The organism is Falsiroseomonas sp. E2-1-a20, assembly GCF_051433195.1.
In the GTDB taxonomy this organism is placed as follows: Bacteria; Pseudomonadota; Alphaproteobacteria; order Acetobacterales; family Acetobacteraceae; genus Falsiroseomonas.
On record NZ_JBHMFT010000018.1, the window covers coordinates 1 to 106,403 of the forward strand.

Genomic DNA, 106,403 nt, shown 5'->3' on the forward strand with positions numbered 1-106,403 from the left:
TGGCGAGCGCGCCGGTGCCGGAGCCTTCCAAGGTGGCGACGCCCGCACCCGCGACGCCCGCACCCGCGACGCCGGCACCGGAGAAGCCCATCGTCGTCGCGCCTTCTCCCGATCCCGTGAAGCTGGACGTGCTGAAGATCGGCATCGCGCAGGACGCCTGGCAGGGTGATGCGCGCTACACCATCGCGCTGGACGGCAAGCAGGTGGGCGGCGAGCGTGTCGCGAAGGCCTCCGCCGCCAAGGGCGAGATGGACATCATCACGTTGACGGGAGATTTCGACGGCCGCGTGCACAAGCTGGACGTCACCTTCCTGAACGACGCCTGGGGCGGCAACGCAAAGGCCGATCGCAACCTGTATGTCGAGAAGCTGATCCTCAACGACGTCGACCTGAAGAAGTCGGCCGACCTGATGAGCAACGGCACCGCCAAGTTCGAGTTCAAGGCGGTGGCCGAGGTCGCGCCCGCGGTGTCCCTCGGCAGCGGGCCGGACGTGCTGCGGGTGGCGCTGTCGCAGGATGCCTACAAGGGCGACGCGACCTTCCTGCTGTTCGTCGACGGAAAGCAGCTCGGCGGGCTGCGCAGCGTCGATGCGTCGCATGCCGCCAGGGAGAAGGACTTCATCGAGATCCGGGGCGACTTCGATGCAGGTGATCACATTCTCGGGGTTCGCTTCACCAATGACCTGTGGGGCGGAAGTGCCGCGGCCGATCGCAACCTGTACGTGGATTCGCTCGAACTCAATGGCGCCAACCTGAACACGCAGGCGGCACTGCTGGCCAACGGCGACGTCTTTTTGCAGTTCTGATCGAGATTAACGAGACGGCGCCAAGGGTATCGTGAACGGGCGTACCGTCTGCGACACCCTGACGCTGTTCTTTACGTGAGTATTTTCCGGTCCTGCCACGGAGGTGCAAACCGCTGTAGGTGGATGCAAGCGCGGAGGAGGTTCGTCGCGTCCAGAGCGGACGCCGGGCCTTCAGCACATGAGACCTTTTGTCTCCGGTGACGTCCCGCGCCTGCGTTTCATGGCGGCTTCACCCTACCGTCCGAGGACCCGAACGATGCAGGCATTCAACAAGTCATTCCCGGCCGGACACCGCACCGCGCCGATGGATGCAAGACCGCAGGCGATGGCGGACATGGACGATGCGGCGGAAGCGGAGCCCGTCGTGGCGGCCATCCCGGGCAACCGCTCGCCGACCTCCGCCGATGCCAGCGTCGGCAGCCGGATCAAGGAACTGCGCCGCGCCGCCGGCCGGACGCAGAAGGAAATCGCCGACATCGTCGGTGTCACCGGCGCGCAATTCCACCGCTACGAGACGGGTGCGACACGGATCGCGACCAGCCGCCTGCTCGGCATCGCGACGGCGCTCGGCGTGCGGCCGGAGGTTCTGGTCGGTACCGCCGCGCCGCGGCACGAGCCGATGGTCGACTTCATCGATGGCGCAACGGATGAACTGGTCGAGCTGGTGCAGGTGTTCTCCACCATCAACGACCCGCGCCGCCGCGGAGCCCTGATGGCCTTCGCGCGTGCCGTGGCACGCGGCCAGCCGCTGCAGACAGCGGGCCAGGCTTCCGAGTAGTTCCGACGCAGGTGGCGACCGGACGGGCCGCCGCCTGCCTCAGCCTTCCGATGGCGGATTGCCCGCCGAGACGACCTTCCGGATCAACTCCGGCAGCGACCGCGCATTCAGCTTCGACATGATCGCGGCGCGGTGATTTTCCACCGTGCGTTGGTTCAACTTCAACTCCGCCGCGATGATCTTGCTGGGCGACCCCGCGATCACCCGATCCAGGATCTCCCGCTGCCGCGGCGTCAGCCGTGCCAGGCGAGCCGCGACTTCCGCCCGCACCGCCGCCTCGCCCATCGCGTTCGTGATGCGGGCATTGGCGTTGCAGATGCTGCGCAGCAGGTCGTGCCGGCGGATCGGCTTCTCGATGAAATCCATCGCGCCCGCGGCCATGGCCCTCACCGCCATGCGCACGTCGCCGTGGCCCGTCACCATGATGGCGGGCAGCCGCTGCGCGTGCGGGCGCAGCGCCGCCAACAATTCCAGCCCATCCATGCCCGGCATCACCGCATCGACCAGGACGCAGCCCTGCCGGGATGGATCGTCGGCCTGCAGGAAAGCCTCGGCGGAGCCGAAGACCTCGGCGGTCCAGCCATTCGCCTCCAGCCACTCCGCCACGTCGCGCCGCAGCGCGGCGTCATCATCGACGATGAAGACATGGCCGACGGCGGTGGCGGATTCAGCCTGCTCCTCGGCCATTCCCGGCCTGTCCTCGGCCCTGGGCTGCGCGCCCACCACTTCGGCCGGCCCGGGCTCGGGCGCTGCGGGTTCCAGAAGGACCGTGGCCTGGGTGGGGCGCTGCGGCAGCAGGTGCCGGATCCGCTCGAGCAGGTCCTCGGCCCGGACCGGCTTCGGGGCGTATTCCACGCCGGGCAGGCCGATCTCCTGCCGGGTCTGCGCCGATGTATCGCCGCTCAGGATGATGGCGGCCGGCGGGTCCGGCAGCACCTGGCGCAGTTGCAGCACCACCTCGACACCGTTGAAGGTGCCCGGCAGATTGAAATCGGCCACCACCAGGGCCGGCGGATGCTCCACCGCCACGGCAATGGCCTGCGACCCCTCATGTGCCAGCACCACGGCGTGGCCAGCCTGCTGCAGCAGCATGCGCAGGCCCTCGGCCACCGCGGCATCATCCTCGATCACCAGGATGCGCGTGCTGCCGATGGCGGGGTGCCGGGGCGTCCGGGATGGCGGGGCCGTGGCTTCGGGGCTGGCCGCCAGCGGCACATCCACATGGAAGCAGGACCCGACGCCCTCCCGCGACCTGACCCCGATCGGGTGGCCGAGCAGGTCGGCGAGCCGGCGGGCGATGGCAAGCCCGAGGCCGATGCCCTGGCCGCGGGCGCGGGCCGTGCCGCTGACCTGCTGCGCCTCCTCGAACACCGCGGGCAGTTGCGCGCGCGGGATGCCGATGCCGGTGTCCCACACCTCGATCCGCAGCATCCCGCCGACGCGCCGGCAGCCCAGCAGGATGCGGCCCATCCTGGTGTATTTCAGCGCGTTGCCCAGCAGGTTGCGCAGGATCTGCCGCAACAGCCTGGCGTCGCTGAGCACCATCGCCTGGGTCGGCACGCTGCGCCACGCAAGGCCCGCACCGCGCGCGGCTTCGGCGAAGTCCCGTTGCAGCCCGGTCAGCAGCGGGCCCAGCGCAACCGGGGCGATGGAAGCCTGCGTGCGCCCCACCTCCATCTGGTTGAGGTCCAGCAGCGTGTCCAGGATGCCGGACATGGTATCGATGGTCTCGTCCAGCCGCCCGATCAGGCGAAGCATCGCCGGGTCGCCCGCCTTCGCCGCCAGCAGCCCGTGCAGCATGCTCATGCTCTGCAACGGCTGGCGCAGGTCGTGGCTCGCGGCGGCGAGGAAGCGGGACTTGTCGCGATCGGCGCGTTCCGCCACCGCCTTCGCGAGTTCGAGGCGGGCCGCCAGACGCGTCGCCTCGGTGATGTCCTCGACAACCAGCAGTGTCTGCGGCGGGGACCGTGAGAGGCTGCGCGCCGAAAGCCGCAGCAGTCGGCGGTCGGCGCCATCGCCGGGCCTTCCGACCTCGACAATCGCCTCCTCCGCGCCATCGGCCGATGCATCGGGCGTGGCGAGGAAGGCGGCCAGCCTCGGCGCTGCCCGCAAGGCTTCCGCAAGCGGCATGTCCGCGCCCGGTGTCGCGGTGCCGAAGACTTCGTGGAAGGCGGCATTGGCGCGCACCACGCGCCCGCCTGATTCCAGCAGCGCGATGGGCTGGCGGATCGCCTGCAGCACGGGATCGCCGAGTTCCGCATCGCGGACCATCGCCGCATGCCGTGCGAGCGCCGCGCCCAGCGCCGCGACCGGCAGCACCTGGACACCCGCCAGGGTGCGGCGCAGCTGTTCCGTGGCCTCGGCTTCGGCCCGGTCGTGCACCAGCACCCGGCCGCCCTGGCGCCGCACTTCGGCAAGGCCACGGGCCCCATCCGTTCCGCTGCCGGACAGCACAACGGCAATGGCCCTGCTGCCCTCGCTTTCCGCAAGGCTGTCGAACAGGACGTCGAGCGGGTTGTGCGGAGCGGCCGCCGCCGCGGCCAGCCGACCCTGCCGGATCCGGAGCGCCGACCCGGCAGCCATGACGTGCACCCTGTCGGGCAGCAGCGGCATGTCACGGATCGCCCGCACGAAAGGCAGTTTGTCGAGCCGGACCAACAGGTCCTCCAGCGGCCTCAGGTCCGCATCCCGCACCAGCACGACCAGAGCCAGTCCGGTGTTCGGAGGCAGGCTCCCGAACAGGGCCTCGAGCGCCGCCAGGCTGCCTTCCAGGGCTGCGATCGCAGCGGTCGGAACGGTACGGTCCCGCAGCACTTCGACGCCGGCATCAGCCTCGCCGTACCCGGCACCCGCCATGCATGAGGCTCCCAACCATCCATCGACCATCAGCGGGACAATACAGCGGTGCCCACGGGCCGGCCTGCGCCAATTTTGCCGAAGAGGTCAAATAAAGGAGTGTTGTCGCATATCGCTAGCCTCCCGTTTGCGTGAACTGCACGCGAGTGAAGGCGCATTTCCTTGTGGTGCCTGGGGACGGAGTTCGGTTCGAGTCTGCGCCGATATTCGTGACCTTCTGTAAAATGGAAAGGTGCGGCCTCTGGGTCGTAGCCGACTGCTAGCCGACGGGCCGTTGGGCATGCTGGCGCCGCGCAGGCGATGTGGGCATTTCAGGTATGACCCCGGCACGCTGTGCCGAGAACCAGGTGATGGTCGCCACCAGCCCCTCCTCCAGCGACACTTCAGGCTGCCAACCGAGCAGGGCCCCGGCGCGGGCGATATCCGGGCAACGCCGGCGCGGGTCGTCCACCGGAAGCGGGCGGCCCTCGACGCGCGAGGACGAGCCCGTGAGGTCCAACACCAGCGATGCGATCTGCCGTATGCTGCGCTCCACCGGGTTGCCCAGGTTGACGGGCAGGCCTGGATTGACCTTCACCTCCATCAGCGCGACGAGGCCGCGGATCAGGTCGGAGACGTAGCAGAAGGACCTGGTCTGTTCGCCGCTGCCGTAGATCGTCAGCGTCTCCCCGGCCAGTGCCTGGCAGATCAGGTTGGAGACGATGCGGCCGTCATCGGCGCGCATGCGGGGCCCGTAGGTGTTGAAGATGCGCGCCACGCGCACATCGGCGCGGCCGAGGCGCAGGTAGTCGAAGCACAGCGATTCCGCCGCGCGCTTGCCTTCGTCGTAGCAGGCGCGGGGGCCGGTGCTGCTGACATGGCCGCGGTAGTCTTCCTGCTGCGGATGCTGTTCGGGGTCGCCATACACCTCGCTGGTCGAGGCCTGCACCATCCGCGCCCCGGTGCGCGCCGCCAGTGCCAGCAGGTGGTTGGTGCCGACAACGTTGGTCAGCATCGTGTGCACGGGATCCGCCTGGTATTGCGGCGGCGAGGCTGGGCAGGCGAGGTTGTAGATCTCATCCACCGCCAGAGGCGTCTCGAACGGCTGGCAGATGTCGTGGCGGATGAAGCGGAACCGCTCATGGTCCATCAGCGCGTGGAGGTTGGCGGCAAGCCCGGTCTGCAGATTGTCGATGCAAGTGACCCGGTGGCCGCGCGCCAGCAAAGTTGCACACAGATGCGAGCCGAGGAAGCCGGCGCCGCCGGCCACCAGTACCCGCCGCATCGGCTTCGCGGCCGCCGGGCCGCCGCCATCATCCTGCCGCCAACGTGATCCGCGATCCGTCCGCATGTTCCGTCCCTAGGCGCGGGCCACGAGGGCCTCGTTTTGCCGACCGTCGAGTTGCCGGTCCTTCAGCCGCCGCAGCGCATGTGCGAGTTGCCCGGCGCGGGCCAGCCCGGTGTGGTCGGCCAGCACGATGCGCTGCGCCGTGGCGGCCATCATCCTGCGCGCGCCGTCATCATCATCTTCCAGCGCGGCGACCACGTCCGCGGTTCCCCGTGCGATGGCAACGCCACCCGGAAGCAGCGCCTCCAGCCCGTCCCACGCGTCGCTGAGGATCGGCGTGCCGATCGCGGCCGCCTCGAACAGGCGGACGCTGGGCGACCAGCCGGCGGCGATCATGTCGGCCCGCGTCACATTCAGCGTGTAGCGCTGGGCACTGTAGAAATCCGCATGCTGGGCCGGCGGCAGATGCGCGATGCGTTCCACGTTGGGCGGCCAGGCGATGTCGTCCGGGTATTGCGGGCCGGCGACGACGAAGCGGCGGTCGGGCAGGCGGCGCGCGGGCGCGATCAGCAGGCGCTCCAGCGTCGGTTGCCGGTCGGCGCTGTAGGTGCCGAGGTAGCCGAGGTCCCAGCGCGGCGCGGCGCCGGTGTTGCGGTAGCGCTCCGGCTCCACCGAACAGTACAGCGGCAGCGCATGCGCAGCACCGAACTGGCGTTCGAGGCGGCCCAGGGTCGGGCCGCCGGTGAAGGAGAAATAGGCCGCGAGGCGGGGTATCTGCCGCGCCGCGATGTAGTCCTGCTCGCCGCGGTCGAGCTTCGCCAACGTCACCGGCGTGTCGATGTCGTAGAAGCTGGTGCGACCGGGTGCCAGGCGCAGCACCGTATCCAGCGCCGCGACGCCATCCTGCACGTAGGAGCCGACGATGACGGCATCCGAACCCGCGATGCGCGCGCCGAAGCGGCGCGCAAGATCCGCGACGTCGTCGTACAGGGCGAAGTCGCTGAAATCCGGATCGGGCAGGTCGCGGTTCTGTGCGTACCAGGGCCGGTCGCATTCCAGGAACAGCGTGCGGTGGCCCAGACTGTGCAGTCCGCGCAGCAGGGACCGGAAAGTGGTGGCGTGGCCGTTGCCCCAGGAGGAGGACAGCGACAGGCCGATGACCACGATGTCGAGCGGCTTCATGCCGCCACCGCCCCGGCCTGCCGTGCCGTCAGCGCCCGTCGCAACAGCGCATCCACCAGCACGGCACGGCGTTCGTAGGTGTGTTCCGCCAGCACCCGGCGCAGCGCCGCCCGTCCGATGGAGGCTGCCCGCGCCTGGTCGAGACCGGCGACGTGTTCCGCCACCTCGCGGCCGTCGCGCGCCACCAGGATCTCCTCGCCGGGCTTCAGGAACAGGTCGATGCCGGGCCAGTCATCGGTGATCAGGCAGGCGCCGGCGCCGGCCGCCTCGAAGACGCGCGTGGGCGGGGAGAATCCGATCTCCGCCATGCTGGCGCGGTTGATGTTCAGCACGGCCATCGGCGTGACGTTGAAGGCGTTGTGGTCGCGCGTCGGCACATGGCCGATGTCACGCACATTGGCGGGGATGCGGCGGTCGCCCCAGCCGGACCCACCGAGCAGGAAACGTTCCTCGGGCAGCCGCTCCGCCGCATCAAGGAAGAACGCCTCGACCCGCGCCTCACGATCCGGCAGACGGTTGCCAAGAAATCCGAGCCTGGCTTCGAATCGCGCATCGGGCGGCACGGGGTGGTGCGTGGTCGGGTCGAGCGCGTTGTAGATGGGCACGCAGTCCGCGGCCCCGAGCGCGCGATAGGCGTCGACCACCGGATCGCCACCACCATAGGTCAAGACCATGTCGAGACGCGGGAGCGCCGCATGGCTCGGGTGGTCCGGGGCGGCGCGCAGTTCCGCCAACGTCGCGGGTGCGTCCACGTCCCAGAAGATGCGCACGGCCTGCGGTGCGGCGGCGTCCAGCACCGCGGCCAGCAGCGCGTCGTCGCCGTAGCCGACACCGCTGGTCTTCACCACCACGTCGGCCTTTCGCGCCTCCGCTGCTGCGGCGCGCAGCGCATCCGGCGTCGCGGCATACACCACGCTGCGGCACCATTCGGGTGGATCGATGTCGCGGTGCTGCTGCCGGCCGAAGGCGTCGGGCTCGTAGAAGGTGATGTCGTGGCCATGCGCCGCCAGCGCGCGCAGCAGGCCCCGATAGTAGGTGGCGGCGCCATTCCAGTAGGAGGACAGCAGGCTCGATCCGTAGAAGGCGATCCTCATGGCGTGGCCTCCGCCGGCGCGGTGGCGCCGAGCTGTTCCAGGATGCCGAGCAGTTCGTCCACGCGGTGCCGGCAGGTGTGGCGCGCGCGGATGGTGGCGAGGCCGGTTTCGGCAAGCGATCGCGCCAGCGCCGCATCGTGCAGCACGTCGCGCAGGCGCGCCTGCATTTCCGCCCCGTCGCGGGCCAGCAGATAGTCGGTGCCTGGGCGGAACAGGCCCTCCGCATCCTGCCACGGCGCACAGATCAGCGGGATGCCGCAGGCCAGCGCCTCGAACACCCGGATGGTGGGGATGCCGGGCAGGGCCTGGACATAGGGACGGCGCGGGATGTGCAAGGTGACGCGATGCCGCGCGAAGGCCTGCGGCACGCGCGCATTGGCGATCCACCCGCGGTAGTCGAGGCCGGCTTCGCGCAGCGCCACGAGCGCCGCATCGGGGTAGCGCACGCCGTGCACGGTGCCACGCAGGCCAAGCGACCTGGCCGGCTGCATCAGGAAGCGATGCAGTTCCTCCGTGCGTTCGCCGTCGCCCCAATTGCCGATCCAGACCAGATCACCCATGGGCTCGGCAGCCAGCGGGCGAAACAGGCGATCATCCGCCGCCTCGTGCCAGGTGAAGACCCGCGCGCCCCATCCGCTGTCGAGGTAGCGCTGCCGCAACGTCTCGCCGAAGGCGAGGATGCCGTCATAGTCGCGCAGCAGCATCGCCGCGATCGCGTCGCTGTCGGAGACGGCGCGATGGTGCGTGTCGTGGAACAGCAGGCAGAAGCGGGCACCCTCGCGTCGCAGGCGGCCAAGTTCCGCCACCAGGGCCGGGTCGGTCCATTCATGCACTACGACGACATCGGCATCCGCCGTCGCGGCGGCGTGATCGAAGCCGGGCGCGTAGCTGCGGCTGGTGAGTCCGGGGAAATCCGCGTGAAACTGGGCAACGGCTGCCTCGCCGGCCTGTTGCAGCAGGTGCCGGCGGCTCCAGCCCTCCGCCGGTTCCAGCGCGACCGCGTCATGCCCGCGCGCGACCAGGTCGCGCATCACGCCGCGCAGGAAATGCGCGTTGCCGTGGTTCCAGTCGGATACCAGCGAGTGGGTATAGAACACGAACCGCATGATCACTCCGCAGCCTGGGAGGCGGAAGAAGAGGCCGCTGCGGCATAAGCGGGCAGCAGGGCCAGAAGTTGCCGAGCCGCCGTGAACTGGCCGGCCCGCGCGCGGCACCGGGCGGTAAGCGCCTCGCGCCGCGCCGGGTCCTGGGCGAGTCCGTTGACGGCGGCGGCCAAGGCATCTGGATTCGCGGAATCCACGAGCAGCGCCGCATCCGACCAGATCTCGCGATAGGTCGGGATGTCCGCCAGCACGAGCGCCGCGCCGGCCTGCGCGGCCTCCAGCGCCGCGAGACCGAAGGGTTCATAGCGCGACGGAGATGCGAAGATGGCGGCCTGGCGCATCAGCGTCCGCGTCGCCCCGTGCGACAACGAACCCAGCGCCTCCGCGTGGCGAAAGACGAAGTGCTGGCCATTTTCACCCCGGCAGCCGCCGGCAGCCCGCACAGGCCAGGCCATCCCAGCCGCCGCCGCATCCAGCAGCGCGGCATTCTTGCCCTCGTCCCACCAGCGCGCCGCGGCGAACACGAAGCGGCCGTGCGGTGACGGGCCAGGGTCCGGCTCCGCCGCATTGGGAGCCACTCCGATGGTGCGCGTCAGCCCGTAGGCGTCACGCAGCGCGGCGGCATGGCTGGCGCTGGGCGCCAGCACCACATCGGCCCGCGCGAGGCCCTCTGCATTCAGCGCCTGCTGCCAGGCCCACTCCGCCGGCAGCGCCGTGCCGCGCATCGCCTGCCACCAGGTCACGACGCAGGAATGCGAAACGACCACCAACGGCAGGCCAGTACGCAGGCCGGCTGCCTGCGAGGGCAGGTTGAGATGCAGCAGGTCGCAGCCCTCGCGCTGCGCCTGCTCCTCCAGCAACGCGGGAACGCCGGCCAGGGCGGCCGCATCCGGCGCCATCCAGTCCAGCGGCCCGTCCAGCAGGCGGAGTCGGGTCCGCGGCAGATCAGCAAGCTCCGCCACCTGGTCCGCGCGTGGCGGTGGGCCGAGGCACGCAAGCAGCACCTCCACGCCCGCACCGTTCAGGCTGCGGCACAGATCGATGCCATAGCGCCAGACACCGCCGACGGCATCGACCGTCATCAGCACCCGGCGCGGTATCACGCGATCAGCCGCGCCGGTTCGCGCCGCGGCGTGTGGCGTGTGCCGAGCCAGGCGTGGAGATCCGCGATGCCGCGCCGCCAGCCGATGCGCGCGGCCCAGCCGGTCGCGGCGCTGAGCTTCGCGGTGTCGGCGACGAAATAGGCCTGATCGCCCTGGCGCGTGCCGCTGAACGACACCGCCGGCTCATGCCCGACCAGGCGGGCGATCTCCCGCAGCACCATGCGCAGGCTGACGCTGTTCGCCGGGCCACCGCCGAGGTTGAAGGCCTGGCCCTGCACCTGGTCGATATCGGCCAGCAGCGCGCGATAGGCGGCGACGGCGTCATCCACATGCAGGATGTCACGCACCTGCTTGCCGTCGCCATAGATGGTGATGGGCTCGCCGCGCAGCGCGCGGATGAGGAAATGCGCGACCCAGCCCTGGTCCTCCGTGCCGAACTGCCGCGGCCCGTAGATGCAGCTCATCCGCAGCACGGCGGTCGGCAGGCCGAAGGATTTGGCATAGTCCAGCACATACTGGTCCGCGACACCCTTCGAGCAGCCATAGGGCGTGCAGAAATCCAGCGGCCGCGCCTCCCCGATGCCCTGCGCGGCAACGGCGTTGTCGGCGGGAACGTAGCGGTCGTCATGCTCGATCATCTCGAGGTCGGCGAGGTTTCCGTAGACCTTGTTGGTGGAAGCGAAGATCACCGGCGTGCGGCGGCCGGAGCGTCGTACCGCCTCCAGGAGGTTCAGCGTGCCGCGGGCGTTCACCTCGAAATCCGCGACTGGCGCCTCGAGGCTCGTGGTCACCGCCACCTGGGCTGCGAGGTGGAAGACGGCACCGGCATCGGCCAGGATCTCGCGCATCACCGGCTCGTCGCGTATGTCGGCCGGGTGCCAGGATACGCGCGCGCCGTGGCGGTCCTTCAGCCAGGCGAGGTTCTGCTCGACGCCCGGGCGGCTGAGATTGTCCAGCAGCACGACGTCGTGGCCATCGCGCAGGAAGCTTTCCGCCAGGTTGCTGCCGATGAAGCCGGCGCCGCCCGCGATCAGCATGGGATGCGCCGACTGCGTCAGGCGCGGTGCCGCCAGTTGCAGCGTGCTGGCGACGGACTCGACCCCGCCCCTCGTCAGCAGGCGGGCCAGCAGCTTCGGATACCCCGCCGTGTCCACGACGCCCATGTGGTAGTGGCGCTGGTCGAAGCGCAGGCCTTCCTGTACCGGCACCGTATCCGCGATGTCCTGCCAGCCATACCAGTACAGCCGTTCCGCCGGTGCCGACAGCGCATCCAGGAAGCCGCGCGCCTGTTCCGCGCCGTCGTGACGCCAGGTGGCGTAGCCGGCCTCCGTGATCCAGATCTCGGCATGGGCGTTGAACCGGGCGGCAATCTCCCGCGCGCGGGCGATGAGGGACGGCCAGCCATCCCAGTTGCTGCGCGCGCTGTCCCAGGTGCCGGGGAAGCCGTGGATGCCGAGTGCGTCGACATGGGCCAGCACGCCGCGCTGGCCCATCAGTTCCAGCCAGTGTGGATCGAAGGGGCAGGGACCGCCGAGCACCGTGCCGAAGCCGCGCTGCTTCGCCCAATAGGCCGCGGCGCCGATCATCTCGCTGAACAGCAGCCAGTCGCGGTCCTGGTGCCAGTCCCAGTCGAGCAGGTTGTTCGGCTCGTTCCACAGCTCGACGTGGCGGAAGTGCCGGCCGTAGCGGGTCAGGCTGTGATCGACGAAGTCCGCGTAGTCCTGCAGGCGGCGCGGCGCGCCGGATGCGGTGCCGGTGCGGGACAGCGACGGTGGCGTGTAGTGGATGCAGGGCAGCAGGTCGAAGCGCGCGCCGAGCTTCGGCAACAGCCAATCATACCAGGCCTCGCCGCCGTCCTTGTGATATTCCGCCCAGGACAGATGCGTGCGCAGGTAGCGCGCGCCGGTCGCGGCGATCGCGTCCACGGCCTGTTCGGTACGCGCGTACTCACCGGGCCTGAACCACTCGGCGAAGCCGAAGCCAGGAGGCGTGGTCATGCGACGAGGCCCCGTGCCTCGAGATGGCGGCGCATCTCCGCGTTGCGGTCCACCACCTTCTGCTGCGCCACCCAATCCGCCAGTTCCCCCAGCGAATCCTCCAGCGCGTGCCGCGGCGCGAAGCCCAGAAGGTCCCGCGCGCGGGAGATGTCGGCGAAGCAGTTGCGGATGTCGCCGATGCGCGCCTTGTGCATGATCTCGGGCTCCAGCTCCCGCCCCATGGCGCGCGCCACCATCCGCGCCACCTCGCTGATGGTGTAGGCGTGGCCGCTGCCGATGTTGATGGTGGTGTCGCGCAGCCCCGGCACATCCAGCGCCAGGCGGAAGGCGCGCGCCACGTCGCGCACATGCACGAAGTCGCGGCGCTGCTCGCCATCCTCGAAGATCGTCGGCGCCTCGCCGCTGGCGACGCGGGAGGAGAAGTTGGCCAGCACGCCGGTGTAGGGATTGGACAGCGCCTGGCCCGGCCCGAACACGTTGAACAGCCGCAGCGCCACCGCGTCCCGCCGGTAGGCGCGGCCGAAGATCAGCACCGCCTGTTCCTGGAAGAATTTCGTCAACGCGTAGATGGAGGCAAGGTCCACCGGCTTCGTCTCATCCGTCGCCACCGGCGACAGCGCCTCGCCCTGCGGCGTCGACAGGCTCCAGCGCCCTTCGGCGATCTGCTGCGGGCCGCGACGGGCATCGTCCACGGCGCGGCCATCCGGCGTGCGGTAGCGGCCCTCGCCATAGACGCTCATCGAGGATGCCACGACGATACGCTGCACGGGCCGGTCGATCATCGCCTCCAGCAGCACCGCGGTGCCGGTGTCGTTGGTGCTGACGTAGCGCTCGATCTCGTACATGCTCTGCCCGACGCCGACCTCGGCCGCCAGGTGCACCACGCCATCGATGCCCTCCAGCGCCGCGCGCACCGCCGCCGCGTCCCGCACGTCACCGCGCCGCAGTTCCACGCCGTGCAGGTCCACCGGCTGGTCCGGGCCGTGCACCTGGTCAATCAGCGAGTCGAGCACGCGGACCTGGTGCCCGTGCTCGATCAGCTCGCGGCAGACCTCGCGGCCGATGAAGCCGGCGCCGCCGGTGACGAGGGTGCTGGGCAAGATCGTGGCTCCTGTCCTGTGCTGGCGTGGATGCGGTCAAGACCGCTGGCATAGATGCGGTCGAGCACCGTGGCGACGTCGACGAAATGCAACGCGGCGGCGTCGAACCGGTTCGACCGCGCAAGCCGCGTCGCCCATTCCACCGCGGTGCGACCGCCCCACTCATCGGGCGGGACGGCCAGGGTCTCGGAAGACGTGCCGCGGAACAGGGCCGCCTCGAAGTCATAGAAGGACCCGGCGACATTGCGGAAGGCCGCGCCACCCTCGGTGCCGTAGAACTCGGCGGAGATCGCCGCATCGCGTCCCGCATGCAGCCACCAGGAACAGGCCAGCCGCAGCACGGTGCCGGATTCCAGCGTGATCGTGGCCAGCGCGAAATCCTCGACCTGCGCCGCGTCGCGCGGCAGCGGCATGCCCTTGGCGAAGACCCGGCCGGACACATCGGCGACCGCCGGGAAGTCCAGCGCCCACAGCGCGAGGTCGACCAGATGCACGCCGAGGTCCATCAGGCAGCCGCCGCCGGATTGCGCACGATCCTTGAACCACGGCTTGTCCGGTCCGTAGGCGTTGTGGAACACGAGGTCCACCGCATGCACCTGGCCCAGCGCACCTTCGCGCAGCTTCGCACGGATGCGGCGCATCGCCTCCGTCGCGCGGTAGGACAGATCCACGCCGAGCAGGCGGTCCGCCTGCCGCGCCGCCTCCACCACGCCGCGCACCTCCGCGGCGCTGCGGCCGAGCGGCTTCTGGCAGAACACCGCGACCCCCTTCCGTAGTGCTGCGATGGATTGCGGCGCGTGCAGGGCGGAGGGTGTCGCGATGACCACGCCATCGAGGCCGAGCGCCAGCAATCCGTCCAGCCCTGCGACGCAGGCCGCACCCGGCGCGACCGCGCGGGCGGCGTCCGCCATCTCCGGCACCGGGTCGGCGATCCCGACGATCTCGGCGATGCCCGCATGGGCGATCGCCTGCATGCGGTGCCGGCCGATCCAGCCGACGCCGAGAAAGCCGAGGCGCGGCGGCCTCATGGAATCACCAGGGCCTTCAGGAAACCATCCGGCCGGTCCCGCGTCGCATCCAGCGCCGCGCCGAGTTGCGCCAGCGGAAAGCGGTGGGTGTAGAGCGGCGCGGGATCGAGCCGGCCAAAGGCGACGGCCGCCACCGCCTCCCGCATCCCGCGCAGGTATTCCGCCGGGTCGCGCTCATGCGCGTTCACCACGTCCAGCCCGCGCCAGTTCCAGAGCTGCATGTTCACCTGGCGCGGGCCGTCCTGGTGGTAGGCGGCGATCACCAGGCGGCCGCGCACCCGGGTCAGCTCTCCGGCGAGGTCCAATGGCCATTGCTTGCCGACGGCCTCGATCACGCGCTCGCAGAATTCGCCGCCGGTCAGCGCACGCACCTGGTCGATGATGGCGTTGTGATCCTCCAGCGCGATGGTCTCGGCCGCGCCCATGCGTCGGGCAACGTCAAGTGAGAAGGCACGGCGGGAGATGGCGATGACGCGGGCGCCGGCATCCGTCGCCAGCCGCGTCAGCAGCGCGCCGAGGAAGCCGATGCCGATGATGGCGACGGTCTGGCCGGACCTGATCTCCGCGCGGCGGAAGATGTTCATCGCACAGCCCAGCGGCTCGCCGGGGAAGGGCTGGCCCGCCAGGCTTTCGGGCAGGCGCACGGCCTGGTCCGCGGGGCCGCAATCGTAGGCGGCGTAGCTGCGCCCGAACAGCGTCGCCACGCGGTCGCCGGGTGCCAGGTCCCGCACCTCGGGCCCCACCGCATCGACCACGCCCCAGCCCTCGTGGCCAAGCCCGCCCGGTTCGGTCGGGAAGCGCATCCACTCCGGCCCGGCCCAGGGCGTGAGGTTGGAGGCGCAGACGCCGCAGCCTTCCAGCCGCACGCGGATCTCGCCCGGCCCAGGCTCCGGCCGCGGAACCGGCGCCACGTGCAGCGCGCCCGGCCCGGTCAGGATCGCGGCAGGCATGTCCAGGGCGGGGGCGATGTGCAACGGCGTGATCCTGATGAGGCGCCGCGGGGCGCGTGTGTCCGGAACCGTGACAACGGAAGGCGCCCGGCAAAGTTTCAACGGAGCGGCGTCCGCACGCGGCACCTTGGAAGCGGCCCCGGCTGCGCCTATTTTCGGGAAAGTTGAACCTCCCCCACGGGTCGCCGGAGCGTCCCGCCATCTGGAATCCGGCATCCGCACGCATGACCGAAACCAGCCCGCCTGCCGACCCGCCGCCTCGCCTGAAGGACCGGCTCCGCCGCACCGGTGCCGCCGTGCAGGGGCTGCTGGTGGAACTGCGCCGGCCGATCGCACCGGCGCCTGTCCCCGCCGGCCCACCGCGGGCCGAGGCCGGGACTCTGCGTGTCGCCTCCTACAACATCCACAAATGCGTCGGCACGGACCGCCGCTTCGACCCCGCCCGTACCGCGGCCGTCATCGCCGAACTCGGCGCGGACGTGGTGGCGGTGCAGGAGGCGGACCGCCGCTTCGGTCGCCGCACCGGCCTGCTGGATGCCGCGGCGCTGGAACGCGAGACGGGGCTGGCGCCGCTGCCGGTCTCGGACCTGCCGGATGGCCATGGCTGGCACGGCAACGCCCTGCTGGTGCGCCCCGGCACCCCGGCCCGCATCCGCCGCCTGGCCCTGCCGGGGGCGGAACCACGCGGCGCCCTGGTGGCGGAGCTGGACCTGCCGGCCGGGCGGCTGCGCGTGGTGGCGGCGCATCTCGGGCTGCTGCGCCGCAGCCGCCGGCAGCAGGCCGTCGCCATCCTGCGCGCCCTGGCCGAGGATGAAGGGGAGGTGCCGACCCTTTTGCTCGGCGACCTGAACGAGTGGCGGCCCGGCACGCGATCCTCGCTCCGCGCCTTCGAGCCGTATTTCGGCCCGGTGAACCACGGCCCGCCCAGCTTCCCCGCCCGCCTGCCGGTGCTGGCGCTGGACCGCATCCTGGGCTGGCCGCGCGGCCTGGTGGGGAACGTCGTGGCGCATGACAGCCTGCTGGCGCGCGTCGCCTCCGACCACCTGCCGCTGACCGCCTGCGTGCGGCTCGGCCTGCCCGCCGCGGTGGAAGCGGCGGCCTGACCGGAACGGTCACAGCCGCGCGGCCGGCCCGAACCCATCCCTGTCCCCGGCCGTTGTGCGGCGAGCGCCGGATCGCCATCTCCGGACGGTGAGGAGCGGCATGTCCCAGACCCTGTTCCCCGACGACATGACGGAGCTGGAGCAGGGCGTCCGATCCACGCTGGCGCGCCTGGGCACGGAGGCCGGCGCGGCGCTGGTGCCGGAGGGGCTGGACGCCTACGCCGTGCGTGTCGCCACCGCCCGCGCCGCCGGCCGCACGCTGGACCTGCAATACTACATGTGGCGCGGCGACGTGACCGGCCGCCTGCTGGCCTGCGAGGTGCTGGACGCCGCCGACCGCGGCGTGCAGGTCCGGCTGCTGCTGGACGATGCCTATGCGCTGGGGCGGGAACGCGTGCTGTCGGCACTCGATGCCCATCCGGCCATCGAGGTGCGGCTGTTCAACGGCACGCGCTGGCGCCTGTTCGGCCGCTGGGGCTTCCTGCTCGAGATGGCCTTCGGCGGCTGGCACCTGAACCGGCGCATGCACAACAAGTCCTGGATCGCCGATGGGCGCGTCGCCATCGTCGGCGGCCGCAACCTGGGCGACGAGTATTTCGGCGCGGAGGGTGGGGAATTCCTGTTCCGCGACCTCGACATCGTGCTGGCCGGCGCCGCGGCCTCCGGCGCCACGCGGGTGTTCGAGCAATACTGGCGCAGCAAGCTGGCACGCCCGGCGGCGCTGGTCAGCCCGAGCACGGAAGCCGGTGGCGGCCTGCCGCAACTGCGAAAGGACCTGGCGGCCGCTTCGGGCCAGCCCGAGGCGCGGCGCTACCTGGAGCATCTGGGGCAGGTGCAGCAGGCGGCGCGGCAGATGGCGCGCGGCATGGTGGGCCTGGCGCGCGGCGCCGTGCAGGTGGTGGCCGACCCGCCGGAAAAGGCGCGCCGAGGCCTCGCCGCCCGGCGCCGCGCCCGTGCCGCCGGCGGCATCGCGCCCGAGATCGCCGATGCGCTGCGGCGCGCCAAGCGGCAGGCATTGCTGATCTCGCCCTACTTCGTGCCTGGCCGCGCCGGGCTCGCGCTGCTGCTGGATCTGGCGGCGCGCGGCGTGAAGGTTTCGGTGGTGACCAATTCGCTGGCGGCGACCGACGTGGTGGCGGTGCATGGCGGCTACACGCATTACCGCCACGCCCTGCTGCGCGCGGGGATCGAGCTGTACGAACTGCGGCCGAGCGGCGAGGACGAGAAGACCAGCGCCTTCGGGTCCCGCGGCGCCAGCCTGCACACCAAGGCCTTCGTGGTCGATGACGGGCCGGTCTTCGTCGGCTCCTTCAACCTCGACCCGCGCTCCGCCGCGCTGAACACGGAGATGGGCGCCTTCGTGCGGCATCCCGTGCTGGCGGAGGAGTTGCGGGCCGAACATGCCCGCCTGGCCGATCCTTTGCGAAGTTGGCGGCTGGGGCTGGAGGAGGGGCGGCTGACCTGGACGGCGGCCGGCGCCGATGGCCGGATGCGGACCCTGCGGCGGGAGCCGGAGGCCTCGCTGCGCCGCCGCGTGCTGGCCGGGCTGCTGCGGCTGCTGCCGATCGAGTCCCAGCTATAGGCGGCGCAGCGCCACGGCCAGGATGTGGCGCGGGGTCGGCTGCCATTGCAGGAAGCGCCAGGGCGCGGCATCGCCGGCCTCCAGCGTCAGGCGGGGCGGGTCCAGGGTGAAGGCGAAGCGATCCAGGCCCAGGCTGATGCCGTCGCCGGTCGCCTTCACGAAGGCCTCCTTCAGCGTCCAGACCCGCAGGAAGGTCTCGTGCCGCGCGGCCGGCGGCGTGGCGGCGAGCAGCGCCACCTCGGCGGGCGCGAAGTGGCGCTCGGCGAGGCCGGGGGACGCCTCGCGGCGGTCCAGGTCCTCGACATCCAGGCCGACATCGTCCCGGTTCGTCACCGCGCAGGCGACGAGGCCGCGCGTGTGCGAGATGTTGAAGCGCAGCCAGGGCAGGCCGAGCGCCGGATCGACCTCCGGCTTCCCGGCCTGGCCGCTGACGAAGCGCCAGGCGTTGGGCGGCAGTGGCGCGACGTCGGACAGCATGGCGCGGGCCAGGGCGTGGGCGGCGATGTAGGCGTCGCGGTCCCGCGCGAAGTGGAAGCGCGCCGCCTTCGCCCGTTCCGCCGCATCGAGCGTGGCGTGCCAGGTGGCGAGGGTCGCGGCCTCCGCGTCCTCCGGCGCCACCCAGCGCAGCCGCACCGCGCCACGCCGCAACCTCCCTAACCCGCCGAGCCCTCTCCCCCCGCTGGGGGGAGAGGGTTGGGTGAGGGGGTTGGCGCCAGCACGACCAGCCCGCGCCCCCGCCCCGCCGCGACCAACGCCTGGCTCAGGGACTGGCCGTAGGAGCGATAGCAGGCGAGCCGAAACCCGGCCTCCACCCGCCAGACCAGCAGCGGCACATGCGCCCCCAGCGTCGCGGCCGCCGCGCCGGGCGGGAAGGCACGCGGGTGCAGGTCGATGGGCAGCAACGTCGCCAGCAACTCCGCCGCGCGCGGGCCGGCCAGTTCCAGGATGCAGCGCGAGCCATGCAGCGGTGTACGATGCGCCTCCGCCACCTGCGGCGCGGCGCCGGGCGCGTGCAGCACGAGCCATTGGCGCGGCGCCGTCCAGATCACCGTCGCGCCGTCCCGCGCCACCCAGCCCGGCTTCTGCGGCAGGCCGGGCAGCAGGTCTGGCGGGCCGTGCAGGGCGGTGAGGTCGAGGCCGGTGACCTCCCTCAACGTCAGGGCGTCAGCCACGGGTGCGCAGCCCTTCCGGGTCGATGAAGACGGGGTGCGCCACCTCCGCCTCCCCGTCGCCGCCGCGCAGCGGGTCGTGCACGCGGATGCGGGTGCCGATGCGGTCGCGGCCGCCGGACAGCAGGGCGAGGCCGATCATGTGGCCGAGATGCGGCGACCAGCAGGCGGCGGTGACGTGGCCAAGGTCGTTCTCCGTCGTCGCCGCCGCGCCGGGCACCAGCAGGTGCGAGCCGGCACGGAGCACCTGCGCCGCGTCCAGCGCCCGCAGCCCGACCAGCACCGGCCGCGCCGGGTCCAGCAGCGCCGGCCGCTGCGCCATGACGCGGCCGATGAAATCCTTGCGCCTGGACAGCATGCGGCCGAGGCCGAGATCGGCGGCGGTGGTCTGGCCGTTCAACTCGCCGCCGGCCGCGTGCCCCTTCTCGATCCGCAGCACGCCCAGCGCCTCTGTGCCGTAGGGCGCGATGCCGTGCGGCGCGCCGGCCTGCATCAGCAGGTCGGCCAAGGCCTCCGCCTGGTCGGGCGGCACGCCGATCTCGTAGGCAAGTTCGCCGGAGAACGACAGGCGGTAGAGCCGCGCCGGGATGCCGCCGCGCAACGTCGCCGCCGTGCAGGCCATGTGCGGCAGCGCTTCGTTCGACAGATCGGCGTGGGAGATCGCGGCCAGCACGTCGCGCGCGCGGGGCCCGGCGAGGGCGACCTGGGCCCAGGCATCGGTGGCGGACAGGATCGCCACGTCCAGCTCGGGCCGCAGCACCTGATGTCCATACTCCAGGTGCTGCATGACGCGCGCGGCATTGGCGGTGGTGGTGGTCAGGAAGAAGCGGTTGTCGGACAGCCGCGCGCAGGTGCCGTCATCCATCACGAAACCATCCTCGCGCAGCATCACGCCGTAGCGGATGCGGCCGGGCTTCAGGGTGGAGATGTCGTTGGCATAGACCAGGTCGAGCAGCGCGGCGGCGCCGGGGCCGACGACCTCGATCTTGCCGAGCGTCGAGACGTCGCAGAAGCCGACATTGGCGCGGACGTTGAGCACTTCCCGGTCCACGCTGTCGCGCCAGCCCGTTTCGCCCGTTCGGGTAAACCATTCGGCGCGCAGCCAGGCGCCGGATTCGACGAAGCTGGCGCCGTGGCGCGCGGCCCAGGCGTGCAGCGGCGTGCGGCGCGTGGGCCGGAAGTCGCGGCCGGTCATGTGCCCGGCCATCGCGCCCATCGTCACCGGCGTGTAGGGCGGGCGGAACATGGTGGTGCCGGTCTCGGGGATGGTCCGGCCGGTGGCCTCGGCGAGGATGGCGAGGCCCACGACATTCGCGGTGCGGCCCTGGTCCGTCGCCATGCCGAGCGTGGTGTAGCGCTTGGCGTGCTCGACACTGCGGAACCCTTCGCGCGCGGCAAGCGCGATGTCATCCGCGGTGACGTCGTGCTGGAAATCCACGAAGGCCTTGCCGGCGCCGCGCACATGGAAGATCGGCGCCAGGGCGCTCGGTTCGTCATCGGCGCGCGGCAGGGCCAGCGGCTGTCCGTCATGGCCGGCGTCGCGCGCCGCCTGCAATCCGGCGGCGGCGCCATCCGCGAGGCAGGCGGCCAGCGTCATGCGGCCGGCGGCGGCGCCGGCGACGCTGAGACCGGGCGGTGCCTGGCCCGGCACGAAGGCGTGCAGCGCCGCGTCCCAGCGCGGGCGGCCGCCATGGTGGCTGGACAGGTGCAGCGTCGGGTTCCAGCCGCCGGCGACGGCGAGCAGGTCCGCGGCGATGCGTTCGCCGTTCGAAAGCTGCACGGAGGCCAGGCCGAGCCGGCCCTTGGTGCCGGTGACGCGGCTGCCCAGCACCTGGCGCGCGCGCGGCGCGGTGGCGGCGACAGCGGGCGCGACCTCGGCGCGCGCGTCCACCACCGTGACCTCCGCGCCCGCGTCCGACAGGTCCGCCGCCGTGCGCCAGCCATCGTCGCCGGCGGTGAACACCACGGCGCGTTGGCCCGGCAGCGCCGCGTAGCGGTTGAGGTAGCCGCGCGTGGCGGCGGCCGACATCACGCCGGGGCGGTCGTTGCCCGAAAAGGCGATCGGCCGTTCCACCGCGCCCGCGGCGAGAACCGTGCGCTTGGCGACAATAGTCCAGGCGCGCTGGCGTGGCTGGCCGGGCGGTGGTTCCGCCAGGTGGTCCGCCACGCGTTCCACCGCCGCATGCACGCCATCGTCGAAGACGCCGAAGACGGTGGTGCGCGGCAGCAGCGTGACATCGGGCAGGCTGGCGAGTTCCGCCACCACGCGGTCTGCCCACAAGGCGGCCGCCGCGCCGTCGATCTCCTGCCGGTCCTGCAGCAGCCGGCCGCCGATCCGCGAGTCTTCATCCGCCAGCACCACGCGCGCGCCTGCGCGCGCCGCCGCCAGCGCCGCCGCAAGCCCGGTGGGACCGGCGCCGACCACCAGCACGTCGCAATGGATGTGCATGCGTTCGTAGCTGTCGGGGTCCGGCGCTTCCGGCGCGCGGCCGAGGCCGGCGGCGCGGCGGATCAGCGGCTCGTACAGCTTCTCCCAGAAGGCCGCCGGCCACATGAAGGTCTTGTAGTAGAAGCCGGCGGAGAGCACCGGCCCAAGCAACCCGTTCACCGCCATCACGTCGAAGCCTAGGCTCGGCCAGCGGTTCTGGCTGGTGGCGGCGAGGCCCTCGAACAGCTCGGCGGTGGTGGCGCGGGTGTTGGGTTCCTGCCGCGCGCCGCCGCGCAGTTCGACCAGCGCGTTGGGTTCCTCGCTGCCGATGCCGAAGATGCCGCGCGGGCGGTGGTACTTGAAGGACCGCCCGACCAGCCGCACGCCGTTGGCCAGCAGTGCGGAGGCCAGCGTATCGCCGGGATGGCCGCTGTAGCGCCGGCCGTCGAAGCTGAAGGACAGCGACTGCGCGCGGTCGATCAGCCCGCCCTGTGCCAGCCGCGTCATGGCCGGCAGGCCCGCGCGGAGTCCACCGCATGCGTGCGCGTGTCGCGCATCACGCGCAGCCACTGCCGGCAGCCCTGCACATGCTGCCACAGTTCCTCATGCAGCCCGGCCGGGTTGTCGCGCAGATGCAGGTAGTCGTGCCACGCCTCGAAGGGCGCATCGGAAGCAGGGCGCGGCGGCGGCGCGCTGCCGATGGTCGCAAATTCGGCGCTGTCGCGCGGGCCGCAGAAGGGGCAGGGGATGCGCATCAGTGCAGGTTCGCCTGGGCGCCCGCGCCCTTCTCGTCCAGCAACGCGCCGGTCGCGAAGCGGTCCAGCCGGAAGGCGGCGTTCAGCGGGTGCGGCTGCCCGGTGGCGATGGTGTGGGCAAAGCACCAGCCGGAAGCCGGCGTCGCCTTGAAGCCGCCGTAGCACCAGCCGCAATTCAGATACAGGCCCTCGATCGGCGTGCGGTCGATGATCGGCGAGCCATCCATCGACATGTCCATGATGCCGCCCCATTGCCGCAGGTAGCGCAGCCGGCTGATGGCGGGGAAAAGCTGCACGCCGCACTCCAGCACGTCCTGCACCACCGGCAAATTGCCGCGCTGGGCGTAGGAGTTGTAGCCATCGATGTCGCCGCCGAATACCAGCCCACCCTTGTCGGATTGGCTGACGTAGAAATGCCCGGCGCCGAAGGTGACGACGGTGTGGATCATCGGCTTCACCGCTTCCGACACGAAGGCCTGCAACACATGGCTTTCGATCGGCAGCCGCAGCCCGGCCATGGCGGCGACGCGGGACGTGTTGCCGGCGACCGCGAGCCCGACGCGCTTCGCGCCGATGAAGCCGCGCGTGGTCTCGACGCCGCGCACGCGCCCGGCCTCGATGCGGAGGCCCGTCACCTCCGTGTTCTGCAGCAGGTCCACCCCGCGCTGGTCGGCAGCCCGCGCGTATCCCCAGGCCACCGCATCGTGCCGGACCGTGCCGCCGCGCCGTTGCAGCAGGCCGCTCTTCACCGGAAAGCGGGCGCTGTCCATGTTCACGCCCGGCAGCATCGCGCGCACCTGCGCGGCGTCCAGCAATTCGGCATCGACGCCCGCCATCCGCATGGCGTTGCCGCGTCGCGCATAGGCATCCCGCTGGCTGTCGGAATGGCACAGGTTCAGCACGCCGCGCTGGCTGACCATGGCGTTGTAGTTGATGTCCTGCTCCAGCCCTTCCCACAGCTTCATCGAATGCTCGTAGAAGGGCGTGTTGCCGGGCAGCAGGTAGTTCGACCGGATGATGGTGGTGTTGCGGCCGACATTGCCGGAGCCGAGATAGCCCTTCTCCACCACCGCGACATCGGTGAGGCCGTGTTCCTTCGCCAGGTAATGCGCCGTCGCCAACCCGTGCCCGCCGCCGCCGACGATGATGATGTCGTATTCCGCGCGCGGTTCCGGATGCCGCCAGACCGGCGTCCAGGACCGGTTGCCGGTGAAGGCGTGGCGCAGCAGGGCGAGGGCGGAGTAGCGCATGGCGGAAGCCTGACAGGACGCCCACAGGCTACATGCCTGCCAGCGACAAACAAATGCCCATCCGCGACTACTCCCCCTCCGCCAGCAGCGCCGCGTCGCCGCCTGCGGCCGCGGTGTTCACGCTGACCACGCGCTCCGTCATGAAGCGCGGCAGGTAGTGCGGGCCGCCGGCCTTCGGCCCGGTGCCCGACAGCCCCTGCCCGCCGAAGGGTTGGCTGCCGACCACGGCGCCGACCATGTTGCGGTTCACATAGACATTCCCCGCCGGCACCGCCCGCGCCACCTGTGCCGCGAAGCCGGCGCGGCGACTCTGCACGCCGAGCGTCAGCCCGTAGCCGGTGCCGGCGAGCGAGCGCAGCAGCGCCTCCAGCGCCGACCCGCGCCAGCGCACCACATGCAGGACCGGGCCGAAGACCTCCTGGGTCAGATCCTCCGGCCGCCGCAGGTCCACGATGCGCGGCGCCAGGAAGTTGCCCGGTTCGGGGGCCGGATGCCGAAACACCTCCCGCGCCCCCGGCGGCAGCTTGTCCAACCAGGACAGGATGCGCGCCTTCGCCTCGGCATCGATCAGCGGGCCGAGATGGGTCGCCGGGTCGCGTGGGTCGCCCATGCGCAGTTCCGCCGCCGCGCCGGCGATCATCTCCAGCATCCGGTCCGCCGCGTCCTCCTGCACGCACAGCAGCCGGAGCGCCGAGCAGCGCTGGCCGGCGGACCGAAAAGCGCTGGTCAGCACGTCGTCCGTCACCTGTTCCGGCAGCGCCGTCGCATCCACCACCATGGCGTTCAGCCCGCCGGTCTCCGCGATCAGCGGGACGATCGGCCCGTCCTTCGCCGCCAGCGCCCGGTTGATGGCGCGCGCCGTGGCCGTGCTGCCGGTGAAGGCGATGCCCGCGATGGCGGGATGCGCCACCAGCGCCGCGCCCTCCGCCGGCCCGCCGGGCACGACCACCAGCACGCCCTCCGGCAAGCCGGCTTCGGCCAATGCCCGCGCCGCGAGCGCGCCGATGCGCGGCGTCTGCGGCGCCGGCTTCGCCACCACGGCATTGCCCGCCACCAGCGCCGCCGCCACCTGGCCGAGGAAGATCGCGAGGGGAAAATTCCACGGCGAGATGCACAGCACCACGCCGCGGCCCGACAGCGTCAGCAGGTTGCTCTCGCCCACCGGGCCGGGCAGGGCCGTGGGGGCGGCGACGCGTTCGGCTTCCTCGGCGTAGTAGCGGCAGAAATCCACCGCCTCCCGCATCTCGGACAGGGCATCGTCGAGCGTGCGAAAACCTTCATCCTGGATCGCCGCGATGAAGCTGCCGCGGCGCTGTTCCAGCAGATCCGCCGTGCGGCGCAGGATGGCGGCGCGGGCGGCGACGGGGGTGGCGTTCCAGGCCGGGAAGGCGGCCTGCGCGCGCGCCACCGCATCCTGGGGCGTCACCAACGTGGCGGCCGGCAGCGGCGGCGCCGAATCGCGTTCGGCCAGCAGCCCGGCCAGGGCGCGGCGGTCGCCGAATTCCACGCCGCGGCTGTTCGGGCGGGTGGCGAACAGCGCGCCGGGCCGCTTCACCCGCGGGTGCCGCGGCGGCCCCTCCGCCAGCGGTACGCCGGGATGGCGCAGCAGGCGTTCCAGCGGCAGCTCCTCATCGGCCACCGCCGCGACGAAGCCGCCATTGGCGCCGTTCTCCAGCAGCCGGCGCACCAGGTAGGCCAGCAGATCCTCATGCACGCCGACCGGCGCGTAGATCCGCAGCGCCACATCCGGCCGTGCCTTCGCGAGTTGCGCATACAGCGCCCCGCCCATGCCATGCAGCCGCTGGAATTCGAATTTTTGCACGCCGACGCCCCGCGCTTCGGCAAGGGCCAACGCCTCCGCGACGCTGCCGGCATTGTGGGTGGCGAACTGCGGGAAGATGCGTCCCTGCTTCGCCACGTCGAGCAGCGCCGCCGCCTGCGTCAGCCAGGCGAGATCCGTCGCCGCCTTGCGGGTCCAGACCGGGAAATCCTCGAGCCCCCGCTCCTGCGCCCGCTTCACCTCCGCATCCCAATAGGCGCCCTTCACCAGCCGCACCATCAGCCGCCGCCGCGTCGCCGCCGCGCGATCCGCGAGCCAGGCCACCACGGCACCGGCGCGCTTCTGGTAGGCCTGCACGGCCAGCCCCAGCCCCTCCCACCCCGCGAGCGAGGGCTCGGTCAGCAGCCGGTCGAACACCTCCAGCGACAATTCCAGCCGGTCGGCTTCCTCCGCATCCAGGGTCAGGTTCAGGTCATGCGCCCGCGCGGCCTGCGCCAGCCCGATCAGGTCCGGCAGCAACTCGGAAAAAACCCGGTCGCGGGACACCGCCTCGTAGCGCGGATGGATGGCGGACAGCTTCACGGACAGCCCCGGCCGCCCCGGCAGCGAACCCTGCGCGGCGCGGCCGATCGCCTCGCAGGCCGCATGGTAGGCGCCCAGGTATTTCCGGGCATCCGCCGCCGTGCGCGCGCCCTCCCCCAGCATGTCGTAGGAATAGCGAGCGCCCTTCGCTGACCGCCCCAGCGCATCCTCGATGGTCTCGCCGAGCACGAACTGCCCGCCCATCAGCCGCACCGCGCGCCGTGCCGCGTTGCGCACCGCCGGCACGCCGAGCCGCCGGACCATCGGCCCGAGCACCCCGCCCGGCGTCTCCCCCGGCCCGACCAGCCGCGAACCCACCGCCAGCGCCCAGCCGGAGGCCGCCGAGGCCCAGCCCTCCGCGTGCTTGTCCCAGGCCCCTTCGGACAACTTCTCCGCGATCAGCGCATCGGCGGTGGCGTCGTCCGGCACCCGCAGCAGCGCCTCCGCCAGCGCCATCAGCGCCAGGCCCTCCCGCGTCGAGAGCGGCCAGCCGCGCAGGATCTCCTCCACCGCCAGCGGCCCGCCACCCTCCCGCGCCGCGCGGGCGAGGTCGAGCGCGAGCGGCATCGACTCCGGCCGGGGTGGCGGGGCGGCGGCGAGCAGCGCGGCGCGCGCGGCTTCCTCCAGCGGGGCATAGGGCGCGTCGAAGATCGTCATGGCGCACAGCATGCCGGGCGATGCGCCGTGGATGGAGCGGCATTTTCGCCGCTATATCCGCCGGATCAACGGTGGATTGCCATATGGACCACGAAATCGACCGCATCGACCGGAGGCTCCTGGCGCTGCTGCAGCGCGAGGGCCGCGCCACGGTGGCGGAACTCGCGACCCGCATCGGCCTGTCCCCCAGCGCCGCCTCGGAACGCCTGCGCCGGCTGCAATCCGGCGGCCTCATCACCGGCTGGGGCGCCCGGCTGGATGCGGCGAAGGTCGGGCTCGGCCTGCTGGTCTTCGTCGAGATCAGCCTGGACCACACCACGCCCGATGCCTTCGAACGTTTCGCCGTGGCGGTGAAGCGGGTGCCGGAGGTGCTGGAATGCCACATGGTGGCCGGCGGCTTCGACTACCTGATCAAGGCCCGGCTCCGCGACATGGCGGCCTACCGCCGCTTCCTCGGCGACGTGCTGCTCAGCCTGCCCGGCGTGAAGAGCAGCCACACCTACGCCGTGATCGAGGAAGTGATCGCGGAGGCGCCGCTACCCCTGTGATGCTCCGCGTTGTGCGGTTCTGGTCGGGGGTGCGGGCGATGTCGGATGCGCGGGCTATGGGCCGGTTCCCGGTGGTGCGGATGCTGGCGCGGAACTGGTGGCTGTTCCTGCTGCGCGGGGTGGCGGGGATCCTGTTCGGCATCGTGGCCCTGCTGGTGCCGGGCCTGGGCCTGGCCTTCATCCTGGGCTTCCTGGCGGCCTTCCTGGCCATCGACGGCGCCTCCTCGCTCGCCCAGGCCTGGCGCGGTGGTGCCGACCCGCAGAAATCCAAGACCTGGCTGTGGATCGACGGCATCGCATCGCTGGTCGCGGCGGCGGCCCTGCTGCTGCTGCCCGTGGTCTCCGCCGTGGTGCTGGTGCTGCTGGTCGCCGCCTGGTCGATCGTCGCCGGGATCACCCGGCTGGTGCTGGCCTTCCGGTCCGGCAGCGTGATGCTCGGGCTGATCGGCGCGCTGGCGATCCTGGTCGGCGCCTGGATGGTGGTGGCACCCGGGCCGGGACTGCTGGCGCTGATCTGGCTGGTGGCGTTCCAGGCGATCTTCGCCGGCGCGCTGTTCTTCGGCCTCGGCTGGCGGCTGCGGCGGATCGCGAACGATCCGAACGGGCCGGACGCCGAGACGGATCAGGTCCGCGGCTGATCCTTCCGGCGCCGCAGCCACCCCGCCAGCGGCGTCTGGCTCAGCAGCAGGAAGGACATGCCGCCGATCAGCACCAGCGACAGCGGGCTGGTGAACATCTCCTCCAGGAAGAAGCCGAGGTCGTCGCCCACCGAGATCACCGCGCGGCGCCAGGACACATCCATCATCGGCCCGAGGATCATGCCGAGTACCACCGGCCCCACCTGGAAGCCGTACATCTTCAGCAGGTAGCCGAAGATGCCGAAGCCGAGCATGAAATACACGTCCACCACGCTGTTCTGGATGGCGTAGGTGCCGACCACGGACAGCACCAGGATCAAGGGGATCAGTACCGATGGCGGGCATTCCACCATCTTGGTGAAGGCGCGGATGCCGGTCAGGCCGAAGACCAGCAGGAAGATGTTGGCCAGCGTCAGGTTGCCGACGGTGAACCAGAACAGGTGCGGCGTCTCGATCATCAGCATCGGGCCGGGCTTCAGCCCGTGGATGAACAGTGCGCCGATGATAACCGCGGTCACCGCATCGCCGGGAATGCCCAGCGTCAGCATCGGGATATAGGCGCCGCCCACCGCCGCGTTGTTCGCGGTTTCCGGCGCCACCAGCCCTTCATAGGCGCCCTCCCCGAACGGGACGGAGGGGTTCTTCACCGTGCGCTTCGCCTGGTCGTAGGCCATCAGCGCCGCGATGTCGCCGCCGGTGCCGGGCAGCGCGCCGATCACCACGCCGATGACGGAACTGCGCAGCGACAGCGGCAGGTATTTCCGCACCAGCTTCCACGGCGGCACGATGCGCGCTACCTTCTGCTTCACCGGGACGGCATGCCGGTGGTGCAACTGCACCAGCGCCTCCGCCACGCCGAACAGGCCGATCATCGCCGCGACATAGGGGATGCCGCCCATCAGCTGCACGGTGCCGAGGGTGAAGCGGCCCTCCGCCGTCATCGGGTCCAGCCCGACCATGCCGAGTGCGACGCCGAGCGCCCCGGCATACAGCCCCTTGGCGAGGGATTCCCCGGACAGGCTGCCGACCAGCAGCAGCCCCATCACCGCCAGCAGCAGGTAGTCCCGCGGCGCGAACAGCAGCGCGAAGTCGGAGATCACGGGCGCGGCCACCGCCAGCGCCAGGATGCCGACGAAGCCGCCGACCACCGACATCACGGTGGACAGCCCGATGGCGGTCCCGGCCTCGCCACGCTTCGCCAGCGGGTAGCCATCCAGCGCGGTCGCGATGGCCGCCGGCGCGCCGGGGATGTTCAGCAGGATGGCGGTGCGGGAGCCGCCATAGACGCCGCCGGTGAAGACGCCGGCGATCAGCGCCAGCGCGTCGTTCACCTCCCAGCTGAAGGTGAAGGAGATCAGGATGGCGGCCGCCATGGTCACGGACAGGCCGGGGATGGCGCCGACATAGATGCCGGCCAGCGTGCCCGCCGCGGTCAGCAGCAGCAGCGACGGGTCCAGCCAGGACAGCAGGAAGAAGCCCAGCGCCTCGTTCATTGCAGCAGCCCCGGGGGCAACACCCCGCGCAGCAGCCAGCCCTGCGGCAGCACCACGGTGAAGATCATGCGGAACACCACATGCACCACCACCACGGACACCAGCGCCAGCAGCAGCGCGAAGCCGAACCCGCCGCCGCGCAGGAACCAGATGATGGCGGTCAGGAAGCCGAGCGTCGCGAGATGAAAGCCCAGCGGCTCCAGCACCAGCATGTAGGCCGCGATCAGCGCGACGGACACCGCGATGTCGCGCGGCGCGATGCGCGTGGCGAAGCCGGCCTCGGGCGCCGACAGCGCGCGGTTGCGCAGCAGGATGGCAAGCGCCGAGGCGGCCATCACCGCGCCGGCCGCCAGCGGCATGATGCCGGGCGCGCTGACCGCCTCCAGCCCCTGCAGCCGCACACCCTCCGCCATCACGCCGAGGCTGAGCAGCAGCAGGACGAAGCCGAACAGGGTCTCGCCCGGCTCGCGCCGCCGGCGTGCCTCAGCCATGCCGGGTCAGGACGGCCGCGGGATGTTGAGCTCCGCCGGGCTGGTCCGCGCGGCGCCGGCCTCCTGCAGGATCCAGGCGGTGACGGACTGCCAGCGGGCGAGGAAGGCATCGGCCTCGGCGCCGGAGATGTTCATCACCACGTTGCCGTTGTTGGCCATCAACTGGGTGAATTGCGGGTTCGCAGCCCCGGTGCGGAAGGCCTCAGCCAGCCTGTTGCGCGCCGCCTCCGGCGCATCCCGCTTCACCCAGACGCCGTAGAACGACCCCCAGGGCAGCAGCCGCCCGAGTTCGGGAAAATCCGCCGTGGCGGGGGCGACGCCGGGCAGGCTGGCGAGCGGCGTGTCGTTGAACACCGCCAGCGCCTTCAACCGCCCGGCGCGGACATGTTCGGCAACCGCGCCGGACCCTGCCGCCATCCAGTCCGCATGGCCGCCCTGGATCGCCGTCAGGCCCGGACCCTCGCCATCGAAGGGCACGGAGATGTGGCGGAACGGGCCGGTGGAGGCGATCATGGTGCTGACCACATGCGCCTGGCCGCCCGGGCCGGTGCCGGCCATGCGGATGCGGCCCGGATTGGCGCGCACATCCGCCACCAGGTCCTTCAGCGAATTCCAGGGCTTGTCCTTGTTCGCCACGATCACCGGCACGCTGCGCGCCAGCAGGCACACCGGGTAGAAATCCGTGTAGTCGAGGCGGGAGATGTTCAGCACCCGGTACAGCAGCGGGTTCTCCGCGCCGAACAGCAGCGTGTAGGCATCCGCGGGCTGGCCATGCACATAGGTCAGGCCGATGGCACCGGTGCCGCCGGTGCGGTTCTGCAGCACGATCTTCTGGCCGAGCGCCGCTTCCACATGCGGCGTCACCGCGCGCACCGTCAGGTCCGTGGCGCCGCCCGCGCCCCACTGGATCACGCCGAGCAGGTCGCGCGCCGGAAAGTCCTGCGCCAGGGCGCTGTTCGTGCCGAGCAGCGGCAGGCCGGCCATTCCGGCCAGCAGGGTCCTGCGATCCATTTCCGTATCCTCCCCTTGTGTCAGGTCTTCGTTTCCCGCCCGCAGGCTGCCACGGCTGGCGCCGGCTTTCCAGACACGGCAAGGCGCATTGGCGTTGGCCGCACGCAGGGCTATCGGTGGCGTCATGCTCCAGCGACTTGAGTCCCTGGCCGATGGCACGGCCTATGACGTGATCGTCCTCGGCGCCGGCGGCGCCGGCATGGCAGCGGCGTTGTTCGCCGCCATCGAGGGCCAGCGCGTGCTGCTGGTGGAGCGCACGGAATTCCTGGGCGGCACCACCGCCTGGTCCGCCGCCACCACCTGGGTGCCCAACACGCAGCATGCGGAGGGCTCCGGCGACAGCCCGGAGCAGGCCGCCACCTTCCTCGACCACGCCGTCGGCAACCACGCCGGCGCCGCGCTGCGCCAAGCCTTCCTGGAGGCCGGCCCGCAGGCCATCGCCTGCCTGGAGGCGCAGACGGAGGTGAAATTCCGGGCCCGGCCGCTGCACCCGGACTACATCCAGGAGGTGCCGGGCGCGGCGCTGCGCGGCCGGGCGCTGGAGCCGCTGCCCTTCGATGGCCGCGCGCTCGGCCCCCTGTTCCCCCTGCTGCGGCCGCCGATCCCGGAATTCACCGTGCTCGGCGGCATGATGGTGGACCGCGACGACATCGGCCACCTGCTGCACCTGCGCCAGCCCGGGAAACCCGGCTTCTGGCAGGCGGGTCGCCATGCCGCGCGCCTGCTGGCCCGCCACGCGCTGGACCGGCTGCGCGGGCCGCGCGGGACGCGGCTGGTGATGGGCAATGCCCTGGCCGGGCGGCTGCTGCTGTCGCTCGCCCGGCGTGGCGTCGATATCCTGGTCGCGACGCAAACGGAGGCGCTGCTGCGCGAGGCGGGCCGCGTCACCGGCCTGGTCATGACCCAGGCCGGCCTGCGGCGGCAGGTGACGGCGCGGCGCGGCGTGATCCTGGCGACCGGCGGCTTCAACCGGCACCCGACCCGCCGGGCCGAGATGCTGCCGCGCCCGACGCCGGAATTCAGCCCCGCCGCGCCCGGCCATACCGGGGAGATGCACGACCTGGCGCTTGGGGCCGGCGCCCGCTACGGCGAGGGCGGGATGGATACCGCCTTCTGGGCGCCGGTCTCCGTCCGCACCCGGCGCGACGGCAGCACCGCCGTCTTCCCGCATTTCGTGCTGGACCGCGGCAAGCCCGGCATCATCGCGGTGAACGCCGCCGGCCGCCGCTTCGTCAACGAGGCCACATCCTACCACCTGTTCGCCCGCGCCATGTTCCGGGCGCACGAGACGGTGCCGAGCATCCCCTGCTTCCTGGTGACGGATGCGGAGGGCATCCGGACATACGGCCTCGGCATGGTGCGCCCCGGCGGCGGCGGTTTTGCCGCCTTCCTGGCGGAAGGCTACCTGCACCAGGGTGCGACGCTGGCGGCGCTTGCCGGCAAGCTGGGCGTGGACGCGGCGGGGCTGGAGGACACGGTGGCGCGGATGAACCGCTTCGCCGAGGCGGGGGAGGACCCGGATTTCGGCCGCGGCAGCACCGCCTACCACCGCGTCAACGGCGATGCCGCGCATGGTCCGAACCCGAACCTCGGCCCGATCGGCACGCCGCCCTTCTACGCCGTGAAGCTGTGGCCCGGCGACATCGGCGCCGCGACCGGGCTGGTGACGGATACCGCGGCGCGGGTGCTGGACGGCGCGGACCGGCCGATCCCGGGCCTGTATGCCGTGGGCAACGACATGCACTCGATCATGGGCGGCGCCTATCCCGGCCCCGGCATCACGCTCGGCCCCGGCATCACCTTCGCCTGGATCGCGGCGCGGCACATGGCGGGTCACTGACCCAGCAGGAAATCCACCATCATCGCGCGGCCGGCGGCGAACATGCCGATGCCGGTCTGCGTCCCGCACCCCATCGCGCGGGCGGCGTGCAGCAGCGGCGTCACCTCCGGGCTGGTGATCACCTCGCCCACGAACATGCCGGGCGCCAGCCGGTCCGCGCGGAACGGCAGCGGATCGCCGGGCGCCATGCCGGCGGGGGTCGCGTTGACGATCAGCTCATGCCCTGCGGGATCGTCGCTGCCGGCGCGCAGCACCGCCGGGCCAAGCCCGGCCAGGCGCGCCAGCAGACGGTCGCGCCGCGCCACATCGGCATCATGGATCGCGAGTTCCGCGACGCCCGCCTCCACCAGCGCCAGCGCGATCGCGGTGCCGGCACCCCCGGCGCCCGCCATCAGCGCGCGGCGGCCACGCGGGTCGTAGCCCGCCGCCGCCAGGCCGCCGACGAAGGCCGCGCCATCCGTCATGTCGCCATGCCAGCCGCCATCCGCGCGGCGGCGCAGGATGTTGACGGAGTTCAGGAAGCCGGCGCGGTCCGTCGTGCTGGCGCAATGCGGGAACGCGGCGAATTTATGCGGCACCGTCACCACGATGCCGTCGAGGTTGCCCGCATGGCGCAGGCCCTCCATCAGCGCATCGACATGCGCCGGCGCGACCTGCATCGGCACCAGCACCGCATCCCGCCCGCGCGCGGCAAATTCGCGGGAAATGCCGCCGGGCGACTGCACCTGCGCGATCGGGTCGCCGATGATGACGTGCAGCCGCGTCGCGCCGGACAGTTTCGCCAGCATCAGGTCGCGACCTCCACCAGCACCGGCACGTGGTCCGAGGCCTTGGCCCAGCCGCGCGCATCCTTCAGCACCGTGTGGCTGCGCAGCCCGCCCGCCAGGTCCGGCGAGACCCAGACATGGTCCAGCCGCCGCCCACGGTCCGAGGCGCGCCAATCCGCCGCGCGATAGGACCACCAGGTGTAGAGCTTCTGGTCCGCCGGCACGAAGTGGCGCAGCGCGTCGTGCCATTCGCCCGCGCGCATCATCTGCGTCAGCGCCGCGGTCTCCACCGGCGTGTGCGACACCACGTCGAGCAACTGCTTGTGCGACCAGACATCGTGTTCCAGCGGCGCGATGTTCAGGTCGCCCACCAGGATGGCGCGCCGGAAGCCACCGGCCGCGTGGCGCGAAGCGGACCAGGCCGTGGCCTCCGCGACGAAGTCCAGCTTGTGCGCGAACTTCACGTTCTTCTCGCGGTCGGCGATGTCGCCGCCCGCCGGGATGTAGAAGTCGTGCAGCTCCACCGGCCCGCCTGGCGCATCCAACTCCACCGCGAGGTGCCGGCAATCGCCCTTGCCGCACCAGTCGGGGTCCGCGCCGTCGCGCAGCGCGAAGGGAATCCGGGACAGGATGGCGACGCCGTTATAGCCCTTCATCCCGCGCACCGCGCGATGTTCGAAGCCCAGCGCCGCCGTGCCCTCATGCGGGAAGTGCTCGTCGGGGCACTTCGTCTCCTGCAGGCAGATCACGTCGGGCGACAGCGCCGCGACGAGATCGGCCAGCAAGGGCAGGCGCAACCGGACCGAGTTGATGTTCCAGGTGACGACCCGCACAGGATCAGACGATCTTCACCGTGACGGTGCCGACGCCCTCGACCATGCCTTCCAGCAGGTCCCCGCGCACCACGGCCGCGACGCCTTCCGGCGTGCCCGTCATGATCAGGTCGCCCGGCTCCAGCCGCACCAGGCCGGACAGGTTGGCGATGACTTCCGGCACGGACCAGATCAGCTTCGACAGGTCGGAGGTCTGCGTGACCTTGCCGTTCACCTTCAACTCGATCCTGCCCTTCGAGGGATCGAAACCCTCGGCCGGGACCAGCAGGCCCATCGGCGCGGATTTGTCGAAACCCTTGCCCATGTCCCACGGACGGCCGGTCTTCTTCGCCTCGTTCTGCAGGTCGCGGCGGGTCATGTCGAGGCCGCAGCAATAGCCCCAGACATGCTTCAGCGCATCCGCCTGGCTGATGTCCACGCCGCCGGTGCCGATGGCGACGACCAGCTCCATCTCATGGTGCAGCGACTTGCTGGCGGGCGGGTAGGGCATGTCGGCGCCGTTCACCACCACCGCGTCGGCCGGCTTGGTGAAGTAGAAGGGCGGCTCCCGCGTCGGGTCGCTGCCCATCTCGATGGCGTGCTCGGCGTAGTTGCGGCCGACGCAGAAGATGCGCCGCACCGGGAAGGACCCGCCGCCCTTCACGGGCAGGCTGGCCTGGGCGGGTGGGGGGATGACGTAGTCGGCCATGATGCGGTCCTTCGGTGGTCGCGGCGGACCATAATCCGGCCCGGCTGGCACGCAAGGGTGCGCCCCTATCCCACCGTCACCCGCCACATGTAGCGGCGGCTTTCCCCGGCGCCGAGCATCTCCATCCCCGGCTTGGCCCAGATGTCGCCCCAGAACTGCGCCGGGTCGGCATAGCCGGCCCAGGGCTCGATGCAGAGGAACTCGGCGCCCGGCTTCATCCACAGGCCGAGGTGGGAAAATCCCTGCCAGGACAGCGCCAGCGCCGGCGCGCCCTGCGCCGTGTAGCGCAGCCGGCGGCTGGCCGGGTTCAACAGGATCATCGCGCTCGGCCGGAACAGATCCTCCCGCAGCCCGAGGTTGCGGCCATGCACGGGCAGCGGCTGCGGCGTGGCGTCGATCAGGCCGTTGTCGTCCAGCCGCCAGACCGGGCCGGATTCATCCTGCTCGAACTCGATCCGGTGCGCGGCCTTGCCGCCGGCCCCGGGCAGCGGCCAGCGGAAGGCGGGGTGCGCGCCGAGCGAGAAGGGCAGCGTGCCCTCGCCGGGGTTGGTCACGGTGTAGGACACGGTGAGGCTGGCGCCGTGCAGCGCGTAGGCGATCTCCAGCCGGAAGCCGAAGGGGAAGACGGCGCGCGTCGCGGCGCTGTCCACCAGCAGGAAGCGGCAGGCGGCGTTGCCCTGTTCCACCAGCTCGAACCGGCTGTCGCGGGCGAAGCCGTGCTGGCCCATCGGGTAGACCTCGTGCCCGATGCGCAGCGTGTCGTCGCGCAGGCGACCGACGAAGGGAAACAGCACCGGCGAATGGCGCGGCCAGGCGGCCTCCGCCTGCCACAGGAATTCGCGCCCCGCGGCGTCCTTCAGGCTGGCCAGCTCCGCCCCCTCGGCCTTCACCACCACCGAAAGGTCGCCGGAGCCGAGCTTCACGCGGTCGGTCATTGTGCGCGGCCAGTGGGCAGGCGGCCGGCATCGCGGCGCTGGTCGTAGGCCTTGGCATGCAGATGGGCCAATTGCAGCAGGTCTCCGGGAAGGTTCGCCGCACGCGCGGCGTCGCACAGGAAGCCGAGGATGTGGTCCGCCTCGGTGCGCCCCCCGGCTTCGAGGTCGCGCAGCATGGAGGCGGTGTAGGCGCTGCCAGGGTCGGAGAACAGCGCGCGATAGCTGGCGAGGAATTCCGCCGACATTTCGTGCCCGTGCGCGGCGGCGATGGCCGCATTGCCCTCCAGCAGCGCCAGAAGAAATGGCGTGCCGCCAGCTCGGGAAATCTCGCCGACGCTGGCGCGCATCAGCACGGTGCCGGCGGCGACGGTGCCGAGATGCACCAGCTTCTCCCACATCCGCCGCTGGATGTCCGGCACCGCCTGCGCCACCAGGCCGGGCGCGCTGCCGAGCGCCTTTGCAAGGGCGGCCGCGCGTCCATCCATGGCACCGTCCTGTTCGCCGAAGGTCAGCCAGTGCCAGTCGTTGAGGTGGCGCACGGTGCCATCCGGCTCCAGCGTCGCGGCGCATTTCGCCAGGCCGCCCCAGACGCGGGATGCGCCGAAGGCGGCGTTCAGCGTGGCGATGTGGGCGATGCCGTTCAGGATCGGCAGCACGCAGGCTCCGGCATCCACCGCGGGCCGGATGGCGGCGATGGCGCTGTCCAGATCATAGGCCTTGCAGGACAGCAGCACCGCGTCGAAGCCCGGCCCGGCGGCCGCGGTGGTGGCGACGGTACGGTCGATGTCGCCGAAGCTGCTGCGCACCCGCAGCCCATCGCGCGCCAGCACCGCCGCACGGCCCGGCCGCACCAGGAAGGTGACATCCAGCCCGCGTTCCAGCGCCCGCCCGCCGAAATAGCCCCCGAGCGCGCCCGCCCCCAGCACCAGCATCCGCATTCGAAGGTCTCTCCGCTTTGGCGCGGAGCAATCCCCAGCGCGCCGGCCCTGTCCAGCCCTCGGCCGGAAATGAGACCGCCGCCATGCACGGGAGCATGGCGGCGGCTTCGGGCGTGATGCACCGGGAGAGGGGGCGGCGCATCCCGCCGAAGTGGGTTGGTCAGCGCATCCCGCCGGAGGCAGGTCTCACCGCCTCGCGGCGATGTCGAGGATCTCGGCCGAGGGCAGGCCGGCCACCGCGCCCATCGCGGTCAGGCGGCCATTCGCCAGGTCGATGCCGTGCAGCGTGCCATGGGCGAGCACGTAGCCCATGTTGCCGCCCTGGCCGTCCGACAGGATGTCGAAGCCGACGCCGACCGGCAGGCTCATGCCGAGCATGCCCTTCACCTGCTGCACGCCGTCATTCGGCGGCGCCTGCAGGTTGTAGGCGCCGAGCAGCGTGTCGATCGTGTAGAGCGCCGTCGTCGGCGCGCCGGGTTGGCCGGCAGCCGGCGCACCGGCGGGCGGCGCGACGCTGTTGGTGTAGGCGCCGGCGGTGATGCGCGGCGTCGTCTCGGCCTGCGGCGAGCCGACCTGGTACTTCTGCTGGCCGTCGCGCACGACTTCCCCGGTGTCCACGTTCACGCGGAAGTTCACGCCGGACATGCCCATCAGGCGCAGCCGGTTGGCGACCGGGTTGAAGTCCACCACCGCGCGGCCACCGCTCTCGAACGGCATGTTGAGGCGCGAGACCTGCGTGGCGCGGCCATTCGCCACGTCGATGGAGACGATCTGCCCGCGCTCCGTCACGCCGTACAGCTTGCCGTCCTGCGGCCGCTGGTCGATGCCGAGCAGGCGGCCATCGGTGCCGGTCACGCGCACCGGGGCACCGGCGCGGCGCGTCTCGCTGTCGAAGCTGACGAGGGCGTTGTCGGCGGTCAGGGCGACGAGGGTAGCGGCATCGGCGGCGGTGGCGGCCTGCACGGCGGCGATCATGCCGGCGGCGGCGATGGCGGTGCGAAGGGTCGGGGTCATCGGTTTCTCTCCGTGTACATCTTGCGAGTGCCGTTACGGCGTCTCTGGATGCGTTACGGAGCGCGGTGCCGCGTGGATGCAGCGCCGAGAGAAATTATTTCAGGTGCCGCTCGCCGGCGCCAGGCGCCCGATGAACAGGATCGGCCCGGTCGGGCGACCGATCGGCGAGCCACCCGGCGGTTCCAGCGTGATCTCGATCAGCATCCCCGGGCTTGGCTGGATGGTGCTGGGCGACACGCTGATGCGGCCCTGCGCCGGGATCAGGCCGAGCGAGGTCGGCGCCGTCGCGCCCTGCGGCAGCGCCCACAATTCCAGCACGCGGCCCTCCGGCGCCGGGCGCGGGTTCAGCGAGGCGAGGCGCAGGCCACCCTGGTCGGCCTCCACCAGCCAGGCCGGCTGGTCGCTCTCGGTCAGCAGCACGGTCATCAGCCGCGGCGCGGGCTCCGGCTGCAGCAGGATGAAGGCGGCGAGGCCGGCGGCCAGCGCGCCGGCGCCCAGCGCGCCCGCCCGCCACCCCCCCAGGGCGCCTTCGCGCCACGGGTCCAGCAGGGAAGACCACCAGGGTGCCTTCCTCGGTGCCGCCTTGGCGGGGGCCGGGTCCAGCGCAGCCTCGATCCGCGCCCACAGGTCCGGCGGCGGCGCTTCGGGCGTGGCCAGTGCCGTGAGCGGCGCGAGCCGCGCCTCCCACGCCGCCACCGCCTCGGCCAGCGCCGCATCGGTCGGCAGCGCGGCGGCCACCGCGGCGGCCTCCCGCGCCTCCAGCGTGCCGAGCACGTATTCGGCGGCCAACGCGTCGCGTTCCTCGGGAGTCATGCCAGGCACTCCCGCAGCCGCAGCAGGCCGCGCCGGATCCAGGCCTTCACGGTGCCGAGCGGCAGATCCAGCCGGGCGGCGATCTGCGCGTGGCTCAGCCCGTGCACGAAGGCCAGCACGATGCCGCGGCGGTTGCGTTCCTCCAGCGTCGCCAGGCATTGCCGCAGGCGCCGGCCCTCGGCATCCGCGGCGACTCGGTCCAGCGCATCGGCCTCCACCGGCTGGTCACCCAGCGCTGGGTCGTCGGTCGGGATCTCCCGGCCCCGGGCGCGGGCCAGGTCGAGGGCCGCATGGCGGACGATGCCGCCGAGCCAGGCCTCCGCGGTGCCGCGGGCCGGGTCGAACTGCCCGCACTTGTTGGCGATGCGCAGGAAGGCGTCGTGCAGGGCGTCGGCTGCGGCCTCACGGTCGCGCAGGATGGCGTTGGCGACGCCGAACAGCCGCACCGACTGGCGTTCATACACCGCCCGCAACGCGGTCCTGTCGCCACCGGCAACGGCGGCGAGAAGGGGGGAGAGGTCGCTGGCGGCATCCATGCGTGGGCAGGATGACCATGCCGCGCCCGTGCGGGCAAGACAGCGGGCCGATCATGGCATGCGGATTGCGTGGCGCGGGGTCTCGATGCAGCAGGCCGATGGCGGCATGCTGCCGTGCGACAAGGCGCCCGAAGCGCCGGACCCGGAGGTTTCCATGAGCGCTCCCCTGCCCCGCAACCGTGGATCGAGCCCGGCATGACCGATGGTCCCAGCCTGGCGGCCATCCGCGCCAGCGCCTTCGTCCCCCATGGCGAAACGCGCATCCATGGCGCCGCCTCAGGCCCGCTCGCCGGCCTGACCTTCGCAGCGAAGGACCTGTTCGATGTCGCCGGCACCCGCAGCGGCTGGGGCAATCCGGACCGGCTGGCGGAGGCTCCGGTCTCCGCCACCTCCGCCAGTGCGCTGCTGCCGGCCTTCGCCGCCGGTGCCACGCTGGTCGGCAAGACCCACACCGATGAACTGGCCAGCGGGCTGTTCGGGGAGAACCCGCATTACGGCGCCCCGATCAACCCGCGGGCGCCAAACCGCGTGCCGGGCGGGTCTTCCTCCGGCTCCGCCGCCGCCGTCGCCGCCGGGCTGTGCGACTTCGCCTTCGGCACCGATACCGGCGGGTCCGTCCGCGTGCCCGCCAGCTTCTGCGGGCTGTACGGCATCCGCACCAGCCATGGCCGCGTCTCGGTGGCCGGGGTCATGCCGATGGCGCCGAGCATCGACACGGTGGGCTGGTTCGCCCGCGATGCCGCGCTGCTGCGCCGGGTGGGCGAGGCGTTCTTCGGCCCGGCCCGGCCCTGGACGCCGCGGCTGATGCTGGCCGGGGACGCCTTCGAGGTGGCGCTGCCGACGCTCGGGGCCGCGCTGCTCGATGCCGCGCAGGGCCTGGGCCGGGCGGAGAGCGTGACGCTGTACGAGGACGGCCCGGCGCATTGGCTGGACACCTTCCGCCCGCTGCAACTGGGCGAGCTGTGGGCTTCGCACGGGACCTGGGCGATGCAGCCCGGCCGCCGGCTCAGCCCCGCGGTGCGCGACCGCATGGCGCAGGCCGCTGCCGTGACCCCCGCCGAGATCGCCACGGCATGGCGCGAGCGTGAACGGCTTGCCGCGCGGATGCGGGCGCTGCTGGGCGAGGACGGCGTCCTGGTGATGCCGACGGCGCATGACCTGCCGCCGCTGCGGGACGCGCCGGTTGCCGCGCAGATGGCCTTCCGGGACCGGACCCTGGCGTTGACCTGCGTTGCCAGCCTGTGCCGGCTGCCGCAGGTGAACATCCCGGCCGGCACGCTGGACGACGTGCCGATCGGCCTCTCGCTGATTGCCGCGCCCTACCGCGATGCGGAACTTCTGGTGGCGGCGGAGGCGCTGGCGCTGGGCTGATCCGGTGTGGGAAAGGCGCAACCTGCGCCCGCCAAGGGCGGGCCAGCGGCCGAACGGCGGCCGCGCCCTATGGCGCGCAGCCAAGCGGCCGGAGGCCGCGCCGGCGCCTGAGGCCTCGAATCACGTCTCCAGCATGCGGCGCAGCAGTTCGACATCCTCGGCGAAGGCGCTGTCCGCCTGCATCAGCTCCGCCACCCGGCTGACCGCGTGCATCACGGTGGTGTGGTCGCGCCCGCCGAAGCGGCGGCCGATCTCGGGCAGGGACCGGCTGGTGAGCTGCTTCGCCAGGTACATGGCCACCTGCCGCGGCCGCGCCACGGCGCGCGCCCGGCGGGGGGAGGACATGTCGGTCAGGCGGATGTTGTAGTGTTCCGCGACGCGCTTCTGGATTTCCTCGATCGTCACCCGGCGGTCATGCGCGCGCAGGATGTCGTGCAGGACTTCCTGGGCGCCTTCCATCGTGACCGGGCGGCCGAACAGGTTGGCGTGGGCGATCAGGCGGTTCAACGCACCTTCCAGCTCCCGCACGTTGGAGGTGATCTTGTGCGCCAGGAACTCCATCACCTTGGCCGGTACCGGCACGCCCTGCGTCACCGCCTTGGTCTGCAGGATCGAGATTCGCAGCTCGTAGGTCGTGGCGTGCAGGTCGGCCACCATGCCGCAGCCGAGTCGGGTGCGCAGCCGGTCCTCGATTCCGGACAGATCGGACGGTGATTTATCCGCGGAGACGATGATCTGCTTGCCGGCGTCGATCAATGCATTGAAGGTGTGGAAGAATTCTTCCTGTGTATTGTCCTTGCCGATCAGGAACTGCAGATCGTCGATCAACAACACATCGACGCTGCGCAGCGATTCCTTGAACTCCATCGTGCTCTGGCTGCGCAGCGCGGCGATGAAGCGGTACATGAATTTCTCCGCCGACATGTAGGCGACGGTCAGCGGCGGCCGTCCGGCGGCCACGGCCATCTCCCGGATCGCCCAGGCGCTGGCATGCATCAGGTGGGTCTTGCCCAGGCCGACGCCGCCATACAGGAACAGCGGATTGAAGCCGGGGCTCGCCGGACGCTCCGCCACCCGGCGGGCGCAGGCATAGGCGAATTCGTTCGGCTTGCCGACCACGAAGCTGTCGAAGGTGAAGCGCGGGTCGAGCGGCGCCGACCATTCGCTGCGGCTTTCCGCCCGGGGCTCCGGCGCCCGGCCCAGCGGCTCCGCCAGGCCCGTCTGTTCCGCGGGCTCGGCCAGTTGCCTGGCCGTCACGCGCGGCGGCCGAGCGTCCGGCGAGGCAGGCTGGCGAGAATATGCGCCATTTTCCGTGGCTTCCGTGGCTTCCGGCCGCGGCTCGGCGGCACGTGCCTCGGGCTGCACCCGGAAATCCAGACGGCGGATGGCGGGCAGTTCGGCCTGCCACAGCGCGCGCAGCCGGTCGCCATAGTGACCGCGCACCCAATCCCGCAGGAAGCGGGTCGGCAGCAGGATGGTGGCTTCCTCGCCCTGCACCGCGGCGAGGGTCATCTGGCGCAGCCAGGTCCGGTATTCGACCTCGCCCACCTCCTCCTTCAGCCGGCCGCGGATGCGGGCCCAGACCTCGGCCAGTTGGGTGGCGGAGGACGGAGATGACGGCCCGACCGCATGCTCCATGTGCTGCACCTGCCAACCTCATTGACCCTTGCGGGCGCGCTGCGTGTGACCGATCGGCACCGGGGAATCCGGCCGTGAAGAAAGCCGCGCACCGGACATCCCGGCTTGCTGCGACCCTCGGAAGGCTACCGCGACCCCGTCGACCGGCGCAAATGATTACTGGCGGGTTCGCAGATTACGGCGGCGCCACAAAAGAACAGGCGAAGCCGCCGGAACTACATTTCGCAACGACAACAGCACGCATCCCGCCTGTCGGAAGGTTGCGCGCCATGTCGTCGGGAAGGGCAGGATCAGGGTCGGCCCATTGGCCAGACCCTGGGGGGCGTCAGGCCTGGGCGGGGGCGCCGATGGCCTTCACGCGGGCAGACAGGCGGGACAGCTTCCGCGCCACAGTGTTGTCGTGGAACACGCCCTTGTCGGCGGCGCGCTGCATTTCCGGCTGCGCGGCCCGCAGCGCTTCCTGCGCCACGGCCTTGTCGCCACCGGCGATCGCCTGTTCGACCTTGCGGATGAAGCCGCGGACGCGCGAACGGCGGGCGCGATTGCGCTCCGTGCGCTTCTCGGTCTGGCGGATGCGCTTGCGTGCGGAAGCCGTGTTCGCCATGGCGGTGTTGTCTGACCAGTCAATTGTTGCGGGTGCCGGGGGCGGAAGCCACCAGCCAAGGCCGGGTTACTACCCCCCGGGCCGCGCGGGAGTCAATGCGCGCGTGCCCGCGGGCCTGCCGATGCCTCAGCGGTGGCGGAAATCCGGGCGCCGCTTCTCGGCGAAGGCGGCCATGCCTTCCTTCTGGTCGGCGGTCGCGAACAGCGAATGGAACAGCCGGCGTTCCAGCCGCACGCCTTCGCGCAGCGTCGTCTCGAAGGCCGCGTTCACCGCCTCCTTCGCCATGGCGACGGAGGGTGCGGACAGGCTGGCGATCTTCTCGCCCATCTTCAGCGCCTCCGGCATCAGGGCCTCCAGCGGCACCACCCGGCACACCAGGTTGGCGCGCTCGGCCTCCGCCGCATCCATCATCCGGGCGGTCAGGATCATCTCCATGGCCTTCGACTTGCCGATGGCCCGCGTCAGGCGCTGGCTGCCGCCGGCGCCGGGGATGATGCCGAGGTTGATCTCCGGCTGGCCGAACTTGGCGTTGTCCGCCGCCAGGATCAGGTCGCACATCATCGCCAGCTCGCAGCCGCCGCCCAGCGCGAAGCCGGCCACCGCGGCGATCACCGGCTTCTGGATGCGCAGCACATCCTCCCACCGCTTGCCGATGAAATCGTCGAAATACACCGCCGGGAAGTCGCGGCCCTTCATCTCCTTGATGTCCGCCCCCGCCGCGAAGGCTTTCGGGCTGCCGGCCAGGACGATGGCGCCGACGGCGGCATCGGCGTCGAAGGCGCGCAGCGCCTCGCCCAGCTCGGTCATCAGCTGGTCGCACAGCGCGTTCAGCACCTGCGGCCGGTTCAGCGTGATGACGCCGACGCGGCCCTGCGTCTCGACCAGGATCATCTCATAGGACATGCGGCGTTCCCTTTCATCGTGTGTTCACCGTTGCGTGCGGGCGCAGTAGAAGCTGCTCCGGCCGGATTGCACAATTCGCGAAACGCCGGCGCAGCCGCCGGCCTCGAGGCCCGGGCACAGCGGGCAGGGCTGGCCTTCGCGGTCATAGACCGAGAACCGGTCCTGGAAACGGCCCAACTCGCCATCCGCCCGGACATAATCCCGCAGGCTGGAGCCGCCGGCGCCGATCGCCTCCTCCAGCACCGCCTTGATCGCCGGCACCAGCCTGCCGGCCCGGACGCCGGGGATGGTATGCGCCTCCCGACGCGGGGAGATCCCGGCGCGGAACAGCGCCTCCGCCACATAGATGTTGCCGAGCCCTGCCACCACGCGCTGGTCCAGCAGCGCCGCCTTGATCGGGGTGCGCTTGCCGGCGAGGGAGGCGGCCAGGCTGGCCACCGTGAACCCGTCCTCCAGCGGCTCCGGCCCCATGCCCGCCAGCAGCTTGTGGGACTCCTCCGCCACGGTCGGCACCAGGTCGATGCAGCCGAAGCGGCGCGGGTCGACGAAGCCGATGCGGGTGCCGTCCGCCGTCTCCATCACCAGGTGCTCATGCGCCACCTGGTCCTCCCCTGGCGGGTTGTTGTGGCCGCGGGCGTCGGAGGCGGCGCCCTGCGGCCCCAGCCACGGCACGGGCGCCGCCGCCATCGGGCGTGCCACCATCCGCCCGGACATGCCGAGATGGATCAGCAGGCTCTCGCCGGTATCCAGCCGCGCCAGCATGTACTTGCCGCGCCGACGGAAGCCGGTGACGGTGGCGCCGGTCAGCCGCCGGCCCAGGCCTTCGGGGAAGGGCCAGCGCAGGTCCGGCCGGGTGGTCTCGGCGTGGCGGATGCGCCGGCCCTCGAGCACCGCCCGAAGCCCGCGCATCACCGTCTCCACCTCCGGCAACTCGGGCATTTTTTCCTCGTGCTGCCGCGGCCTTGTTGCACGGCGGGACGCTTGCTTGCCCGCGGGCGGCGCGCACGGCAAGGTAGCTCAATGAGCGATACGACGGATTTCGGCTACCGCGAGGTGCCACGCGGCGAAAAGGCCTCCCTGGTGCGGGAGGTGTTTTCCAGCGTGGCGCCCAGCTACGACCTGATGAACGACATGATGTCGCTGGGCATCCACCGCATCTGGAAACGCATCTTCGTCAATGCCATCGCCGCCTCGCCGCGGGAGACGCTGCTGGACCTGGCCGGCGGCACCGGGGACATCGCCTTCGGCGCGTTGGAGAGGGGCGCGAAGCGGGTGATCCTGACCGACGTGAACCCGGCGATGCTGGAGGTCGCGCAGAAGCGGGCGCTGGACCGCGGCATCACGCAGGGCCTGGAATTCGCCGTGGTGGACGCCGAGCACATCCCGCTGCCGGACCGGAGTGTCGAGAAAGTTTCCATCGCCTTCGGCCTGCGCAACTGCACCGACAAGGACGCGGTGCTGCGCGAGGCCCGGCGCGTGCTGCGCCCTGGCGGGCGCTTCCACTGCCTGGAATTCTCCAAGGTGGGGATCGAGCCGCTGGCGCGGATCTACGACACCTGGTCCTTCAAGGTGCTGCCGGAGATTGGCGCCCGGGTGGCGAAGGATCGCGAGAGCTACGAATACCTGGCCGAGTCCATCCGCCGTTTCCCGGACCAGGAGACGCTGGAGGACATGATGCGCGACGCCGGGCTGGAACGCGTGGCGCATCGCAACCTCTCGGGCGGCATCGTGGCCATCCACAGCGGCTGGCGGCTGTAGCCCTGGAGGAGGCCGTCCGCGCCCGCGTTACCGCCGCCTTCGCCGCGCAGGGCTTCATGGCCACGCTCGGCGGGCGCCTGGTGGCGCTGGAGGCCGGCGCCTGCACCATCGAGGCGGATTTCAGCCCCGGCCTGACCCAGCATCACGGCCTGTTCCACGCCGGCGTGCTGACAACGCTCGCGGACAACGCCTGCGGCTTTGCCGCGATGAGCCTGTTGCCGCCCCAGGGACCGGGCGGCGGGGAGGTTCTGAGCGTCGAGTTCAAGTGCAGCTTCCTGCGCCCGGCCCGGGGCGCCACGGCCGTCGCGCGCGGCCAGGTCCTCAAGCCCGGCCGCACCCTCAGCTTCTGCCGCGCCGATGTCTTCGTGCGGAATGCCGGCGGGTCGGACACGCTGGTTGCCACCATGCTGGCCACCATGATGGCAGTCTCCCCGGAACGGCGCTGAGGCGAAACGAGCCCGTCGGAGGAATTGACGGCGCGCGTCGCCCGGCGAGAGGGCTCGGCTGTATACATAAAAAATGCGACAAGTATCAGCATCTTGCCAAAACCATTTCGCTTGGCATGCTTCCTGCTCTCTCGTGGCTACCCCGAAAGGGGAAACGAGAGGACCAAACAAGATGAAAACCCCAACGACCTTCCTGGCTGCGACCGTCCTGGCAGCCGGCCTTGCGCTCGCCGCCGGCCCGGCCAAGGCCGCCATCATCTACGCCGGCAACTTCAGCGGCACCGAGTGCGGCGGCGCGGGTGGCTTCAGCAACTGCTACGCCACCACCACCGGCACGCAGCAGGGCGCCACCCCCGGCGCCTCCCCCACCGTCTACAAGCGGGAATCCGGCGGCGGGCAGGCCTTCAGCAACAAGTTCCCGACCATCACGGGAAGCGAGTTCGTGGTCAGCCTGAACAACGCGACCAACGAACTCAGCTTCACCTACACCCCTGGTGCCAGCGACCCGGAGATCCACTACTTCGCCATCAAGCAGGCGAACGGCTTCGCGCTGTTCTACGACCTGACGACGGCGATCACGTCCTTCACCGCCGACCTCGACACCTACTTCCCGGGCAATCCCGGCTTCTCCCACATCACCTTCTTCGACACCAACGGCAGCACCACCCCGCCGCCGCCGCCGACCCCGGTGCCGGAGCCCGCGAGCATGGCGCTGTTCGGCGCCGGCCTGCTCGGCCTCGGCCTCGCCCGCCGCCGGCGCCGCCAGCAGGCGTGATGCCAGACGCATGAAGGGTTCACCTTCATGCTCCCCGGCGCCGGATCCCCAGTCGCCGGATCCTCGGTCGCCGGATCCTCGGTCGCCGGATCCTCGGTCGCCGGACCCTTGGTCGCGGGGCACGCGCTGGATTCGCGGCAGGGGCGGCGGCGGCCATTCGGCCGTTCGCCGGCCCCTGCCGGTTGACGCATCTCATGGCCGCGTGCCCCATTCAGGTCCTATCAACCGGCCAGCACGCCGGAACGAGACGTGACGAGCTGGGGGACGCGCATGACCGAAACCACCTTGATCGCCGTGAAGCCCGAGATCGCTTCGCGGGCCCATGTCGATGCCGCCGGCTACCAGGCGATGTTCGAGGCCGCCGCGCGCGACCCCGATGCCTTCTGGGCGCGCGAGGCGCAGGACCGCATCGCCTGGATGCGGGCGCCGACGGTCATCAAGAACACGGATTTCGGCGCCGCATCCGGCCAGGTCTCGATCAAGTGGTTCGAGGACGGTGTGCTCAACGCCTCCGTCTCCTGCCTCGACCGGCATTTGGCCACGCGCGGCGACCAGGTGGCGATCATCTGGGAGGGGGATGATCCCAGCAGCGATGCCAAGGTCACCTACCGGGAGTTGCACGGGCGCGTCTGCCAGTTGGCGAATGCGATGCGCGGCCTGGGCGTCGCCAAGGGCGACCGGGTCTGCATCTACCTGCCGATGATCGTCGAGGCCGCGGTCGCCATGCTCGCCTGCGCCCGCATCGGCGCGGTGCATTCCATCGTCTTCGGCGGCTTCTCGCCGGACAGCCTGGCCTCGCGCATCCAGGATTCGGAATGCACGATGCTGATCACGGCGGATGAGGGCCGCCGCGGCGGCCGCCGCGTGCCGCTGAAGGCCAATGCGGACGAGGCGCTGAAGACCTGCCCCTCCATCCGGCACGTCATCGTCGCCCGCAACACCGGCGGCAGCGTGGCGATGCAGGACGGCCGCGACCACTGGTGGTCGGAGGCCTGCGACAGCCAGGCGCGCGATGCGGCACCGGAGCCGATGGGGGCGGAGGACCCGCTGTTCATCCTGTATACCAGCGGCAGCACCGGCAAGCCGAAGGGCGTGCTGCACACCACCGGCGGCTACATGGTCTGGGCGTCCTTCACCCACCAGAACGTCTTCGACTACCGCGACGGCGAGATCTACTGGTGCACCGCCGATGTCGGCTGGGTGACCGGCCACACCTACATCGTCTATGGCCCGCTCGCGAACGGCGCCACCACGCTGATGTTCGAGGGGGTGCCGAACTACCCCACCGTGTCGCGGTTCTGGGAGGTGGTGGACAAGCACCAGGTCAACATCTTCTACACCGCCCCCACCGCCATCCGCGCCCTGATGCGGGACGGCGAGGCGCCGGTGAAGAAGACGTCACGAGCTTCGCTGCGCATCCTCGGGTCGGTAGGCGAACCCATCAATCCCGAGGCCTGGCTATGGTATTATCGCAACGTCGGCGATGAGCGCTGCCCGGTGGTGGATACCTGGTGGCAGACGGAGACCGGCGGAATCCTGATCAGCCCGCTGCCCGGCGCCATCGCCCAGAAGCCAGGCTCCGCCACACTGCCGCTGCCCGGCGTGCAGCCGGCGCTGGTGGACAACGAGGGCAACCTTCTGGACGGCGCCACCGAAGGCAATCTGGTGATCCTGGATAGCTGGCCGGGCCAGATGCGCACGGTCTATGGCGACCATGAACGCTTCCAGCAGACCTACTTCTCCACCTTCCCCGGCAAGTATTTCACCGGCGACGGCGCCCGGCGGGATGCCGATGGCTACTGGTGGATCACCGGGCGCGTCGACGACGTCATCAACGTCGCCGGGCACCGGATGGGTACGGCGGAGGTGGAATCCGCGCTGGTGGCGCATCCGAAGGTGGCGGAGGCCGCCGTGGTCGGCATGCCGCACGACATCAAGGGCCAGGGCATCTACGCCTATGTCACGCTGAAGACCGGCGAGGAGCCGACCGAGGCGCTGCGCCGCGAACTCGTCGCCTGGGTGCGCAAGGAGATCGGACCGATCGCCTCCCCGGATGCGATCCAGTGGGCGCCGGGCCTGCCGAAGACGCGCTCCGGCAAGATCATGCGCCGCATCCTGCGCAAGATCGCGGCCAACGAGACGGAGGCGCTGGGGGATACCTCGACGCTGGCGGACCCTGGGGTGGTGCAGGATCTGGTGGACAACCGGATCCGGTAGTCTGCGCAGGCCCCCCTCACCCAACCCTCTCCCCCTGGAGGGGGAGAGGGCTAGCCTGGCACCACGGGCACGGGAAGCACGCCGAGGGCGGGGCGGGCGAACAGGAAGCCCTGCATCGCCCGCACGCCGAGGCCGCGCAGCGCGGCGAGTTCGCCCGGCGTCTCGATGCCCTCCACCACCGGCACCATGCCGAAGGCGCGCAACTGTTCCAGCGTCTGGCGCACCCGCTCCAGCCGCTCAGGGTCCTGGTCCAGGCCCATGATGACCTCCCGCGCGATCTTGGCACCGTCCGGCCGCCAGACCAGCAGCAGCGGGATGCGGGCATGGCCGGTGCCGACATCGTCGAGCGCGATGCGCAGGCCGCGCCGCTGCAGCGCGGCCAGCGTCGCGGCCAGCGCCTGCGGGTCCTCCACCGGCTCCATCTCGCTGATCTCGAAGACCAGGCGGTCGGTCGGGAAGCCCATGGCCTCGGCATCCGCCACGGTGCGGGAGGCGCAGCAGGCCGGGTCCCCCATGCAGCCGGGGAAGATGTTCAGGGTGAGGGAAGCCGGGGTCTCGGGCAGGCCGAGGCGCAGCGCCTCCGCCATCGCGCCGCGGCGGATCTCGGCGTCGAACAGGTAGCGTTGCGCCTCCGGCACCGCGGCCAGCACGCTGTGCGCGGATTGGCCCTGCGGACCGCGCACCAGCGCTTCCTGCGCCAGGGTCATCCCGGTCTCGACGTCGACGATGGGCTGGAAGGCGATGGCGAAGGGCGGGTTCACGGCAAGCCCATGGGCGGGAATCCTGCGAGGCCCTGAAGCTTGGCCACAAATGGCGGCGCGGCGCCAGCACCCGGCGGTGGTGTTGCAACGGCCGGTTTTGCAACGCAGCATCGGCCGGCATGGCCCCTCCCCCTGACGCGCACCGAACCGAACCTCAGCCCGGGGAGGCCGGGCAGACGCGCCAGTTGATCCTGGTGCTGGGGCTGGCCTGCCTCGCCTCCGTCGTCGCGATGCGGGCCTTCGACCCGCTGGTGGGCGTGCTGGCCCTGGAATTCGAGACCTCGCCGGCCTCCATCGCTCTGCTGTCCACCGCCTTCGCCCTGCCCTACGCGCTGGTGCAGCCGGTGCTCGGGCCGCTCGGCGATGCGGCGGGCAAGCGGCGCGTCATCCGCATCTGCCTGGTCGCCATGGCGGTGGCGCTGGCGGTGGCGGCGCTGGCGCCGGGCCTCACCTCCCTTACCGTGCTGCGGGTGCTGGCCGGCGCCGCGGCGGGCGGCATCTTCCCGCTCGCCATCGCCGCCATCGGCGACCAGGTGCCGATCGAGCGCCGCCAGGTGGCGCTGTCCCGCCTTCTGGTCGCGGGGCTGACCGGCAGCGCCGGCGGCGGGCTGATGGCGGCGCTGCTGGAGCCGCATATCGGCTGGCGTGGCGTGACCCTGGTCTGCGCCGCCATCGCGCTCGCCGGCCTGCCCCTGCTGCGCGACCGGAAAGGCACCCGCCCGCCGCCCGGCCGGCGCTTCGACGTGGTGGAGGCGGCGCGCCGCTACCGGCAGATCCTCGGCCTGTCCGCCGCGCGGGTGCTGTATGCCAGCGTCTTCGTCGAGGGCACGCTGATCTTCGGCGTCTTCCCCTTCATCGCGCCGACCCTGGTCGAGCGTGGCCATGGCGGCGCGGCGGAGGCGGGGCTGGCGATCTCCGCCTTCGCCATCGGGGGCTTCGTCTTCGCGGCGCTGGCGGGGTGGATGGTGCGGCACCTCGGCCAGAAGCGGATGATGCGGATGGGCGGCGTGCTGGCGGCACTCGGCATGCTGGCGCAGGCGCTGGCGCCTTCGGCCTGGGTGCTGGTGGCGGGCTGCCTGCCGCTCGGGCTCGGCTTCTACATGATGCACAGCTCCATCCAGACCCGGGTGACGGAGGTGGCGCCGGGTGCGCGCGGCAGCGCCGTGTCGCTGCACACCTTCAGCTTCTTCCTCGGCCAGTCGCTGGGGCCGGCGCTGATGGCGCTGGGGCGGGGGACGGTGGGGCCGGAATGGGCCATGGGGCTGTCTGGCGCGGGGCTGCTCGGCCTCGGCTTCTGGCTGGCACGCGGGCGCCGTTGACCGCCGCTGCCACCGTCCTGGTTCGCGATTCGCCCCCGCAGCGGAACGCAGGGTGAATCAAGGCCGGTGGCGCGCCAATCCCGCCAAACGGATTCAACGCGTTGGTCCGAGTCGCCGGAACGAATCGCTGACTCCGCGAAGTTGTTCTCTGGCCACAAGCCCTGGGGGCTTGCGGCGCGGGCAGCCACAAGCGTGTTCCGCCCGGGCCGCCCGATTCGGGAAATGCCTCAGAAGTCGGTCACGCGGCCCTTCTGTTCCCAGTCGCCGTAGCGTGTCGGCTCCGGCCCCTTCGGCCCGCCGATCTCCGGCGGCAGCGCCATGCGCACCGGCTTCTCGGCCGGCGGGTCACCGATCGGCGTCGGCGGCTTGTCGCCGGGCAGCGGCGGTTCCTGGTCCGGCGGCGGCTGGATCGGCGCCGGATCGGGCTCCGGCACGCCGGGGGGAACCCCGGGGGGTTCGGAGGGCGGCAGGGGCACCTGCTGGGCCGATGTGATCGGCGGGACGGCTGTCCCACCCTGGTGATTCGCGTTGCTCATTCCCCACATGTAGGGCCTCCTCGGCTGTGCAGGAGGGTTCTCAACGCAGCCGCAAGGCATTCGATCACGGATCAGGAGGATCGCGGCGGAATGAGCGGGTATCTGCGGACGGCGGTGCTGCTGGCGGGGCTGACCGCCCTGTTCGTCGGCGTCGGCTACGTCATCGGCGGGCAGCAGGGCATGGTCATCGCCTTCCTGTTCGCCTGCGGCACCAATCTTTTCGCCTGGTGGAACAGCGACAGGATGGTGCTGCGCATGCACAACGCGCAGCCGATCGGCCCGGCTGACGCGCCGCGGCTGTTCGAGATGACCCAGGCGCTGGCCAACCGCGCCGGCCTGCCGATGCCGGCGCTGTACGTCATCCATGAGGACCAGCCCAACGCCTTCGCCACCGGCCGCAGCCCGGAACGCGCCGCGGTCGCGGTGAACACCGGCCTGCTGGACATGATGCCGGAACGCGAGGTTGCGGGCGTGATCGCGCATGAGCTGGCGCATATCAGGAATCGCGACACGCTGATCATGACCATGACGGCGACCATCGCGGGCGCCATCGGCATGCTGGCGCAATTCGGCTTCCTGTTCGGCCGCGGCGACACGCGGCAGAACCCGCTGGGCCCGATCGGTGCCATCCTGATGATGGTGCTGGCGCCGCTGGCCGCGATGGTGGTGCAGATGGCGATCAGCCGGTCCCGCGAATACGAGGCGGACCGCATCGGCGCCGAGATCGCGGGCGACCCGGAAGGCCTGGCCGGCGCGCTGCTGCGGCTGGAGGGCTATAAGCAGGGAAGGGTGAACCAGGCGGCGGAGGCCAATCCCGCCACCGCCCACATGTTCATCATCAACCCGCTGTCGGGCCTGCGGATGGATGGGCTGTTCTCCACCCACCCGAAGACGGAAAACCGCGTCGCCGCGCTGCGGGCGCTGGGTGGCGGCGGCCTGCGGCCGCCCGTCTCCGGGCCGGGTGCGCGGCCGATGCCGGCCGCCACGGGGTCCGGTCCCTGGTCGGGGGGACCGTCCGGCCCGTGGGCCGGCGGCAGGCGCGCCGCGGCGCCACAGCGCCGCAACCCCTGGGGTCGCTAGGCGGCCTGGGCGCGGCCCGCGGTCGGGTCCAGGCGGTAGCCGCCGCCCTCGGTCACCAGCAGCCGGGCGTTGGTAGGGTCCGGCTCGATCTTCTGGCGCAGGCGGTAGATGTGGGTCTCGAGCGTGTGCGTGGTGACGGCGCTGTTGTAGCCCCACACCTCGTTCAGCAGGATCTGCCGCCCGACCGGACGGCCGCCGGCGCGGTACAGGTACTTCAGGATCGCGGCTTCCTTTTCCGTCAGCCGGATCTTGCGGTTGCGCGCCGCGTCCAGAAGCAGCTTGGCGGAGGGCCGGAAGGTGTAGGGGCCAACGCTGAACACCGCGTCCTCGGAGTTGTCGAACACCCGAAGCTGCGCCCGCAACCGCGCCATCAGCTCCGAGACCCGGAACGGCTTGGCGATGTAGTCGTTGGCCCCGGAATCGAGGCCGCGGACGATATCCTGCTCGGCATCGGCGCCGGTCAGCATCAGGATCGGCATCCGCAGTCCCTGCTTGCGCAGCTTGGCGCAGAGGTCACGGCCGTCGCCGTCCGGCAGGCCGATATCCAGGACGATGGCATCGAAGCGGGAATCCTCGGCGGACAGCCGCGCCAGCGCATCAGCGGCGGTTCCCGCTTCAGTTGCGACGAACTCTCCGTCATGAGCCAATTGTTCCGCCAGCGTCTGCCGGAGGGCCTCGTCGTCGTCCACGACGAGGATGGGGCGTGGACCGGCCATGGTAGCTCCCGTATCTGTGAGGCACCGTGACAACGGGGCCGAAGCTGATCGGTTTCACGACTCCGTGCCATCAACATCGAAATTAATGACGAGGCGGACCGATTTCGCAACTGATTGTGCCTTATCATTTGCGTGAGGAGCAAGCCTTCTGGCGCCAGATCCGTGTCAGGATACTTCACCGACCTCATGAATCAGACTGGTTCGGGGCCAGTTGCCGGGCCGGCCGTGATCCCGGCGAAGGGCCTTCCGATGCGTCGTCACGGAACGTTCTTCCGGAACGAGCCGGTTTTCTTCCGGCGGGCCCCCTGTCAAACGCCATGGGCGCGCCACATTCGGGCCTACCAATGGCTTCGTCACCGAACGCCGGAAACACACGGGAACCATGGCCCCTCTCGCTTCCCAGCGCCCCAGTGGCGCGACCGATGCCGCCTTGCCCGACCACCGGGTCCTGGCGCTGCGTGCCGTCCACCGCGCCGCGAGCGAATTGCGGCGCGGCACCCCTGTCCTGATCACCGGCCCGGATGGCGCCCTGGTGGTGGCCGCCGCGGAAACGGTTTCCGCCCGCGGCCTGGCCGACCTGTCCAACGCCGCGCGCGGGCCGGCGGTGCTGCTGCTGGCCCCGGTCCGGGCTGCCGCCGTGCTGCAACGCCCGGTGCCGCAGGGCCTCGGCGTGGCCGCCATCGGCACCGCGTCCGAGATGGGCGCCGTCGCGCTGCGCCTGCCGTCCACGCTGCTCGACCCGGCCGCGCTGCGTTCGCTGGCCGACCCGACGGCGGAGCGCCTGCTGCCGGAACAGCCGGAACGCACCGCCATGCCGGCGCATGCGCTGACCGCCATCGCGCTGGCCAAGCTGGCGCGGCTGCTGCCGGCGCTGGTCGTGGCGCCGGCCACGGAAACCGCCGGCGCCTGGCTCGACCTGCTGAGCGTTTCGGCCGCGGACGTGCTGGCCTACCCGGTCGATGCGCCCGCCACGCTGACCCGCGTGGCGGAAGCCCGCGTACCGCTGGAGGATGCGCCGGAGGCCCGCATCGTCGCCTTCCGCGCCGCCGATGGCGGGATCGAGCACCTGGCCATCCTGGTGGACAGTGTCGCCCCGCAGCCCGGCCCAGGGGGCAGCGCCGTGCCGCTGGTGCGCATCCATTCGGAATGCTTCACCGGCGACCTGCTGGGCAGCCTGCGCTGCGACTGCGGCCCGCAGCTGCGCGGCGCCATCCAGCGCATGGCGGCCGACCCGGCCGGTGGCGTGCTGATCTACCTGGCGCAGGAAGGACGCGGCATCGGGCTGGTGAACAAGCTGCGCGCCTACACGCTGCAGGACCAGGGCCTGGATACGCTGGATGCCAACCGCGCGCTCGGCTACGGCGCCGATGAGCGGAATTTCTGGGTGGCGGCGGAAATGCTGCGCGCGCTGGATGTGAAGCGGGTGCGGCTGCTGACCAACAACCCGGACAAGCTGGCCGGCCTCGCCGCCTGCGGCATCGCCGTGGAACAGCGGGAGGCGCATCAGTTCGAGGGCAATGGAGTCAATGACGGCTACCTCGAGACCAAGGCCCGCCGCTTCGGCCACCTGCTGACCTGACGGCACGCCGCTTGCCTTCCCCTGGCCCGGCTGCCAAGGCCACGGGGAATGCACGCCATGACCATCACCGCCACGTCGCCACCGCCCGACCTGCTGCCGCGGCTGCGGGAGGATGAGCACGTGCCGGTGCCCGGAACCCTCGACTTTGACCAGGTGTTGCGGGCGCTGAACCCGCTGCAGCATCTGCCGGTGGTCGGCACGATCTACCGGGCGCCGACGGGCGAAGGCCTCAGCCCGGCGCTCCGGGTGCTGGGCGCCGGGGTGCTGGGCGGGCCGGTCGGGATGCTGTCGGCCGCCGTCCTGTCCGCCATCGAGGAAGCCACGGCCGGCCCGCGGGAGAGCCCTCGGCATGGATGAGCCGGGCTGGGCGCTGGTGACGCGGGACGGGCTTTTCCGCTTCCAGGGCGAGACGCTGCGCTGCGCGCTCGGCAAGGGCGGCGTGGTGCCGGCGACGCGCAAGCAGGAAGGCGATGGCGCCACGCCGGCCGCGCGGATGCCGCTGCGCCGGGTGCTCTACCGTGCCGACCGCGGCCTGGCGCCGGCCTGTGCCGTGGCGGTGGAACCGCTGGCGCCCGCGGATGGCTGGTGCGACGACGCAGGCGACCGCGCCTACAACCGCCCGGTCCAACTGCCCTTCGATGGGCGGCATGAGGCGCTGTGGCGGATGGATGCGGTGTACGACATCATCGGCATCCTGGGCTGGAACGACGATCCGGTGGAGCGCGGCCGCGGCAGCGCCATTTTTCTCCATATCGCCAGACCGGATCTTGGTCCGACGGAGGGCTGCGTGGCCCTCGCGCTGCCCGACCTGCGACGGGTCCTGGCGGCCGGGCTGCGCGGAATTTCCGTATCGGCCGGATAGGTCACACGCCAAGGTGATGGCTCGGCGCGCGACCGCGCCGCGCCCGCCGGCTTCTCTCCTCGTACAGGGGAGGCTTCATCATGCAACAGGTCCTGCGCGCCGCGGCCATCGCGGCGTTCTGCTTCAGCGCGCCGACGCTGGCCGCCGCGGAAGGCGAACGCAAGCGCATCTGGTTCGCCACCGCCTATGTGCACCAGTTCACCAACTCCAACCTCGCCGACATCCCGGTCGGCCTCGCCACCGGCAACTGGTCGCTGGAGCGCAGCTATTTCAGCTCCGTCGCGCTGAACCGCGTGCTGGTGCCACGCCTGCCGCTGGACCTGCCGCTGGTCGGCCGGCTGCTGGATGGTGGCTCGCTGGAGCTGGAAGGCCAGTTCGGGCTGCATTCCGGCCTGCAGAGCCATACGGAGGCGACGCTCGCGCTGGTGTGGCGCACGCCGGACTACGCGCTGCCGCTCGGCACGCGGATGAACTTCGCCGTCGGCGAGGGCCTGTCCTACGCCCTGGCGCGTCCGGCCTTCGAAGGGGTGGTGAACGAGGCCCAGCCGCGCCGCTTCCTGAACTACCTGGCCTTCGAGGCGGAGATTTCCCACGAACGGCTGCCGCGGGTGGCGCTGGTGCCGCGCATCCACCACCGCTCCGGCATCTTCGGGCTGATCGCGCCGCAGGGCAGCGGGTCGAACTTCGTCGGCCTCGGGCTGCGGCTCACGCTGCAGTAGGCGCGAGGCCGAAGCCGCGGCCGGGGACGGAGGCGAGCAGCGCCTGGGTGTAGGCGTGCCGGGGGCGCTCGAAGACCTCCCCGATCGGGCCCTGCTCCACCACCTCTCCGTCCTTCATCACCGCCACCAGGTCGCAGACCTGGGCTGCCACCCGCAAATCATGCGTGATGAAGACCAGCGACAGGCCGAGCCTTTCGCGCAGCTCTGCCAGCAGCCGCAGCACCTGCGCCTGCACCGAGACATCCAGTGCCGAGACCGGCTCATCCGCCACCAGCACCTCCGGCTCCAGCGCCAGGGCGCGGGCCAGGCCGATGCGCTGGCGCTGGCCGCCGGAGAATTCATGCGGGAAACGCTCGGTGGCGGCGGGGTCCAGCCCGACCAGGGCGAACAGCTCGCGCGCCCGGCGTAGTGCCTCGGCGCGCGGCATCCCGTGGATCATCGGGCCCTGCGCCACCAGTTCGCCGGCCCGGCGGCGCGGGTTCAGCGAGCCATAGGGGTCCTGGAACACCATCTGGATGCGCTTCGCCTCCCGCCGCATCCGGCCGCGGCTCAGCGCCGTGAGGTCCAGGCCATCGAGGCTGACGCGGCCGCCATCGGGCTCGATCAGCCGCACCAGGCAGCGGGCCAGGGTGGATTTGCCGGAGCCGGATTCGCCGACGATGCCGAGCGTGGCACCCTTCGGCAGCGTCAGCGTCACGCCGCGCACCGCATGCGTCACGCGGCCGCCACGGCCGAGGAAGCCGCCGGTGCGATACGTCTTGACCACGTCCTGCATCACCAGGATGGGCTCCGCGCTGATGGCGCGCGGGGCGCGAGCGGCCAGCGGCGGGACGGCGGCGATCAGCGCCTGGGTGTAGGCGTGGCGCGGTGCGTTCAGCACCTGCGCGGCGGGGCCTTCCTCCACCACCACGCCGTGCTGCATGACGGCGACGCGATCGGCGATTTCCGCCACCACGCCGAAATCATGCGTGATGAACAGCACCGCCGTGCCCTTGCGGCGCTGGAGGTCCTTGATGAGGTGCAGGATCTGCGCCTGCGTCGTCACGTCCAGCGCCGTGGTCGGCTCATCCGCGATCAGCACGCGGGGGTCCAGCGCCAGGGCCATGGCGATCATCGCGCGCTGGCGCTGGCCGCCCGAGAGTTCATGCGGGTAGGCACGCGCGGCCTGGCGCGGGTCCGGGATGCGCACTTCCTCGAGCAGCGCCAGGACCCGCGCCTCGATCTCGGCGCCGGACAGCTGCGTGTGGATGCGGAACATCTCGCCGATCTGGTCGCCGACGCTGATCAGCGGGTTCAGCGCCGTCATCGGTTCCTGGAACACCATGGCGATGCGGGCGCCGCGCAGCCTGCGCATCGCGTCCTCCCCGGCCGCGGCGAGGTCCTGGCCCTCGAACATCACCCGGCCGGCGGCGATGGCGACGCCGGGTGGCAGCAGGCGCATCAGGGCGCTGGCCGTCATCGACTTGCCGGAGCCGGATTCGCCCACGACGCAGAGGATCTCGCCGGCGTTCAGCGCCAGCGTCACCTCGCTCAGCGCGTGCGGCCGGTCGGCGCCCTTGGGCAGGGAGACGGTGAGCCGCTCGATCTCAAGAACGGAAGTCATCGCCCGCGCAGCCGCGGGTTCAGCGCATCGTTCAGCCCCTGGCCGACCAGCGACACGGCCAGCACCGTGACCAGGATGGCGACGCCCGGAATGGCGGAGACGTACCACTGCACCCGCAGCACATCCCGCCCCAGGCCGATCAGGTTGCCCCAGGAGGCGACGTTGGGATCGGACAGCCGCAGGAAGGCCAGCGCCGATTCCAGCAGGATCGCCACCGCCATGACGACGGAGGCATAGACGATGATGGGCGGCAGCGCGTTGGGCAGGATTTCGCGGAAGATGATCCGCAGGTCGCCCATGCCCAGCGTGCGGCAGGCCTGGACGAATTCGCGGTTGCGCAGCGTCAGGAACTCCGCCCGCGTCAGCCGCGCCGGCGCGGGCCAGGAGACGACGCCGATGGCGATGGTGACGGTGGTGATGTCGGACCCGAACACGGCCACCAGCACCAGCAGCAGCAGGAAGTTGGGCAGGGTCTGGAACGCCTCGGTGATGCGCATCAGCACATCGTCCACCCAGCCGCCATGGTAGCCGGCCAGCGCGCCGATGCAGATGCCGACCAGGATGGCGATGGCCGTCGCCACCACGCCGATCAGCAGGGAGATGCGCGCGCCGTGGAAGATCTGCGCCGCGATGTCCCGCCCGGAATTATCCGTGCCGAGCGGAAAGCGGGGATTGCCCGCGGGCCATTGCAGCGGGCGCCCGGCCAGCGCCAGCGGGTCGCGCGGGAACAGCCAATCCGCCGAGATCGCCATGGCGACCACCGCCAGCAGCAGCACCAGCCCGATCATCGCCGGCGGGCTGCGCAGGTAGCCGCGCAGGAAACCCCTCATGGTCCGATCCGGGGATCGAGGCGGGCATACAGCAGATCCACCAGGAAATTCACGCAGATCACCAGGATCGCCGAGACGAAGACGATGCCGAGCAGCGTGTTGAGATCCCGCTGCACCACCGATTCATAGGCCAGCCGTCCGAGGCCGGGCAGCGAGAACACGCTTTCCACCACCACGGACCCGCCCAGCATGGTGCCGGTCTGCAGGCCGATCAGCGTCACCATCGGCAGCAGCGCGTTGCGCAGCACGTGCCGCACCACCACCCGCGTCTCGTCCAGCCCCTTGGCGCGGGCGGTGCGGACGAAATCCAGCGTCAGTACCTCCAGCATCGAGGCACGCATGATGCGCAGGTAGATCGCCAGGAAGATCAGCCCGAGCGTCAGCGTCGGCAGCACCAGGTGGGTCGCGATGTCCAGCGTGCGCCGCAGGCCGGTGTAGCCGGCGCCGATCTCCTCGAACCCGCCGGCCGGCAGCCATTGCAGGTGGACGGAGAACAGCACGATGGCCATCAGCCCGAACCAGAAGGACGGCGTGGCGTAGAACACCAGGCCCAGCGTCGAGATCAGCGAATCCGTCCAGCCATTCACCCGCCGCGCCGCCAGCACGCCGAGCACCAGGCCGAAGAAGAAGGCGAAGGACAGGGCGGCCACCATCAGCAGCAGCGTGGCCGGCAGCCGCTCGAAGATCACGGTCGCGACCGGCTTGCCGTAGATCGAGGAAAAGCCAAGGTCGAAGCGCACCAGCCGCCACATGTAGTTGGCGAGCTGCGCCGGGACGGAAAGGTCGAGCCCCATCGCGGCGCGCATCTCGGCGGCGGAGCGCGCATCGGCGCCGCCGCCGGTCTGCGCGATCAGCGCATCCACCGCATCGCCCGGCGCCAGTTGCAGCAGCAGGAAGATGCCGATGAGGATCAGCAGCAGGGTGGGCAGGGAGGACAGGAGCCGGCGGCCGGCGAGGGTGAGGACGCGCATCGCTATGAACTCATCCTGCGAGGCCCCCCTCACCCAACCCTCTCCCCCCCGGGGGGGAGAGGGCTGCGCAGGCTTGGCGCACAGCGCCTAGCCGAAGCGGGTGAGGGGGGAGCAGCGCCGCATCCACCAAATCACGAGGCCAGCCACAGGTCGTGCCAGGAGGACGAGGCCCAGCGCGGGTTGTTGGCGTAGTTGCGCAGCCGCCTGTTGAAGACCGAGACGAAGATCTGCTCGATCGGCATCCACAGCGGCAGCTCCGTGTTCACGCGCTTCACGAAATCCGCGTAGAGCGCCTTGCGCCGCGCCGGGTCCAGCTCGGTCTGCGCCGCATCCATGATCCGGTCGGCCTCGGCGTCGGTCCAGCCCCACTGGTTGGTCCAGGGCGCGCCCTTGGGCTGGCCGGACCGGTACCAGACGCTGGTCGAGACCGCCGGGTCGTTGCGGTACTGGTGCCAGCCGGTCGCCAGGTCGAAGTTCCAGTCGTTGTAGACGGTGCGCAGGAAGCCCGCGGCATCCAGCCGCACGATCTCGACGCGGATGCCGACTTCCTGCAGCGACTGCTGGATGAAGGTGGACCACAGCGCGATGTCCTCGCCCCAGGGTGCGGGGTTGAGCCGCAGCGTGAAGCGCACGCCGCCGGCCCCGCGGCGATGCCCCGCCTCGTCCAGCAGCGCATTCGCGCGGCGTCGGTCGAAGGGGTACTGCGGCATCGGCTCCGTCGGGTAGTAGTCGGCCGAGACGGACGGGATCGGGCCGGTGCCGAGCTTGGCGAAGTCACCCAGGAAGTTCTCGATGAAGAAGGGCACGTCGATGGCATGCGCGATGGCGCGGCGCACGCGGAGATCGGCCAGCGTCGGGTTGCGGAAGTTGAACTCCAGCGTGTTGGTCCGCGCGTTGCCCTCGTTGCCCTTGGTCGTGACCTCGAAGCGCGGATCGCGGCCGAGGCGTTGCAGGTCCGCGATGGTCAGCGAGGAATACGGGCTGAACAGGATCTGCCCGGCCTCCATCTGCGCCGCGGCCGCGGAGCGGTCGCTGACCACGCGCCAGACCACGCGGTCCAGGTAGGGCAGGTTGTTGCGCCAGTAGTTCGGGTTGCGCTCCGCGATGATGTACTGGCCGCGCTCGTATTGCAGGAACTTGAACGGGCCGGTGCCGATGGGCGCGGTGTTGGCCGGGTTCTGCCGGATGTCGGTGCCTTCGTAGACATGCTTCGGCGAGATGTAGCCGAGGTCCGGCAGCGCCCGCAGCAACAGGCCGAGCGGCATCGGGCGGGAATAGCGGAACACGGCGGTGTGCGCGTCCGGCGTCTCCACCGCGTCCAGGAACTGCTGCAGCGCCGAGCCGTAGTTGAGAATCTTCTTCCACATCTCCATCGCCGTGAACTGCACGTCCGCGGCGGTGAAGGGGCGCCCGTCATGCCAGGTGACGCCGCGCCGCAGCTTGAAGGTGATGGCGAGGCCGTCGGGCGAGCTTTCCCAGCTTTCCGCCAGGCAGGGGCTCGGGCGGCCCGCGGAATCGAGGTCGACCAGCGGTTCCTGGATCTTCCCGCCAACGATGTAGACGCCGGTTGAGGCCTGGAGCGACGGATTCAGGATGCGCTGCTCGGTGGCGAAATGCACCGTCATCACGCCGCCACGTCGCGGCTGTTCTTGCGCGAGGCTCTTTTCTGGAAACAACACGCTGCCGGCAAGCGCGGCGGAGGTCAGCATTGTCGCGCGACGCGTCAGGTCCATGGCGGGCATCCTCTGGGCGATCGTCTGTGCGCTGCAACATGGGGGGTTCGCCCCCCCCGGGTCAACACAAGCTCAGGCTTCCACGAGTCGCAGCAGCAGGCCGTTGGCGCGCGCGGCCGGAACGGCAACGGCCTCGCCCGCCGCGACGCCGAGTGCGCGGCCCGCCGCCGCCAGGTCGCGCGTGCCGAGCACCAGCGCGGCGGCGCCTTCCTCCGGCAGTCCGTCGAGTAGGATGCCGGGGTGGCGACGCGACAGGGCATCCCGGCCGAGGAACAGGAACTCCGCGCGACCGGCACCGGATTCGACGCGCCAGGCGCCATCCTCCACGGCCTCCGCCGTGCGGTCGATCAGCGACGCCAGCTCCGCCGCACCGGCCTGCGGATCGCGCGCCAGCACCTCGATCCGCACCAGGCGGCTCGCACCGTTGGCGTGGGATTGCAACGAGGGGATCCAGACATTCTCCCGCGTCATATGCTGGCAGGCGAAGATGCCGAGGCCGGCGGGGCGGGCGCTGCGCGGCCATTGGAAGACGTTGAAGCGCGCCTCCGCCTCGCCACCCTCGGGCAGCGTCACCGGGCGGCCGAAGCTGATCGGGCCGACTGCCGCGATGCCCTTGGCGCGCAGTTCGTCGGCGCCGGCGGCGGCATCGTCCGTGGTGAAGGCGGCGCGATCCAGACCTTCCCGCACATCCAGGAAGGCGCGCATCGGCGCGTTGTGTTCGGTCGGCGCCAGCACGCCCAGCAATTCGAGGTAGTCCTCGCCGAACATGATGGTGTAGTTGCCCGACCCCATATGGGCGCTGTGCGTGCCACGCGGGGAGACGGTGAAGCCGAGCGCGCGCCAGGCCGCCGCCGCCGCATCCAGATCCCGCACCGCGACCACCACATGGTCCACGCCGATCACATGCTTCAGCGCCATGCCGCAAACTCCCCGTTCCTCCGGCGCATGACAGCGGATCGGGCGCAGCTTCGCAACGGCCCTTGAGCGGCGGCGCGGCCGGGTCTTTGATGCAGCGCACCCTGATTGGAGCCCCTGCCCATGGCCGTGACCTGGCCGCCGTCCCTCTGGGCGCATGTCTCGCCGCCCGGCCCGGACCTTCCCATGCTGGAAGGTGACGTGACGACGGAAGCGGTGGTGGTCGGCGCCGGCTTCACCGGCCTGTCCACCGCGCTGCACCTGCGGGAGGCCGGCATCCCCACCGTGGTGGTGGAGGCCGCCGAGCCCGGCTGGGGTGCCTCCGGCCGCAACAACGGGCAAGTGATCCCGACCCTGTCGCGGCACGACCCGGCCGCGATCATCGCGCGCCACGGGGATGCCGGGCTGCGTTTCGTGCATGTCCTGCGCGACAGCGCCAGCATCCTGTTCGACCTGGTGCGCCGCCACGACATCGCGGCGGAGGCCGAGCAGGCCGGCTGGCTGCAACCGGTGCATACCCCGGGCCGCATGAAGATTGCGGAACGCCGCGTGAAGGACTGGGGCAGCCACGGCGCGCCAGTGGAGCTCATCGACCGCGCCCGCATGCGCGACCTGCTGGGCAGCGAGGCCTGGTTCGGCGGCTGGTCGAACAGCAGCGGCGGCCACATCAACCCGCTGATGCTGGCGCGCGGCATGGCGCAGGCAGTGCTGACAGCGGGTGCGACGATCTACGCGCGGTCTCCGGCGCAGAAGGTGGAACACCGCGACGGGCGATGGGTCGTGCAGACGGCGCGCGGCACCGTCACCGCCCGCGCCCTGGTGCTGGCAACCCACGCCTATACCGGCGAATTCTCCCGCGAGCTGGCGCCGGAGATCGCGAAGGAGGTGGTGCCGACGCTGTCCTGGCAGATGGCGACCCAGCCCATCGGCCACAACGTCGCCGGCAGCATCATCCCCGGCCGGCAGGCGATGTCCGACACGCATGGGGAGTTGTACTTCACCCGCTGGGATGCGCGCGGTCGGCTGGTGACGGGCGGCGCGGTGGCGATCCCGCTGAACCAGGCAGCGAGGCTGCGGCCGATGATCGCCGCGCGGCTGCAGAAGCTGTGGCCGCAACTGGGTGAGGTCAGCTTCGACCATGTCTGGAGCGGCTATATCGGCATGACGCCGGACTACTTTCCGCGGCTGCACCGGCTGGGGCCGGATGGCTACGCCTGGGCCGGCTGCAACGGCCGCGCGGTGGCGCTCTCGGTCGCGCTGGGCCGGGAGTTCAGCCGCGCCGTGCAGGGTACGCCGGAGACCGAACTCGGCCTGCCCTTCACCAGGCCGACGCCGATCCCGCTGCACGGCATCGCCCGCCGCGTCGCGCCGCTGATGCTGAACCTGTATCGCTGGCGCGACGCGCGTGAGGTGTAGTCCTTTGTAGGTCGCATTTTCCGAGTCGTCCGGCGTGTCCGCCGGACTTGAAAATGCTTCAGCTGTTCCAGCTCCGCGTGCTGATGATGAGCGTCGCCTCGATGCCCGGCCGGCTTTTCTGCACGATCGGGATCCGGAACTCGACGTGGTCATCCGCCTCGGTGCAGTCGGCGAAGGCGGTGGTGGCGTTGGGCGTGCGGCTGTCGAAGCCGTAGCGCAGGCGCCAGCCCTTCTTCCCGGTGGGGGGCAGCGCCTCCAGGTTCACCTTGTCGCGGAACAGATAACCGCCGGCGTAGTGGTTCTTCAGCCACAGCACGCCATCCACCACGTAGTCCGGCACCAGCACGCCGATATCGACGGCGAAGCCGAGCGAGGCGCGTGCGCTGTCCACCCGTGCATCGGCGTCCAGGTAGGCGGTGAACAGCTCGGGCCGCGCATGCGCCTTGCGGTCGATGTCGCGCGCGAATTCCGGGAACAGCTCCCCGTATTTCCGGAACACGGTGGAATTCTCCGCCGCCACGCGCCGGCTGAGATCCCAGGTGGCGCCGCGCACGCGGCTGATGCATTCGAAATGGTAGGAGGCGCGGACCTGCTTGCCCGCCGCGCGCATCGCCTCGACCTCATCCGGCAGCGTCAGCGCGGTAACGTCCAGCACGCCGTCGACGCGGACATTGCCGAACAGGAAGCGCCGGAGGTTCTGGTAGCCTTCCTCGGAATTGACGATGCCGAAGGGGCCGGAATGGCTGCGGTGGACGAAGGCGCGCGGCGCCCAGCGCGTCGGCTCGCCGGGGTTCCTGGGCGGGCCGCTGACCCCGGCATTGTACAGCCGTACCAGCCCATCGCTGAACGGCCCGGCCGCGCGCGCGACGACACCGCCGCCCACCGGGTAATCCTTGGAATTCGTACCGATCAGGCAGAAGAAGCGGTCCGGATCGAACCTTCCGGCGAGGGTGTCGACCCGTTCCGCATCCTTCGGCAGGCCGAGATATTCGCGCATCCGTGGCCGGCTGAAATTGTTGGCGCTGCCGGCGGACAGGAAGGACGGCACGTTGCCCAGCATCTCGATCTCGATGCCGTTGTGCGGCGTGGCGTAGGTGAAGACCTTGTCCACCATCGCCTTGGTCTCCGGCTTGCCGATGGCGTCGTTCTGCAGGAAGGCGCGGATGATCAACCCGCCCATGGAATGCGCGGCGAGGTTGACGCGGAATTCTTTCGGGTCGCGGCCGGCCATGTCGACGCGGTCGCGCAGCGTCTCGACCAGGCCGCCCAGATCCTCGGCGAATTCCTCGATCGTCACCTGCCGGTCCTCCCCGAAGGAGGCGGAGGCGCGTTCGTAGTAGCGGTAGATCACCACGCATTGCCGCGGCAGCTTTTCCGCGCGGTCGCTGTCCAGAAGCTGGTCGAGGCCGGCGACATAGGCGTCGCGGTAGCCGAATTCCTTCATCAGCCGGACCAGCGGCGATTCGAAATAGTGCCGCTTCACCTGGCCGGTCCAAAGCTGCCGCAGCTTCGTGGAGCCGGTGTTGAAGCCCATGTAGGGGTCGGAGACCGCTTCCTCGATGGCGCCTTCGGTGCCGGCATAGCCGCGCACGAAGATCAGCGGGTGCAGCAGCGGGCCTATGTCGCGCGCCATGGCAGTCCTCCCCGTCCGGCCTGACGGAGTCTTGCCATGCGCGGACGCCTGCCGCAACGAAACTCAGCCGTCGCGGTCGCGGGCCAACTGCGCCAGGATCTCCGGCATCCGGGCGTTGGCCTGGGCGGACAGATCCTCGAACAGGCTGTTGCCGTGGGCGTCGATACCGACGGTGACGGGGCCGAGTCCGCGCACCGCCAGCCGCACCAGGCGGTAATGCGCCACCAGGTCGTTCCAGGCGACGTCGCGCACCGCGGTGATCGCGGCCGAATGCAGCGGCGCGCCTCCGCCAAGGAACGAGAAATAGACGCAGCCGACCTCCGCCATCGCCTCCCGGCACGCCGCGTCCAGGCCGCCCTTGCCGCCCACCGCGGTCAGCCCGAAATGCCGGATCAGCCGCGGCATGATGGGGTTGAAGCGCGTGCTGGTGGTCGGGTTCATGTAGAGGATTTCGAGGCCCCCCTTCGCCGTGTCCTGGCTGTAGCTGCCGAGATGCAGCAGCGACCCGCCGTCCAGCGGGATCGGCGGGTCTTCCCCACGATCGGCGCAGGCCAGGATGCGATGATGCGTCGGCAGGCCGGCGGTGATGGTGATCTCGCCATCCAGCAGCACCATGTCGCCGGCGCGCAGGCTGCGCGCATCCTCCCGCGTCATCGGCATGGTGACGCGGCGATAGTCCCCACTCATTCCATGCGCTCCACGCTGCCGTCCGCGTGGAGGCGCGCGCGGGTGCGGCGGTTGATCCAGCAGTTGAAGCAGACGGCGACGGGCGTGTAGCCATGCCCGGCGCTGTAATCCACATGCACCGCCAGCGCCGTGGTGTCGCCGCCGGTGCCCATCGGTCCGAAGCCGGTGGCGTTGACCGCACGCAGCAGCCGTTCCTCCATCGCCGCCAGCACCGGCTCCGGGTTTGTGCTGCCGATCGGGCGGTAGGTCGCCTTGCTCGCGATCTTCGCCGCCACGTCGAAGCTGCCGCCGATGCCGACGCCGATGATCACCGGCGGGCAATGCTGCGACCCCGCCTGCATCACCGCCTTCATCACATAGGCCTCGATATCCGCCAGCGAGGGAAAGCTGAAGGTCTCCGCGGTGGCCCAGCGGCCGGAACCCAGCGCCTTGGGCTGGCAGGCGATCTCGATCCAGTCGGCCCCCGATTCCATCTCCCACGTCACCAGCGGCATGTCCTTTCCGGCATAGCCACGCTCGTTGGTCAGCGGGTTCGTCACATGCTTCAGCAGCGGCGGCTGGATGCGGCCGACCAACTCGGAGAAACCCTCGGAGATCGCGGCCTTCAGGTCGCCCTCCCACCGCGCGGCGCTGCCCAGCGTCACCCGGAATACCGGCACGCCGGCGTCGGAGCAGACGAAGCGGTCGGTCGCCTCGGCGCGCAGCGCGCTGCCCAGCATGATCTCCAGCACCCGCTGCGCGCCGGGGTGGGTTTCGGCGGCGCGGGCGCGGCGCAGCGCGTCCTTGGTGTCGTCCGGCACGCGGCGCAGCGACCAGTCATACAGCTGGGCGGTCAGCGTCTTCACGGCATCCTGGGTGATCGGCATCCTGGCCTGGCTTCCCTTCCCGTCAAAGGTCATTACCCTGGCCTTTCCAGCGATCATAGCGCGACAGGACACCCCCCATGCAAGGCACAGCCGGCGAACGACTTCTGGTGATGACGCCGGTGCCGGCGGACCTGCGCACGGCGCTGGAGGCGGCGGGGCATGAGTTGGTCGATCTCGCGGCGCAGCCGCCCGGCCCGGTGGCGGGCTTCCGCATCGGCGTCACCACCGCCATGGTCGGCTGCGATGCCGCGATGTTCGCGCGCCTGTCCGGCATGAAGCTGCTGGCCAGCACCGGCACCGGGCTGGACCGGATCGACCTGGATGCGGCACGCACACATGGCTGCGCGGTGCTGAACACGCCGGACGTGCTGACGGAGGACACCGCGGACTACGCCATCGCGATGCTGTACGGCATCGCCCGCCGGGTGGTGTACGCCGACGCCTTTGTACGGTCCGGCGCCTGGACCAAGGGGCGAGCCGAAAGCTCCACCCGGCTGTTCGGCAAGACCTGCGGCATCTTCGGCCTCGGCCGCATCGGCGCGGCTGTGGCCCGCCGGGCCCAGGGCATCGGCATGAAGGTGCTGTGGTCCGGCCCGCGGCCGAAGCCGGGGGCGCCGTGGGACTACGTGTCTGGCATCGGCGAATTGGCCGAGCGTTCCGATGCCCTGGTGATGTGCTGCCCCGGCGGGCCGGAGACGGCCGGCATCGTCGATGCGGCGCTGCTGGCGAAGCTGGGGCCGGCCGGGTTCCTGGTGAACATCGCGCGCGGTTCCGTGGTGGACGAAGCGGCCCTGGTCGCGGCGCTGCACGCCGGTACCATCCGCGGCGCGGCGACCGATGTGTTCCGGTCCGAGCCGGTGCCGGACCCAGCCATGCTGGCGGCGCCGAACCTGGTGGTGGCGCCGCACTATGCCTCCCTGACGCGGGAGACGCGGGTCGATATCATCCGGATGATCGCGCACGGCATCGAGGCCTTCCGGGCCGGCCGGCCGCACCACGACGCCACGCGGGAATAGGGCCTGGACGGCGTTAGCCGAAGCGGCCTAAGGTCATACAACTGGCCTAAAGGGGAGACTCGTCAGAATGTCCATGACGCTGCACTGGTCGCCGCGCTCGCCCTTCGTGCGCAAGGTGATGGTCTTCGCGCATGAGACCGGCCTGGCCGATCGCATCACCACGATCCGCACCGTGGTGGCGATGACCAAGCCGAACCACGACCTGCTGCCGGAAAACCCCATCGGCAAGATCCCGACCCTGCGGCTGGAGGATGGCAGCGTCCTGTATGACAGCGGCGTCATATGCGAATACCTGGACACGCTGCATGGCGGCCCGCGCCTGATCCCGGCGGAGGGCCCGGCGCGCTGGGCGGAACTGCGCCGCCACGCGCTGGCGACCGGCCTGCTGGATATCCTGATCCTGTGGCGGAACGAGCGCGACAGGGCGCAGCCCTCCCAGGTGCTGTTCGACGCCTTCGAGCTGAAGACCCGCTCGGCCCTGGCGGCGCTGGACCGGGAGATCGACCAGATCCCCTTCGGCCTGGCCCGGATCACGCTCGGCATCCTCGGCAGCTACCTGGATTTCCGCTTCGCCGACCTCGAATGGCGCCAGGGCCATCCGCGCCTCGCCGCCTTCCACGCGGAATTCGAGAAGCGGCCCTCGATGCAGGCGACGCAGGTCGTCGACGCCTGATGGGGCCCCTCTCCCATCTACGCGTGCTGGATCTTGGCCGCATCATGGCGGCGCCCTGGGCGACGCAGGTGCTGGCCGATCTCGGCGCGGACGTCATCAAGATCGAACGCCCCGGCGTCGGCGACGACACCCGCGCCTGGGGACCGCCCTTCCTGAAGGACCGCGAGGGCCGCGCGACCAAGGAGGCCGGGTATTTCCTGGCGGTGAACCGCGGCAAGCGGTCCGTGACCATCGACATCACGAAGCCGGAAGGCCAGGCCGTGGTGCGCCGCATCGCCGAGACCGCGGACATCGTGGTGGAGAACTTCAAGGCCGGCGCGCTGGCTCGCTACGGCCTCGATGCCGCCAGCCTGCGTGCGCTCAAGCCCAGCCTGATCTGCTGTTCCGTCACCGGCTTCGGCCAGGACGGCCCGCGCCGCGACCAGGCGGCCTACGACTTCATGATCCAGGCGATGGGCGGCCTGATGAGCGTGACCGGCGCGCCCGAGACGCCGCCCCAGAAGGTCGGCGTGCCGATCGTCGACCTGATGACCGGCATGTACGCCACCGTCGCCATCCTGGCCGCCGTCGCGCGGCGCGCGGAAACCGGGCAGGGAGAAACCATCGACCTGGCGATGCTCGACGTGCAGGCGGCGTTCCTGGCGAACCAGGCGATGAACCACTTCGTCGGCGGCAAGGTGCCGGCGCGGGCGGGCAACCGCCACCCGAACATCCAGCCGCAGGACGTGTTCCCGGCCAGCGATGGCTTCATCGTGTTGGCCGTCGGCAACGACAGTCAGTTCGCGAAACTGTGCGAGGCGATCGGGCAGCCGGACCTCGCCCGCGATGCGCGCTTCATCCGCAACGCCGACCGCGTGCGGAACGAGGCCGTGCTGACGCCGCTCCTCACCGCGCGCTTCGCCGATTTCACCCGCGCCGAACTCACCGCGCTGCTGGATGCCGCCGGCGTGCCCTGCGGCCCGATCAACACGGTGCCGGACGTCTTCGCCGATCCGCAGATCCAGCACCGCCGGATGCTGCGCGACCTGCCGCATCCGCATGGCATGGTGCCACAGGTCGTCAGCCCGATCCGGCTGCACGATGCGCCGCTGTCCTTCGACCGCCCGCCGCCGCTGCTCGGCCAGCACACCGATGAAGTGCTGGCCGAGCTGGGCCTGGACGAGGCCGACCGCGCCGCACTGGCCGAAGGTGGCGTGACATGACGCCGCGCATTCCCCTGCCGACCCGGGAGGACCTGGACGAGGCGCAGCGCGCCGTGTGGGATCGCGTGGTGTCCGGCCCGCGCGGCCAGGTGATCGGGCCGCTGCGCGCGGCGATCCACAATGCGGAGCTGGCGGGGCGCTGGTCGGCGCTCGGCGAATCCCTGCGCTTCTCCACCAGCCTGCCGAAGCGGCTGTCCGAACTGGCGATCTGCGTCACCGGCCGGCGCTGGAGCGCGCAGGTGGAGTGGTTCGTGCATGCCCGCACCGCCGCCGAGAACGGCATCTCCGCCGAAATCCTGGACGCGATGCGCGAAGGCCGCGCGCCAATCTTCGACAAACCCGACGAGAAGCTGGTCTATGAATTCGCCCGCGCCCTGCAACAGGACGGCCGCGTGCCGGATGCGATCTACGCGCAGGCGGTGCAGGATTTCGGTGTGAAGGGCGTGGTCGAGCTGACGGCGCTGGTCGGCTACTACACCATGGTCTCGATGACCCTGAACGCGCACGGCATCCCGCTGCCCGATGGCGCCGCGGCGCCGCTGGAAGCGCCGGAGACCGGCCTGTTCCACCTGCCGGAAGCCGCACCGTGACGTTGCCGCCGGGCGCCTGCGACACCCACACCCACGTCTTCGACCCGCGCTTTCCCGCCGGTGCCTCCCCCTACGCGCTGCCGATGGCGGATCTCGCGACGCATGCGGCGATGCGGGCGCGGCTCGGCACCACGCGCGCCGTACTGGTGCAGCCCGCCCCCTATGGCCGCGACCCGGCCTGCCTGCTCGATGCGCTGGCGCGTGGCGAGGGCAGGCTGCGCGGCGTGATGATCGCGGACGAGACCGTCACGGACGCGACGCTCGAAGCCTGGCACGCGGCCGGCATCCGCGCGCTGCGCTTCGTGGAGATGCAGGCGCCGGGCGGCGGCGGCCGCTACCCCGGCAGCATCGGCGTGGGCAGCCTGCGCATCCTGGCGCCGCGGCTGCGCGCGCTCGGCTGGCAGGCGCATCTCTGGGCCAGCGCGTCGCAGCTTTCCGAATTGCTGCCCGGCCTGCTGCCACTCGGCGTGCCGCTGGTGCTGGACCATCTTGGCATGCCGGATGGGCCGGACGATCCGGCCTTCGACGCGCTGCTGCCGCATCTGCGGGACGGCGGCATCTGGGTGAAGCTGACGCTGTGCCGGGTGAAGCGGGGCGACGCCGCGCTGGAGGCGCTGCGGCCGCTGCACGATGCCCTGGTCGCCGCCAATCCGGACCGGCTGCTGTGGGGCTCCGACTGGCCCTACGTCCGCATGGACCCGCCGCCGGATGCGCGGGCCATGCTGGATCAGTGCCTCGACTGGCTGGGCGACGCGGCACTGATCCGCCGCATCCTGGTGGACAATCCAGAGCACCTGTTCGGCTTCGACTGACAACGACAAGCGGGAGGAAACAACAATGAACATCACACGGCGCGCGACACTGACAGGAACGCTGGCTGGCCTTGGCCTCGCCGCCCTGCCGCGCCTGGCCCTTGCCCAGGCTTTCCCCGACCAGCCGGTGCGGATGGTGGTGCCCTTCGCCGCCGGCGGACCGGCGGATACCATCGCGCGGCTGATCAGCCGGGTGATGACCGAGAAGCTGGGCCGGCCCGTGGTGATCGAGGCGCGGGCCGGCGCCGGCGGGCTGATCGGTGTCGATGCCATCGCCAAGTCGCGGCCGGATGGGCACAACATCGTGCTGGCCAGCAGCGGCGCCATCGTCATCCAGCCGCATCTGCAACCGAACATGCCCTATGACGCGCTGCGCGACCTGACGCCGATCACCCAGGTGCTCGGCGTGCCGCAGATCGTCTCGGTGGCGCCCGGCCTCGGCCCGAAGACCATGGCGGAGCTGGTGGCGATGGCCAAGGCGCAGCCGGGGCGGCTTGCCTTCGGCTCGGCCGGCATCGGATCGTCGCTGCACATGGCGGGCGAGTTGCTGAAGATCCGCGCCGGCGTCGACATCACCCATGTGCCCTATCGTGGCGCCGCCCCGGCGGTGACGGATCTGCTCGCGGGGCGCATCCAGATCCTGATGGCGGATGCGCCGGCGCTGATCGGCCATGTCCGCGCCGGCACGCTGCCGGCCCTCGCGGTCACGTCGGCCGAGCGGCTCGGCATCCTGCCGGACGTGCCGACGGCGGTGGAATCCGGCGTGCCTGGCATGGTCAGCGAGACCTGGTACGGGCTGCTCGGCCCGGCCGGCATCCCGGCGGAGCGCGTCGCGGTCCTGCTGGCGGCGGCGCAGGCGGCATTGGCGGATGAACAGACCAAGGCGGCGCTGCTGAACCAGGGCGGCCGCATCGTCGGCAGCAGCCCTGCCGACTTCGCCGCCTTCATCCGCGAAACCCACGCCACCTGGGGCGAGGTGGTGCGCACCACCGGCGTGAAGCTGGAATAGTCCGATGGACCGCAGGACACTTCTGCTCGCCGGCGCCGCGCTGGCGGCCCCGCGCATCGCCACGGCACAGGCCTGGGCGCCGGCGCGCCCGATGCGCCTCGTCGTGCCCTTCGCGCCGGGTGGCGCGGCGGACACGGTGGCGCGGCTGCTGGCGGACCCGCTCGGCCAGGCGCTGGGCCAGACGGTGACGGTGGAGAACCGCCCCGGCGGCGGCACCACCATCGGCGCCCTGGCGGTGGCCCGCGCCGCGCCGGATGGGCTGACGCTGCTGTACGCCACGCCCAACGTGCAGATCCTGAACCCGCACCTGATGCAGAACCTGGCCTATGATCCGGCGGCGGATTTCACGCCCGTCATCGCCATCCTGCGGGCGCCGAAACTGCTGGTGGTGCGGCCGGACAGTCCGGCGCGGGACGTGGCCGGGCTGATCGCGCAGGCCAAGGCGCAGCAGGGCGGCATGACCTTCGCCTCCGCAGGCGTCGCCTCCTCCGGCCACCTGGCGGCGGCGATGTTCGGGCAGATGGCGGGGCTCGACCTGCTGCATGTCCCGTTCCGCGGCACGGCACCCGCGGTGCAGGAGGTGATGGCCGGGCGCGTCGACTTCATGATGGACAACATCGCGACGCTGCTGCCGCTGGTGCGGGACGGCCGGCTGCGCGCGCTCGGCGTCAGCACGGCCGACCCGGCCGCGGCGGCCCCGGCGCTGCCGCCGGTCGGCCGCACCCTGCCCGGCTTCCACGACGCCAGCTTCAACTATCTTCTCGCGCCCGGTGGCACGCCGCCCGCCATCATCGCGCGGCTGAACGCCGAGCTGAACGCCATCCTGGATTCGCCGCCGCTGACCAGCCGGTTCGAGGTGCTGGGCATCGAGAAGCTGGGCGGCACGCCGGAGGCGCTGGCCGCGATGGTGCGGGAGGAATCGGGCCGCTGGGGCCCGGTGATCCAGAAGGGAGGCATCCGCATCCAATGACCGCGACCCTCACCCGCCGCGCGGTGCTGGCCGCCGCGCTCGCCGCACCCTCCCTGGCGCTCGCACAGGCCTTCCCGAGCCGGCCGCTGCGGCTGGTGGTGCCCTTCGCCGCGGGCGGCTCCGCCGATGCCTCCGCGCGGATGCTGGCGGAGCCGCTGGGCGCCGTGCTCGGCCAACCGGTGGTGGTGGAAAACCGCCCGGGCGGCGGCGCCACCATCGGCGCGCAGGCGGTGGCCCGCGCGGCGCCGGATGGGCATACGCTGCTGTACGGCACGCCGGGTCCGCAGATCGTCAACCCCTACCTGATGCGGTCGGTGCCGTATGATCCGGTGGCGGATTTCGCACCGGTCTCCGGCATCAAGCGCGCGCCGAACCTGCTGGCGGTGCATCCCGGCGTGCCGGCTCGTTCCCTGGCGGAGTTGATCGACCTCGCCAAGGCGCGGCCGGGCACGCTGACCTTCGCCTCCTCCGGCATCGGCTCCTCCTCCCACCTGGCCGGGGAGATGCTGAAGTTCCTGGCGAAGATCGACATCACCCATGTGCCTTATCGCGGCACCAGCGCGGCGCTGACGGACCTGCTGGGCGGCACGGTGACGATGGCGCTCGACACGCTGTCGATCCTGCTGCCGCCGTCGCGGTCCGGTAATCTTCGCGCGCTCGGTGTCACCACGCCGCAGCGTTCGGCCCTGGCCAATGATCTGCCGGCACTGGCGGAAACGCTGCCCGGCTTCGATGCCGCGCCCTTCAACTACATCGCGACGACGGGCGGCACGCCGGCACCGATCGTGGCACGGCTGAGCCAGGCGGTGCAGGACATCCTCGCCCGCCCCGACTACCGCGCGCGGATGGAGGCGCTGGGGGAGGAACCCACGCCATCGACGCCCGAGCAACTGGCGGCGACCATCCGCGCCGAAAGCGCGCGCTGGAAGCAGGTGATCGAAGCCGCGGGGATACGCGCCGAATGAGTTATTCGACGATGCGGCTGGATGTCGCGGATTTCGTGGCCACGGTCACGCTCGACCGCCCGCCGGTGAACGCCCAGAACGGCGCGTTCCGGGACGAGATCGTGCGCGTCTTCGACGAACTGCACGACCGTGAGGATGTCCGTGCCGTGGTGCTGACCGGCGCGGGGAAAACCTTCTCGGCCGGCGCCGACCTGAAGGACCGCCCGGCGCGCGACACGCCCGGCGCCTATCCGCGCCACAACCGCCTGGTGCGCGCCGGCTTCGACTGCGTGCTGGAATGCGAGAAGCCGGTGATCGCCGCGGTGAACGGCGCGGCCATCGGCGCCGGCTGCGTCCTCGCGCTGTGCTGCGACATATTGGTGGTGGCGGAGGAGGCGTTCCTGTCCATGACCGAGGTCGATGTCGGCCTCGCCGGCGGCGTGAAGCATGTCCGCCGGCATCTCGGCGAATCCGATGCGCGGCTGATGATCTACACGGCGCGTCGCATGACGGGGCCGGAATTGCTGCGGATGAACGCGGCCTCGCTGTGCGTGCCGCGCGACCAGGTGGTGGCGGCCGCGCAATCCATCGCGGCGGAGATCGCGCAGAAGGTGCCGCTGGCGGTGCGCGCGGCGAAGCGCAGCTTCCAGGTGACGGAAGACCTGCCGCTGCATGAGGGCTACCGCTACGAGCAGTCGCAGACCGTGGCCCTGGCGGCGACGGAAGACACGCAGGAAGCGCTGCGTGCCTTCGCCGAGAAGCGGGCGCCTGTCTTCAAGGGGCGCTGAGCCGGGCCGCACCGGATGGCGCGGCCCCCAGGGGGGCGAGGCGCGCGCGGCGAGGGCCTCGAGCCCCTCGGCATCGCGCTAGGGCCGTTTCACCTGCGCCATGCACAGGTGAAACGGCCCTAGCTGTTGATTTGGCGCATTTTCCGAGGCGTCAGGCGTATCAGCCTGACTTGAAAATGCTCTAGATGAAGAAGACCTCGTCGCCGGGCAGGATGCCGACGTCGAGGCGGTCCCTGGAGACGCCGATCCCCATCACGGAGGAAGTGGGGACCTGCGGCTCGGTGGCGTGTTCCATGACGACCCGACCTTGCGAACGGGCTTCGCTGGTGGCCCAAGCGACTGTTCGGGCTCACAGGAACGACGGGGGGGCGACCAGGCTCAGGCATGGGCCCAACGGCCCCGGGGCAGAACGGCATCCCCTCCGCCACCGCGCCGGCCAGCCGCTGACAGGTCGGCGCCGGTGAGCGAGACCTGCAAGGGTCCGGGAATCAACTTCCGGCCGTGATGCCGCGTTCCTGCGCGATGCCGGCGAAGGTGGCGATGGTCTGGTCGAACTGGCTGGCGAAGGCGGCCGGGTCGAGGCCGGAGGGTGCGAAGCCCAGCCCTTCCAGCACCTGCCGCACCGCCGGGTCCGCGATCGCCACCCGCACCGCCTGGTGCAGCCGGGTGACGATCGGCGACGGCGTGCTGGCGGGGGCGAACAACCCGATCCAGGTATCCTGCACGAAGCCGGGCGCGATGGTCTCGGCGGCGGTCGGCACCTCCGGGAGGCTGTCCGGCCGTGCGGCGCTGGTCACCACCAAAGGCACCAGCAGCCCGTCCCGCGCCTGCGGCACGCCGGCGGAGAAGGTGACGACGCCAACATCGATGTTGCCGGCCATCAGGTCCTGCAGCACCGGCCCGCCGCCGCGATAGGGCACGTATTCCACCCGCAAGCCGCCGGCCGCCCGCAGCATCAGCTCGCTGGTCAAGTGCTGCGAGGCGCCGATGCCTGGCACGCCGACATTCAGCACCCCCGGCCGCGCGCGCGCCGCGGCGGCGAAATCCTGCACGGACTTCAGGCCGGACCGCGGATGGGTAAAGAAGCCCTGCGCCGCCGTGATCGCCTGGGTCACGGGCGTGAAGGCGTGGCGGAGCGAGGGCGTGCCGGGCACCGGCAGCGCCTCGGTCGCGGCGAAGGTGTCGTTGGCCAGCAACAGGCTGTAGCCATCCGCCGCCGCGCGCGCCGCGGCCTGGCCGCCGATGCGGCCGGAGGCGCCGCCCAGGTTCTCGATGACGACGGGCTGGCCCAGTTCCAGGCTCAGCGCCTGCTGCATGGCCCGCGCCAGCACGCCGACGGCGCCGCCCGGCGGCCAGGGCACGATCAGACGGATCGGGCGGTCGGGGTAGGGCGCCTGCGCGCGCAAGGATCGGGGCGTGGCGGCAAGGCCGAGCGTGGCGAGCAGGAGGTTGCGGCGGGCGAGGGGCATGATCGATCTCCAAAGGTCGCAGGGCGTCGCAATGCGCCCGGATTTGGAAGATTTCTCCCCTGGCTCGGCCTCAGCGTTCAACCGATAGAATTTCATGCTAATTGAGGGACGAGACAAGCGCTTTCCGACCATGGATGCGCCGCGGGCCGCCATGCCATCGCCCCTGTGAACGCACAGCCTTGATGACGACCGGAATTGCGGCCCGCTCGACCGGCCGCGTAGCGTTCCGCCCGGACCGGCGGAACCGCCGGCAATCCGGGAGAGAAACAGTGCCTTGCCTGCGGCGGCGGCCACACGGGCCTCACCGCCAGCCCCGCCCAGGCCCAGGGAAGCCAGGCGCAGCGCTGGTCGCCGCCCGAGACCTCGCAGCGCTGCCCCAGCCGCTGGGGCGCGGCCCACCGCCGCGGCTCGATGAATTTGCAGAGGCCGGAGCCTGCCCAGGCGGCGGCGCGGCTGATCCGCACCGGGCAGATGGTGGAACTCGGCCATGTGCTGGCGCCGACCATGCCCTTCTTCGGCACCCAGCTCGATGCCTTCCCGCACCAGACCATCGCCGACCAGGTCTACAACTGCGTCGACCTGCCCTCGATCAGCGGCCGGTCCGGCTTCACCGAGATGGGCGTGCACACCATCGGCACGGTGATGACCCGCGGCGTGCTGGTCGACGTGGCGGGCCTGAAGGGCGTGCCGGTGCCGGGCGACGACGACGAGATCACCGTGGCCGACCTGGAACAGGCGCTGTCCCGCCAGAACATGCAGATCGCGGAGGGCGACGCCGTCATCATCCACACCGGCTGGGGCACGCTGTGGGGGCGGGAGAATGCCCGCACCGTGCGCAGCTGCCCAGGGATCGGCGTGGCGGCGGCGGAATGGATCATCCAGCGCAACCCGATCCTGATGGGCTCGGACAACTGGCCGGTGGAATGCGCGCCATCGAAGACCCTGCCGGATGCGTCCCTACCGGTGCACCAGCTGGCGCTGGCGGTGCATGGGGTGCACCTGCTGGAGAACATGAAGCTGGACGAGATGGCGCGGCGGCCGCGATGCTTTGGCAGGCTCGGGATAGCCTTCTCCCCCCATCGGGCGGAGAGCGCCGTAGCAGTGCTCCGTCGGGGTGAGGGGGGCGTGCCGAACCTACAGCCCCGCCTTCGCCGGCACCACCACCCGCCCCTCGGCATCAACCCGGGTGGGCACCGCCTCCAGGTGCTCGCCGTAGCAGGGGCCGGAGGTGCACAGCCCGTCCTCGATCCGGAAGCGCGCGCCATGCGCCGAACAGACGATGGCGCTGCGCTTCGCATCCAGGAAGCGGTGCGGCGCCGGGTCCAGCGGCAGGCCGACATGCGGGCAGGAATTCACATAGACGAAGGCCTGCCCGCCGCGCCGCACCGCGAACAGCCCGGTGAAGGCGCCGGCGGCCGGGGCGAAGCCGCGGCTTTCGCCGTCGGGAATCTCCTCCAGCCGGCACAGCACCCGCTCATCCGCCGCGACCTCACTCATCCGCCAGCCCCAGCCTTGCGTGCCATGCGGCGATGCTTTCCTTCGGGTACTCGTCGTGCCGCCGGTCCCGCTTCGCGAAGCAGGGCTCCACCCAGCCCGGCTTCGAGCCCAGCATCAGGTGGGTGTGTTCCGGCGGCACCGGCAATGCGCTGTCGATGGCGGAGGCGAAGGGGTGCACCAGCTCCGGCCAGCGCGGGTCGAACAGCCACAGCGCGCTGCCGCATTCCGCGCAGAAATGCCGCTGGCCCGGGCTTTTGCGGGATCGCTGGCCCGGCTCCCGCAGCACCGCCCGATACACCTTCAGGTGCTTCGCGCCGCGCACCTTCAGCGTCGCCGCATCGCCGGACAGGTTGATGGCGAAGCCGCCGCCGCCCTGGGTCTTGCGGCAGATGGAACAGTAGCAGCGCTGGTAGGGATAGGGGTGCGCGCTCTCCACGCGGAACCCGACCTTCCCACAATGGCAGGACCCTTCCAGCCGCATCGCGCTACTCCTTCGGGGCCTTCCAGCCGCCCAGCCTGCACAGCTTCTTCCAATGCTCGGCCGAGACCGGCATCACCGAAAGCCGCGACATCCGCACCAGGGCCAGTTCGGCAAAATCCGGGTCCGCCTTGATCTCGGCGAGCGTCACCGGCTTCGGCAGGGGGGAGACGGCCTTCATGTCGACGCAGACCCATTCCCCCTTGGTGCCGGGCTCGACGCTCGGGTCCCGATAGGCTTCGCGGGCCACCTCCACCACGCCGACGATCTCCTTGCCGATGTTGGAGTGGTAGAAGAAGGCCAGGTCGCCCTTCTTCATGGCGGCGAGGTTGGCCTTGGCCATGTGGTTGCGCACGCCGGTCCAGGGCTCCGTGCCGTTCGCCACCTGCTGGTCCCAGGAAAAGGCATCGGGCTCGGATTTCACCAGCCAGAAATGGCGTGCGCGGGACGTCATGCGACAACCTCGGGACCTGCGCCCGCCGAAGGCGGTCGAGCGGCCGACCGGCCGCCGCCGCAGGTGCGGCGCAGCCAAGCGCAGCGCCGGCGCCTGAGGAAGGATCGGCCACGATCCGCAGGATGAGACATCACACCTGCGCCCCGTCCTTGAAGACGGTGCGGAAGGGGCGGACGGTGACGGTCTCGAACAGGCCGGCCTTGGCGTAGGGGTCGCCGGCGGCGAAGGCCTCGGCGGCGGCCTGGTCGGCGGCGTCGACCACCAGCAGGCTGCCGCAGGGCTTGCCTTCGCCGTCCAGCACCGGCCCGACCAGCACGAAATTCGCCATGTGCTCCTGGAGATAGGCCAGATGCGTCGGCCGGGTCGCCATCCGAAGCTCCAGGGAGCCAGGCTTGTCGGTGCAGGAGATGGCGAAGATCATGGCGTTCGGTCCCTATGGAGCGCGCGTGGCGGAGAAAGGGACGTAACGCCCCTGGTCACCGGCTTCAATCCGGCGCGAAGGACCCCTACTGTAGGGATGTGGACGCCAGACCGATAACGCCCGCCACCCCGGGCTCCCCCGCAAGCCCTGCGCCTGCCGCGCGGTCGTTGCACCGATTCGCCAACCCCGGCCGCTTCCTGCGGCTGACCGGGCGGCTGATGCCATGGCTCTGGGCGCTGGCGCTGGGCGTCACCGCCTTCGGCACCGCCTGGGCCCTGTTCTACGCACCGGCCGACTGGCAGCAGGGCGAGACGGTGCGGATCATGTATGTGCATGTCCCGATGGCCTGGCTGGCCATGGGCGGCTACCTCGGCCTTGGCATCCTGTCGCTGATGTCGCTGATCTGGCGGCACCCGCTGGCCGACCTCACGGCGCGGGAGCTTTCGCCGGTCGGCGCCGCCGTCACCGCGCTGTGCCTGGCCACCGGCAGCCTGTGGGGCAAGCCGATGTGGGGCACCTGGTGGGTCTGGGATGCCCGGCTGACCAGCGTGCTGGTGCTGTTCTTCCTGTGGCTCGGCCACGCCGCCCTGGTGCGCGCCTTCGACGAGACGGAACGCGGCGCGCGGGCCGGCGCCATCCTGGCCCTGGTCGGGCTGGTGAACCTGCCGGTGGTGAAGTTCTCGGTGGATTGGTGGAACACCCTGCACCAGCCGGCCAGCGTCACCCGGCTGGATGCGCCGGGGATGCATGTGGACATGCTGTATCCGCTGCTGGTCTGTGCGCTGGGGTTTTCCCTGCTGTTCGGCGCGGTGGTGCTGGCACGCACCCGCAGCGCCGTGATGGAACGCCGCATCCGGGCGCTGGAGACCGCCCGGGCGCGGCGCGCGGAGGTTGCGGCATGACGACGCATTGGATCCATATCTCGGCAAGCTGGGCCGGCACGCTGGCGGTCTTCGCGGCGCTGGCCATCTCCGCCGTGCTGCGCCAGCGCCAGGCCGTGGCGAAACTGAAAAGGCTCGACCCCCGGGGCGAGAGGAACACATGACGCGCAAGCGCCGCCGCCTTTGGATTCTCGTGCTGTGCGGGGTGGGCGTGGGCAGTGCCACGGCGCTGACCCTGACCGCCTTCCAGGACAACATCGTCTTCTTCCGCTCGCCCTCCGACATCGTCGCGGAACGGCCGGCGCCGGAGCGATCCTTCCGCCTCGGTGGCCTGGTCGAGGCCGGCAGCGTGAAGCGGGAGGACACCGCCTCCGGCGCCCGGCCCACCGTGCATTTCCGGGTGACCGATGGCGCCAATACCGTGCCCGTGACCTACCAGGGCGTGCTGCCGGACCTGTTCCGCGAAGGCCAGGGCGTCGTCACCGCCGGCCGCTTCGGCCTGGACGGCACCTTCCGCGCCACGGAAGTCCTGGCGCGTCACGACGAGACCTACATGCCGCCCGAGGTCGCGGATGCGCTGAAGCGCGCCGGCCACTGGCAGCCCGAACAGGGCGCACCACCGGCGCCTGCCACCTGGAACACGCTCAACCCCACACAGCCGGCGGCTGTAACTCGGAACACAGGCGGATGATCGCGGAAGTCGGCCATTTCGCCCTGGTGCTGGCGCTGATCCTGGCGCTGGCCCAGTCCACCCTGCCGCTGCTGGGCGCGGAGATGCGCGACGGGCGGATGATGGCGACCGGCGCGCCGCTGGCGCTCGGGCAATGCCTCGCCATCACCGCGGCCTTCGGCTGCCTGATGTATTCCTACGCCATCAACGACACCAGCGTCGTCAACGTCGTGCAAAACAGCCATTCGGCCAAGCCGATGCTGTACAAGCTGACCGGCACCTGGGGGAACCATGAGGGCTCGCTGGTCCTCTGGATCATGATCCTCGGCATCTGCGGGGCGGCGGTTTCCGCCTTCGGCCGCGAATTGCCGACGGCGCTGCGGGCGCGGGTGCTCGGCGTGCTCGGGCTGATCTCGGTCGGCTTCCTGATCTTCACCATCCGCACCTCCAACCCCTTCGAGCGGATGTGGCCGCCGGCGCCCGATGGCCAGGGCCTGAACCCGATCCTGCAGGATATCGGTCTCGCGCTGCATCCGCCGCTGCTCTACCTCGGCTATGTCGGCTACGCCGTCACCTTCGCCTTCGCCATCGCCGCCCTGATCGAGGGCCGGGTCGACGCCGCCTGGGGCCGCTGGGTGCGCCCATGGTCGCTGGCCGCCTGGTCCTTCCTGACCATGGGCATCGCGCTGGGGTCCTGGTGGGCCTATTACGAGCTCGGCTGGGGCGGCTACTGGTTCTGGGACCCGGTGGAAAATGCCTCCCTGCTGCCCTGGCTGATCGGCACCGCCCTGCTGCATTCCGCCATCGTGGTGGAGAAGCGGGAGGCGCTGAAGACCTGGACCATCCTGCTGGCCATCATCGCCTTCGGCATGTCCCTGCTCGGCACCTTCCTGGTGCGGTCGGGCGTGCTGAACAGCGTGCATTCCTTCGCCAACGACCCGGAACGAGGCCTGTTCATCCTCGGCCTGCTGATGTTCTACCTGGCCGGCGCCTTCCTGCTGTTCGCCTTCCGCGCGCGGGCCATGATCCCGACCGGCATCTTCGCCCCGGTGTCGCGCGAAGGCGCCATCGTGCTGAACAACCTGCTGGTCTGTTCGATCACCGCCGTGGTCTTCGTCGGCACGCTGTGGCCGCTGTTCGCGGATGCGCTGTTCGGCAGCAAGGTCTCCGTCGGCCCGCCCTTCTTCAATGCGGCCAGCTTCCCGCTGGTGGTGCCGCTGCTGCTGGCGATGGCGGCGGGCCCGCTGATGCCGTGGAAGCGGGCGCAGTTCATGCCCGTGGTGATGAAGCTGTGGTGGGTCGCCGTCATCGGCTTCGCGACCTTCTTCGTGGCGCTGCTGGCCTCCGGCCAGCGCGTGCTGCCCGCCGTGGGCTTCGCCTTCGCCGCCTGGGTGGTGGGTGCGGCCTTCGCCGACATCGCCGATCGCACCGCCCTGTTCCGCACCAACCCGCGCAACGCCTGGAACCGCGCCCGCGGCCTGCCGCGCGCCGCCTGGGGGGCGGCCATCGCCCATGCCGGCATCGGCATCACCGCCGCCGGCATCGCCGGCATGGGGCTGGCGCAGGAAAGGCTGGTGGCGCTGTCGCCCGGCGAATCCACCACGCTGGCCGGCTATGAATGGCGCCTGGACGGCGTGCGGGACGAGGTCGGCCCGAACTGGACGGCGCGTCGCGCCAGCATCACCGTGCTGCGCGACGGCCGGCAACTGCACGTCATGACGCCGGCCCGGCGCCACTTCCCGCTGGCCAGCCAGCACACCACGGAGGTTGCCATCCGCACCAACCTGATGGCCGACCTCTACGCGGTGATCGGGGAGGAGGAGGCGGCGACCGGCAAGGCCGTGATCCGCGTGCACTTCAACCTGCTGGCGCCCTGGATCTGGATCGGCGCCGGCATCATGTCGCTCGGCGCCGCGCTGTCGCTGGCGGATCGTCGGGTCCGCGTCTCCGCACCGAACCGTGCGGTGGCGCGCGGCCAGCCGAAGCCGGCGTGAGGAGGCGGGCATGACTCCGACCTCGCGCCGCCTGCTGCTGGGCCTGCCCTTCGCCGCCGCGGCGGTGGGCGGCATCGGCTTCTACACGGCGCTGCAACGCCAGCGCACCGGCGCCTACAACCCGCGCGGCGTGCCCTCCGCCCTGATCGGCCAGAAGCCGCCCGAGTTCAGCCTGCCGGCGCTGCCCGAAAGCGGCGTCGAGGCGTTCGGCTCCGCCGATTTGGCGAATCTGCCGGGCCCGGCGCTGGTGAATTTCTGGGCGAGCTGGTGCGTGCCCTGCATCATCGAGCATCCGCAGCTGATGAAGCTGTCCCGCGAAGGCATGCCCATCTACGGCATCGCCTACAAGGACAAGCCCGCCGACAGCCTCCAGTTCATCCGCCGCCACGGCAACCCCTTCGGAAGGCTGGCGCAGGACGCGCCGGGCCGCGTCGCGATCGACTGGGGCGTCTATGGCGTGCCGGAAAGCTACCTGCTTGACCGCCAGGGCCTCATCCGCTGGCGCTATGCCGGGCCGATCACGGAGGAGGTGCTGAACCTCGATCTCCGTGTGCTGATGCGTAGGTATGGGTGATGGGACCACACACCACGCGCCGACCCGGCAAAGCCCTCTCCCCCCAGCAGGGGGGAGAGGGTTGGGTGAGGGGGGCACGCGCAGCATTGGTTGCCGCAGCACTCCTCCTCGCCAACCCCGCTTCGGCCGTCACCAGCCCCGCCGACATGCTGCCCGATGTGGCGCAGGAGGAACGCGCCCGTGCCCTCGGCCGCGAGATCCGCTGCATGGTCTGCCAGAACCAGTCGATCGAGGACAGCGAGGTCAGCCTGGCCCGCGACCTGCGCCTGATCGTCCGCGAGCGCATCACCGCCGGTGATTCCAATGCGGAGGTGAAGGACTTCCTGCACGCGCGCTACGGCGATTTCGTGCTGTTGCGGCCGCCCTTCGCCTGGAACACGCTGGTCCTGTGGGCGACCCCCTTCGTCGCCCTGCTGCTCGGCTTCGGCCTGATCCTGATGGCCCGCCGCACCACCGCGCAGATCCCGCCGCCCCCGCCGCTGAGCGCGGAGGAACAGCGCCGGTTGGCGGACCTCGAATCACAGGATGGAAACAGGGCGTGATCTGGCTATTGCTCGGTGGCGTCGCGGCGCTCGCCCTGGCGCCGCTGGCCTGGGCGCTGCTGCGCCCCGCCCGCCTGCGTGGCCGCAGCGAGGCCGACCTGGCGCTGTACCGCGCGCAACTCGTGGAACTTGACCGGGAGCTTGAGACCGGCCGCCTGGATGCCGCCCAGCACCAGGCCGCGCGCCTGGAGGTGCAGCGCCGCATCCTGGCCGCCCCGGCGGAGGACGCCGCCGGGGACAAATCCGCCCGCACCCCCGCCCTGCTCGGCGCGCTGGTCTTCCTGCTGCCGGCCGCGGCGATCGGCCTGTACATGACGCGCGGCACGCCCGACATGCCCGCCGCCCCCTTCGCCGCGCGGCAGGAGCAGATGGCGGCCGAGGACCGGATGCTGGAGATGCTGCGCGCCCGCGTCGCCATGCTGGACCCGGCGACCGATACCGCCCGCCAGGGCCAGATCCTGCTCGGCAACGCCGAACGCTCCCGCGGCCGCCTCGCCGAGGCCGCCGCGGCCTACCGCGCCGCGCTCGATTCACGCTTCGAGGTGGAACTGGCGGGCGACCTCGCCGAGTTGGAGATCGAGCGGGGCGAGGTGGAGGCCGCGGCCGCGCTCATCGCCCGCGCGCTGGGGTCCGCGCCGCGCGAGCCGCGGCTGCGCTTCCTGGCCGGCCTCGCCGAGGCGCGCGCCGGCCGTGCCGACAATGCCCGCCGCACCTGGCAGGCGCTGCTGGCCGAGGCCGGGCCGGAAGCGCCCTGGCGCCCGGTGGTGGAGCGCCAGCTCCAGGCCCTGCCATAGCCGCAACCCTCTCCCCCCGGGGGGGAGAGGGCAGGGTGAGGGGGGCCTTCCAGATGGCTGAACCTGTTCAAGCCCCTCGGCGTCCCCCTCATCCAACCCTCTCCCCTATGAAAGGTGGGGGAGAGGGCTTCTTGGCGCCGCCCGCCAGCCGCCGCGCCCGCCACAGCAGCCAGGACACGATGACGACGTTCATCGCATTCCAGGCCATGCCGTTCAGGAAGGCGACGGCGTAGCTGCCGGTCCAGTCGAAGATCACGCCGGACAGCCAGCCGCCGAGCGCCATGCCCAGCAGCGTCGCCATCAGCACCACGCCGACCCGCGTGCCGGCCTGCCGCGCGGGGAAGTATTCGCGCACAATCACCGCGTAGCTCGGCACGATGCCGCCCTGGAACAGGCCGAACAGCGCCGAGATCAGGTACAGCGACACCAGGCTGTCGAAGAACAGGTAGAAGGCCAGCGCCACCGCCTGCAGCACGGAGCCCAGCAGAAGCGTCGCCAGCCCGCCGATGCGGTCCACGATCAGCCCCGACACGATGCGGGAGACGATGCCGCAGGCGAGCATCAGGGACAGCATCTCCGTCCCCCGCGCGACGCCATAGCCGAGGTCGGCGCAGTAGGCGACGATATGCACCTGCGGCATCGCCATGGCGACGCAGCAGCCGAGGCCCGCGACGCACAGCAGCAGGGTCAGCAGATTCGAATCCATCCCGAGCGGCCGGGCCGCGACCGGGGCCGGCGCGCCGGCCGCCCGCGGCACCACCGGCGGCAGGGCGGGCGGGCGGCGGCGCAGCAGCAGCGACAGCGGCAGCATGGTCACCAGCAGCACGCCGCCCACCACCAGATGCGCCACGCGCCAGCCCTGCGCCGAGATCAGCGCCTGCAGGATCGGCGGCCAGACCGTGCCGGCCAGGTAGTTGCCGGAGGCCGCGAGTGCCACCGCGATGCCGCGCCGCCGGCGGAACCACAGCGAGGCATCCGCCAGCAGCGGCCCGAAGGCGGCGGAGGAGCCGAGCGCCCCGATCAGCACGCCCTGCGCCAGGGCGAAGGCCATCAGGCTGGTCGCCATCGCCGCCAGCACGTAGCCCAGCGTCAGCATCACCGTGCCCATCAGCACCGGCACCATCACCCCGAAGCGGTCCGCCAGCCGCCCCATCAGGATGCCGCCGGTGGCGAAGCCGAGCATGGTCAAGGTGTAGGGCAGGGAGGCCTCGCCCCGTGTCGCGCCGAATTCCGCCTGGACGTAGGGCAGCGCCACCACCACGGACCACATCCCGGCCCCGCCGAGCGTCGCCAGCCCGACCAGCGCCGCCAGCCGGACCCAGGCCTGCCGGCTGTCGAGGACGGCGTCCGTGGTCATTCCTCCGGCCCGAAGGTCACGAAATCCGCCAGCTTCGCGCGTTCCGTCACCAGCGCGTTGGTGGGCTCCCCCTTGTCCTCGAAGCCGAGCGACATGCCGCAGACCATCACCTGGTCGTCCGCCAGGCCGAGCACCCGGCGCACCACGTCGTGGTGGTCGCAGAACGCCGCCTGCGGGCAGGTGTCGAGGCCGAGGCCGCGCGCCGCCAGCATGATGGATTGCAGGAACATGCCGAAATCGAGCCAGGAGCCCTGTTCCAGGTCGCGGTCGATGGTGAAGAACAGCCCCACGGGGGCGCCGAAGAAGTCGAAGTTGCGGGCGCGCTGGGCGTTGCCCGCCGCCAAATCGCCGCGCGCCACCCCGGCCAGCTCGTACAGCCCGAAGCCCACCTTGCGGCGCCGCGCCTGGTAGGGCTCGCGCCATTTGCGCGGGTAGTACTCGTACTCCCGCGGCACCGCGGCGCCGGCCTCATGCGCCGCGCGCAGCTCGGCCGAAAGCCGCGCCTTCTCCGCGCCCTGGGTCACCCGGACATGCCAGGGCTGGATGTTGGAGCCGGACGGCGCGCGGGACGCCGCGGCCAGGATGCGCTCGATCATCGGGCGCGGTACCGGGTCGGGCCGGAAGCCGCGGATGCTGCGGCGGGTCGCCAGCGCCTCGAACACATCCATGGTTTGGCGTCGTCCTCCGGTTCGGCCGCATCCTGTCGCGCCGCAGGCCCGGGTGCAACGCGGGGTGGTGGGCAGAGGGCGTGCAGGGTGGGCGGGAAATTCAGCTTCCGGTTGGGTATGGGCTGGGGCAGGATGCCCGCCGATGCGCCCGAACCGCCCCGCCCTGATGGCCGCCGCCCTGGCGATGCCCGGCCTCGCCGCCGCCCAGGCGCCGGATGCCGGGCCGGTGGGCGGAACTGTCGTCGCTGGCCAGGCCAGCATCACCCGAACGCCCGGCCGCACCCAGGTGCAACAGGGCAGCGACCGCGCCATCCTGGAATGGCAGCGCTTCGATGTCGGCCGAAGCCACCAGGTGGATATCCGCCAGCCCGGCGCCGGGTCCTGGTCGCTGAACCGGGTGGTGGGCGGCGACCCTTCGGCCATCGCGGGGCGCGTCACCTCGAATGGCGGCGTCGCGCTGGTCAACCCGGCCGGCGTGATGTTCCACCAGGGCGCCCAGGTGGACGTGGCGGCGCTGATCGCCACCACCGCCGACATCACCAACCAGAATTTCTTGAGCGGCCGCATGGTCTTCGACGGCGCGCCGAGGCCCGGCGCGCGGGTGGAGAATCGGGGCTCCGTCACCGTGGCCGACCAGGGGCTGGCCGCGCTGGTCGGGCCGGTGGTGGCCAATTCGGGCAGCATCCGCGCGCGCCTCGGACGCGTCGCCCTGGCGGGTGGGGAGGCCTTCGCCCTCGACCTCGCCGGCGATGGGCTGCTGGCCCTGGACGTGACACGGCAGGTCAGCGCCGCACCCTCCGGTGCCACGTCCCTGGTGACCCAGTCCGGCACCATTACCGCCGAGGGTGGCAGCGTGCTGCTGACCGCCCGCGCCGCCTCCGGCGTGCTGGAAACCCTGGTCACGTCGGGCGGCACCACCACCGCCGCGCAGGTGGCGCTGCGGGCGGAGGGTGGCGGCCTCCGCCTCGATGGCATGGTGCGTGCCCCGGTGGTGGAGGCGACCGCCAGCGGCACCGTCCGCCTCGCCCCCTCCGCGGTGGTGGAGGCGCCGGGCGGCCATGTCACGCTCGGCGCCGGCACCGAAAGCCGCATCGGCCAGCCGCGACGACTCGCCGGGCGTACCGTGGTGGAACGCGGGGCCACGGTGCGGGCGGCGGGCGGCACCGTCATCGTCCATGCCGGGACCCACGCCACCATGTCCGGCAGCCTCGCCGCCGACCGTATCGAGGTCTCCTCCCGCGGTGGCCTGGCGCTGGATGGTGCGATGCAGGGCCGCGAGGTGCTGGTGGACCCGGTCGAGCTGCGCATCGTCGGCAGCCTGTCCGGCGCCGGTTCCCCGATCGGTGAGCCCGCCGAGATCACCGCCGCCAGCATCGCCGCCACCACCGGCGCGCTGACCTTGCAGGCCGAACGCGCGATCCGCGTGCAGGCCGCGGTGAGCAAGCCCACCGGCCCGCTGACGCTGGAGACCACCGACGCCGCCGCCACCGGCATCACCATTGTGCGCGGCATGACCATCGCCGGCGACCTGGTGCTGCGCTCGGCCGGGGACATCGTGCAGGCGGCCAGCGGCGCGAACCTGAACCTCGGCACGCTGGAGGCGCGCAGCACCAGCGGGTCGGTGCGGCTGGAGGCCGCGAACAACACGATCCGCGCCCTGGCCGGCGGCGAGGCCGCGGGCCGTTTCGGCGTGACCAGCCGGCTGGCGATGAGCGTGGATGCGGCCCTCGCCGCCACCGACATCCGGCTGGAGACGCCGCAGACCATCGCGCTGTTAGCCCCGCTCACCGCCACCGGCACGCTGGACCTGTTCGCCCTGCGCGGTGTCACCCAGCAGGCCAGCGGTGCCGGCGTCTCGGCCGGGACGCTGCGGTTGGATGCGGCGCTCGGCGCGGTGTCGCTCGCCGGCGCCGGCAACCGCGTGGCGCAACTGGGCGACAGCTTCGTGCCGCGCGGCCTGTCCCTGGTGAACCAGGGCAGCCTGGAGGTGGTCGGCGGCATCAATGCCGGGCTGGTCTCCCTCAGCGTGACGGGGGGCGACCTGACGCAATCCGCCGCCTCCCGCCTCATCGCCGAGACGCTGCAGATCGCGGTGCCGGATGGCGCCGTGCGGCTGGATGCGCCACTGAACGGCATCGCCGGGATCCAGGGCCTCGCCGGCGACACGCTGCTGGTTGTGACGCAGGGACCGCTGCGCCTCGCCGCGCCGCTGTCGGCGCCGGAGGTCGCGCTGCGCGCCACCGGCGACATCACCCAGGCCCAGGGCGCGCGGCTGACGGCGCTGGCGCTGAGCCTTGAGACCGGTGGCACCACCACGCTGGCCGAGGCGCAGAATGCGGTGGCGCGCCTCGGCACGGTCCGCGCCGATGGCGGCTTCACCCTGGCCACCTCCGGCGCGCTCGACGTGGCCGGCCGCGTCGAGGCGCCGGGCGTCACGCTGCGCGCGGGCGGCGCGCTGACGGCGGAAGGCGCCATTGTCGCGGACCGGGTTGCGCTGACCGGCGGCTCGGTCCGGGTCGCGGGCGACGGCCAACGCTTCGGCGTGCTCGGCGCGGGTGGCGCCACCGGGGATTTCAGCCTGGCCACCGATGCGCCACTGCGGCTGGATGGCCCGCTCGTGGTGAGCGGCGCGCTGGCGCTGGAGGCGACGGGCCTGGCACTGGAGGCGCCGCTTGCCGCCGCCACCGCCACCCTGCGCGCCACCGCCGGCGACCTCACCCAGACCGCGGCCGCGCCGATCACCGCCGCCAGCCTCGTGGCGCGGGCGCCAGCCGGCGCGGTGCGGCTGGATGCGGCGCTGAACCGGGTGGGGAGCCTGGGCGGGCAGGCGCGGGGCGGCTTCGGCTGGCGCGGCGCCGGTGACCTGGGGCTGGCGGGGATCGAGGCGGCGCAGCTCTCCCTGGTCCAGGCGGGCAGCCTGGTGCAGGCGCCCGGCGCGGCGCCGCTGCTGGCCGATATCGTCTCGGTCCAGGCCGGCGGCCTTGTCGACCTGCGCGCCGCCGGCAACCACGTCCCGGAACTCGGCGCCGTCGCCACGCCGGGCGGGTTCTTCCTGGCCACCGGCGGCGCGCTGCTTCTGGGCGCGCCGGTGGGGGTGGCGGAGGCGGATCTCTCCGCGCCGCTCGGCATCACGCAATCCCCAGGGGCCGCGCTGGAAGCCGGGCTGCTGCGCGTCCGCGCCACCGAGGGCCCGGTGCTGCTGGAGGAGGCGCGCAACGCCCTTTCGCGAATCGGGGCCAGCCAGGCGGGCGGCGAAATTCGCCTGACCGCGGGCGGCACCCTGTCCATCGAAGGTCCGGTCGTGGCCGGTGGCACGCTGGCGCTGCAGGTGGCGGAGGATATCCGGCAGGCCGCCACCGGCGCGGGGCTGGCGGCACCGCTGCTGCTGGTGCGGTCGCTGTCGGGCAACGTGACGCTGGAGGGTGCCGGCAACCTGATCGCGGCGCTGGGGCCGGGCGGCGCGGCGGGCGAATTCGCTTTGGCGCAGCAGGGCGATGCGGCGCTGTCGCTCGCCGGCCTGGTCACCGCGCCCAGCCTGCGCTTCCGGACCGAAAGCGGCTTGGATGACGGTGCCGGCGGCGGGCTGCGCGGGGCCATGCTGCGGCTGGACACGGCCGGGCCGGTGCGGCTGGACGCGGCCGGGCGGCACGGGCTCGGCGCCATCGGTGGCCGCGCCGGGGCGCTGTCCCTGGCGCAGGAGGGCGGGCTGCTGGTGGCGGAGGCGCTGGACGCGCCGGGGCCGCTGGCGATCTCGGCCGCCTCGCTCGGGATCCTGGCGCCGGTCGCGGCCGGGACGGCGGACCTGGCGGCGATGGCGGGTGATATCAGCCAGACCCTGCGCGGCGCCGGCCTCTCGGCCGGGATGCTGCAGGCCGAGGCGGCTGCGGGCAGCGTGCTGCTGGACGGCCAGGGCAACCGCGTGGCGGCGCTGGGCCCCGGTGGTGCGGCGGTGGCCTTCGCCGTGGCGCAGGAGGGCGAGGCGGCGCTGCGCCTGACCGGGGCCCTGGCGGCGCCGACTATCTTTCTGCGCGCCGAGGCGGGCATCCGGAACGAGGCCGGCGGCAGCCTCGCCGCCGGGCTGCTGCAACTGGATACGCCGGGCGCCGTGCGGATCGACGCGGCGCAGGCGGTCGAACGCCTGGGCGGCCGGGTCGGCTCGCTGGGCCTGGACAGCATCGGTGCGTTGCGGCTGGAGCGGCTGGAGGCGACCGGCGCACTGGACCTGTCCGCTACCGCCCTGCACCTGGCGGCGCCCGTGGCGGCGGGCTCCGCGGCGCTGGTGGCGCGCAGCGGCGACATCACCCAGGCCGCCGGCGAGGCCGGGCTGGCGGTGGGCCCGGCCGGACTACGCCTGTCCGCCGCCGGCCAGGTGGCGCTGGACGGTGCGGGCAACGCGGTGGCGCGGTTGTCTGGCGGAGCGGCGGCCGGGGCGCTGAGCCTTGCCACCGGAGGCGACCTGACGCTCGCCGGTGCCGTATCCGGCGCCGACCTGGTGCTGCGCGCCGGCGGGGCCATGCGGCTGGATGGCGCGGCGTTGCAGGCCGGGCGCGGTGTGCTGCTTGCGGCGCCGGGCGGCTTCACCGCGGGTGCCACCAGCCGGCTGGTGGCGCGGGATGCGGCGGCGCTGCCGGTGCTGATCCTGGACAGCCGGCAGGGCGGCCTGGCTGCGCTGCCGGCGGGGCTGCTGGCCGATGTGCCCGGCCTGGCGCCGGCGCGGCAGGCGACCCAGCTGGCGGATTTCGGCCCGGCGCGCGCACTGCCGGGCGGTGCGGCGGTGCTCGACCTCGATGCCGGCGCGGCGCCGGTGTTCCTGCTGCTGGACACGGCGCCGACGCTCGGGGTGCTGGAGGCCGGGCGGCTCGGCCTGCTCGGCCAGGGCGGGTCGGCCTTCATCCTCGGCGTGCTGGGCGGCCAGGGCGGGGAGGCGGCGGCGCGTGCCGTGGCGGTGACGGCGCCGGGGGGCAACTACCTGTTCAACAACTGCGTCATGTCGGCCGCGACATGCAGCGGTGCACCGGAAGCCCCGCCGGTCGAGCCACCCGTGGTGCCGCCAGTGGAGCCACCGGTCGAGCCCCCCATCGTGACCCCGGTCGCGCCACCCCTCGGGCCGCCGGTCGCCGTACCATCGTTCCCCGCCATCCTGCCCGCCACGGCGACGGCGCCCCGGCTGGACCTGCGCGACCGGCGTCCCGGCGCGCCGGGCCCCTTCCTGCCGCGCGATCCGGAGGAGGAGGACGGCTATTGTTCGCCGAACAGCCCCTCCGCCAGCCCGCGCACCAGCCCGGCGCCTTCCGCCAACCCCTCCAGCCGCAACGGGCTGCCGGCGGCATTGCCCAGCGGCCCCCCCGGCGGGCCGGCCAGCGCGCCACGATCCTGCACCAGCTCCGCCGCAGAAATCCTGCCGTCGCCGTCGTAGTCCAGGCTTTCCACCAGCACCCGCGCCGCCAGCAGCCCGGCCAGCCCGCCGGCCCCGACGGCGGCCGACAGCAGGTCCGGCGTCGCACCTTCGCGCACCGCGGCGAGCCAGGCGGCGCCGCGCGCCAGCCGCGCCAGCTCGGCGGCGGACAGGCGGCCATCGCCGCTGACATCGGCCTGCGCCACGATGGTGGCGGCACAGGCGGCGGCGGTGGCGCCTGACCCCGGGGCCACGGGCCCGCAGCCGGCTTCCATGTGTTCCAGCGCGCCGAGGAACGCGGCGCCCTCCCCGTGCAGCGCGGCCAGCGCCAGCGGCGGGGTGGCGCAGCGGCGCCAGGATTCGGGCTCCAGCTCGCCGGGCAGGCGGTCGTCGCGGGTCTTCGGGTCGGGCTCGGCGGTTTCCAGCCCGGCGCCCACGGCACGCAGCAGCAGCCGCGGTGCCTCCGCCCCGCCGGCGGTGCCCAGCGTCCAGCCACCCAACCGGCGCGTGCCGCGGAACCGGAACAGGTGGGCCGGTTCCTCCGAATCCAGGCGCGCGACGCTGCGCGCGGTGACGACCAGCACGGCAGTGGGTTCGGTGCAGTCGCCGGCGAACCAGGCGCCACGCAGCGGCTGCGGGATGCCTTGTGCGGCGGGCGCGGCAGGTGTGGCAGGCGCGGGACGGCCCGGCTGTGGCTGCGCCAGGGCCGGCGCGGTGCTGGCCAGCAGCAGTGCGGCGAGGGCTGCGGGAAGCGGCTTCATCGGATCTCGATCTCCCCGGCCTTGCAGAGGTCGAGGCCGCTGCGCGTCACCTTCCGCCCATCGCGGAACACCGCCACCACATCGGCGGTACAGGCATCGCCATCCGGCGCCTCGAGGTCCAGCACCTCCCCCACCGGCAGGATGTCGGCACCCAGCCGGTCCGTGCCGCGCGGCTCGCCGGGCGGGAAGGCGTAGATCTCGACGATCGGCAGCGGGCCGGCATTGCGCAGGCTCAGCACGCCGGCGGTCTCCCCGGGCTCCGTCATGGCCGCATCGGGTGTGGCCGCATCCGGCGCGCTGGCGGCGACCCAGCCGGGGGTCAGCACCAGGCGCGGCGCGGCGCAGATGTCCACCGCCCGGCGTTCCTCGCTGCCGCCGCCGGGGAACAGGATGCGGATGTCCACCCGGCATTCCACCTCCAGCTCCAGCGTCGTGTCCTGCCCGGTCGGCAGCAGCTCCGCGCCCAGGCGGTCCGGGCCCCAGTCGGCCTCGCTGGAGGAGGAGACATACACCTGCTCCACCGTCGCGAAATGCCGGTTCGCCAGCACCAGGCTGCGGCTTTCCGGGCGCGGGACGCCGCTGCGGTCGAACACCACGCCGCGCTCGGCGCAGAGATCGATGCGGGCCTTCACCTCCTCCCGGTCGTCGGCGAAGACGGCGCGGATATCGAAGGTGCAGTCGCGGGTGCGGATGCGCAGGCGGAAGGCGCCGTTGGCCGGGATCACCTCCGAACCCAGCCGGTCCGGGCCCCAGGCGCCGGTCGTCCCGGTGGTCGAGGCACAAAGCTCGCGCAGCACGGTGTCGCTGTTGTTGCCCACCGCGACGTCGAGCGTCGGCATGGCGGCGTCGCCGAAGACCAGGCGCGGCGTGGCGCAGAGGTCGACGGCGCGGCGCACCTCCTCCGTCCGATCCTGCCAGATCGCTGTCACGTCGAAGCTGCACCCCGCCTGCCGGCCGAGCCGGGCGCGGTAGGTGGTGGCGGGTGGCACCGTGTCCTGGCCCAGCCGGTCGTCCCCGCGCCGCGCCCCGGCCGGGTCGATGTACAGGTAGGTGAGGGTCAGGTCGGTCTCGTTCTGCACCGTGATCTCGGCCGGTGCGCCGGTGGGTGGCGCCGGCTGGGCCAGCGCCGGACCAGGGACCAGCCCGAGGATCAGGCCAAGCCACGCCCACCGCGATGAACCCTGCATCCCCCGAGACCCCCCTCGCCGAGGCCGGAGCATGTCGGGCGGGCCGGCCCTGCGCAAGGCAAGCCCCCTTAGCCGGGCATCGCCGCCGCATCGACCCGCGGCCGCAGCAGCGCGAAGCCGAGCAGGATCAGCACCACCAGCCCGCCGGCCAGCGCCGGGGCCTGCCAGTCGCCGGCGGCGACGCGGTTGACCAGCAGCGCGGCGCAGACCAGGGCGCCGGCGGCCGGCACCGGCCAGGGCACCTCGAAGCCGCCGCGCGCCTCGCCGGGCCGGCGCTGCAGCACCAGCAGGGCCAGGTTCACCACGGTGAACACCGCCAGCAGCAGCAGCACGGTCGCGGAGGCGAGCTGGCCGATATTGCCCAGCAGCACCAGCGCCACCAGCACCGGCAGCAGCGCCAGCACCGCCACATGCGGGGTGCGCCGCACCGGATGCACCCGCGCCAGCGCCTTCGGCAGCAGCCCCTGCCGCGCCATGCCGTAGGCGAGGCGGGAGGCGGTGACGTAGTTCAGCAGCGCGGTGTTGGCGACGGCGAAGATGGTGATGGCGACGTAGCCCCAGCCCGGCAGCCAGGGCGCGGCGCGGGCCATCACCTCCGCCAGCGGCCCCGGCGCCGCCGCCAGTTCCTGCCACGGCACCACGGAGACGGCGGTGACGGCGACGGCGATGTACAGCACGGTTGCCGCCAGCATGGCGCCGATGATGCCGATCGGCAGGGTGCGGCGCGGGTCGCGGGCTTCCTCGGCGACGTTGATCGTGTCCTCGAAGCCGATGAAGGCGAAGAAGGTCAGGATGGCGCCGGTCATCAGGAAGGAAATGCCGATGCCCTCGCCCGTCGGCGTCTCCATCAGGCTGACGCTGCCCCAGTAGGGAATGCCCACCGCGATCACCAGCAGCAGGCCGGCGGACTCGATGGTGGTGCACAGGATGTTCACCCACATGCTCTCGCGGATGCCGCGGATGACGATGCCGGTGACCAGCAGCAGGAAGCCGAGCGCGATGGCCAGCGCCGGCACGCCCTGCAGCCCGGCCAGCCGCAGCAGGTTCTCCGCCACCACGCGGGATTGCGTGGCGACGGAGGTGAGGCCGGAGGCCATGACCGAAAGCCCCACCACCCAGGTCAGCAGCGGCCGGGCGAAGGCGCGCTGCGTGATGGTGGCCGCGCCGCCGGCATGCGGGTAGCGGCTGCCGAGCGAGGCGTAGGACAGGCCGGTGAGCAGCGCCGCCACCATGGCGACGATGAAGCCGAGCCAGACCGCCGAGCCGAGTTCGCCGGCCGCGCGCCCCACCAGCCCGTAGATGCCGGCGCCGAGCATCCCGCCCAGCGTGTAGGCGAAAAGCTGGAAGGGTCCGATGGCGCGGACGAGGGTGGGTTCGGAGGGCGCGCTCATTCCGCAATGCTCCAGGACAGGCCCAAACCAGGATACGTGACGATCATGAAAGCTTTCCCATCGGGCGGCTTTCGCCGGCAAGTGTGGCCTTCCGGCGCGCCGGGCGGCTGGATAAGGTGAACCCCGGAACGCCACCCCCGGAGGAAACATGACAAGCCGCCGCACCCTGTTCGCCGCCACGGCCGCGCTCTCAGCCTCCGGCCTTGCCGCCGGCCTGTCCAGCCGCAGCGCCTGGGCGCAGCAGATGTTCGAGAGCCTGTTCGTCTTCGTGCCCGCAGGCCCGGGCGGCGGCTGGGACGGGCTGGGCCGCGCCATCGAGCAGGCCTCCCGCCAGGCCGGCCTGGTCGGCAACTTCCAGTTCGAGAATGTCGGCGGCGCCGGCGGCATGGTCGGGCTGCCGCGCTTCATCAGCCAGCGCCGCGGCCGGCCGAACGCGCTGCTGGTGGGCGGCGCGGTGATGGTCGGCGCCGGCATCACCAACCGCACGCCCGTCAGCATCCGCGACGTGGTGCCGATCGCGCGCATGACGACGGAGCCGGGCATCATCGTGGTGCCGGCGAACAGCGAGATGCGCACGCTGGAGGATTTCACCAATGCGCTGAAGGCCAATCCGGGTGGCGTCGCCGTGGCCGGCGGCAGCGCCGGGGGCATCGACCACATCATCCTCGGCCTGATGCTGAAGTCGCTCGGCCGCAACGCGCGGGAGGCCAGCTACGTGGCCTTCGCCGGCGGCGGCCCGGCCCAGGCGGCGATCCTCGGCGCGCAGGTGAAGGCGGGCATTTCGGGGGTTTCCGAATTCGCCGAGCAGGTGAAGGCGGGCCGCATGCGGGCGCTGGCGACCACCGGCGAGACGCGCAGCCTGGACGGCGTGCCGACGCTGAAGGAAAGCGGCATCGACATCGTCATGGGCAACTGGCGCGGCCTGTTCGGCGCCCCCGGCATCAACGCCAACCAGCGCAAGGCCCTGGTGGACTACGTCACCGCCCTGCATGCGACGCCGCAATGGCGGGAGATCGTGCAGACCCGCGGCTGGGACGACGCCTTCCTGACCGGCGACGACTTCGCCCAGTTCCTCACCCGCGACCATGCCGAGACCGAGCAGGTGCTGCGCGACATCGGCCTCGCCAGCTGATGTCCGGACCCGTCGCCCCGGCGACACGGGGCGCCGACCTGGGCGCGGCGCTGTTCGTGCTGGGCGTCGGGCTGCTGGCGCTGTGGCAGACCACGGTGATCCCGGCCTCGCCGATCTATGCGCAGGTCGGGCCGAAGGTGGTGCCCTACCTGGTCGCTGGCTGCCTGGTGGCGCTGGGTGCCGGGCTCACGGCGGTCGCGCTGCGCGGCGGCTGGTCGCAGGACAATGAGGAGTTGGTCGGCGCCGCGCCGCTGAACCTGCGTTCGCTCGGCTTCCTGCTGGCCGGGCTGCTGGTGAACCTGGTGCTGATCGAGCCCTTCGGCTTCACCATCGCCGCCACCGCGCAGTTCGTGCTGGTCGCCGCCGCCTTCGGGTCGCGCGCGTGGCTGCGCAACGTCGTCATCGCCTTCGTGGTGGCGCTGTCCGCCTATGGGCTGTTCGTGAAGGGGCTCGGCGTGAACATCGGCGCGGGCGTGGTCGAGGCGCTGGTCTTCGGAGACCCCGGCTGATGAGCGCGATCGACGGGCTGATGCTTGGCTTCGGCCATGCGCTGACGCTGCATAACCTGGGCTGGGCGCTGCTCGGCTGCTTCCTCGGCACCGCCATCGGCGTGCTGCCGGGCATCGGGCCGGCGCTGACCATCGCGCTGCTGCTGCCGATCACCTACAGCGTCTCCGCCACCGGCGCCTTCATCCTGTTCTGCGGCATCTTCTACGGCGCGATGTATGGCGGCTCCACCACCTCCATCCTGCTGAACACGCCGGGCGAATCGGGCTCCATCATCACCGCGCTGGAAGGTGCCAAGATGGCGCGGAACGGCCGCGCCGGGCCGGCGCTGGCAACCTCCGCCATCGGCAGCTTCGTCGCCGGCACGGTGGGCACGCTGGGGCTCGCCTTCCTCGGGCCGATCGTGGTGGAGTTCGCGCTGCAGCTCGGGCCGGCCGAGTACTTCATGCTGATGGTGCTGTGCTTCGTCACCGTCTCCGCCGTGCTCGGCGGATCGGCCTTGCGCGGGCTGACCAGCCTGGGCTTCGGGCTGCTGCTGGGGCTGGTCGGCGTGGATCTGCTGACCGGGCAGCCGCGCCTGACCTTCGGCGTACCGGAACTGCTGGACGGGGTGAACGTGGTGCTGGTCGCCGTCGCGCTGTTCGCGGTGGGGGAGACGCTGTACCTCGCCTGGCGCTACGTCGAAGGCCCGGTGGAGGTGCGCCCGGTCGGCCGCATCATGATGACGCGCAGCGACTGGAAACGCTCCATCTGGCCCTGGATGCGCGGTGCCGGCATCGGCTTCCCCTTCGGCGTCATGCCGGCCGGCGGCAGCGAGATGCCGACGATGCTGAGCTACTACATGGAACGGAAGCTGGTGCGGCCGGAACATGCCCAGGAATTCGGCACCACCGGCGCGATCGAGGGCGTGGCCGGGCCGGAAGCGGCCAACAACGCCGCCGCCGCGGGCGTGCTGGTGCCGATGCTCACCCTCGGCCTGCCGACGAGTGCCACGGCCGCCATCATGCTGTCCGCTTTCCAGTCCTACGGCATCCAGCCCGGCCCGCTGCTGTTCACGACGCAGGCGGATCTGGTGTGGACGCTGATCGCCTCCCTGTTCATCGCCAACGTCATGCTGGTGGTGCTGAACCTGCCGCTGGTCGGGCTGTGGGCGCGCATCCTGAAGATCCCGCAGCCGCAATTGTACGCCGGCATCCTGGTCTTCGCGACCATCGGCACCTACGGCATCAGCAACTCCGTCATCGACCTGGTGCTGCTGTACGGCATCGGCATCATCGCGATGTTCATGCGGCGCTTCGACTTCCCGGTGGCGCCGGTGGTGATCGGCATGATCCTGGGGCCGATGGCGGAACAGGCGATGCGGCAGGCGCTGACCATCAGCGAGGGCAACTGGAGCGTCTTCGTGACGCGGCCGATCAGCCTGGTGATCCTGCTGCTGGCCCTCGCGGCCTTGGCCGGACCGCGGCTGTACGGGGTGTGGGCGCGCCGCGCGGCCTGATCAGGCGGCGGGCGTTCCCTTCGCCCGCCTGCGGCGCCGTCCGAGGACGGCGATGCCGGCCAGCCCCACGCCGAACAACGCCAGGGAGGCGGGCTCCGGCACCGGTGTCGCGCCGTCCGCCGCCCGCAAGGCCACCAGATCGGTCAGCCGGAAGAATGCCGCGTCGTCGATGCCGATCAGACCCGGCGTCCAGGTCACCGTCAGCGTGTTGGTCGGCGCCGCGAAGGTCCTTCCCCAGAAGCCGGACCAGATGTTCGACGGCGGACGACCCTCCTGATAGCCGAGCATCTTGGTTGGGTCGAAGTAGGTCTCGGGAAAGTCGAAGAACGGGATGTCGCTCAGCCGGCTCATGGCGCTGGTGCTTGTCGACAGCAGCAATTGCCCGGCCAGCCCGATGATGTCGAAGGGCAGCGTGTAGGTGACGGTGTGTGCGCCGAGGCACCCGGAGAAGGCGGAGAGGCAGTAGAAATAACCCGCCATCTGGCCGGCGGCCCCGCTGGGGAAGGGCGTCGGGAGGACGTCCCGGCGGCCGAAGGGCGTCGGCTGCTGCGGCAGGCCGTCGATGTTGACCGGGACGGGCGTGCTGTAGGTCGCCGCGGTGTAGGAGCCGAAGAAATCGGTGGCGACGATGGCCTGGCCGGGCATCGTCGTCAGCGTGGCGCCGGCCAGGACATTCGGGACAACGGCATTGGCTTGCCAGTCGCCGCTGCTCAGGAAGGGCGCGGCCTCGGCGGCGGGCGGGGCGGCGAGGACGGCGGCCAGGGCCGCGGCGGTGACAAGCAGGCCGGCAGCCCTGCCGCGGGATGGACTCAAGCGGGCTCTGCGCTGGCGCGCCCCGGAGTGGCGAGGCTGGTCTGGCCGCCGTTCCCGCTGCATGAGGCGTTGCATGATTTGTCCCGTCTCCAGCCTGGACGTGAAATTCAAATCGACCCGACGCTATGCTGCGAAGGGACTGGAATTCAACTGCCGTCAGTTGGAAGGATTACTGTGGGGGCGGCAGGGCGCAGGCCCTGACCAGCAGATCGACCAGGTCGTCCGCCACCTCCGGCGTCCAGAACGGGTGGCCCGGCAATTCCGTCGCCAGGGCACAGAAGCCGTGCACCGCGGCCCAGGCCAGCGCCAGGCGGGACCGGAGGGTGCGTTCATCCGCCCCCGGCAGCAGCGCCGCCATCGCCCGGTCCAGCGGCAGGCGGGCGGCGGTCGCGGCCTGGCGCCAGGCCGGGTCCGAGGTGTCGATCAGGTCGGTGCGGAACATCAGGCGGAAATGCGCAGGGTTGTCGCGGGCGAAGGCCAGGTAGCCATGGCCGGTCGCGGCCAGCACGGTGCGCGCATCGGCACCGGGCGGCAGCGCCGCCACCGCCGCCTCCATCGCCGCGCGCAGGCGGGCGGAGCGTTCCGTCGCGAAAGCGGTCAGCAGGCCGCGCTTGTCGCCGAAATGCGGCGCGGCGGCGGAGTGGGAGACGCCGGCGCGGCGGGCGCATTCGCGCAGCGTCACCGCCTCCGGCCCCGCCTCCAGCACGATCTCGGCCACGGCATCGAGCAGGGCGCGGCGCAGGTCGCCATGGTGGTGCCGGCCGCGGGCCTTGGGCGTGAGGGTCATGTGACCAAGTGTGACGCGCGACTTCCAACTTGACAATGGACAGTTCTCCTTGCGACAAACTGACCAATGGAAAGTTGGAGATGACGATGCCGCTCGAAGCCCTGTTCTCCGCTGCCGGCGCCCTGGCCATGGCCGGCTGGCTGGCCCTTCTGGTGGTGCCGCGGCGGCGCTGGGCCAATTGGTGGGTCGGCGGCCTCGCGGTGCCGGGCGCCCTGTCGGTGCTGTATGTCGCGCTTCTCGCCATCCACGCCCCTGGCGCATCCGGCGGCTTCGGATCGCTGGCCGAGGTCGCGGAGTTGTTCGCCACGCCCGGCCTGCTGCTGGCCGGCTGGATCCACTACCTGGCCTTCGACCTGTTCATCGGCGCCTGGATCTGCCGGCGCGGCGCGGCGGAGGGTGTGAACCCCTGGCTGGTCCGCCTCTGCCTGCCGCCGACCTTCCTGGCCGGGCCGGCCGGGCTGCTGCTGTTCCTCGGCCTGCGGGCCTTCCGGGGCGCCAGCCGATGAGCGCGATCCTCACCGAACTGCATCGCCGCCAGCCCCTGCTGGCCTGGGCCGGCTGGGTCGCGCTCGCCACGCTGGGCCTGTGCCTCGTGGCGATGGCGCTGGACGGGCGGACCTTCAACGGCCTGTCCGTCTGGACCAAGCCGGCCAAATTCGCGGCCTCCTTCGTGCCGTGGTTCTGGACGCTGGCCTGGGCGTGGGGCGTGCTGGCGCCGGAAGCGCGGCGCGGCTTCGCGGCCGGCCTGGTGCTGTGGGTCACGCTGGCTGCCGCGCTGTACGAGCAGGGCTGGATCACCTGGCGCGCCGCGCTCGGCCTGCCCAGCCACTTCGCGGAGGATCCCCTCGGCGCCCTGATGTACAGCCTGATGGGCCTCGGCGCCGTGCTGCTGGTGGCGATGGCGGCGCTGCTCGGCGTGCTGGTGCTGCTGCGCGGAGACCAGGCGCAGCCGCGACCGTGGCGGCTGGCGGTGGGCGCGGGGCTGGTGCTGTCCGGCGTGCTCGGCGGCTTCACCGGCATGGCGATCTCGGCCCAGGCGACGCCGCTGGTGGGTGGCGGCGCGGGCGGCCTGCCGCCCTTCTACTGGTCCAGCACCGGCGGCGACCTGCGCGTGGCGCATTTCCTGGCGGTGCATGCGATGCAGGCGCTGCCCGCGCTCTGGCTGCTGACCCGCACCGGCGCGGTGCAGGTCTGGCTTGGCGCGCTGGGTTGGATGGTCCTGACTCTGGGCACCTTCGCCCTGGCCCGCGCCGGCCTGCCGCTTTCGGTCTGAGCCGCCGCACGCCCGCCATCATCCGCCTCCATATCGCAGGCGTGCCGACCGAATCGCCCCTGCTGCGCCGCAGTGTCTTCGCTGCCCTGGTCCTGGCCCTGGCCGCGCTGCTGGCCTGGCTGCTGCTGCGGGCGCTGCTGCCGGGAGGCATCTCGGCCATCGAGGCGCTGATCCTGGCCTGCATCGCCTTCACCACGCCCTGGGCGGCATTGTCGGCCGCCAATTCGCTGGTCGGCCTCGCCATCCTGCTGGGCGCGCGCGACCCGCCGGCCGCCGTGCTGCCGGCCCTGGCCCGCATCCGGCCCGGCCCGCCCCGAAGCACCACCGCGTTGCTGGTCTGCCTGCGCAACGAGGATATGGACGCGGTGCTGCCGCCCCTGGCACGGCTGCTGGATGGCCTCGCCGCCGCCGGCGCCGCCGACCGGTTCCGGCTGTGGCTGCTGTCCGACACCCAGGATGCGGCGGCCGCCGCGGCCGAGGAAGCCGCCATCGCCGCCTTCGCCGCGCGCCACCCGGCCACCCGCTATCGCCGCCGCGCCGAGAATACCGGCTTCAAGGCCGGCAACGTGATGGACTTCCTCGACCACCACCTGACGGACGAGGCGTATTTCCTGACGCTCGACGCCGACAGCGTGATGATGCCCAAAGCCGTGCTGCGCCTGGTCGCGATCATGGAGGCCGAGCCGAAGCTCGCCATCGTGCAGCAGCTCATCGTCGGCCGGCCCGCCACCGCGGCCTTCCCGCGGCTGTTCCAGTTCGGCATGCGCGCCGGCATGCGCGCCTGGGCCACCGGGCAGGCCTGGTGGCAGATGGATGCCGGACCCTATTGGGGCCACAACGCCATCCTGCGCGCCGCCCCCTTCCGCGACCATGCGAAGCTGGAGGCGCTGCCGGATGGCAGCCGCATCCTGAGCCACGACATGGTGGAATCGGTGCGCCTGCAGGCCGCCGGATGGGCGGTGCGCTGCCTGCCGGCGGAGGAGGGCAGCCTGGAGGCCAACCCGCCCGCCCTGCCGGAATTCCTGCGTCGCGACGAACGCTGGGGCGCCGGCAACATGCAGTATTTTCATCTGCTGCGCCTGCCGGCCTTCACGGCGCTGGGGCGGCTGCAACTGGTGCAGGCCATCCTGCTGTTTTTGGGCGCGCCACTTTATGCGCTGGCGCTGGCGCTGGCGGCGGTGAACGCCGTGACGGGCGGCGGCGCGGACACGCCGATGGGCGCGCTGGCGCTGGCCGTCCTGGCGCATTGGCTCTGCTACTTCGCACCCAAATTCGCCGGATATGCGCAGGCGCTGGTGCAGCGGCGGGTCGCCGGGACCTATGGCGGCCGCGCCGCCTTCGCCCGCGGCGCATTGACGGAAATCCTGTTCATGCAGCTGTTCGAGCCGCTGTCGACGCTGAACAAGGCGATCTTCCTGGTGGCATTGCCCTTCGGCGCCCGCACCGGCTGGCTGCCGCAGAACCGCGCGGATCGTGGTGTCGCCTGGGCCGATGCGGCGCGGCTGCTATGGCCGCACACGCTGCTGGGCCTGGCCGCCACCGCCGCCTTCGGCGCCACATCCGCCGCCGCCCTGGCCCTGGCGCTGCCCTTCACCCTCGGCCCGGTGCTGGCGATTCCGCTCTGCGTGCTCAGCGCCGATCCTGGCGTTTCCGCCTGGCTGCGCCGCCGCCGCATCGCCGCGACGCCGGAGGAGCTGGCCGGCGCCGCCTGATCCGTGTTGAGGCTTCCGCAACCACGCCGATGCTAGGGCTCGCCCGAGATGGCAGGCGAGGCGAAGGCGGCGATGACCCTGGTGCCCACGGATCCGTTCCTGGACGAGGCCGGCCTGTTCGAGGCGGCATCGAACGCCTCCGCCACCGCGCTCGACACCAGCCTGTTCATCCGGGTGATCCAGACCTTCTTCAATCCGCCCACCAGCTTCTACCAGAACCTGCAATCCGGCAGCTTCTCCGCCTCGGAACAGGCGGCGATGCTGGAGGCGGCGCGGGACGACTTCACCATCGTGCAGACCTTCCTGATGATGCCTGAGGTCTATGCCGGCCCGGTCGCCCATATCCGCTTCCAGTATCTCGGCTCGGCGGCCGGCGACGTGGTGATCGGCACCTCGGCCAACGACTTCATCAATCCACTGGGCGGCGACGATGCGGTGGATGCCGGCCCGGGCGACGACGTGGTGGACGGCGGCACCGGATCGAACTTCCTGACCGGCGGTGCCGGGCAGGACGTGTTCTTCCTGGATGGCCGCGGCGGCTCCACCACCTGGAGCACCATCACCGACTGGGAGTCCGGGGAACAACTCAGCCTCTGGGGCTGGCGGCCCGGCACCAGCACGCTGGCCTGGGTGACCAGCGCCGGGGCGGAGGGCTACAAGGGGATCACCGCGCATGCCGACCTGAACGCCGACGGCATCATCGATGCCAGCGTCACCTGGTCCAACCGCACCGCCGCGGACCTGCCGGCCGCGAGCCAGTTCGACGACCTGCTGTGGTTCGTCTGAGCTACCGCAGGAAATCCCGGAAGCCGTCCAGCAGGGCCCTGTCGCGGCCCTCCCGGGTCACCTCCCACAGCGGGTTGTCCACCGCCAGCCGCGCGCCGCCATCCCGCGTCACGCCGCGCACCACCACCGGCGTCACCGCCCGCGTCTCGATCCCGAACAGGTCGAGCGGGATGCGGATGAAGATGCCGCGGTCGAAGCTGCCCTCGCCGAACTGGCTGAACGGCACGTCGGTCAGCGTCGCGAAGCCGCCGATCTCGATGCCGCTGGCGAAGCGCCGGCCGATCTCCACCGTGCCACCCCAATCCCCCGCCAGGTAGCGCCCGGCCCGCACCACGCCATACAGGTTGAACCAGGGCAGGTCGGCATAAGCCGAGACATGGCCGGTGGTGGTGGCATAGCCGAGCACGCCGAGGCGCTGGTCGTAGTCCCGCTGCGCCACCTGCGCGACATCGACGCCGAGCGCCCAGGCGCGGTCCCGCGGCCGCCACAGCACCTCCGCCGCGACGCCCGCGAACATCGGCTCCAGGTAGCCCGCGCTGACCCGCGCGAAGATGTCCGGGCCGAGGCCCCAGATGCGCTCCGCGTACAGCGCCGGGATCGAGGTCTCGCCCTCCCGCGCATAGCGTGCCACCTCGCTGCGCACCCGCGGCAGCACGCTGTCGGAAGCCGGGGCGCCGCCGAGATTGCCGCCCAGCGCCTGCGCCAGGCTGCCGGCCAGCGCGACGCCGTGCCCGATCTCCCACCGCGCCCCGGCCACCGCCGCCACCTGCCAGCGCAGCGTCCGCGAGGGATCGCCGAGCAGCACGGAAACCCGTGGCTCCAGCCCCCAGGAAAAGCCGGTGCCGCCATCCATCAGCCCGAGCGCATCGGCCCCGGCCGGCTCCAGCGTCGCCGCGAAGAACATCTCCTCCGCGCTGCCGGCGCCGGCAGAGGCCGCCTCCATGGCGCGCCGCGGCAGGACGATTCGGGCAATCTCGACGCCCGATTGGCGCCAGGACAGGCGAAGCTGTTCCACCGCCGGCGGCAGGTGCGGCTGGGCAGCCCGCAGCACCCGGCCGGCTGCACCCGCCAGCCGGCGCTGGCGGCCGCCGGCCACGGCGATGAACGCCTCGCCGCCCGCGATCCGGACGGAGACCGGCCGGAAGCCGGCGCCGCGCAGCGCCCGGGCCACCGCGGCTTCCGGATCGGCGCTCGGCGCCAGCGGCCGCGCCCCGAGCGCCGGCAGCGCCTCACGCTCCGGCACCAGGTCCGGGTCGAGCCGCGCCGAGACGCGGAACAGCAGGTCGGTGCCATGCACGAAATCCACCCCGGCATCGAGCCAGCCATTCGACCAGTGCAGCCCGCCATTCACCCGGCTCGCGGCTTCCCCGCGCAGCCCGGTGCGCCGCGCCGGCCAGCCACCGCGCTCGTCGCGCAGCGCGTCGCCAGAAAACTCGATCTTGGCGCGCAGGCCCTCGACGCTGCCGAGCGGCGTCCAGAACTCCGGCAGGGAATATTCCAGGCCGCCGAACAGCGCGGCCTGGTCGCCGCGGAACAGCGCGAAGCGGTTGATCGTGCCGCCCTCGCCGACCTCCCGCGGCCGGGCCTCGAAGCGCGGCGAGATCACCGTCAGCGGGTTGGACAGGTCATCGCCGGTGCCCATCCGACCCCAGCCCAGGCCGAGCGTCGCATCCCAGCGCCCGAAGCGCTTCGAGGCGACCAGGTACTCCGCCGCATACAGCCCGGTGCCGATGAAATCCTGCAAGCCCACCGCCACCGCCGGCAACCAGTCGCTCTCCGCCACCAGGCGCAGCTTCAGGTCGAAGGCACGGTCGCTGGTCATGCCAGCGCCGGTCGTGCCGTCCAGCCGCTCCGCCAGCCGATACGTCGCCTCCAGCCAGGGCAGCGCCTGCCAGTTGATGAAGTGGAAGCGCCGCTGGTGCCGCAGCGAAGAACCTGCCTCCACCACCCCATCCGGCCGGAACCGCGCATTGCGGGTCTCGACCAGCCCCACCCCACCGAAGCTCGACCCGGTCCCGGGCACCTCCTGCGCGCCGGCGATGGCGGGCAGGAGCAGCGTGAGGAGGGCGGCGACGGCGATTGCAGGGGGACGCCGTCCCCCTGCACCCCCTGCCAGGTGGCAGGGCCACCTGGACCGCCAGGGTTTCAATGCAGGAAGGGAGGGGGCCGAAGCGCCCCCTCCCTTCCTGCATGTGATGGCGGGGTCCGGGGAGACCCTGTCTCCCCGGCGGGGGTGCGGGGGGGGCGCCCCCGCGAACAAACCCCGCCCCCCCCCCCCCACACAGCTCCCACGCGATCACCACCA

General features: G+C 71.6%; 97 protein-coding genes and 2 pseudogenes. 44 read left to right on the forward strand and 55 right to left on the reverse strand.

Features of this window, described 5'->3' with window-relative positions; translation table 11 throughout:
* Positions 1–128 precede the first annotated feature (128 nt).
* Both ACFHPP_RS20060 and ACFHPP_RS20065 read left to right on the forward strand, forming a co-directional pair.
* The gene (locus ACFHPP_RS20060; protein WP_437165012.1) at positions 129–806 is read left to right on the forward strand and encodes a carbohydrate-binding domain-containing protein; all 678 of its coding nucleotides are present in this window, start codon (positions 129–131) and stop codon (positions 804–806) included.
* 256 nt (positions 807–1,062) lie between these two features.
* Positions 1,063–1,584, forward strand: a complete 522-nt coding sequence (locus tag ACFHPP_RS20065) for a helix-turn-helix domain-containing protein (protein WP_437165013.1) — start codon at positions 1,063–1,065, stop codon at positions 1,582–1,584.
* 39 nt (positions 1,585–1,623) lie between these two features.
* Here ACFHPP_RS20065 and ACFHPP_RS20070 read toward each other — a convergent pair whose 3' ends face one another.
* From ACFHPP_RS20070 to ACFHPP_RS20115, 10 genes are all read right to left on the reverse strand, one after another.
* The gene (locus tag ACFHPP_RS20070) at positions 1,624–4,440 is read right to left on the reverse strand and encodes a response regulator (RefSeq protein ID WP_437165014.1); all 2,817 of its coding nucleotides are present in this window, start codon (positions 4,438–4,440) and stop codon (positions 1,624–1,626) included.
* Between the two features lie 259 nt (positions 4,441–4,699).
* Complete coding sequence (locus ACFHPP_RS20075) at positions 4,700–5,770, reverse strand: UDP-glucuronic acid decarboxylase family protein (RefSeq protein WP_437165015.1); 1,071 nt, start codon at positions 5,768–5,770, stop codon at positions 4,700–4,702.
* Between the two features lie 9 nt (positions 5,771–5,779).
* A complete protein-coding gene (locus ACFHPP_RS20080; RefSeq protein WP_437165016.1) occupies positions 5,780–6,889 on the reverse strand; it encodes a CgeB family protein in 1,110 nt (369 codons plus the stop codon).
* A complete protein-coding gene (locus tag ACFHPP_RS20085) occupies positions 6,886–7,983 on the reverse strand; it encodes a CgeB family protein (RefSeq protein WP_437165017.1) in 1,098 nt (365 codons plus the stop codon). Before ACFHPP_RS20085 ends, ACFHPP_RS20080 begins: the two co-directional genes overlap by 4 nt.
* Positions 7,980–9,089 (reverse strand): CgeB family protein, encoded by a 1,110-nt coding sequence (locus ACFHPP_RS20090; protein WP_437165018.1) that lies wholly within the window; start codon positions 9,087–9,089, stop codon positions 7,980–7,982. Before ACFHPP_RS20090 ends, ACFHPP_RS20085 begins: the two co-directional genes overlap by 4 nt.
* Positions 9,090–9,091: 2 nt before the next feature.
* Entirely contained in the window at positions 9,092–10,189 is a 1,098-nt protein-coding gene (locus ACFHPP_RS20095; protein WP_437165019.1) for a glycosyltransferase family 4 protein, read from the reverse strand.
* Positions 10,186–12,186 carry an NAD-dependent epimerase/dehydratase family protein gene (locus ACFHPP_RS20100; RefSeq protein ID WP_437165020.1) on the reverse strand — a complete coding sequence of 667 codons (2,001 nt, stop codon included), beginning with the start codon at positions 12,184–12,186 and terminating at the stop codon, positions 10,186–10,188. Before ACFHPP_RS20100 ends, ACFHPP_RS20095 begins: the two co-directional genes overlap by 4 nt.
* Entirely contained in the window at positions 12,183–13,286 is a 1,104-nt protein-coding gene (locus ACFHPP_RS20105; RefSeq protein ID WP_437165021.1) for an NAD-dependent epimerase/dehydratase family protein, read from the reverse strand. Before ACFHPP_RS20105 ends, ACFHPP_RS20100 begins: the two co-directional genes overlap by 4 nt.
* Positions 13,223–14,314 carry a Gfo/Idh/MocA family protein gene (locus ACFHPP_RS20110; protein WP_437165022.1) on the reverse strand — a complete coding sequence of 364 codons (1,092 nt, stop codon included), beginning with the start codon at positions 14,312–14,314 and terminating at the stop codon, positions 13,223–13,225. Before ACFHPP_RS20110 ends, ACFHPP_RS20105 begins: the two co-directional genes overlap by 64 nt.
* The gene (locus ACFHPP_RS20115) at positions 14,311–15,288 is read right to left on the reverse strand and encodes an MDR/zinc-dependent alcohol dehydrogenase-like family protein (RefSeq protein ID WP_437165023.1); all 978 of its coding nucleotides are present in this window, start codon (positions 15,286–15,288) and stop codon (positions 14,311–14,313) included. The genes ACFHPP_RS20110 and ACFHPP_RS20115 overlap by 4 nt, the downstream gene beginning before the upstream one ends.
* 200 nt (positions 15,289–15,488) lie before the next feature.
* Here ACFHPP_RS20115 and ACFHPP_RS20120 point away from each other — a divergent pair, with 200 nt between their 5' ends.
* Both ACFHPP_RS20120 and ACFHPP_RS20125 read left to right on the forward strand, forming a co-directional pair.
* Positions 15,489–16,367: an endonuclease/exonuclease/phosphatase family protein gene (locus ACFHPP_RS20120; RefSeq protein WP_437165024.1), complete on the forward strand. Its 879-nt coding sequence runs from the start codon at positions 15,489–15,491 to the stop codon at positions 16,365–16,367.
* A gap of 100 nt (positions 16,368–16,467) precedes the next feature.
* The gene (locus ACFHPP_RS20125; protein ID WP_437165025.1) at positions 16,468–17,949 is read left to right on the forward strand and encodes a phospholipase D family protein; all 1,482 of its coding nucleotides are present in this window, start codon (positions 16,468–16,470) and stop codon (positions 17,947–17,949) included.
* Here the strand turns inward: ACFHPP_RS20125 and ACFHPP_RS20130 are convergent.
* The 6 genes from ACFHPP_RS20130 to ACFHPP_RS20155 all read right to left on the reverse strand — a co-directional run bounded on the left by ACFHPP_RS20130 (position 17,944) and on the right by ACFHPP_RS20155 (position 26,570).
* Positions 17,944–18,597, reverse strand: coding sequence for a 4'-phosphopantetheinyl transferase family protein (locus ACFHPP_RS20130; protein WP_437165026.1), 654 nt, complete (start codon positions 18,595–18,597; stop codon positions 17,944–17,946). The genes ACFHPP_RS20125 and ACFHPP_RS20130 overlap by 6 nt on opposite strands.
* Before the next feature lie 5 nt (positions 18,598–18,602).
* Entirely contained in the window at positions 18,603–19,121 is a 519-nt protein-coding gene (locus ACFHPP_RS20135; protein WP_437165027.1) for a sarcosine oxidase subunit gamma, read from the reverse strand.
* Positions 19,114–22,053 (reverse strand): sarcosine oxidase subunit alpha family protein, encoded by a 2,940-nt coding sequence (locus ACFHPP_RS20140; protein WP_437165028.1) that lies wholly within the window; start codon positions 22,051–22,053, stop codon positions 19,114–19,116. The genes ACFHPP_RS20135 and ACFHPP_RS20140 overlap by 8 nt, the downstream gene beginning before the upstream one ends.
* On the reverse strand, positions 22,050–22,301 hold the full coding sequence (locus ACFHPP_RS20145; protein WP_437165029.1) for a sarcosine oxidase subunit delta: 252 nt from the start codon (positions 22,299–22,301) through the stop codon (positions 22,050–22,052). Before ACFHPP_RS20145 ends, ACFHPP_RS20140 begins: the two co-directional genes overlap by 4 nt.
* Positions 22,301–23,551: a sarcosine oxidase subunit beta family protein gene (locus ACFHPP_RS20150; RefSeq protein WP_437165030.1), complete on the reverse strand. Its 1,251-nt coding sequence runs from the start codon at positions 23,549–23,551 to the stop codon at positions 22,301–22,303. Before ACFHPP_RS20150 ends, ACFHPP_RS20145 begins: the two co-directional genes overlap by 1 nt.
* A gap of 67 nt (positions 23,552–23,618) precedes the next feature.
* Positions 23,619–26,570, reverse strand: a complete 2,952-nt coding sequence (locus tag ACFHPP_RS20155) for an L-glutamate gamma-semialdehyde dehydrogenase (protein ID WP_437165031.1) — start codon at positions 26,568–26,570, stop codon at positions 23,619–23,621.
* A gap of 83 nt (positions 26,571–26,653) precedes the next feature.
* On the opposite strand from ACFHPP_RS20155, the gene ACFHPP_RS20160 reads away from it, so the two are divergent.
* Positions 26,654–27,118: an Lrp/AsnC ligand binding domain-containing protein gene (locus ACFHPP_RS20160; protein WP_437165032.1), complete on the forward strand. Its 465-nt coding sequence runs from the start codon at positions 26,654–26,656 to the stop codon at positions 27,116–27,118.
* Positions 27,118–27,756 (forward strand): HdeD family acid-resistance protein, encoded by a 639-nt coding sequence (locus tag ACFHPP_RS20165; protein ID WP_437165107.1) that lies wholly within the window; start codon positions 27,118–27,120, stop codon positions 27,754–27,756. Before ACFHPP_RS20160 ends, ACFHPP_RS20165 begins: the two co-directional genes overlap by 1 nt.
* Here the strand turns inward: ACFHPP_RS20165 and ACFHPP_RS20170 are convergent.
* From ACFHPP_RS20170 to ACFHPP_RS20180, 3 genes are read right to left on the reverse strand one after another with little or no spacing between them, the layout of a single operon-like run.
* Positions 27,741–29,249, reverse strand: a complete 1,509-nt coding sequence (locus tag ACFHPP_RS20170; protein WP_437165033.1) for a tripartite tricarboxylate transporter permease — start codon at positions 29,247–29,249, stop codon at positions 27,741–27,743. The two genes, ACFHPP_RS20165 and ACFHPP_RS20170, sit on opposite strands and share 16 nt — an antisense overlap.
* A complete protein-coding gene (locus ACFHPP_RS20175; protein ID WP_437165034.1) occupies positions 29,246–29,740 on the reverse strand; it encodes a tripartite tricarboxylate transporter TctB family protein in 495 nt (164 codons plus the stop codon). Before ACFHPP_RS20175 ends, ACFHPP_RS20170 begins: the two co-directional genes overlap by 4 nt.
* A gap of 6 nt (positions 29,741–29,746) precedes the next feature.
* Positions 29,747–30,751, reverse strand: a complete 1,005-nt coding sequence (locus ACFHPP_RS20180) for a Bug family tripartite tricarboxylate transporter substrate binding protein (protein ID WP_437165035.1) — start codon at positions 30,749–30,751, stop codon at positions 29,747–29,749.
* 124 nt (positions 30,752–30,875) lie between these two features.
* On the opposite strand from ACFHPP_RS20180, the gene ACFHPP_RS20185 reads away from it, so the two are divergent.
* Entirely contained in the window at positions 30,876–32,591 is a 1,716-nt protein-coding gene (locus ACFHPP_RS20185; protein WP_437165036.1) for an FAD-dependent oxidoreductase, read from the forward strand.
* On the opposite strand, the gene ACFHPP_RS20190 is transcribed toward ACFHPP_RS20185, so the two are convergent.
* From ACFHPP_RS20190 to ACFHPP_RS20225, 8 genes are all read right to left on the reverse strand, one after another.
* Positions 32,585–33,379, reverse strand: a complete 795-nt coding sequence (locus tag ACFHPP_RS20190) for a shikimate dehydrogenase family protein (RefSeq protein ID WP_437165037.1) — start codon at positions 33,377–33,379, stop codon at positions 32,585–32,587. The two genes, ACFHPP_RS20185 and ACFHPP_RS20190, sit on opposite strands and share 7 nt — an antisense overlap.
* A complete protein-coding gene (locus ACFHPP_RS20195) occupies positions 33,379–34,191 on the reverse strand; it encodes an exodeoxyribonuclease III (protein ID WP_437165038.1) in 813 nt (270 codons plus the stop codon). Before ACFHPP_RS20195 ends, ACFHPP_RS20190 begins: the two co-directional genes overlap by 1 nt.
* Before the next feature lie 4 nt (positions 34,192–34,195).
* Entirely contained in the window at positions 34,196–34,879 is a 684-nt protein-coding gene (locus tag ACFHPP_RS20200) for a fumarylacetoacetate hydrolase family protein (protein ID WP_437165039.1), read from the reverse strand.
* A gap of 65 nt (positions 34,880–34,944) precedes the next feature.
* Complete coding sequence (locus ACFHPP_RS20205; protein ID WP_437165040.1) at positions 34,945–35,814, reverse strand: aldose 1-epimerase family protein; 870 nt, start codon at positions 35,812–35,814, stop codon at positions 34,945–34,947.
* Positions 35,811–36,752, reverse strand: a complete 942-nt coding sequence (locus ACFHPP_RS20210; RefSeq protein WP_437165041.1) for a 2-dehydropantoate 2-reductase — start codon at positions 36,750–36,752, stop codon at positions 35,811–35,813. The genes ACFHPP_RS20205 and ACFHPP_RS20210 overlap by 4 nt, the downstream gene beginning before the upstream one ends.
* 186 nt (positions 36,753–36,938) lie before the next feature.
* Positions 36,939–37,766 (reverse strand): DUF4394 domain-containing protein, encoded by an 828-nt coding sequence (locus ACFHPP_RS20215; RefSeq protein WP_437165042.1) that lies wholly within the window; start codon positions 37,764–37,766, stop codon positions 36,939–36,941.
* 99 nt (positions 37,767–37,865) lie between these two features.
* Entirely contained in the window at positions 37,866–38,579 is a 714-nt protein-coding gene (locus ACFHPP_RS20220) for an anti-sigma factor (protein WP_437165043.1), read from the reverse strand.
* Positions 38,576–39,115 carry a sigma-70 family RNA polymerase sigma factor gene (locus tag ACFHPP_RS20225; RefSeq protein ID WP_437165044.1) on the reverse strand — a complete coding sequence of 180 codons (540 nt, stop codon included), beginning with the start codon at positions 39,113–39,115 and terminating at the stop codon, positions 38,576–38,578. Before ACFHPP_RS20225 ends, ACFHPP_RS20220 begins: the two co-directional genes overlap by 4 nt.
* A gap of 195 nt (positions 39,116–39,310) precedes the next feature.
* On the opposite strand from ACFHPP_RS20225, the gene ACFHPP_RS20230 reads away from it, so the two are divergent.
* A complete protein-coding gene (locus ACFHPP_RS20230) occupies positions 39,311–40,486 on the forward strand; it encodes an amidase (RefSeq protein ID WP_437165045.1) in 1,176 nt (391 codons plus the stop codon).
* 120 nt (positions 40,487–40,606) lie between these two features.
* Here ACFHPP_RS20230 and dnaA read toward each other — a convergent pair whose 3' ends face one another.
* The 4 genes from dnaA to mutM all read right to left on the reverse strand — a co-directional run bounded on the left by dnaA (position 40,607) and on the right by mutM (position 44,570).
* On the reverse strand, positions 40,607–42,124 hold the full coding sequence (dnaA, locus tag ACFHPP_RS20235; RefSeq protein ID WP_437165046.1) for a chromosomal replication initiator protein DnaA: 1,518 nt from the start codon (positions 42,122–42,124) through the stop codon (positions 40,607–40,609).
* Between the two features lie 325 nt (positions 42,125–42,449).
* A complete protein-coding gene (rpsT, locus tag ACFHPP_RS20240) occupies positions 42,450–42,728 on the reverse strand; it encodes a 30S ribosomal protein S20 (protein WP_430670628.1) in 279 nt (92 codons plus the stop codon).
* 126 nt (positions 42,729–42,854) lie between these two features.
* Positions 42,855–43,631, reverse strand: coding sequence for an enoyl-CoA hydratase (locus ACFHPP_RS20245; protein WP_437165047.1), 777 nt, complete (start codon positions 43,629–43,631; stop codon positions 42,855–42,857).
* A 24-nt stretch (positions 43,632–43,655) separates the two neighbouring features.
* On the reverse strand, positions 43,656–44,570 hold the full coding sequence (gene mutM / locus ACFHPP_RS20250) for a bifunctional DNA-formamidopyrimidine glycosylase/DNA-(apurinic or apyrimidinic site) lyase (protein WP_437165048.1): 915 nt from the start codon (positions 44,568–44,570) through the stop codon (positions 43,656–43,658).
* Between the two features lie 81 nt (positions 44,571–44,651).
* Here mutM and ACFHPP_RS20255 point away from each other — a divergent pair, with 81 nt between their 5' ends.
* The 4 genes from ACFHPP_RS20255 (at position 44,652) to acs (ending at position 48,827) form a co-directional block, all read left to right on the forward strand.
* Positions 44,652–45,389 carry a class I SAM-dependent methyltransferase gene (locus ACFHPP_RS20255; RefSeq protein WP_437165049.1) on the forward strand — a complete coding sequence of 246 codons (738 nt, stop codon included), beginning with the start codon at positions 44,652–44,654 and terminating at the stop codon, positions 45,387–45,389.
* Positions 45,390–45,445: 56 nt separating this feature from the next.
* Entirely contained in the window at positions 45,446–45,835 is a 390-nt protein-coding gene (locus ACFHPP_RS20260) for a PaaI family thioesterase (RefSeq protein WP_437165050.1), read from the forward strand.
* A gap of 172 nt (positions 45,836–46,007) precedes the next feature.
* Entirely contained in the window at positions 46,008–46,610 is a 603-nt protein-coding gene (locus tag ACFHPP_RS20265) for a PEP-CTERM sorting domain-containing protein (RefSeq protein WP_437165051.1), read from the forward strand.
* Between the two features lie 270 nt (positions 46,611–46,880).
* Positions 46,881–48,827 carry an acetate--CoA ligase gene (gene acs, locus ACFHPP_RS20270; RefSeq protein WP_437165052.1) on the forward strand — a complete coding sequence of 649 codons (1,947 nt, stop codon included), beginning with the start codon at positions 46,881–46,883 and terminating at the stop codon, positions 48,825–48,827.
* 50 nt (positions 48,828–48,877) lie between these two features.
* Here acs and ACFHPP_RS20275 read toward each other — a convergent pair whose 3' ends face one another.
* The gene (locus tag ACFHPP_RS20275; protein ID WP_437165053.1) at positions 48,878–49,588 is read right to left on the reverse strand and encodes an EAL domain-containing protein; all 711 of its coding nucleotides are present in this window, start codon (positions 49,586–49,588) and stop codon (positions 48,878–48,880) included.
* A 119-nt stretch (positions 49,589–49,707) separates the two neighbouring features.
* Between ACFHPP_RS20275 and ACFHPP_RS20280 the strand changes: the two genes are divergently transcribed.
* Entirely contained in the window at positions 49,708–50,907 is a 1,200-nt protein-coding gene (locus ACFHPP_RS20280) for an MFS transporter (RefSeq protein WP_437165054.1), read from the forward strand.
* Positions 50,908–51,134: 227 nt separating this feature from the next.
* Here the strand turns inward: ACFHPP_RS20280 and ACFHPP_RS20285 are convergent, their stop codons facing one another.
* Entirely contained in the window at positions 51,135–51,341 is a 207-nt protein-coding gene (locus tag ACFHPP_RS20285) for a DUF1674 domain-containing protein (RefSeq protein WP_437165055.1), read from the reverse strand.
* 192 nt (positions 51,342–51,533) lie between these two features.
* On the opposite strand from ACFHPP_RS20285, the gene htpX reads away from it, so the two are divergent.
* Positions 51,534–52,523 (forward strand): zinc metalloprotease HtpX, encoded by a 990-nt coding sequence (gene htpX / locus ACFHPP_RS20290; RefSeq protein WP_437165056.1) that lies wholly within the window; start codon positions 51,534–51,536, stop codon positions 52,521–52,523.
* Here htpX and ACFHPP_RS20295 read toward each other — a convergent pair.
* Positions 52,520–53,239: a response regulator transcription factor gene (locus ACFHPP_RS20295; protein ID WP_437165057.1), complete on the reverse strand. Its 720-nt coding sequence runs from the start codon at positions 53,237–53,239 to the stop codon at positions 52,520–52,522. The genes htpX and ACFHPP_RS20295 overlap by 4 nt on opposite strands.
* A gap of 382 nt (positions 53,240–53,621) precedes the next feature.
* On the opposite strand from ACFHPP_RS20295, the gene ribA reads away from it, so the two are divergent.
* The 4 genes from ribA (at position 53,622) to ACFHPP_RS20315 (ending at position 56,399) form a co-directional block, all read left to right on the forward strand.
* Positions 53,622–54,818 carry a GTP cyclohydrolase II RibA gene (gene ribA / locus ACFHPP_RS20300; RefSeq protein WP_437165058.1) on the forward strand — a complete coding sequence of 399 codons (1,197 nt, stop codon included), beginning with the start codon at positions 53,622–53,624 and terminating at the stop codon, positions 54,816–54,818.
* A 57-nt stretch (positions 54,819–54,875) separates the two neighbouring features.
* On the forward strand, positions 54,876–55,175 hold the full coding sequence (locus ACFHPP_RS20305; RefSeq protein WP_437165059.1) for a hypothetical protein: 300 nt from the start codon (positions 54,876–54,878) through the stop codon (positions 55,173–55,175).
* Entirely contained in the window at positions 55,168–55,680 is a 513-nt protein-coding gene (locus ACFHPP_RS20310; protein WP_437165060.1) for a L,D-transpeptidase family protein, read from the forward strand. Before ACFHPP_RS20305 ends, ACFHPP_RS20310 begins: the two co-directional genes overlap by 8 nt.
* Before the next feature lie 80 nt (positions 55,681–55,760).
* Positions 55,761–56,399 carry a hypothetical protein gene (locus ACFHPP_RS20315; RefSeq protein ID WP_437165061.1) on the forward strand — a complete coding sequence of 213 codons (639 nt, stop codon included), beginning with the start codon at positions 55,761–55,763 and terminating at the stop codon, positions 56,397–56,399.
* Here the strand turns inward: ACFHPP_RS20315 and ACFHPP_RS20320 are convergent.
* The 5 genes from ACFHPP_RS20320 to ACFHPP_RS20340 form a co-directional block, all read right to left on the reverse strand.
* Positions 56,386–58,002, reverse strand: a complete 1,617-nt coding sequence (locus ACFHPP_RS20320) for an ABC transporter ATP-binding protein (protein ID WP_437165062.1) — start codon at positions 58,000–58,002, stop codon at positions 56,386–56,388. The two genes, ACFHPP_RS20315 and ACFHPP_RS20320, sit on opposite strands and share 14 nt — an antisense overlap.
* Positions 57,999–58,832, reverse strand: a complete 834-nt coding sequence (locus tag ACFHPP_RS20325) for an ABC transporter permease (RefSeq protein ID WP_437165063.1) — start codon at positions 58,830–58,832, stop codon at positions 57,999–58,001. Before ACFHPP_RS20325 ends, ACFHPP_RS20320 begins: the two co-directional genes overlap by 4 nt.
* The gene (locus ACFHPP_RS20330; RefSeq protein ID WP_437165064.1) at positions 58,829–59,803 is read right to left on the reverse strand and encodes an ABC transporter permease; all 975 of its coding nucleotides are present in this window, start codon (positions 59,801–59,803) and stop codon (positions 58,829–58,831) included. Before ACFHPP_RS20330 ends, ACFHPP_RS20325 begins: the two co-directional genes overlap by 4 nt.
* A 131-nt stretch (positions 59,804–59,934) precedes the next feature.
* Positions 59,935–61,536 (reverse strand): ABC transporter substrate-binding protein, encoded by a 1,602-nt coding sequence (locus tag ACFHPP_RS20335; RefSeq protein ID WP_437165065.1) that lies wholly within the window; start codon positions 61,534–61,536, stop codon positions 59,935–59,937.
* Between the two features lie 72 nt (positions 61,537–61,608).
* Positions 61,609–62,454 (reverse strand): VOC family protein, encoded by an 846-nt coding sequence (locus ACFHPP_RS20340; RefSeq protein WP_437165066.1) that lies wholly within the window; start codon positions 62,452–62,454, stop codon positions 61,609–61,611.
* Positions 62,455–62,574: 120 nt separating this feature from the next.
* Between ACFHPP_RS20340 and ACFHPP_RS20345 the strand changes: the two genes are divergently transcribed.
* Positions 62,575–63,867, forward strand: coding sequence for an NAD(P)/FAD-dependent oxidoreductase (locus tag ACFHPP_RS20345; RefSeq protein WP_437165067.1), 1,293 nt, complete (start codon positions 62,575–62,577; stop codon positions 63,865–63,867).
* Between the two features lie 58 nt (positions 63,868–63,925).
* Here ACFHPP_RS20345 and ACFHPP_RS20350 read toward each other — a convergent pair whose 3' ends face one another.
* The 3 genes from ACFHPP_RS20350 to ACFHPP_RS20360 form a co-directional block, all read right to left on the reverse strand.
* Positions 63,926–65,500 carry an esterase/lipase family protein gene (locus ACFHPP_RS20350; protein ID WP_437165068.1) on the reverse strand — a complete coding sequence of 525 codons (1,575 nt, stop codon included), beginning with the start codon at positions 65,498–65,500 and terminating at the stop codon, positions 63,926–63,928.
* Between the two features lie 63 nt (positions 65,501–65,563).
* Positions 65,564–66,187 (reverse strand): fumarate hydratase C-terminal domain-containing protein, encoded by a 624-nt coding sequence (locus ACFHPP_RS20355; protein WP_437165069.1) that lies wholly within the window; start codon positions 66,185–66,187, stop codon positions 65,564–65,566.
* Complete coding sequence (locus ACFHPP_RS20360; protein WP_437165070.1) at positions 66,184–67,053, reverse strand: fumarate hydratase; 870 nt, start codon at positions 67,051–67,053, stop codon at positions 66,184–66,186. The genes ACFHPP_RS20355 and ACFHPP_RS20360 overlap by 4 nt, the downstream gene beginning before the upstream one ends.
* Before the next feature lie 77 nt (positions 67,054–67,130).
* Here ACFHPP_RS20360 and ACFHPP_RS20365 point away from each other — a divergent pair, with 77 nt between their 5' ends.
* The 9 genes from ACFHPP_RS20365 (at position 67,131) to ACFHPP_RS20405 (ending at position 75,057) form a co-directional block, all read left to right on the forward strand.
* Positions 67,131–68,069, forward strand: coding sequence for an NAD(P)-dependent oxidoreductase (locus ACFHPP_RS20365; RefSeq protein ID WP_437165071.1), 939 nt, complete (start codon positions 67,131–67,133; stop codon positions 68,067–68,069).
* A gap of 67 nt (positions 68,070–68,136) precedes the next feature.
* Positions 68,137–68,742 carry a glutathione S-transferase family protein gene (locus tag ACFHPP_RS20370; protein ID WP_437165072.1) on the forward strand — a complete coding sequence of 202 codons (606 nt, stop codon included), beginning with the start codon at positions 68,137–68,139 and terminating at the stop codon, positions 68,740–68,742.
* Positions 68,742–69,944, forward strand: a complete 1,203-nt coding sequence (locus ACFHPP_RS20375) for a CaiB/BaiF CoA transferase family protein (protein WP_437165073.1) — start codon at positions 68,742–68,744, stop codon at positions 69,942–69,944. The genes ACFHPP_RS20370 and ACFHPP_RS20375 overlap by 1 nt, the downstream gene beginning before the upstream one ends.
* Positions 69,941–70,534 (forward strand): carboxymuconolactone decarboxylase family protein, encoded by a 594-nt coding sequence (locus ACFHPP_RS20380; protein WP_437165074.1) that lies wholly within the window; start codon positions 69,941–69,943, stop codon positions 70,532–70,534. Before ACFHPP_RS20375 ends, ACFHPP_RS20380 begins: the two co-directional genes overlap by 4 nt.
* Positions 70,531–71,346, forward strand: coding sequence for an amidohydrolase family protein (locus ACFHPP_RS20385; RefSeq protein ID WP_437165075.1), 816 nt, complete (start codon positions 70,531–70,533; stop codon positions 71,344–71,346). Before ACFHPP_RS20380 ends, ACFHPP_RS20385 begins: the two co-directional genes overlap by 4 nt.
* 25 nt (positions 71,347–71,371) lie before the next feature.
* On the forward strand, positions 71,372–72,355 hold the full coding sequence (locus ACFHPP_RS20390; protein ID WP_437165076.1) for a Bug family tripartite tricarboxylate transporter substrate binding protein: 984 nt from the start codon (positions 71,372–71,374) through the stop codon (positions 72,353–72,355).
* Positions 72,356–72,359: 4 nt separating this feature from the next.
* The gene (locus ACFHPP_RS20395; protein ID WP_437165077.1) at positions 72,360–73,325 is read left to right on the forward strand and encodes a Bug family tripartite tricarboxylate transporter substrate binding protein; all 966 of its coding nucleotides are present in this window, start codon (positions 72,360–72,362) and stop codon (positions 73,323–73,325) included.
* Complete coding sequence (locus tag ACFHPP_RS20400) at positions 73,322–74,290, forward strand: Bug family tripartite tricarboxylate transporter substrate binding protein (RefSeq protein WP_437165078.1); 969 nt, start codon at positions 73,322–73,324, stop codon at positions 74,288–74,290. Before ACFHPP_RS20395 ends, ACFHPP_RS20400 begins: the two co-directional genes overlap by 4 nt.
* Positions 74,287–75,057 carry an enoyl-CoA hydratase/isomerase family protein gene (locus ACFHPP_RS20405; protein WP_437165079.1) on the forward strand — a complete coding sequence of 257 codons (771 nt, stop codon included), beginning with the start codon at positions 74,287–74,289 and terminating at the stop codon, positions 75,055–75,057. Before ACFHPP_RS20400 ends, ACFHPP_RS20405 begins: the two co-directional genes overlap by 4 nt.
* A 488-nt stretch (positions 75,058–75,545) precedes the next feature.
* Here ACFHPP_RS20405 and ACFHPP_RS20410 read toward each other — a convergent pair whose 3' ends face one another.
* The gene (locus ACFHPP_RS20410) at positions 75,546–76,526 is read right to left on the reverse strand and encodes a Bug family tripartite tricarboxylate transporter substrate binding protein (protein WP_437165080.1); all 981 of its coding nucleotides are present in this window, start codon (positions 76,524–76,526) and stop codon (positions 75,546–75,548) included.
* Between the two features lie 504 nt (positions 76,527–77,030).
* On the opposite strand from ACFHPP_RS20410, the pseudogene ACFHPP_RS20415 reads away from it, so the two are divergent.
* Positions 77,031–77,390: pseudogene (locus tag ACFHPP_RS20415) on the forward strand (cyclase family protein); the annotation flags it as partial.
* A gap of 270 nt (positions 77,391–77,660) precedes the next feature.
* Here ACFHPP_RS20415 and ACFHPP_RS20420 read toward each other — a convergent pair.
* The 4 genes from ACFHPP_RS20420 to ACFHPP_RS20435 all read right to left on the reverse strand — a co-directional run bounded on the left by ACFHPP_RS20420 (position 77,661) and on the right by ACFHPP_RS20435 (position 79,376).
* A complete protein-coding gene (locus ACFHPP_RS20420; RefSeq protein ID WP_437165081.1) occupies positions 77,661–78,023 on the reverse strand; it encodes a Rieske (2Fe-2S) protein in 363 nt (120 codons plus the stop codon).
* On the reverse strand, positions 78,016–78,504 hold the full coding sequence (locus tag ACFHPP_RS20425) for a GFA family protein (protein ID WP_437165082.1): 489 nt from the start codon (positions 78,502–78,504) through the stop codon (positions 78,016–78,018). The genes ACFHPP_RS20420 and ACFHPP_RS20425 overlap by 8 nt, the downstream gene beginning before the upstream one ends.
* A 4-nt stretch (positions 78,505–78,508) precedes the next feature.
* Positions 78,509–78,955: an EVE domain-containing protein gene (locus tag ACFHPP_RS20430; protein ID WP_437165083.1), complete on the reverse strand. Its 447-nt coding sequence runs from the start codon at positions 78,953–78,955 to the stop codon at positions 78,509–78,511.
* A gap of 130 nt (positions 78,956–79,085) precedes the next feature.
* Positions 79,086–79,376 carry a YciI family protein gene (locus ACFHPP_RS20435; protein WP_437165084.1) on the reverse strand — a complete coding sequence of 97 codons (291 nt, stop codon included), beginning with the start codon at positions 79,374–79,376 and terminating at the stop codon, positions 79,086–79,088.
* A 167-nt stretch (positions 79,377–79,543) separates the two neighbouring features.
* Here ACFHPP_RS20435 and ACFHPP_RS20440 point away from each other — a divergent pair, with 167 nt between their 5' ends.
* From ACFHPP_RS20440 to ccmI, 7 genes are all read left to right on the forward strand, one after another.
* A complete protein-coding gene (locus ACFHPP_RS20440) occupies positions 79,544–80,278 on the forward strand; it encodes a heme ABC transporter permease (RefSeq protein ID WP_437165085.1) in 735 nt (244 codons plus the stop codon).
* Positions 80,275–80,421 carry a heme exporter protein CcmD gene (ccmD, locus tag ACFHPP_RS20445; RefSeq protein WP_437165086.1) on the forward strand — a complete coding sequence of 49 codons (147 nt, stop codon included), beginning with the start codon at positions 80,275–80,277 and terminating at the stop codon, positions 80,419–80,421. The genes ACFHPP_RS20440 and ccmD overlap by 4 nt, the downstream gene beginning before the upstream one ends.
* On the forward strand, positions 80,418–80,948 hold the full coding sequence (gene ccmE, locus ACFHPP_RS20450; protein WP_437165087.1) for a cytochrome c maturation protein CcmE: 531 nt from the start codon (positions 80,418–80,420) through the stop codon (positions 80,946–80,948). The genes ccmD and ccmE overlap by 4 nt, the downstream gene beginning before the upstream one ends.
* A complete protein-coding gene (locus tag ACFHPP_RS20455) occupies positions 80,945–82,921 on the forward strand; it encodes a heme lyase CcmF/NrfE family subunit (RefSeq protein WP_437165088.1) in 1,977 nt (658 codons plus the stop codon). Before ccmE ends, ACFHPP_RS20455 begins: the two co-directional genes overlap by 4 nt.
* A 10-nt stretch (positions 82,922–82,931) precedes the next feature.
* Positions 82,932–83,495 carry a DsbE family thiol:disulfide interchange protein gene (locus ACFHPP_RS20460; RefSeq protein ID WP_437165089.1) on the forward strand — a complete coding sequence of 188 codons (564 nt, stop codon included), beginning with the start codon at positions 82,932–82,934 and terminating at the stop codon, positions 83,493–83,495.
* 65 nt (positions 83,496–83,560) lie between these two features.
* Positions 83,561–84,037, forward strand: coding sequence for a cytochrome c-type biogenesis protein (locus tag ACFHPP_RS20465; RefSeq protein WP_437165090.1), 477 nt, complete (start codon positions 83,561–83,563; stop codon positions 84,035–84,037).
* On the forward strand, positions 84,034–84,831 hold the full coding sequence (ccmI, locus tag ACFHPP_RS20470) for a c-type cytochrome biogenesis protein CcmI (protein WP_437165091.1): 798 nt from the start codon (positions 84,034–84,036) through the stop codon (positions 84,829–84,831). Before ACFHPP_RS20465 ends, ccmI begins: the two co-directional genes overlap by 4 nt.
* An 88-nt stretch (positions 84,832–84,919) precedes the next feature.
* Here the strand turns inward: ccmI and ACFHPP_RS20475 are convergent, their stop codons facing one another.
* Both ACFHPP_RS20475 and ACFHPP_RS20480 read right to left on the reverse strand, forming a co-directional pair.
* A complete protein-coding gene (locus ACFHPP_RS20475; RefSeq protein WP_437165092.1) occupies positions 84,920–86,188 on the reverse strand; it encodes an MFS transporter in 1,269 nt (422 codons plus the stop codon).
* On the reverse strand, positions 86,185–86,856 hold the full coding sequence (locus ACFHPP_RS20480; protein WP_437165093.1) for a nitroreductase: 672 nt from the start codon (positions 86,854–86,856) through the stop codon (positions 86,185–86,187). The genes ACFHPP_RS20475 and ACFHPP_RS20480 overlap by 4 nt, the downstream gene beginning before the upstream one ends.
* A 184-nt stretch (positions 86,857–87,040) precedes the next feature.
* Between ACFHPP_RS20480 and ACFHPP_RS20485 the strand changes: the two are divergent.
* Positions 87,041–91,246 (forward strand): annotated as a pseudogene (locus ACFHPP_RS20485) (two-partner secretion domain-containing protein); the annotation flags it as partial.
* An 848-nt stretch (positions 91,247–92,094) separates the two neighbouring features.
* Here the strand turns inward: ACFHPP_RS20485 and ACFHPP_RS20490 are convergent.
* The 3 genes from ACFHPP_RS20490 to ACFHPP_RS20500 all read right to left on the reverse strand — a co-directional run bounded on the left by ACFHPP_RS20490 (position 92,095) and on the right by ACFHPP_RS20500 (position 95,590).
* Complete coding sequence (locus ACFHPP_RS20490) at positions 92,095–93,012, reverse strand: hypothetical protein (protein ID WP_437165094.1); 918 nt, start codon at positions 93,010–93,012, stop codon at positions 92,095–92,097.
* Entirely contained in the window at positions 93,009–94,199 is a 1,191-nt protein-coding gene (locus ACFHPP_RS20495; protein WP_437165095.1) for a hypothetical protein, read from the reverse strand. The genes ACFHPP_RS20490 and ACFHPP_RS20495 overlap by 4 nt, the downstream gene beginning before the upstream one ends.
* A 68-nt stretch (positions 94,200–94,267) precedes the next feature.
* Positions 94,268–95,590, reverse strand: a complete 1,323-nt coding sequence (locus tag ACFHPP_RS20500) for an APC family permease (RefSeq protein WP_437165096.1) — start codon at positions 95,588–95,590, stop codon at positions 94,268–94,270.
* 148 nt (positions 95,591–95,738) lie between these two features.
* On the opposite strand from ACFHPP_RS20500, the gene ACFHPP_RS20505 reads away from it, so the two are divergent.
* The 3 genes from ACFHPP_RS20505 to ACFHPP_RS20515 are packed head-to-tail and all read left to right on the forward strand — an operon-like array spanning position 95,739 to position 98,727.
* Complete coding sequence (locus tag ACFHPP_RS20505; RefSeq protein WP_437165097.1) at positions 95,739–96,722, forward strand: Bug family tripartite tricarboxylate transporter substrate binding protein; 984 nt, start codon at positions 95,739–95,741, stop codon at positions 96,720–96,722.
* Positions 96,722–97,231, forward strand: coding sequence for a tripartite tricarboxylate transporter TctB family protein (locus ACFHPP_RS20510; RefSeq protein WP_437165098.1), 510 nt, complete (start codon positions 96,722–96,724; stop codon positions 97,229–97,231). Before ACFHPP_RS20505 ends, ACFHPP_RS20510 begins: the two co-directional genes overlap by 1 nt.
* On the forward strand, positions 97,231–98,727 hold the full coding sequence (locus tag ACFHPP_RS20515; protein WP_437165099.1) for a tripartite tricarboxylate transporter permease: 1,497 nt from the start codon (positions 97,231–97,233) through the stop codon (positions 98,725–98,727). Before ACFHPP_RS20510 ends, ACFHPP_RS20515 begins: the two co-directional genes overlap by 1 nt.
* Here ACFHPP_RS20515 and ACFHPP_RS20520 read toward each other — a convergent pair whose 3' ends face one another.
* Both ACFHPP_RS20520 and ACFHPP_RS20525 read right to left on the reverse strand, forming a co-directional pair.
* On the reverse strand, positions 98,728–99,540 hold the full coding sequence (locus tag ACFHPP_RS20520; protein ID WP_437165100.1) for a PEP-CTERM sorting domain-containing protein: 813 nt from the start codon (positions 99,538–99,540) through the stop codon (positions 98,728–98,730). It abuts the gene before it with no gap.
* A 169-nt stretch (positions 99,541–99,709) separates the two neighbouring features.
* Positions 99,710–100,327: a TetR/AcrR family transcriptional regulator gene (locus ACFHPP_RS20525; protein ID WP_437165101.1), complete on the reverse strand. Its 618-nt coding sequence runs from the start codon at positions 100,325–100,327 to the stop codon at positions 99,710–99,712.
* A gap of 80 nt (positions 100,328–100,407) precedes the next feature.
* On the opposite strand from ACFHPP_RS20525, the gene ACFHPP_RS20530 reads away from it, so the two are divergent.
* The 4 genes from ACFHPP_RS20530 to ACFHPP_RS20545 all read left to right on the forward strand — a co-directional run bounded on the left by ACFHPP_RS20530 (position 100,408) and on the right by ACFHPP_RS20545 (position 104,098).
* Positions 100,408–100,833: an ABA4-like family protein gene (locus ACFHPP_RS20530; RefSeq protein ID WP_437165102.1), complete on the forward strand. Its 426-nt coding sequence runs from the start codon at positions 100,408–100,410 to the stop codon at positions 100,831–100,833.
* Positions 100,830–101,600 (forward strand): hypothetical protein, encoded by a 771-nt coding sequence (locus ACFHPP_RS20535; protein ID WP_437165103.1) that lies wholly within the window; start codon positions 100,830–100,832, stop codon positions 101,598–101,600. The genes ACFHPP_RS20530 and ACFHPP_RS20535 overlap by 4 nt, the downstream gene beginning before the upstream one ends.
* A gap of 41 nt (positions 101,601–101,641) precedes the next feature.
* Positions 101,642–103,312 (forward strand): glucans biosynthesis glucosyltransferase MdoH, encoded by a 1,671-nt coding sequence (mdoH, locus tag ACFHPP_RS20540; protein WP_437165104.1) that lies wholly within the window; start codon positions 101,642–101,644, stop codon positions 103,310–103,312.
* A 72-nt stretch (positions 103,313–103,384) separates the two neighbouring features.
* The gene (locus ACFHPP_RS20545; protein ID WP_437165105.1) at positions 103,385–104,098 is read left to right on the forward strand and encodes a hypothetical protein; all 714 of its coding nucleotides are present in this window, start codon (positions 103,385–103,387) and stop codon (positions 104,096–104,098) included.
* Between the two features lies 1 nt (position 104,099).
* Here the strand turns inward: ACFHPP_RS20545 and ACFHPP_RS20550 are convergent, their stop codons facing one another.
* The gene (locus ACFHPP_RS20550) at positions 104,100–106,121 is read right to left on the reverse strand and encodes a YjbH domain-containing protein (RefSeq protein WP_437165106.1); all 2,022 of its coding nucleotides are present in this window, start codon (positions 106,119–106,121) and stop codon (positions 104,100–104,102) included.
* Positions 106,122–106,403 lie beyond the last annotated feature (282 nt).

Excerpts from the sequence above, each read along its gene's own strand:
- ACFHPP_RS20065 (WP_437165013.1), top strand. The coding sequence starts at position 1,063 with ATGCAGGCATTCAACAAGTCATTCCCGGCCGGACACCGCACCGCGCCG.
- ACFHPP_RS20070 (WP_437165014.1), bottom strand. The coding sequence starts at position 4,440 with ATGGCGGGTGCCGGGTACGGCGAGGCTGATGCCGGCGTCGAAGTGCTG.
- ACFHPP_RS20075 (WP_437165015.1), bottom strand. The coding sequence starts at position 5,770 with ATGCGGACGGATCGCGGATCACGTTGGCGGCAGGATGATGGCGGCGGC.
- ACFHPP_RS20080 (WP_437165016.1), bottom strand. The coding sequence starts at position 6,889 with ATGAAGCCGCTCGACATCGTGGTCATCGGCCTGTCGCTGTCCTCCTCC.
- ACFHPP_RS20085 (WP_437165017.1), bottom strand. The coding sequence starts at position 7,983 with ATGAGGATCGCCTTCTACGGATCGAGCCTGCTGTCCTCCTACTGGAAT.
- ACFHPP_RS20090 (WP_437165018.1), bottom strand. The coding sequence starts at position 9,089 with ATGCGGTTCGTGTTCTATACCCACTCGCTGGTATCCGACTGGAACCAC.
- ACFHPP_RS20100 (WP_437165020.1), bottom strand. The coding sequence starts at position 12,186 with ATGACCACGCCTCCTGGCTTCGGCTTCGCCGAGTGGTTCAGGCCCGGT.
- ACFHPP_RS20110 (WP_437165022.1), bottom strand. The coding sequence starts at position 14,314 with ATGAGGCCGCCGCGCCTCGGCTTTCTCGGCGTCGGCTGGATCGGCCGG.
- ACFHPP_RS20120 (WP_437165024.1), top strand. The coding sequence starts at position 15,489 with ATGACCGAAACCAGCCCGCCTGCCGACCCGCCGCCTCGCCTGAAGGAC.
- ACFHPP_RS20125 (WP_437165025.1), top strand. The coding sequence starts at position 16,468 with ATGTCCCAGACCCTGTTCCCCGACGACATGACGGAGCTGGAGCAGGGC.
- ACFHPP_RS20140 (WP_437165028.1), bottom strand. The coding sequence starts at position 22,053 with ATGACGCGGCTGGCACAGGGCGGGCTGATCGACCGCGCGCAGTCGCTG.
- ACFHPP_RS20145 (WP_437165029.1), bottom strand. The coding sequence starts at position 22,301 with ATGCGCATCCCCTGCCCCTTCTGCGGCCCGCGCGACAGCGCCGAATTT.
- ACFHPP_RS20150 (WP_437165030.1), bottom strand. The coding sequence starts at position 23,551 with ATGCGCTACTCCGCCCTCGCCCTGCTGCGCCACGCCTTCACCGGCAAC.
- ACFHPP_RS20155 (WP_437165031.1), bottom strand. The coding sequence starts at position 26,570 with ATGACGATCTTCGACGCGCCCTATGCCCCGCTGGAGGAAGCCGCGCGC.
- ACFHPP_RS20160 (WP_437165032.1), top strand. The coding sequence starts at position 26,654 with ATGGACCACGAAATCGACCGCATCGACCGGAGGCTCCTGGCGCTGCTG.
- ACFHPP_RS20165 (WP_437165107.1), top strand. The coding sequence starts at position 27,118 with ATGCTCCGCGTTGTGCGGTTCTGGTCGGGGGTGCGGGCGATGTCGGAT.
- ACFHPP_RS20170 (WP_437165033.1), bottom strand. The coding sequence starts at position 29,249 with ATGAACGAGGCGCTGGGCTTCTTCCTGCTGTCCTGGCTGGACCCGTCG.
- ACFHPP_RS20175 (WP_437165034.1), bottom strand. The coding sequence starts at position 29,740 with ATGGCTGAGGCACGCCGGCGGCGCGAGCCGGGCGAGACCCTGTTCGGC.
- ACFHPP_RS20180 (WP_437165035.1), bottom strand. The coding sequence starts at position 30,751 with ATGGATCGCAGGACCCTGCTGGCCGGAATGGCCGGCCTGCCGCTGCTC.
- ACFHPP_RS20185 (WP_437165036.1), top strand. The coding sequence starts at position 30,876 with ATGCTCCAGCGACTTGAGTCCCTGGCCGATGGCACGGCCTATGACGTG.
- ACFHPP_RS20190 (WP_437165037.1), bottom strand. The coding sequence starts at position 33,379 with ATGCTGGCGAAACTGTCCGGCGCGACGCGGCTGCACGTCATCATCGGC.
- ACFHPP_RS20200 (WP_437165039.1), bottom strand. The coding sequence starts at position 34,879 with ATGGCCGACTACGTCATCCCCCCACCCGCCCAGGCCAGCCTGCCCGTG.
- ACFHPP_RS20205 (WP_437165040.1), bottom strand. The coding sequence starts at position 35,814 with ATGACCGACCGCGTGAAGCTCGGCTCCGGCGACCTTTCGGTGGTGGTG.
- ACFHPP_RS20210 (WP_437165041.1), bottom strand. The coding sequence starts at position 36,752 with ATGCGGATGCTGGTGCTGGGGGCGGGCGCGCTCGGGGGCTATTTCGGC.
- ACFHPP_RS20215 (WP_437165042.1), bottom strand. The coding sequence starts at position 37,766 with ATGACCCCGACCCTTCGCACCGCCATCGCCGCCGCCGGCATGATCGCC.
- ACFHPP_RS20220 (WP_437165043.1), bottom strand. The coding sequence starts at position 38,579 with ATGACTCCCGAGGAACGCGACGCGTTGGCCGCCGAATACGTGCTCGGC.
- ACFHPP_RS20225 (WP_437165044.1), bottom strand. The coding sequence starts at position 39,115 with ATGGATGCCGCCAGCGACCTCTCCCCCCTTCTCGCCGCCGTTGCCGGT.
- ACFHPP_RS20230 (WP_437165045.1), top strand. The coding sequence starts at position 39,311 with ATGACCGATGGTCCCAGCCTGGCGGCCATCCGCGCCAGCGCCTTCGTC.
- dnaA (WP_437165046.1), bottom strand. The coding sequence starts at position 42,124 with ATGGAGCATGCGGTCGGGCCGTCATCTCCGTCCTCCGCCACCCAACTG.
- rpsT (WP_430670628.1), bottom strand. The coding sequence starts at position 42,728 with ATGGCGAACACGGCTTCCGCACGCAAGCGCATCCGCCAGACCGAGAAG.
- ACFHPP_RS20245 (WP_437165047.1), bottom strand. The coding sequence starts at position 43,631 with ATGTCCTATGAGATGATCCTGGTCGAGACGCAGGGCCGCGTCGGCGTC.
- mutM (WP_437165048.1), bottom strand. The coding sequence starts at position 44,570 with ATGCCCGAGTTGCCGGAGGTGGAGACGGTGATGCGCGGGCTTCGGGCG.
- ACFHPP_RS20255 (WP_437165049.1), top strand. The coding sequence starts at position 44,652 with ATGAGCGATACGACGGATTTCGGCTACCGCGAGGTGCCACGCGGCGAA.
- ACFHPP_RS20260 (WP_437165050.1), top strand. The coding sequence starts at position 45,446 with ATGGCCACGCTCGGCGGGCGCCTGGTGGCGCTGGAGGCCGGCGCCTGC.
- ACFHPP_RS20265 (WP_437165051.1), top strand. The coding sequence starts at position 46,008 with ATGAAAACCCCAACGACCTTCCTGGCTGCGACCGTCCTGGCAGCCGGC.
- acs (WP_437165052.1), top strand. The coding sequence starts at position 46,881 with ATGACCGAAACCACCTTGATCGCCGTGAAGCCCGAGATCGCTTCGCGG.
- ACFHPP_RS20280 (WP_437165054.1), top strand. The coding sequence starts at position 49,708 with ATGGCCCCTCCCCCTGACGCGCACCGAACCGAACCTCAGCCCGGGGAG.
- htpX (WP_437165056.1), top strand. The coding sequence starts at position 51,534 with ATGAGCGGGTATCTGCGGACGGCGGTGCTGCTGGCGGGGCTGACCGCC.
- ACFHPP_RS20295 (WP_437165057.1), bottom strand. The coding sequence starts at position 53,239 with ATGGCCGGTCCACGCCCCATCCTCGTCGTGGACGACGACGAGGCCCTC.
- ribA (WP_437165058.1), top strand. The coding sequence starts at position 53,622 with ATGGCCCCTCTCGCTTCCCAGCGCCCCAGTGGCGCGACCGATGCCGCC.
- ACFHPP_RS20305 (WP_437165059.1), top strand. The coding sequence starts at position 54,876 with ATGACCATCACCGCCACGTCGCCACCGCCCGACCTGCTGCCGCGGCTG.
- ACFHPP_RS20310 (WP_437165060.1), top strand. The coding sequence starts at position 55,168 with ATGGATGAGCCGGGCTGGGCGCTGGTGACGCGGGACGGGCTTTTCCGC.
- ACFHPP_RS20315 (WP_437165061.1), top strand. The coding sequence starts at position 55,761 with ATGCAACAGGTCCTGCGCGCCGCGGCCATCGCGGCGTTCTGCTTCAGC.
- ACFHPP_RS20320 (WP_437165062.1), bottom strand. The coding sequence starts at position 58,002 with ATGACTTCCGTTCTTGAGATCGAGCGGCTCACCGTCTCCCTGCCCAAG.
- ACFHPP_RS20325 (WP_437165063.1), bottom strand. The coding sequence starts at position 58,832 with ATGAGGGGTTTCCTGCGCGGCTACCTGCGCAGCCCGCCGGCGATGATC.
- ACFHPP_RS20330 (WP_437165064.1), bottom strand. The coding sequence starts at position 59,803 with ATGCGCGTCCTCACCCTCGCCGGCCGCCGGCTCCTGTCCTCCCTGCCC.
- ACFHPP_RS20335 (WP_437165065.1), bottom strand. The coding sequence starts at position 61,536 with ATGGACCTGACGCGTCGCGCGACAATGCTGACCTCCGCCGCGCTTGCC.
- ACFHPP_RS20340 (WP_437165066.1), bottom strand. The coding sequence starts at position 62,454 with ATGGCGCTGAAGCATGTGATCGGCGTGGACCATGTGGTGGTCGCGGTG.
- ACFHPP_RS20345 (WP_437165067.1), top strand. The coding sequence starts at position 62,575 with ATGGCCGTGACCTGGCCGCCGTCCCTCTGGGCGCATGTCTCGCCGCCC.
- ACFHPP_RS20350 (WP_437165068.1), bottom strand. The coding sequence starts at position 65,500 with ATGGCGCGCGACATAGGCCCGCTGCTGCACCCGCTGATCTTCGTGCGC.
- ACFHPP_RS20355 (WP_437165069.1), bottom strand. The coding sequence starts at position 66,187 with ATGAGTGGGGACTATCGCCGCGTCACCATGCCGATGACGCGGGAGGAT.
- ACFHPP_RS20360 (WP_437165070.1), bottom strand. The coding sequence starts at position 67,053 with ATGCCGATCACCCAGGATGCCGTGAAGACGCTGACCGCCCAGCTGTAT.
- ACFHPP_RS20365 (WP_437165071.1), top strand. The coding sequence starts at position 67,131 with ATGCAAGGCACAGCCGGCGAACGACTTCTGGTGATGACGCCGGTGCCG.
- ACFHPP_RS20370 (WP_437165072.1), top strand. The coding sequence starts at position 68,137 with ATGTCCATGACGCTGCACTGGTCGCCGCGCTCGCCCTTCGTGCGCAAG.
- ACFHPP_RS20375 (WP_437165073.1), top strand. The coding sequence starts at position 68,742 with ATGGGGCCCCTCTCCCATCTACGCGTGCTGGATCTTGGCCGCATCATG.
- ACFHPP_RS20380 (WP_437165074.1), top strand. The coding sequence starts at position 69,941 with ATGACGCCGCGCATTCCCCTGCCGACCCGGGAGGACCTGGACGAGGCG.
- ACFHPP_RS20390 (WP_437165076.1), top strand. The coding sequence starts at position 71,372 with ATGAACATCACACGGCGCGCGACACTGACAGGAACGCTGGCTGGCCTT.
- ACFHPP_RS20395 (WP_437165077.1), top strand. The coding sequence starts at position 72,360 with ATGGACCGCAGGACACTTCTGCTCGCCGGCGCCGCGCTGGCGGCCCCG.
- ACFHPP_RS20400 (WP_437165078.1), top strand. The coding sequence starts at position 73,322 with ATGACCGCGACCCTCACCCGCCGCGCGGTGCTGGCCGCCGCGCTCGCC.
- ACFHPP_RS20405 (WP_437165079.1), top strand. The coding sequence starts at position 74,287 with ATGAGTTATTCGACGATGCGGCTGGATGTCGCGGATTTCGTGGCCACG.
- ACFHPP_RS20410 (WP_437165080.1), bottom strand. The coding sequence starts at position 76,526 with ATGCCCCTCGCCCGCCGCAACCTCCTGCTCGCCACGCTCGGCCTTGCC.
- ACFHPP_RS20420 (WP_437165081.1), bottom strand. The coding sequence starts at position 78,023 with ATGAGTGAGGTCGCGGCGGATGAGCGGGTGCTGTGCCGGCTGGAGGAG.
- ACFHPP_RS20425 (WP_437165082.1), bottom strand. The coding sequence starts at position 78,504 with ATGCGGCTGGAAGGGTCCTGCCATTGTGGGAAGGTCGGGTTCCGCGTG.
- ACFHPP_RS20430 (WP_437165083.1), bottom strand. The coding sequence starts at position 78,955 with ATGACGTCCCGCGCACGCCATTTCTGGCTGGTGAAATCCGAGCCCGAT.
- ACFHPP_RS20435 (WP_437165084.1), bottom strand. The coding sequence starts at position 79,376 with ATGATCTTCGCCATCTCCTGCACCGACAAGCCTGGCTCCCTGGAGCTT.
- ccmD (WP_437165086.1), top strand. The coding sequence starts at position 80,275 with ATGACGACGCATTGGATCCATATCTCGGCAAGCTGGGCCGGCACGCTG.
- ccmE (WP_437165087.1), top strand. The coding sequence starts at position 80,418 with ATGACGCGCAAGCGCCGCCGCCTTTGGATTCTCGTGCTGTGCGGGGTG.
- ACFHPP_RS20455 (WP_437165088.1), top strand. The coding sequence starts at position 80,945 with ATGATCGCGGAAGTCGGCCATTTCGCCCTGGTGCTGGCGCTGATCCTG.
- ACFHPP_RS20460 (WP_437165089.1), top strand. The coding sequence starts at position 82,932 with ATGACTCCGACCTCGCGCCGCCTGCTGCTGGGCCTGCCCTTCGCCGCC.
- ACFHPP_RS20475 (WP_437165092.1), bottom strand. The coding sequence starts at position 86,188 with ATGACCACGGACGCCGTCCTCGACAGCCGGCAGGCCTGGGTCCGGCTG.
- ACFHPP_RS20480 (WP_437165093.1), bottom strand. The coding sequence starts at position 86,856 with ATGGATGTGTTCGAGGCGCTGGCGACCCGCCGCAGCATCCGCGGCTTC.
- ACFHPP_RS20490 (WP_437165094.1), bottom strand. The coding sequence starts at position 93,012 with ATGAAGCCGCTTCCCGCAGCCCTCGCCGCACTGCTGCTGGCCAGCACC.
- ACFHPP_RS20495 (WP_437165095.1), bottom strand. The coding sequence starts at position 94,199 with ATGCAGGGTTCATCGCGGTGGGCGTGGCTTGGCCTGATCCTCGGGCTG.
- ACFHPP_RS20500 (WP_437165096.1), bottom strand. The coding sequence starts at position 95,590 with ATGAGCGCGCCCTCCGAACCCACCCTCGTCCGCGCCATCGGACCCTTC.
- ACFHPP_RS20505 (WP_437165097.1), top strand. The coding sequence starts at position 95,739 with ATGACAAGCCGCCGCACCCTGTTCGCCGCCACGGCCGCGCTCTCAGCC.
- ACFHPP_RS20510 (WP_437165098.1), top strand. The coding sequence starts at position 96,722 with ATGTCCGGACCCGTCGCCCCGGCGACACGGGGCGCCGACCTGGGCGCG.
- ACFHPP_RS20515 (WP_437165099.1), top strand. The coding sequence starts at position 97,231 with ATGAGCGCGATCGACGGGCTGATGCTTGGCTTCGGCCATGCGCTGACG.
- ACFHPP_RS20525 (WP_437165101.1), bottom strand. The coding sequence starts at position 100,327 with ATGACCCTCACGCCCAAGGCCCGCGGCCGGCACCACCATGGCGACCTG.
- ACFHPP_RS20530 (WP_437165102.1), top strand. The coding sequence starts at position 100,408 with ATGACGATGCCGCTCGAAGCCCTGTTCTCCGCTGCCGGCGCCCTGGCC.
- ACFHPP_RS20535 (WP_437165103.1), top strand. The coding sequence starts at position 100,830 with ATGAGCGCGATCCTCACCGAACTGCATCGCCGCCAGCCCCTGCTGGCC.
- ACFHPP_RS20545 (WP_437165105.1), top strand. The coding sequence starts at position 103,385 with ATGACCCTGGTGCCCACGGATCCGTTCCTGGACGAGGCCGGCCTGTTC.